This window comes from Arthrobacter psychrochitiniphilus, from assembly GCF_003185915.1.
Classification (GTDB): Bacteria; Actinomycetota; Actinomycetes; order Actinomycetales; family Micrococcaceae; genus Specibacter; species Specibacter psychrochitiniphilus.
On the sequence record NZ_QHLZ01000003.1, the window covers coordinates 110,489 to 225,570 of the forward strand.

Consider the following 115,082-nt stretch of genomic DNA (forward strand, 5'->3'; position numbering starts at 1 on the left):
AAGTTTCCGGGAACGCGGTGGGTGTTGTGGGTAATGCGGTTTCCTCTGATTCGCAGGCCACTAACACCACTGTGGTACCTCCGGTTCAGCAGACCTCCAACCCGGGTTCCAACCAGGGATCTGCCGGTAACGGTGGCCTCTTGGGTGGTTTGTTGGGCAACGTTCTGGAGAATGTTCAGGTGGCTGTTCCTGTGACGGTTCCGGTGAATGTTTCCGGGAACGCGGTGGGTGTTGTGGGTAATGCGGTTTCCTCGGGCTCCGAGGCCACGAACACCGTGACTCCAGAACTCCCGGTTACGCCGGTTACCCCTGTTACGCCGGTTACGCCTGTAACCCCGGTTACACCAGCCACATCAACTCCCGGAGCGACGGCTAACTCCGCCGTTCAGTTAGTGATTGCCAGTCACATCCAGCCGGAGAGCTCCAATGTTCAGGCATGGGGAGAAGCCGCACCTGCTCAGCTGGCCTACACCGGCACCGGTCTGTGGCCTATCTACCCTGCAACTGCCATTCTGTTGGCCGGTGTTGGGCTGCTCCTGTTGGTGATGCGCCGGGTGAACCCCGGGGTCTAGCGAGCAGTTGCCAGGAAAACGCGACTAGATCCGCGAACTGACCCGTGAGATATGGCGGCTTTGAAGCCTCAAAGCCGCCATATCTCACGGCTCGTTTGCAGCGATGAGCCGAAGACTCCGGCTAGCGTCCGGGCGCAGCCTTTTTCAAGCAGAACCACCCCAACCGGTTCAGGCCGGAGGGGACAGCCTGCGCACGGCCAATGCAAGCCACAGTTGCACACGATCCGGCGTCAGCGCGGGGTCGTATCCAGTCAACTCAGTGATTTGCGTGAGCCTGTAGCGTACGGTGTTGCGGTGCAGGGCAAGAGCATCGGCAACAGCTGCCACAGAACCGTTGAGTCTAAGATAGCTTTCCAAGGTATCTACAAGTTCGGCCCCGTGGGCAGCATCGAACGCGGCGAGCGGTCCCAGCGCTTCAGCGGCCATATCTGCCATCGGTACGTCTTCGCTGGCAAGCAGGAGGGAGGTCAGGCTCAGCCGTTCCGGAACGTTGACCTCTAAGCCGCGTGTGGCTGCTTCACGTGCTTCAAAATAGCTCCAACGCAGTCCATTCGCCTGGGAGTATGCGCCGCCAATTCCCACCGGAGCAGTGATCTTGATGTTGTGCATTTGATGACTTAACGCCCGGCCCAATGCGGCAGGATCACCGGCCTGCGTGGGGACCACCAGCAGCAATTCCTGCTTGCCTTCGGAGCTGATGGTTGCCGCAACAGCACTTTCCAGACCTGCCGGCAACGTGATGGTTGCAAGAGTGGGGAATTTGTTCGTCTCGGTGCTCACTAGCAGAACAAAGTTCTTACTGGCGGGGGCGATACCCAGATTTTCAAGACGGGCGGACGAATCTGCCGCTTCAAGGGTTCCCCGGACTATGTCGGAAATGACCTGTCCGGCGATCTGCCGCGCACTTTGGCGCCGCTGCACCAAGTTATTCAGCTCAATACTGATCAACCCGCGGGCGTAGTCAACAATCCCGTCGTCGTGAAAGGGGCGGCGGAGCCACAGCGTGCTGGAATCGCGCTTTCCAGTGGATAGCGCCACGGCATGCCAAGCGTCGTCGTCAGGGGCGGCGCCGGCAGATGTTGCGGCCACTTCCCCGCCGTACTGAGTAATAACCAAATCGGCTACCACCATGGACGAGAGTTTCATGAGCAAGGCCGGGAGCCCACCGCCCGTCAGTAGCGCGCGTGCCAGCACCTGGTGTTCCCGAAGTAGCCGCTCCAATTTTATGTAGTGATCGGAGGAGCGCGCATCCGCAACCAGCTTTCCGATGGCGATGAAAGGAGTGCTGTAGGGAACCTCAACTACCGGAACCGCCCAACGGTTTGCCTCGGCAAGTAGGGCAGTCGGCACAGAATCATGCTCAAATCCGATGCCAAAACCAATTCCGACGGCGCCCGCCTGCTTGATCTGGCGAACAAAGGAACGCTGGGCATCGGCAGTGCCCTGCCGGGCACCCGTGGTGAGGACCAGTTCGCCTCCACTGAGGAACCCCTGTGGATTTTCCAGCTCTGTCACCGCAACCCAGTCGATCGCAGAGGTGAGCGGGGTTCGCATTGAACCCAAGTTTTTTAGGTGCAGGCCGGGTGTGCCCAAAAGGTCTGCCAAGGAAAGTGCCATGCAATAACTATACAAACGCACTACAGCTAATGCCCACAGTGGTGCAGTTGGCTATTCGCTTGAATGTGGTTTCGGGCTTAGGATTTCGCATATGCGGTGTGTGTAGGCCGCGATTTCCCTTCCGAGCTAAAACTCCCACACCAAGCTAAAGAGGTTGAACACTGTGGTCCAGACCTTGCAGAACTTCATCAATGGAGAATTTGTGCCCGTCACCGGCACGGACGCCCTCAACATTGTCAATCCCACTAACGGCGAGGTTGTGGCCAAGGCTCCCATCTCCAGCCAGGCAGATATTGATGCGGCCATGGAAGCAGCAGCGGCAGCGTTCAAAACGTGGAAGCGTGCCACTCCGGGTGAGCGCCAGCGTGTATTGCTCAAGCTCGCCGACGCCGTTGAGGCTCGTAGTGAGGAAATCGTTGAGGCTCAGCACCGCAACACCGGTCAGGTTAAGACGATGATCGCAGATGAAGAAGTAGCTGCCGGAGCCGATCAGCTGCGCTTCTTTGCTGGTGCAACACGCCTCCTGGAAGGCCGTTCCGCTGGCGAATATATGGAAAACTTCACCTCGTATGTGCGCCGCGAACCTGTTGGCGTGATTGCCCAAGTAACTCCTTGGAACTACCCGTTCCTCATGCTCATTTGGAAGATTGGCCCCGCTCTGGCCGCCGGTAACACCGTGGTACTCAAGCCCAGTGACACCACACCTGAAAGCACGCTGGTCTTCGCCGACATTGCCAAAGACATTGTCCCCGCCGGCGTTCTGAACTTTATCTTGGGCAACGGGGCAACAGGCGCCGCCATGGTTGACCACAAGATCCCCTCCATGGTTTCCATCACTGGTTCAGTGCGGGCCGGCATTGCCGTAGCCAAGGGAGCCGCGGAAGGTCTCAAACGTGCGCACTTGGAACTGGGTGGAAAGGCCCCGGCCATCGTTTTCGCTGACGCCAACTTGGGTAAGACGGCGCAGGAAATTGCCGAGTACGCTTTCTTCAACGCCGGCCAGGACTGCACGGCCATCACCCGCGTGCTGGTTGAAGAGTCAGCTCACAAGGAATTTGTGGCAGCACTGGCAACAGCGTCCGAGGGTTTGGAAACCGGCAACGCCGACGACTCCAAGAACTACTTTGGACCGCTGAATAACATCAACCACTTCAACGCCGTGGTCAAGGTAGTGGCGAACATCCCCGAGTACGCCACAGTTGTCACCGGTGGCAAGCAGGTGGGCGAGAAGGGCTTCTACTTCGCTCCAACCGTGGTGGACGGCGTCAAGCAGAGCGATGACATTGTGCAGCAAGAAACCTTTGGCCCTGTCATCACCGTCCAAACCTTCAAAACGGAGGAAGAGGCGCTCGAGATGGCAAACGACGTCGACTTTGCCCTGGCCTCCAGCGTCTGGACCTCTAACCATGGCGTGGCCATGCGCCTCTCCCGCGATCTGGACTTTGGGGTGGTGTGGATTAACACCCACGTCATGCTCACGGCCGAAATGCCGCACGGCGGTTTCAAGCAGTCCGGCTACGGCAAGGATCTCTCGATCTACGGCGTGGAAGATTACACGCGCATCAAGCACGTCATGAGCAACCTGGACGCGTAGTCCAACAATGTTTAGGCGCGGCCACAGTCCCGCCAGCACCAAATTGAAAGGAATTTTCCATGAGTGATATTCAGTACCGCCTTGCCCAAAAACGCGAGATCCTCGGCGCCTTCCCCGGCCCCAAGTCACAGGCACTTAACGAACGCCGCAAGTCAGTTGTTGCTGGCGGAGTGGCTTCCACGGTGCCGGTTTATGTGGCAGACGCCGACGGCGGCATTCTCACCGATGTTGACGGCAACTCCTTCATTGACTTGGGTTCCGGCATCGCCGTAACCTCCGTTGGAGCCTCTGACGCCAACGTTGTTGAAGCGGTTCGGGAGCAGGTGGGCCACTTCACGCACACCTGCTTCATGGTGACCCCCTACGAAAGCTACATTCAGGTTGCCGAAGAACTCAATGCTCTGACCCCCGGCACCCACGAGAAGCGCACCGTGCTGTTCAATTCCGGTGCCGAAGCCGTGGAAAACGCCGTCAAGGTGGCCCGCCTAGCTACGGGCCGCGACGCCATTGTGGCCTTCGACCACGCCTACCACGGCCGCACCAACCTGACCATGGCCCTGACCGCCAAGGCCATGCCGTACAAAACGAACTTCGGCCCGTTCGCGCCGGAAATCTACCGCGTCCCCATGAGCTACCCGTACCGCGAAGAGAGCGACATCAAGGGTGAAGAGGCCGCGCGACGCGCCATCACCATGATCGAGAAGCAGATCGGCGCCTCCAGTGTTGCTGCGATCTTGATCGAACCGATCCAGGGCGAGGGCGGCTTCATTGTCCCCGCCGACGGCTTCCTGCCCACCCTGGCCGCCTGGGCCAAGGACAACGGCGTTGTCTTCATCGCTGACGAAGTTCAGTCCGGTTTCTGCCGCACCGGTGAATGGTTCGCCACGGTGCACGAAGGCGTTGTTCCGGACATCATCACCATGGCTAAGGGAATCGCTGGGGGCCTGCCGCTGTCCGCCATCACGGGCCGCGCCGATCTCATGGATGCCGTCCACCCCGGCGGCCTCGGCGGCACCTACGGCGGAAACCCTATTGCCTGCGCCGCCGCTTTGGCAGCGATCAAGACCATGAAGGAGCACGACCTCAACGGCCGTGCCGCCAACATTGAACGCATCGTCACTGACCGGTTTACGGCTCTGGTTCAGGAGCTTGGCGCCAACAACATCATCGGTGAAATCCGTGGCCGAGGCGCCATGATGGCCATTGAATTGGTTCAGCCCGGCACAGGCACAACAACCAAGGAAGTCAACGCTGAAGCAGCCAAGGCCATCGCCGGCGCCTGCCTGGCAGCCGGTGTCATCATCTTGACCTGCGGCACTTATGGCAACGTGATCCGTCTGCTCCCGCCGCTGGTCATCAGCGATGAGTTGCTCAACGACGGTCTCGACGTCCTATGCGACGCCATCCGCGCGGCGCTCTAGCAAAAAATCAGAATAAGCCCACACACGCAAGGATCCCCGGCTAAGAGAATGACTCTGGGGAGCGGGTAGGGAACAAACGACGGCGGCACTCAAGCCGAGCCTTTTTGGCTCGCCTCGAGTGCCGTTTTTGTTGGGGAGCGGGGAGCGCAGCCAGGTCCAAGCCCGCCAGCATGTCTGTGTCTTACCACTACGACTGCGTCTTGTTGGCGTGCGGAAGCAGGCGATGGGTAGGGTGGAGAGAATATTTTCGTCTCCGTACCGGCGTAGTGGAGTGGCATGGCAGCTAAGAACTTTGATGAACGATATCCGGCCATATTTCAGCCCGGTAACGAGGATTTGCCTGCCAGTATGCACTGGCCCGCGCCAGACGCCACTGTCCCTTCTAAGTCTGTCCCTTCTAAGCTTGTCCCTTCTATGCCTGCAGCCACCGTGCCAGCCAAACTCGTCCAAGGGCCAGAGGCCGGCCACGATCCGTTGCCTGAACCTGTGGGAAAAATAGCGCCGCAAGACGATGTTGCCAGCTCATCAATCGTTGAAACGCCCACCGGCTCCACGGAGGGAGCTTCCACGGCGCAGCGTTCCTGGCGGCTTTGGGGGATGCCGGCGGTTGCCGGTGCGCTGCTGCTGGCGCTGGGTGTCATTGCTCCACTGGTGCCAGTGTGGATGACAGCTGCCGAAGGGGATGACTCCGCTATCGTGTCGGACCAAATGTGGACCTACCTCACGGCACAGTTGGCGGCGCCGATGATCGCAGGAGGGCTGGGAGTCCTTGCAACATTGCTCTTTCTCTACTCCCAGCAACACCCAACCCGCCGCACCGGGTTGCGGCGGGTTTTCGCCTTGGCGGCAGCCGCCGTGGTGGCGGGGGGAGCTTATGCCCAGTTCTCGGTATACCTGATTCCGCCGGTAATTCACGTAGATACCAGTACCGACACTGGGTTTACACATAGCTATTCGAGGGCACCGGACATTGCTATCATCTTGGAAAGCATGGCGTTCGGCCCGTTGCTGGTGGGGTTGTTGATGTTTGCCGCGCTGGCCATTAGCCATAATTTCTCAAGTCGTCGACTCTATACTGTTGGCCTGCTTTTACTGGCTGCCGCAGTTTTTGCGCAGTATGCCCAACTCTTGTTCCCCCAGGTCTCAACTACCCAAGGATTCCAGGGCGCCTACCCCAGCATGCCGGCGTGGACAATCTTGGCTCCCATGCTGGCGCCAGCCTTGGTGGCGGCTGCCGGCTTGGTCATGGCTGGTGCCTTGTTGTACCCGGTAATTAGAGCGATTTACCAGAGGCGTGCGGCCACAGCCACACCACCGGAAGAAGCGGCGGCCGTGGGGTACTAGCTCCAAAAGCTGGTAATGGGTAGGCTGGGGCAGAATATTCTCGGTCCGGATAGGCGTAGTGGAGTGGCATGGCGGGTAATAACTTTGATGGACGTTATCCGGTCATCTTCCAGCCCGGGGGCGTGGACCATGCCACCAACTTTGTGGATCCGGAAGAGCCACAGAAAAACGCGCCAGATCCCGCCGGTAGCGGACAACAGCCCCTCAGGACGCTCTCTGAGTATGCCGGCACTGGACTTACCAACCCAGGGCCGGCCCAAGCGGAAGCCCCGGGAACGGACGCTCCGGAGACGGATGCTAGCGACGCTGGGCTTGGTGCGGACATTGAAGGTACCGTCTCGGAGTCACGTTGGACTGCGAGGACCTGGGCAGTTGGGCTTGGCGCCATTGCCATAACTTTTGCTGCGGCCGCTTTTTGCCTGGTGGCAGTGGCATTGATTCCATCGGCCAGCAGCGTTGATCCGAGCACCTCTCATGGCATCATGGTGATCGCGTGGGGGTATGCCATCATCCCGGGTGCCCCGGCTCTTTTAGCGGCCGCACTTGCCCTGCTGGCGGGCATTCTTTTTCTCGGTTCCAGGCAGCACCGGCGCCAAGCCATCCCGCTGTGGGCTGGTGGGGTAGTTGTGGGGCTAGTGGCTTTGAGCATCGGAATTTTTGCCCTCTTTGGTGCCACCTTGATGCCTGAAATATATTATGATCCGAGCCGGTGGAACAACCCCCGGGCTATCCCATGGCCAGCGGCTCTGCAACGGGCTACTGCCGCCTTCATTGTCCTTGGACTCATCATCCTTGCCATCGCAACCGTGGCGCCTCCCCGACGCAATGGCACGCCCGGTATTCCCTCCGGCAAACGTGCCGTGGTGGTGGGTGTGTTTTTGACGGCGGCAGGAGTATGGTCCTGGTTTGCTTCGCAGCTATACCCACTTGCGTTGGGTCAGGAAATCCAGATCATCGGCGGGCAGGAGTATTCGCAAACTCCCTGGCCCATGACCGTTGCGGAGACAGGTGGCTCTCTGGTGATGGTGGGTGCTGGTGTCTTATTGTGGGGTGTGCTGCTGCTGGCCCTGCGGGGCCCGCGAGAGCAGGATGCGCTGGAAGCTGCAAGCTCCCTCGAATAAGCACCCGCGAATAGGTGCCCTCGAATAAGGGCACAGCAGCTTGGTGCAAAAGCTGTTCGCCGGATGCTCTGCAATGTACAGTCGAGGCTACAAACCTCTGCGGGAACAAAGAAGTCTCCGGGGCCCCTCGAAAGGCGTGGCATGAAATATGTAGTGGGATACAGGCCTGATGAGCGGGGCGCGGATGCCATTGCGCTTGCCGGTGTCATCGCCAGGACACAGGGGGCACAACTGCACCTGGTCTACGTGGTCAACAGCGCCAAGACACCAGGGCAGGACGTTCAGAAGCGTGCTCTGGCATTGGTGCCGGATGACGTCGAGGCGAGCTTTTCCTTGCGTGTTGCCGATTCCTTTGTCCACGGTCTTATTGACGCCGCCAAGGAGGACAACGCCGCCCTGATCATTGTGGGAGCCGCCAGTAACGGGTTGTTTAAACGCTTCACAGTGGGCTCGGTGGCCAACGGTCTCCTACACGCCTCACCCGTCCCCGTGGCGCTGGCCCCGCGTGGCTACAACCGTAGAGACCCGCTCACCCGGCTGACCGTCATGACGGGCATGCGGACGGGTTGGCAAGCCGTGCTCGACGTCGGAACTATCGCCGCAGGGCGCCGTCACGTCCCGCTGCGGCTGGTTTCCGTAGTTGAAATCGACCAGAACACGCAGTCCAGCTTTGACCAAGACAATGCGCTGAGCCCGGCCAAGCAGCATGTCAATACCGTCCTCGCCCAGGCTGCCGCCACACTGCCCAACAACAAGGTCACGCTCACGCTTGCCCACGGACGCAACATTGAAGAAGCCATTGACGGCATCGGCTGGAAATCAGGTGAGCTGGTCATTGTTGGTTCCAGCAGGCTGGCCGAGAGCCACAAGATCTTCCTCGGATCTACCGCGAACAAGATTCTGCGCTCGCTGCCGGTGCCCATGGTGGTTGTCCCGCGGGACTTCCAATCTCAGGGGATTTAGCGCAGCCGCACGGTGCGGCGGTAACTGATGAGCATGTCGGTGATCAGGATGGCCAAGGCAATCCACACAATGGCAAAACCAATCCAGCGTTCGGTACTCATGGGTTCGCCAAGGATGGTGATGGCGATGACGAATTGGACCAGCGGGGTCATGAATTGCAACAGCCCGATCCCTGTCATGGACAAGCGGCTGGCCGAGGCTCCGAAGAACAGCAACGGGACCGCCGTGATGATGCCGGAGGAGGCCATGAGCCAAAAGTGTCCGGGGCCCATCCCTGTCAGGGTTGCCTGGCCCACGAGCGTCAGAATGACCATGGCGGCAATGGCAAAGGGGGCCAAGACGGCGGTTTCAATGCTGAGGCTCGTGACGGCGTCGACCCTTCCGCCAACCCGGTTCTTGACGAATCCATAGGTGCCGAAGCTAAAGGCCAGCAGCAGGGCAATCCAGGGAAGCTTGCCATAACTAAATGTCAGCACCACAACGGCGGCGAAGCCCACACCCACGGCCAACCATTGCATAGGCCGGAGCTTTTCCTTGAGCACCAGGACTCCGAGCAACACCGAGACCAGGGGGTTGATGAAGTAGCCCAGAGAGGCTTGAACCGCGCTGCCACTAGTCACCGCATAGACGTACGTGAGCCAGTTGATCAGGATCAGGACCCCAGCCACGGAGAGGGTGCCCATGATGCGCTTGTTTTTCAGGGCGGCGGCAATTTTTCCCCAACCGCGGCTGACGGTAATGATGAGGGCGCAGAAAATGGCTGACCAGAGAACACGGTTGGCCACAATTTCAATGCTGTTGGCGGGCGCTAGCAAGATGAAATAAATGGGCAGCAAACCCCAGAGGCCGTAGGCTCCAACGCCGTACAACACTCCCTTGGCAGCTTCGGATCGTACGGGCCTGCCTGGCTTTTTGTTGGTGCGCGATGTGTTCTCAAGTGGGGGTTCGCTTACTGTCACAAACTCCATAAGAACACCGATACGGCAGAAATGCCACGTCAGCCCGCCCACAGGTAGCAGAGAGCGTGCCTTAGTGAGGGTTTGCTCACTTTGCCCTGTTAGGTATATGCGAACACAATTAGACTGAAAAAGCGGCGCGCAATGTGCGCTTCCATATGCAACAGTTGCTTTAGGGATGTTGCGATTCACGGTTCGGAGGGACTTCTTTCTTGGCAAACTTCAGTGTCACCCGCCCATTCCGCGTTGCTGTCGTCGGCTCGGGTCCTGCGGGCGTCTATGCCGCGGATATTCTCACGAAGTCCCAGGAAGTTACTGACGGCGACGTGCAGCTGAGCATCGACCTCTTTGAATCGCAGCCGGCCCCTTACGGTCTGATCCGTTACGGCGTGGCCCCCGATCACCCCCGCATCAAGGGCATCATGAACGCCCTGCACAAAGTTTTGGACCGGGGTGACATCCGATTCTTTGGCAACGTCATGTATGGGCGGGACCTGTCCCTGGCCGAGTTGCGAAGCCACTATGACGCCGTCATCTTCGCAACAGGTGCCACCAAGGACGCCATGCTGGACATCCCCGGGGTGGACCTTGAAGGCTCCTACGGCGGCGCGGACTTTGTCTCCTGGTATGACGGGCATCCCGATGTGCCGCGCGAATGGCCCTTGAATGCCAAGGAAATTGCCGTCATTGGCAATGGCAATGTGGCCCTGGACGTGGCACGGGTCCTCTCCAAACACGCAGATGACATGCTCGTCACCGAGATCCCGGACAACGTCTACGAGGGGCTGAAAGCTTCCCCTGTCACGGATGTGCACATTTTTGGCCGCCGCGGCCCCGCTCAAGTGAAGTTCACGCCGCTGGAATTGCGTGAACTCAGCCACTCCCGCGATGTGGACATTGTCCTCTACGAGGAAGACTTCGACTTTGATACGGCCTCCGATGCCGCTATCAAGAGCAATAATCAGGTCAAGATCATGGTCAATACCCTCACTAACTGGTTAGCTGAGGAACACGACGAAACCCGCGTTCCGGCCTCACGCCGCCTGCACTTGCACTTCCTGCACACTCCGGTGGAGATCCTTGGAGCGCAGGGGCACGTGACCGGCATGCGGTTTGAGCGCAATGAGCTTGATGGTACGGGTAACGTGCGGGGCACCGGCGAGTTCATCGATTACCCGTTCCAGGCCGTGTACCGCGCGGTGGGCTACTTCGGTTCCGAGCTGCCCGAGGTGGACTTTGATTCCCGCCGCGGCGTAATCCCGAACGACGGCGGACGTGTGTTGGCAGCCGACGGCAGTCACGTGCCTGGTCTCTACGCGACAGGGTGGATCAAGCGTGGCCCGGTAGGGCTGATCGGCAGCACCAAGGGTGATGCCTTGGAAACCGTTGGTTGCCTGCTTGAGGACAGGCTCAACCTGCCCGTTGTGGAGCACCCAGGTGAAGAAGAGATAGTGAAGTTGCTGGAGTCCCGCGGTGTTGAATACACAACGTGGGAAGGGTGGAACAAGCTTGACGCCCACGAGAAGCACCTCGGCGAAAGCTACACCCACCCCGCCGGGCTCGAAGTGTCACGCGAACGTGTCAAGGTAGTTGACCGTGAACACATGGTGAACATTTCCAAGAAGTAACATCACGGGCGCCATGGTTGGGGATTGCGCCGATCAATATACCTGCCACTGCGAGCACAGAGCTGACCGCGGCCAGGGCTAAAGAAGGGTTCTGCAATGGTCTTTGGCCGCGGCATCAAAGATATAGCGCCCGAAGCAATTATGTTGGCTGGTGCGGGCCGGGCCATCCTTTTACAACTTGCCAATCCGGCCATTGGTTACGGAGTAGCACGGCATTCCAGCTTTGCCCTCGATCCACTCAAGCGATTCCACGGCACACTGGCCTACATTTACGCCATAACAAACGGGACCCCTCAACAACGAGCCTCCATGGTGTCCCAAGTGCATAGAGCCCACCGCCCCGTAAGCTCTGCCGGTAGTGATTCTCCACATCACTACCATGCCCAGGACGGCGAACTTCAGTTATGGGTTGCGGCAACCCTGTATGACTCCGGGATGCAGATCTACAACAAAATCTTCCCGGCTTTGGCTGAAGAGGATGCACAAGCTATCTACCGGGACTACGGTTCGCTCGGTACGGCTCTGGGCATGCCCGCGAAAGCGTGGCCCGCCACCACAGAAGACTTCAAGAGCTATTGGGATGAACAGCTGGCGCGTCTGGGCGTGGATGAGACCACCCAAAATGTGGCAGCACAATTACTTGCGGCCCGGAGCGCGCCGCTGTGGATTCGAGCGGCCATGCCACTGGCCAGGTTTCTTACGGCAGGGCTGTTGCCGGCCACGGTCAGAGAGATGTTTGATTTGCCGTGGTCGGTTGCCCGGGAGCGGTGGTTAAACAGTGGCCTTGGGCTGATGCGCGTGCTGATTCCCTTCACTCCGCAGTGGATCCGGCACGCTCCCATGCGTTACTACCTCAAGCGGATCCCCGGATAACTTTTAGGGAGCGCCGGAAACAGTGGGCGTCGAAGAGCCGGAGCTCGGGGTAATCGTCTAAGGTGCGGCATGGCGGACCACCCAGTCAATGAGAGGCCGGAGCTGTTCCAAATACTCGGTAATGCGTTCTGCTGCGCCGTTGTTTTCTAGCCATTCGGGCTGACCAAGATCCAGCGTGGCGTTGAGGCTCTTGTGCTGCAGTAGTCCAGGACGGGGATGGTCCTTGGGGAAGCCTCGGGGCACAGTTTTCAGTTTTTGACCTCCAATTGTGAAACCGGCTGCCACTAACTGCTCAACGATCCCCACGAGGCTCGTGCCGCTGGCCGAGGCATCCACGGCTGCCCGGTACCGGGAGAGTTGGGCCGCAGAGGCAGAAGTGTAGCCGCCAGCCAAGGTCAGCCCCGAGGAGCTGAGATGGAGGTAGTACCCCACGTCTTCAAAGTGTGAGAGGAACATGCCTTGGGCGGTTTTATACGGCTCTTTAGTGCGTGAAAACCTCATGTCCTGATGCGGGCGGAAGATCCTACCGGGCCCAAACCTAGGTTCCAGAGACCTGCTAAGCGCCAACAGCGGTGCCAGCACATCGGCGTCGTACTTGTCTTTGTTCTCACGCCACCACTGAGCGTTGTTGTTACTTTCCAACGCGGCATAAAAACCAAGCGCGGCCTCGGGGATTCCGGTGAAAGTGTCCATGGTTTGAGCGTAGGGAGGCAGCGGTGCCAGTGCCAGAGCAGGACCGTAGGGCGTGGATAGCTCGCCACCTAGCGGCACCTGTGGGGGATTAGATCCAACACCTTAGGTCGGCCTAACTGGACTGAGTCCAGAACAGAGAGCATGATTGACACATGGTCACCAAAGAGCAGTCGGAAGAGATGTTACGGGCAGCGTCGCTGCGTGTGACTCGAGTCCGCCTCGCTGTTTTGGAAGCAGTCAGCTCCAATCCGCATGCCGATGCCGACACCATTATTGGTGAAGTTCGGAATGAATTGGGCAGTGTTTCCAAACAGGCCGTCTATGACGTCTTGGCAGTTCTGGTGGAGACAAACCTGGTGCACCGCATTGAACCAGCAGGGTCACCGGCACGTTTTGAAACGCGGGTGGGGGATAACCACCACCACGTTGTGTGCCGATCCTGTGGGGACATCGCCGATGTCGACTGCGCTGTTGGCCACGCACCTTGTTTGCACGCCTCCAATAACCATGGTTTCAGCATTGATGAAGCCGAGGTCATCTATTGGGGCACTTGTCCGGACTGCGCAAGTAAACGACTTCGCATTGAAAACGATCTCACGAGTACTAGGAGTGAATAGCAAAAATGACTATTGAAAATACCGCGCCACTGACAACTGCCGCAGGCGCGCCGGTTGCCAACAACCAAGACAGCCTCACCGCCGGCCCCCGCGGTCCCTTGCTGCTGCAGGACGTTTGGTTCCTTGAGAAGCTGGCCCACTTCAGCCGCGAGGTCATCCCGGAGCGTCGCATGCACGCCAAGGGTTCAGGCGCCTTCGGTACCTTCACGGTCACCAATGACATCTCCAAGTACTCCAAGGCGAGCATCTTCTCCGAGGTTGGCAAGCAGACTGAAATGTTCGCTCGCTTCTCCACCGTTGCCGGTGAGCGTGGCGCTGCCGATGCTGAGCGTGACATCCGCGGCTTCTCGCTGAAGTTCTACACGGACGAGGGAAACTGGGACCTGGTGGGCAACAACACCCCCGTGTTCTTCTTCCGCGATCCCCTGAAGTTCCCTGACCTGAACCGCGCCGTCAAGCGCGATCCGCGCACCAACATGCGCAGCGCCGAGAATAACTGGGATTTCTGGACCAACCTGCCCGAGTCCTTGCACCAGGTCACGATCGTCATGTCCGAGCGCGGCATCCCGGCTAGCTACCGCCACATGCACGGCTTCGGCTCGCACACCTTCTCCCTGATCAACGCCGAAGGCGAGCGATTCTGGGTCAAGTTCCACCACATCACCCAGCAGGGCATCAAGAACCTGACGGATGAAGAAGCCGGTGCGCTGGTTGCTGCCGACCGCGAGTCCAGCCAGCGCGACCTCTTCGACTCGATCGAGAACGGTGACTTCCCCAAGTGGAAGCTCATGGTTCAGATCATGCCTGAAGCCGATGCAGAGACCTACAAGTACCACCCGTTTGACCTCACCAAGGTCTGGTCCAAGAAGGACTACCCGCTGATCGAGGTCGGCGAGTGGGAACTGAACCGCAACGCTGAGAACTACCACGCCGATGTTGAGCAGGCAGCCTTCGCTCCGGCCAACGTTGTCCCCGGCATTAGCTTCTCCCCGGACCGCATGCTCCAGGGCCGTCTGTTCTCCTACGGTGACGCACAGCGCTACCGCCTCGGTGTGAATCACCACCAGATCCCCGTAAACGCACCGAAGAACGCCACGGCCAACACATACCACCGTGACGGTCAGGGCCGTGTAGATGGTAACCAGGGCCGCACCCCCGGCATCGAGCCGAACTCCTACGGCCGCTGGCCGGAACAGCCCGCATATGCCGATCCCGCACAGGCTATCGGCGCTACCGCAGACCGCTTCAACTTCCGCGAAGATGATGCCAACTACTTCGAGCAGCCCGGTATTTTGTTCCGCGAGAAGATGAACGAAGAGCAGCGCCAGGTGCTCTTCGAGAACACCGCCCGCGCCATCGACGGTGCCTCACAGGCCACCATCGAGCGCCACATCTACAACTGCACCCAGGCCGATCCGGCTTACGGTGAGGGTGTTCGCAAGGCAATCGAAGCCCACCAGGCTTCCAAGTAACACCTGCATAAAGCACCACAGCGGCATCTACCATTCGCATTCAGCGGAAGGTAGGTGCCGCTGTTGTTAGTTAACGGGAGGGGCTACCCCGTTGATCGAGCTTGTCCCTCTTCGGGTTCCGGCGGTTTTCGCGCCCGTTCCCCACAAATGCGCCCTGTAGACCGGGCGCAGATTTGGGAGGCGGGCGCGGTTTATGTGAAGGGGTGGGGACGGGGCGCGGCTGGTTAGCCCAGGAGGTGTTCGCGGCCGAACATTGCGGCGGTGGCGCGTGCCGAGGGGGTTCCGGCGTCAAGGTCTGCACCGGCGGATACTAAAAGGCCCACCACGGCGTCCTCGCCCTTGAACAAGGCGCCTGCCAGTGGTGACTGATCACGATTATTGCGGATGTCTACGTTGGCACCGCGGCCAATCAGCAAGGACACCGTCTCGCTGGCACCTTTATATGCTGCCAGCATCAACAAAGTGTTGCCGTCCGGGTCTTGGACATCAATGGAGAGTCCATGGTCAAGGAATTCGGCCAGTTCAGCATTTTTGCCCTCACGGGCCAGGTCCATGGCGATGGATATCAGCTGTGCAGTCTGTTCTTCGTTGAAGGAAGGGTTATTGGTCATTTATCCACAATATGCGATGAACCCCTGATCTTCCCCAGCAATAAGAGACGACAAGTTTAAGACGCAACGGGGGGAACTCGTAGCCCTGTTAAGGCATGCCGGTTAAGACATGGTGGTTATGGCATGTCTGTTGGAAGCTCAAGTCCGCCGCGGGTGACGAATTCAGAGAGCAGCGAAGGTGCGCCACCATGCTGGCGGCCAAAGAGGTGGATGGTTGATGGTGCGGGCGAGCTCCACACATCCGTGGCCCAGAACGTCATGCCTTGAAAAGGTGGCTGTGAGTGGGTTCCCAGCCCTGTCATGGTCTCTGCCAAGACCACTAAGGAGTCCGGATCTAAAGTGTCTAATGGCCCAGCGCTGAAGCGAGGTACCGCCGTCCAGTGCCCTCCGCGAAAGGGCAGACCAGGACCAGGATGGGCCGGTTCCACGTGAAAGGGTCGCTCCGCCCAGCCTTCCGGCTCCCATGAGTGAGCCGCCTCAGATAGTGATTCATTGGCAAGGGGGGCATGGGTCAGCACGCTCGGGGACTCAACGGGGGCAGCTGGGGGCGCTTGGAGCCGGCCACCGCGCCAGTCCCGGAGCTGGCCATCAAGTTCGCGGTTATTGCTGACAGCGGACCGTTCATGGGCGGGCAGGGCCAGTACGGCAGAGGCAGCCCGGCTTCCCGGCCACGCGAAGAAGGTGTGCAGCGTAGGGGTGGAAGTTTCCGCCAGTGGTTCGCCAATGGCGTTGCCCACCGGCTGCCAATTCAAAGACAGGTGCAGTTGGGCGGCAGTGGCGCCGGTGAGTTCGGTCAGTGCGCGGCGCAAATGCCCATAACAGTGCAGTAAATCTGTGGCAGATTGGTGATCAAAGGGTATGGCCGGGTCATTTAGACGCAGCAGAAAGTGTCCGGGTGTCAGTGCGAATTTGGGCCGGCGAATGCCCCAAATTGTTGACGCAAGCAATTGTTCCCGTGCTGTTGGCACCTGGCCTCCCTGACCATAGGCATGTACAGAAAGCGTAGCCCAGCTACGGCGGGGATAAGCTGAACCCGTGCCAAAACTCCTTGCGGACATTACTCCGTTGCGTGAAAGCCGCCCGTTTCTGCGGCTATGGATCGGCAACGGCCTCTCCTCAATTGGTACGCAGTTGACAGTGGTTGCCGTCAGCCTCGAGGTGTACAACCTCACCGGATCCACTCTCGCTGTGGGGATGCTGGGACTGGTGGCATTGGTCCCTCTCGTGATTGCCGGGCTCTACGGAGGAGCCGTGGCCGATACCCATGACCGCCGCAAAGTGGCGCTGGCCTCTTCTACCGTGTTGTGGCTGGTGACGATCGGCATTGCCGCTCAGGCATGGCTGGGGCTGGGCAATGTGGGCCTACTGTACGGGTTCATTGCTATCCAATCGGCCGCGGCAGGGATGAATGGGGCTGCCCGCAGTGCCATTGTCCCGCGCCTGGTGCGGTTGGAACTCCTGCCCGCCGCCAACGCGTTGAGCATGATCGTGATGGGTTTGGGAACCACGGTGGGTCCCTTATTGGCGGGGGTGCTGGTAGCCAATGTGGGGTACGCCTGGACCTATTCAGTGGATGTGTTGACTTTCACCGCCTCCTTGTGGGCCCTGTTCCGGCTCCCTCCATTGCCTCCGCTGCCCCTGGCGGATGGTGGCACCGTGCAGCGAGCCGGAGTGCGGTCCGTCCTAGAAGGGTTTTCCTTTCTGGGCAGCCGAAAGAATGTGCGCATGACATTTTTGGTGGACATGTGCGCCATGGTCTTTGCCCTGCCCCGTGCACTATTACCGGCTATCGGAGCAGTGTGGCTAGGCGGCGCAGACCAGACCGCGGGCCTGCTGCTGGCGGCCATTGCCGCCGGCTCTTTCTTGGCAGCCCTGTTCTCCGGACCGTTAGGGCACGTACGCCGTCAAGGGTTAGCGGTGGTGTGGTCCATCACCGTCTGGGGCGGGGCGGTGGCGTGCTTAGGCGGTGCTGTTTTGGCGGGAGGGCACACGCACGACGGCGTCATCTCGCCTTGGCTTGTTGCCGCTGTGGCGGCGCTGGTGGTGGCCGGTGTAGCTGACTCCGTCAGTTCGGTTTTTCGATCCACTATTTTGCAAGCCGCCACACCCGATCACTTGCGAGGCCGGCTGCAAGGAATTTTTGTTGTGGTGGTGACGGGCGGGCCGCGCATGGGTGATGTATTCTCGGGGGCCACCGGATCCGCACTAGGCGAGGGATGGGCGGCAGTCATGGGTGGTCTGCTGTGCATCATAACCGTGTGGTTGCTGGCTATTTGGCAGCCCGGATTTGTCCGTTACGACGCCCGCCACCCAGAACCCTGAACTAGCTGCGCTAAGAGTTCCACAGGGAGTTCCGCTGAGAGCCGCACGCCTTCGCGGGGGAGAACTCAGTGCAGCAATAGGACAGAATAGGAACATGCGACTGATTTTGATTAGGCACGGACAAACTCCCAACAATGTGCGCAGCCTGCTAGACACTGCTGTTCCTGGGCCTGGCCTGACACAGCTGGGGGAGCTGCAGGCGGCAGCCGTTCCGGAGGCGGTGGCCAAACACAATATTGACGCCCTCTACATTTCCAATCTGACCCGTACGGCCCTGACAGCGGCCCCGCTCGCTGCAGTTCGGCGCCTCTCCCCGGTGGTGCGTGACGGGTTGCGGGAAATCAGTGCGGGAAACCTGGAAATGAAGGGTGACAAGGCGTCGGTTGAAGCGTATCTGAGTGCTCTGAAGTCTTGGTTGAGCGGAGATCTCTCCGTCCGGATGCCCGGCGCAGACACCGGCTTTGATGTTCTTGAGCGCTTCGACGCAGTGGTTGAGGAAGCGGCAGCAGCTCACCAGAGCGTTGCCATGGTCAGCCACGGTGCCATGATTCGTTTTTGGGCAGGGCACCGCGGTGTGAACTTGGATTGGTCAGACCCCAAATATTACGATCTTTCCAACACGGGCATAGTCACGCTGGACGGTGAACCAACGGGCAGCACCGCTCCTGGCGGATGGCGGCTTGCGTCCTGGCACGGCGCACCGGCAGGCGGCCTGAACGGCTTGGATACTGACGGACCCACTGCTGAACTCACCACGGAGAATATAGACGCCGGGCATGAAAACAACTAAGAACTCTGATCCGGCCAAGATTTCCGCGAACAAGCACGCAACTGGGCCAGTAGCAACAGCTCATCAGGCGGGCTCCGGCACGGAAGCGCTCACACCCTTTAACACGGTGAACCTTTGGCGGATGCGGGGGATCAGCTGGGTGTGGCTAGGAACTGCGGTTATCTGTATAGCCCTGCTTGCTGTTGGAGCGCCGCTGAACAGAAGTTTGTACCACATGGCGCTGCCCTTCGCGCTGGGCATGGCCATCTTGCATTCGGCTTCGCTGGGATTGACTGCGGCACGTCCGGTGGCTGGTGTCATTGTGTCGCTGGTGCCCATGATTGTTATGCCCTTGGTGTCCAACCCGGTGGGTGCAACACCCATGCCTTTTAGCGTGGTTGCCATGATCACCCAAGTCTTGGTGATTGTTGTTGCCGGGTTGCGCACGCATTGGATGGTTGCCTCGGCCGCGTGGCTGGCCAGCGTGGGCGTGGGTGTCATTTCCAACTATCTGACCATGCCCCTTAGCCAGTCAGAAGGTGCCCAAAACAATGTGGTCATCTTCGCTGGGGTATCCGGTGGACTTATGGTGGCCGCCGTAGTTGCCCAGCAATGGCAGCATCTGGGTACGGAGCTGGCCGCTGAGCGCACAGTCAGTGCTGATGAACAGTCCCGGCGACGGCTGGCTGAAGAACGTACACGCATAGCCCGGGAACTTCATGATGTGGTGGCGCACGGGATGTCTGTTGTGGTGGTGCAGGCAACTACGGCCAGCTACCGGCACCCCGGGCTCAGCGACGAACTCAAGCAAGAATTTGATGATATCGCGGCGAATTCCCGGCGTGCCATGACCGAAATGCGCAGCATGCTTGGTTCACTGCGTAACTCTGAAGCGGGCCGCGTCCTGGGGCCCCAACCCACACTCTCGGACCTACCTCAACTCTTCGCATCGGTGAGGTCCGCAGGAATTCAGATCGCTGAACCCGAGCTTTCTGACGTGGAAACTTATGACATTGGTGAGGTCATCGCCTTAACTACCTACAGAATTGTGCAGGAAGCGCTGAGCAACGTCATCAGGCACGCTCCCGGGGCCAGCGTAAAAACAAATTTCGTGGTGAAGGGCGGTGCGCTGCTAATTTCCGTAGTCAACTCGAGCTCGGATGTAGGGGCAGTCATGGCGCAGCTGGATAAAGGCGGCCATGTGGGTCAGGGGTTGATTGGAATGCGAGAACGGGCTGACATTGTGGGTGGCTCTGTTACGTGCCTACCAACACCCGCCGGCGGCTTCTCCGTCACAGCAAAACTCCCCTTGAGCGCCGCGGGTGCCAAGGGCACAAACAGCAGCAAGGGAAACGCACAGCCATGACCATCAGGGTATTAGTAGTGGATGACCAAGCCATGGTCCGAGAAGGATTTGCCGCTCTGCTCGGTGCTCAGGATGATATTGCTGTGGTGGGCCAGGCCGAGAACGGCGCCATTGCCGTGGAGATGGCGGCCATCCACCGCCCCGATGTTGTTCTGATGGACGTGCGCATGCCCGTCATGGACGGCTTAGAAGCTGCGCGCAGGATCCTGGCCGATGCCAGCCCGGCTAGGCTCGGTGATCCCGCCGCCCTCGGTGATCCCGCCGCGGCCTACGATCCCGCCGCGGCCGGGCCTGGCCCAGATGTCACAGATATCTCCAGTGCTCCGGCCGGGGTGACGCATGTGTTGATGCTGACAACCTTTGATGTGGATGACTACGTCTACGATGCGCTCCGGCTGGGGGCCAGCGGCTTTCTTCTCAAGGATGCGCTCGCGGAGGAGTTGGTGGCTGCTGTGCGTATTGTGGCCTCCGGGGAGGCGCTGCTGGCACCATCAGTGACGAAGCGTTTGATTGAGCAATTCGCGCTCTCACGTGCCCGGCCACAGCTCTCCCTGGAACGTCTTGACGGGCTCACCGAACGGGAACTCGAGGTGATGACATTGTTGGGGCGCGGATGGTCCAATCAGGAAATAGCTGCCGAACTTTTCATTGCACAACAAACAGTCAAAACCCATGTCAGTAAGATCCTGGCCAAACTTGAGCTCAGGGACCGGGTGCAAGCGGTAGTGCTGGCCTATGACACTGGCTTGGTGCAACCCGGGAGTTGAGGCAGCGGCTCTCACCGTAGAACCCGAACAGGCTACCGGCGTGCCCTGTTCTTTTGGGTAATTTGGCGCTGCAGATAGGCCAAAAGGTTCAATAGCTTTGTTATGCATAACTAAATTCGAAATTTTGCTCGCAGTGACCTTTCTAAGGTGTTACTTTCTTCACAGCCGCTGAGTAGTCAGCAGCTGTGGGCGGTGTCCTTGCGCCCGCGATAGATGCCATGTCCTGTCTTGGACGGTGTGCCTTCGGGCCACAACTTTCTACGCCGGGTGCAATGCCGGAAGGCATTGAGCACCCCTGACACCTAGGAACTCAGTGAAGAGAACCTCGCCATCTAATGGCACTAAGCGAAAAATTTCAGCAGTGGCCGGAGCGGTCCTGGCTGTGGCGGTTGTAACGGGAGGAGCCATTACAGTTCCAGCCGTGGGGGCACCGTCCATCCCACTTGACGCATCCGCTTCTGTACTCGCCGCCGGAACGGCGGAGCTGAACATCAGTGGCATCACCGTCACCGGCCAGCTAGGTGATGTCACCCGTGATGTCCTTCGCAACCCTTACGCGGTGGGGGAGCAGATCCCCTACCATTTCAAGGTCAAAAACAACCGGGCCCAGAGTGCAACAGTGGTGCCCATTTCCGGCAAATTTGTACCTTTCGTCCCCGCCCATGGTGCTGGAAACTGCCGTTGGATGAACCTGAACGCAGGGGCAGAGTATGCCTGTAAAGCCCCCAAACATACCGTGACGGAAGCGGACCTTGCCGCCGGATTCTTTGCCGCGGCAACAACATGGCAGGTTGGTTCTGAAACCAAGGAACTGGCCAGCCCGCCCGTTGCCCTGAGAGCAGGTGTGCCAACAAAGGTGGGCGCGCTGAGTATTTCTGGCACTCCCAGCGATCCGCAACGTGACACTGCGGCAAATCCGTATGAGGTAGGTGAGGCACTTTCCTACAGCTTCACCGTTACCAACACGGGCGCCACAGCAGTAGACGCCGTTCCGGAATCCGGCGCATTCACCCCCTTCACCGGATCTGACGGCGCAGAGAATTGCCGTCGGCTCAACCTTGCTGCCGGTGCCGGCTACACGTGCACCACGCCCCAGCACACCGTGACGCAGGAAGAACGCGATGCAGGCTACTTCCTGCCGCGAACCACCTGGAGTGCCGGTGGAATGCAAGAAACAATTGCAACAGACCCCGTCAAACTGGGAACACCACTGGCGGACCCCTTCGCCGGCTATCTTGATGGTCCCGGCCCCGACAAGGGGGTGGGCTTCCATGATGTGGACAAGAATGGGGCACCGAGAGCTATCCGCAATGACCTCTCTGCGGGTGAGCTCGCGGGCATGGTGGAATTCGCGCAAACCCACACCATCAACCCTGCCGGCAATGACGCCGTGGACATGCCTGATCTTGTCGCAGAACGTGCGGCCCTGCTGCTGTTCACCCCTTCCGCGGCAACTACCAAGGTCAGCGTCACGGCGAAGATCAAGGGCGTTGCCGCGGGCCAGTTTGAGATGAAAAAACCTGAGGAACTACCGGAAACAGACGCCACTTTTCCAGCCAACCGCCCCGCAGTGGTCTACTCAAAGCGTGCCTGGAGCGTGGAACTGCCGTGGAATGTGGTTCGCCCCGGGCTTGAACTGACGTTCAGCAACGCCAACAGCGCAACCGGGACCCTGCCGGCGTCGAACATCACCATGGCACCGGCCACGGAACTGGTCATCAACAATATTGAGTTGGGCATGCTGACAACCCCCAATATGAATGGGGATCATGCGTTTATCAACCAGCCGGCGCAATCGGCTGCGGACTATTTCCAGACCGTCCCTGTCTCAAAGTTGATCATGGCGAAGTATGAGAGTGTGCAGTTGGAGAAGGTGATCGTGGCCAATGGCAACATATATACGCCGGAAAGCCCGTCTGTCACCACGGGGGACGTCTATTCGGGGGATATGCGCGAAAGTGTGGGCAAGGCTCAGGTTTCCACAGGCATTAACCTAGCGAACTTTGGCATGACATCCGCTCTCATGAACCAGAACCAGCCGGGCCTGTTCAACCAGCGGATCATCCACCACTCGGCGGGACTGTACGCCAATGGACGGGCCGAACATGGGCTGTCCGGCGGCAACGGCATGGCTACCATCTATTCCTCCAGCGGCAACGAACTCAGCCACGAGTTGGGGCATTCCTACGGGTTGGGTCACTACCCCGGGCAGAATGGGTCCCTGCCAGGGGATGCGGCAACCATCAACGCCACACACCATGCTGATTCGGGCTGGGGATGGAATGCCTACCGTGATGCCATGCGCACAAATCTGCAGATGGGAACGTACCGGCCGGAGGGCGTGGACCTGAACGGTCTGGCATTCAAACAGACCTTCGGGGGCTCCTACAACTATTTGGTGGATGCCATGTCCGGTGGGTGGGTTGAATCAAACTACTCGAAGTACACCTTCCACACCGGCTACAGTGCCGATCGTATTCAGGAATACTTGACCTCCGTGGTTCCTGACCTGTCCTACCCCAGCGGCTACCGGGCCTGGGATGCCGGGGCTCAGGGCTATGTTGATGCGAAGGCGGCCAACGCCTCCTTTAACTACCTGCGGCCAAAGGCTACGGGTGTGCCCGTGGTGACATTGCTGGGCGGCTATGTGCCGGCCAATCCTGCCAAGGCTGTTTTGTACCCGGCTTTCCGCTCCAACTGGGGTAACACCTTTGACTACCCGGCCCCGGCTCAGAACGCACCCGCAACCACCCGGGTTTGCTGGATGGATGTGGACTTTCAGGACGGAACGGCCAAGACATTTGCACTCAGTGGGGGTATGGCAGGGGCTTCGGCCACAACGGCACTGCAATTCAATATCAACATTGCCCAGGCTGATAAGCCCACTGGCGCTGACTTGTTCTGCAAGACCGACGGCGTGAGCCGCCAGTACGGCAACCACATAGAGATTGCCACTGATTTGCCGGCCATGCCTGCTGCCGTGACCATTGGCCAGGACGCTGGTTACACAGCGGTGCGTGAGGCCGAGCTGCCGGCTCTGCAAACTGAGTTGGAAGGATTGGCCGGCAGCGATCTGCCCCGGCTAAGTGCCGCAGCCACCGTTACCCTCAACACGTGGAAGGCGGACCTGACGGAGCTAAGCCCCGTAGCAAAGGCCGTTGCCGAGAAGATCCTGGCCAGTGGCACGGCGGTAAAAAATGCTGACAAGTTCCTGCGCTACTACGCAGACACACTCGGTACGGTGGCTACACAGAACCGTTTCAAGGAGCTCTTGCACAGCACCGGCCTGGTCCCGGAGGCGGGCACTGCGGTGATTCCCGCCGGTGCAGGGATCAAGGTTGACGCCGGCAACAGCGGAATCGCTGCTGGCTACTGCCTAAAGCTTTACACCAACGCTGACGGTTCGCTGGAAGCCCGGGTGCCCACAGCATCCACGGTCAGCACCGAATGTGCCGGGGCGAGCAATGAGAAGTGGGTCATGGATGCCCGCGGGGCGGTACATAACGCAGCCCGGCCCGATCTGTGCCTGACCAGCAGAAACCCCAGCAGGCCCACCAACTGTGATGCCACGAGCGTGGCGCAACAGTGGGTTTATCAGGCTGATGGGCATTTGAACTCGGTGGCGTCCCCTGGCAATTCACTCGATTTGAACAGGGACTCCCGTCTGCCTATCCTCTACCAGAACAATGGTGGCGGGAACCAGAAATGGGTGGGCCTGAGCAAAAGCGGTGTACCCGCGCTTGCCTTACTTGATGCCTCATCCTTGAAGGTGTTGGGCGGCTTGGGGCTCTAACTTTCCGCCGCGCAACGGGCCCGCAGTAACCGTTGAGAATCTACGATTTCTAGTGAATTCTCAACGGTTACTGTGGGCCATCTTGTTTTTACCCGGGTCAGCTTTGGCGGGATCAGCCTTGGCAGGATCAGCTCAGTGGCTGGACCAGTTTAAACATGGCACCGGTGCAATCGGTGAGCCCGGCAATCCTTCCAAAGGGGGAGTCCTCGGCAGGATTAGCTATGGTGCCACCCAAGGAAAGGGCCAGCGCGATGGTGGCATCGGCGTCGTCCGTCTGGAAGTACACGTGCCAGCTTGACGGGACCTCATCCGGGAGGAAGCCCGAGGCGTCCATAATGCCGGCAAGTGGCTGCTCACCGCTGACGATGTTGGTGTAGCGAAATTCGGGGGTATCGCTCATGACGGAGGTCAGCACGCCAAAAGTATCGCGGTAGAACGCTACAGCGGCGGGGTAATCCTTGCTGTGCAGTTCATGCCAAGCCGCAGCGCCAGCAACTTCGTGGGCCTGAAATCCCGTGTGCCCGCCAAACTCCCACAGCCCGATCGAGGCTCCCGAGGGGTCGCCAAGCATGGCCATTTTCCCCTGATCCGGGACCTCCATGGCTTCCATATAAGTCATGGCCCCGGCATTCTTGGCGGCATCCATGGTTGCGCCAATGTCATCCACGCGCAGGTAGGTGGTCCACATATCGGGGTAGCCTTCGCCGTCCTCGCGGCTCTGCATGAGGCCGGCAACGCTCATGCCATCCTTGAAGGCCGTGGCGTAGCCGCCGTACTTTTCTTCATCCCCCACCTCGTAGCTCCAGCCGAACAAAGCGGTATAGAAATCTCTTGACTTGGCGATCTCTGAGGTCATCAAATCAATCCAGCACGGCGCTCCTGCGGGGAACCTTTGAGGGTTCATGGCGACTCCAAACGTCGGTTGATCTTGTGAGGTTACTGGAACACTATGCCTGACCCGTCATGCGGGCAAGAGAAAAAGCGCTCACCGTCTGAAAGTTTTCCGCAGATTTGCGGAGAGTTCAGTGATGAGCGCTTTTTAGTGCAACCGTGCTTTAAGCGGTGGCCGCAGAGGGGGGAGTTCGGCTTAGCGCATGTTGACGAACTGCAGGTCCGCGTCCTCGAACTTGCGCAGCATTGCCATGACTTCCTGAAGATCATCACGGCTCTTTGAGCTCACCCGCAGTTCATCGCCCTGAATGGTGGACTTGACACCCTTGGGCCCTTCGTCGCGGATCAGCTTGTTGATCTTCTTGGCAATGTCTTGGGCAATGCCTTCCTTGATCTCGGCTTCCAGACGATACTCCTTACCGGAGGCGTAGGGCTCGCCGGCGTCAAGGGACTTCAAGGAGATGCCGCGCTTGATCAGCTTGGACTCGAAGACATCCATGACGGCCATGACGCGCTCTTCGGAGTTGGCCTTGATCATAATTTTCTCGCCGCTAAAATCGATTTCGGCACCGACGCCCTTGAAGTCATAGCGCTGCACTACTTCCTTCTGGGACTGGTGCAAGGCGTTGGCGACCTCTTGCTTGTCGACCTTGCTGACGACGTCGAACGTTGACTCACTGGCCATGATTCCTCCGAATACCTATAAAGCTGAATGGTTGATTTGAATCTAAGCCTAGCGCCCGAGGGGCCCAAAGCGTACGAAGTGGGGTTTGGGAGGGCGGTGGGCGCTAGCGCCCGAGGGGCCCAAAGCGTACGAAGTGGGGTTTGGGAGGGCGGTGGGCGCTCACAGTGTCCTTCAAGGGTTTGTTGGGTATGTGCACATTTGTTCTAGGCAAACTGGAAGTTGTTGAGAGAACCAGCATCAGGAGGATCCATGGCCACGGTTGGAAACGCGATTCCGGTTGCCGGCGCAGACGGCAGTGCAAAGGCCGGTATGAACGTGGACGCAAACGTGGGCAGGGGTGCTGTGGCGCATCGTTCTGGCACCAAACCTGCAGCGGGCCGGAAGAAGACTGTGGGGACAGCCGTCGCGGCCGTCACGTTAGCTGCAGTGACTGTCTTGAGTGGTCCGGCCCTTGTTGGTGGATCTATGGCAGCTTTTGAACCGGGCAGCATTATCGGCTCACCGCCCAATTCTGCGTCCTCGAGGATCGCCGGTGTTCACGAAGACATGGCCAGGGCGGTCCAGTTGCAACAGCTGACCCCCGAACAGGCCGCCTTCATGGAGAGCCAATTGGTCAAGAGGATCCATGGCGACGCCTGACAGTGCACTGAGAGTAGGCAGAAGCGCGTAATTTTAGAAAATTTTGACCAATTTTGGTGATTTGGCACTCTCGATTCGATTCTTGAGCAAATTCCTTGTATTGTTTTACTGCTTCCACTTCTTGGGAGCGAAAGTCAGACCTGTTGTTTGGGTATGGCTGGCCTTGGCAGATTACCCGAGTGGCCAAAGGGGGCTGACTGTAAATCAGCTGGCAACGCCTTCACTGGTTCGAATCCAGTATCTGCCACCAAACGGGAAACCCGGAACAGCGCACTGAGTGCGAGGTTCCGGGTTTTTTGCTGTTGTACGTCGCGGGCGAACTACAGTTAAGTCATGGAATACGTCGTGCCCTTGATCATCTTGTTAGTTGTTGTCATTGTTGTGGTTGTGGGTGCCCGGCTCATAGGAAGCCGAAGCCGGCCAGAGCAGGACTCCACGCTGAACGGATCCTCGGCAGAGCCTAGCGCCAAGGGGCCCGCCGCCAAGGATCCCGGCGTCAAGAAAACGAGGCATGGGCGCGATATCACCCGAGAGGATGCGCAGGAAGCCAGTGCGCGGCTGACTCCGGAGACTCACCGGCGTGTGTACTCGTTGATAGCCCAGCACCAAGTACTCAATGCGGTGAAGGAATATCGCAAGGCAACGCGCACCGGACTCGGAGAAGCCGCGGCTGCCGTTGCGGCCCTGGCTCAATTCCCACAGCCTACTCCTGAACCAGCTTCCAAAGACCAAGGAATAATCAACCAGGCTCCAAGCCCCACTGCAACGGGAGGACCGCTGACCGTGGCGGACATCATCAACGCTGGACCGGCGGCTGAGGACCCCATGGAGGCGCCTAAACCTGACAGTCCCTCCGGGGAACTGGCCGCGGACTTACAAATGAAGCCGGCTGCCGCCAAGGGCCAATACCGCTACCGGGCCATCGTCTCCCAAGGCGATGAGGTGCGGGAGGTGGCCAGTACCCGGCTCAACGCGGAGATTTATGCTCAGATTCGCCAGTTGGCGCTCTCCGGAAATTACGACGGCGCAGCCCACCTTCTGCGGGACCACGCAGAAATCGGGGTGACGGACGCTCAAGAGTTTGTCTCTATGATCAGTCCGGAAGACTAGGCTCAAGCACACAGCTGCAGCCTGAGCCGTGCGGCCACGGCCGTCATATTCTCGTCAGGTGCTACAAACCTCTCAAAGTCTCGATATGCTTCGCCAGTCAACTTTGTGTCCGGATGGTGAGTCCGGCTAGTGCCCTTGGGGGAGTGCTTGAACTTTTCTATGCGCCTCGGCTCGCGTAAGCCGCGTTATTTTCTGATTGTGATTTTTGCGGTCTTGGCCTTGTTGCTTCCTTTGCTGGTGGCTCCTACCTCTGCTCAGGCTGCCGCCTCTTCTGCCACTCGCATTACCAAATTTGTGGTGGGGCCAGCCACCGTGACCAAAGGGAAAACACTCAGCTATTCCGGCCAAGTGCAGCAGGCCAAGGGGAGCTCTTGGGCCAACACGGGCGCAATCACGGTCAAGATTTACTTCGATCCGGATGGTTCGGCGCCGAAGACTTTGGTGAGAACCTTGAAAACCAACTCAGCGGGTGCCTTCAAGGCGAGTGCTGCGGCGAGTGTTTCAGGCAAGTGGACTGCGCTGGTGCCCGCTCAGGGGCAATACAAGGCCTCATCCACAGGGGCAATAAACAACAAGGTTGTGGCTGCCGCCAAACCCACCTCATCCAAGCCAGCCAGCAAGTGGAACTGCCCATCATGGGCGCCGATCAAGGGCAACGCACCCAGTAAGATCTACCACCTCAAGAATCAGAAGTTCTATACAAAGACCACGCCTGAGATCTGCTTCAGCACCGAGACTGCTGCCAAGAATGCCGGATACCGCAAGTCCAAAGTTTAGGACTGCGTGCTTGCTGGTTTTGCCTGCAGAATCACTGATGGAGCAGGCAGAATCAGTTTGCCTTTTGGGTGTTTTCCAAAACGAAGCCGTCCTGATGGTGGATCAGCTGGCGGCCCATGCCGGAGTCCAGTTGGATCCATAGGCACTGGCGGTCGCTGGAAAGCGTCTCCACACGGCCTGCGAGGCGCCAGCCGCGGTTGTTGACAAGAGTTATTGGCTCATTGTGGGTCAGGGCCGGCCACACCTCGTTATTTTCGGGATCAATAAAAGCTCGGTGATGAAGTGGGCGTGTCATGGGATCTCCTGGTGTGAAAGTCATCGCTGCTTCCTTGTCTGCTAACTCAACATCGCCAGCCTGCGTGCTCAAGGTGAATTCTCTGTTAACTTGGTGTGTCTTTGCTCCTAAATTTCAGAGAATAAGGAGAGGTCTCCACTGTCTTCGTGCAGGCGGTCCGCACCATGGGCGCAGCAAAGGCGCAGGCGCCCTTCCTCACGCGGTGAGCGAAACCTTGGGCATGAGTGTGGGCTATCCCGTACGGTTAAGGCATGGCTACAGTTGAAATCACCACGGAAAATTTTGGTCCCACCATTGAAGGCAACGACATTGTGATTGTTGACTTCTGGGCTAGCTGGTGCCAGCCCTGCGTGCGCTTCGCACCGACCTTCGAGGCTGCTTCCGAGAAGCACAGCGACGTTGTGTTCGCCAAGGTAGACACCGAAGCCCAGCAGCAGCTTGCCGCAGAAGCAAATATCACCTCCATCCCGACGCTCATGGCGTTCCGTGAAAAGGTGCTGGTGTTTGCACAGCCCGGCGCCCTGAACGGAACACAGCTTGATTCTGTCATTGACGCCGTTAAGGCCCTTGACATGAGCGAAGTTCATGCAACTGTTGCCGCTAAGCAAGACGAATCCAGCGCCGCGGAGTAACTACCTCAAACGAGAAAGGGGGCACCTCACCGAAGTTGGTGTGGTGCCCCCTTTTCTTTTTTGTTTAGGATCGTTCCAGTTTCACGGGCTCAGCCAGCAGTGCGCTCAGGGATTCGTTGAGATCCTGCACAGCGATTCCCTTGCTGTGTTTGACGAGGTCCTCGTCTGAAGCCCACTGCTCTGTCAATACGATCTTTTCCTCGGAGTCCTCAGTGATTTCGTACTGGATGCAGCCGGCTTCTTCAACGACCTGCTCGATGGCGATCTCGAGGGCGAGCTTCACACGGAAGTACTCGTCCTCATTGGGAATGAAGGTGGCTTTTAGGTTGATAATCTCGCTCATAAAAACAGCCTAGGCGATCTTGCCTCAGGGAAGAGAAGCGGTTCCGCACTGTGAACCTCGCTTAGCCACCTGACAGGGTACCGTTCAGTGCCTGCGGTTCAGTGCCCGCGGTGGTCCTGGATGCTCATGCGTGGCCCGAAGGTTGGTTTGCGAAAGCCGCTCAGTTGCAGCATCCGCACCACGCGCTGGCGGTGACCTCGCCACGGTTCAAGCAATTCCAGCATCGTGGCGTCATCCACAGGTTTTCCCGCCAGCGCCCAGCCAACATAAGCGGCCAGATGGTAATCACCTACGGCTACATGGTCAGGAGATCCGTGGGTTCGTTGGGTGACTTCTGCCGCAGTCCACTGGCCAATTCCGGGGATGCTTTGCAACTTAATCCCCGCCTCGTCTGCGGGCAGCTGGCTCAACCGTTCCACGCCCGACGCCGAACGTAACACCCGCTGCACAGTTGCCGAACGCTGCGGTCCAACGCCCGCCTGATGCCATTCCCAAGAGGGGATGGCGGCCCATTGCTCCGGGGTGGGGGCAACCCTGAGATCAGCCGGGACATTTGGGTCAATACCCGCACCAGGAGCCGCAGAACCAAACTTTCGCAGTAGCGTGGAGTAGCCGCGCCGGGCTTCTAGGGCGGTGACTTTTTGTTCCAAAATAGCGGGTACCAAGGCATCAATCATCCGCCCGGTGGAAGGCAGGCGCACGGCCGGGTTGCGACGTCGTGCTTCTTTGACACGCGATGGCAGGGTGGCAGCAAACGTGGGGGAGTCAAACGCTGACCAGTCATCGTGGCGTCCCAGCAATGCGGCAGCCCCAGCCAAGGCATCCTCTGCCCCTGGGCCCCAGGCTCGGACGTGCAGTTCAGCGCCGTGCGTGGTGACGCCCAGCGTGGCTGCGCCAGCAGGGGTATTGAAGGCAAGCCACGCAGCGTGCGGTGTGAGCCGGACGGTGGTGTCGCCTGGGCCGCGGGCCAGGATGCCTAGCGTCTGCGGCAGGGAGTACGGGCCAGCCACATCCCACACCCCAGGGGGTGCGGAGTCGGCTGGGGTTTTCATGATTCCATGGTTGCACGGGAGTCTGACAGCAGGGTGTGCTTCCCCAAAAACGCTCCCGCAGATTCGGGGTATTTTAAGACAACGCTGCTGCAGCAGTGCGGGAGGGTTTGTTAAAAAAATGAACTCGTTCTGCAGGAGCGTTGGTAGTGAGGGTCAGCCGGGCATTCCTGAGGAGAGCCACAAAGCCAATACTGCAGCGGGGATCAGCGGTAGCAACAGGACAGCGCCGGCCAGTGCGTACCCAGTCCAAGAAATGTTGATTCCCATCGATTTGAGCCTGCCGTGCCACAACAGGGTAGCCAATGAGGCCCAGGGCGAGACAAGCGGGCCTAGGTTAACGCCAATCAATACGGCAGCCAGCCGCACGGCGGAGCCGGCCGTTGGCTCAAGCGCCAGATACGCAGGGAGGTTGTTGAACCCGTTAGCGCTTGCCATTCCCAACCCGGCGAGTTGCAGCAGGCTCAGATAGTCATTTCCTGAGCCGGAGATGCGGGCTAAGGCTGCACCCAAGCCATGGTCGTGGAGGGCTGCAACCAGCATAAATAACCCCATCGTCAGCAGCAGAGGCTGGAACGGAATCATGCGCAAGCGCAAAGCAGAACGCCGTCGAAAAATAAACACGGCCACCAGGAAACACGCAGCAATACTGGCAGGGATAGCAACGGGAACGCCTGAGACTAGTGCTGGCAGCAGAAGTGCAACTGTTGCCCCGCTGATTAGCAGCAGTGGCTTGTCTGTCTCTGCAGGAATCTCGGGCGCGGTATACGAGCCTTTAAAATCCTTCCGAAACCAAACGAGTAGGAACGCCAACGGTGCCACAATACCAACCAGCGCCGGCGCCCACATCAACTGCAGAAATCCCGCTAGACCAATATCAAGTTGCTGACGGGCCAGCAAGTTGGTCAGGTTCGAGACAGGCAGAAAAAGCGAAGCCGTATTGGCCAGCCACACTGTTGTCAGTGCGAACGGCAACGGGTGAATACGGGCATGCCGGGCCAGCGTGACCACCACCGGGGTGACCAGCACGGCAGTTGTGTCCAGAGAGAGGAATACCGTACTCAATGCGGCCAAAACAACTACAAGCAGCCACAGTGTCATGACCCGGCCAGAGAGTGAGCGCTGCGCTTGTGATCGGCCACGGCCACGGCAGGTACCAAGGCGTGCCAACCAGGCGGTGATGATGCGAAACAGTCCAGCGTTATCGGCTAGCTCCGTGACAATAGTCATGGCCGCAACAAATAACAGGATTGGTACCGTGCGTTCAAAAAGCTCTCCTGCAGATCCCCGGCTCAGAGTCCCATTGGCAATCAGGATTAGCCCAGCGGTAAACAGGGCGGGCGGCACAATGGCGCTCGCCAGCTTTTTTATGACTGCGCCGGACATTCTCTAATGGTTGCACGGGGGTTGAACGTGAGGCGGGTGCAACGCCCTCTCGATGTTGCCGTAGCGAGCTGTTCCGCCTTCTCAGCAAGATTCAACAAGACGCTGCAGGGCTCATTTGATGCAGGAGAGCTCGGGTATCCACTGCTGAGTCGACAAATTAGAACGAACCCTTGCACAGGAGTTGGGACGTAATGCGGCCCCTGCTAATTTGAAAAATACGGAGCCTGTCCCGTCTCGGTCAATCCAGCAGACGCCTTGGCTCAAGATAATGGGTAGTTTCCTCTTCACCGAGAGCTAGTGCGGTCTCGGTGAGAATTTCCCGGCACGCCATAATGGCTGGGCGCAGCCGGCTGGCCAGCCGGGCGGAGGTAAACACTGTTCGCCGTGGCAGATCCGGCAGATCCAGCAGAGTCAGTGCTGGCGGGCGTCCGGTCCACATAAGATCTGGCATGAGACCCACAGCATTCCCGGATTCGATGAGCCGGATCTGGGCTTGGAGATCGGCGGTTTCAAAGCGGACATCGGGCTCAAATCCGGCCTGCCGGCAGGTTTGCTCGGCCCAGTGGCGCGATGCGGCGCCGTGCGGTTCCATGACCCAGGGCAGGCGGGCCGTGTCTGCAATGCCTGTGATGGGCCCCGTGAGTAGGCGGGACATGCCTCCTGCAACCCCCTCGTGCGGCACGGCAAGGCGGATGGCATCGGTGGTGAGCGTGACGCGGTCCAGCTCGGGGTGGAGCGGGGCGGCGTGGCCGGGATATTGCTCCGCGACCACCAAGTCAAAGTCCCGCGCCCACGTCTCATACAGCGCCGTCTCGGGTTCGCGCTGAACCACTTCAAGGCGCACCTCCGGATAGGCCTGCGCCATGGCGGTGAGCATGTTCGGCAGCAGCGCCAGGGCTGCAGATTGAAACACGGCCAGCCTCACGGTCCCTGTCACGGTGGACAGGGACGCTGAGAGAAAAGCCTCGGCGCGTTCCAGAGTCTCCAATATTTCGGCGGTGTGTGCCACGAGAATCTCTGCCTGCGGGGTTAACTGCACGCGCCGGCCCACCTTGCGCAGCAATTTTGCCCCAGCTTCCTTCTCCAAGAGAGCCAACTGCTGGGAGACTGCGGACGGGCTGTACGCCAACGCCGCGGCAACGTCAGCGAGGGTTCCGCGAAGGTGCAATTCGCGCAGCATGCGCAGCCGTTTGAGGTCCAACACGGACGCCTCCAAATAGTTTAGTAGAAATGATTAATATTCATCATAAATCACCACTTTTGCTAAATGAACATTCGCTCCATACTGGTGGTGAGAACCATTATTTCAGGACATCCCAAACAACAGAAAAGAACGCACCAGCAGCCATGACACGTTCCACCACCGCCGGCTCCGACGCGGCCACATCAGGTAACTACGCCTCCGCAATAGGGGCGCATTCCGTCGCAATCCCAGTCCCCAGTGATGCACTGGCACAGGAAACCATTGCACTGGTCCGCCGCTGGCTCACCGAGGCCGCCAAGTTCCCCGCTGACGTCTCCGCCCAGCGCCTGGCCGGTGTGCTGAAGGACCCGAACGGGCTGGACTTCACGGTGGGATTCGTTGACGGCGTGATCCGCCCCGAAGATCTGGCTGTGGCCGGACGGAACCTGGCTATGCTGGCCCCCAAGGTCCCCGCATTTTTACCCTGGTACATGCGCGCCGCGGTTCGTCTGGGCGGGCTCATGGCACCAGTGCTGCCACAGCTTGTCATTCCCATCGCCCGCAGGGTGTTGCGTGAGATGGTGGGCCACCTGATTGTGGACGCCACCGACGCCAAGCTGGGCCCGGCCATCGCGAAGATCCGCGATGGCGGGGTGGACCTGAACCTCAACTTGCTTGGCGAGGCCGTACTGGGCGAAAAGGAAGCCAGCCGCCGCCTAACGGGGACCCTGGACCTGCTGGCGAGGGACGACGTGGAGTACGTCTCCATCAAGGAATCTTCCACGGTGGCCCCGCATTCGCCCTGGGCGTTCGAGGACGCCGTCAACCATGTGGTGGAAAAACTCACGCCCCTGTACACGCTGGCTGCGTCCTTCCCCAAGCCCAAGTTCATCAACCTGGACATGGAGGAATACAAGGATCTGGGCATGACCATCGCCGTGTTCAAACGCATCCTGAACAAGCCCGAGTTCAAGAACCTGGAGGCCGGGATTGTGCTTCAGGCCTACCTGCCGGACACCTTGGCCGCCATGATCGACCTGCAGGAGTGGGCTGCTGCGCGAAGGGCCGATGGCGGCGCTCCTGTGAAGGTGCGGATCGTCAAGGGGGCAAACCTGCCCATGGAACAGGTGCAGGCATCCGTCAACGGCTGGCCGCTGGCCACGTGGGGCAGCAAGCTGGATTCCGATACCAACTACAAGCGCATTGTGAACTACGCGCTCACCCCCGAACACATTAACAACGTCCACATTGGCGTGGCCGGACACAACTTGTTTGATGTTGCCCACGCCTGGCTGCTCGCCCAGCAGCGCGGCATCAGCGCCGACTCCCGCCAGCTCGAATTTGAGATGCTGCTGGGCATGGCCACCGGCCAGGCTGAGGCCGTGCGCCGCGACGTTGGCTCGCTGCTGCTGTACACGCCCGTAGTCCATCCCGGCGAGTTCGACGTTGCTATCGCCTACCTGATCCGCCGCCTCGAAGAAGGTGCCAGCCAGGAAAACTTCATGTCCGCCGTGTTTGAGCTCTCCGAGAATGAAGGGCTGTTTCAACGCGAGCAGGAGCGTTTCCTGGCCTCCCTCGCAGAGTTGGATGACTCCGTGCCGCCCACCAACCGGGTGCAGGACCGCACCCAGCCCGCAGCCGGAGCCGCTACTGACCACTTCGCCAACACCCCTGACACCGACCCCGCACTGGCACCCAACCGAGTCTGGGGACGGGAGATCCTGGCCCGCATCCCGTCCTCGGAGCTTGGCAACGAGCTCGTCGCGGACACCACCGTTACGGAACTTCACGAGCTGAACACCATAGTGGACACCGCCGTCGAACATTCCGGCGAATGGGCCGCACTGGGCGGGTCCGGGCGTGCCGCCATCTTGCACCGGGCAGGGGATATGCTCAACTCCCGCCGCGCCGAGCTCCTTGAGGTTATGGCCGCCGAAACCGGCAAGACGCTTGACCAGGGCGATCCGGAGGTTAGCGAGGCCGTGGACTTCGCCCACTACTACGCCGAGCGCGCCAAGGATCTGGAAACGGTGGACGGTGCCACATTCGTCCCCGCCAAGCTCACCGTTGTGACCCCGCCATGGAACTTCCCCGTCGCCATCCCGGCAGGCTCCACACTCTCGGCATTGGCGGCGGGATCCGCCGTTGTCATCAAGCCGGCACCCCAGGCACAGCGCTGCGGCTCCATCATGGTCCAGGCATTGTGGGACGCTGGCGTGCCGCGCGAGGTCCTGGCGCTGGTCCAGCTTGGCGAAAACGAGCTCGGAAAGGCGCTCGTGGCGCACCCGTCCGTTGACCGGCTGATCCTGACCGGCGGTTATGAAACGGCCGAGCTGTTCCGCAGCTTCCGCACCGACCTGCCCTTGCTGGCGGAAACCTCTGGCAAGAACGCGCTGATCGTCACGCCCAGCGCCGATTTTGACCTGGCGGCGAAGGACGTGGTGCAGTCAGCCTTTGGCCACGCAGGGCAGAAGTGCTCCGCCGCATCGTTGGTCATCATGGTCGGTTCCGTGGCGAAGTCGCCGCGCTTCCGCAACCAGCTCCTAGACGCTGCTGCCAGCCTGAACGTGGGCTACCCCGGCGTTGCCACCTCCCAGATGGGGCCGGTCATTGAGCCTGCCGCAGGTAAATTGCTCGGTGCACTGACCACACTGGACGCCGGCGAAGCGTGGGCCCTGGAGCCGCGCCAGCTCGATTCCACCGGCCGGCTCTGGTCGCCGGGCGTGCGCACCGGCGTTGCGGCCGGATCGAACTTCCACCTGACCGAATTCTTCGGCCCGGTCCTAGGAGTCATGACGGCCGAGACCTTGGAGGAGGCCATCGCCATGGTCAACGCGATTGACTACGGGCTCACCTCCGGGCTGCACTCACTGGACCCCGCGGAGATTGAGCTCTGGCTGGATACCGTGCAAGCCGGAAACCTGTACGTGAACCGCGGTATCACCGGTGCTATTGTGCAGCGTCAGCCCTTCGGTGGCTGGAAGAAATCGGCTGTGGGTGCTGGCACCAAGGCGGGCGGTCCCAGCTACCTCATGGGTCTGGGATCCTGGGTTCCTGCCGAAGCGAGTGCCACCGCGCCGCTGAGTGACGCGGCCCGCAAGGTCCTCGCCGCCGCGTCCTCATTGCCGGCCGAGGAGCAGGCGTTCCTGACCCGCTCGCTGCACAGCGACGCCGCTGCCTGGGCCGCCGAGTTTGGCGCCGCCCGCGACGTCTCGGCCCTGACCGCCGAGCGCAACGTGTTCCGCTACCTGCCACTGAACCCGCTGGTCCGCCTCGCCGAGGGGGAGTTCCTCTCGAAGCTGCTGCGCGTGCTCGCGGCAGGGATCCTGGCCGGGGTAACTCCGGAAGTCTCCTGCGCTGACGCGCTTCCCAGTGAGATGGCGGCACTGCTGCTCAGCCTGCGGATTCCGGTGACTGTGGAGAACGACGCCGAATGGCTCACCACCGCGCGCCGCTTCGGAGCTGGCCGTATCCGCCTCATTGGAGGAGATTCAAGCGCCGTTTATGAGGCAACGGGCGGGCGCCCGGATCTGGCAATTTATCACGGTGCGGTGACTGAGGCCGGGCGAGTGGAGATGCGGGTGTTCCTCCACGAGCAGGCCGTCAGCATAACGGCACACCGCTTCGGCACACCAAACCACCTTTCCGACGGGCTGATCTAGACACCCGCAGCCACCGGCTAAAATCGGCGCCCGCCTCCCACATATGCGCCCCGTCTACGGGGCGCATATGTGGGAGGCGGGCGCGGAACTGGATAGATTGCTACTTTTGCGGGATGCCAGCTTGACGAAGCAGCCGTTCGAAGCCCCGGAGGTCCATCATTTCCCGCCACGTCCATCGGAAGAAGCCGGCACTCTGAGCCCGGATCTGGTCCTCACGGTTCTTTTCATCGAGGATTCGCTCTTCGAGGGACTTTCCGCCGGCCCAGTCTTGCCGCAAGTACTTGGCCCTGCCGTCAAATTCCCCGGCTTTTCGCTGCTTCTCGAACCAGAAATCAACATATGCTTCCCTGCCATCACGCAGGGTGAAAGGATGTTGCAGCTCCGGGGCAACAAACCCCAGTTGGGCCATCCGCACCCGGCTAAGAGACTCGCCGGCAGAACCGGAAAGCCCGGATGCGAACTCAATCACAGCCACGGCCCTGTTGAACGCCGATCGAGACGGCAAGGATTCAGCAGCAGTCAGAAGGTCGGATTTCAGCAGGGGAGGGCCTTGCGGTTCGTTGAGGTTCCACACGGGATCATGATCGCCGGCGGGCACGTCAGCAGGCAGAAAAATATTGCCGCGTTTGGGGTATCTGGGCAGGTGCAGGCTTGAATCACATACCGCCACAGCCTGCTCAAATTTCAGTGCGGTGATCAGCTCCAGTGTGGTGGTGAGTTTGTCCGTCAGCAGCAACGGGCCGCAGCGCACTACTGCCTCGTCCAGCCGACCCAAATGCCGTGTGATGTCCCCGCGGCTGCGGCCGCCACCGGCCTGTTCCGTCACAACGTGCAGATTCGTCTGTGTTCCGGTGATCCACAAACCCCAAAGAAGCGCAGCCGTGGAGGAGCAAAACACCGGAGGCGCTTTGGTGGTCAGCGTGAACGCCGCAGCGCGCAAGCCGTATTGGGCGAACTCATCCAGCGCATGCCACTCGACTGCTTCGGTGTAGACGCTGCGGCGGACACGAAAATACCTGCCGTTGTTGCAGAGCCTGGTGAGAAGGCGGGAATCTTGGCCGGCCAGCTCCAGATCGGAAGGGAGGATCAAGCGTGGTGTGCTCATACATTCAAGGGTTCCAGAGCGTGGCACCACATGTAAGTGGGGAGACGCTGACCTGTGGATAACTTTGACTGTGATGGCACTATGATCCGCGGCGACCGGCCGTGCAACCTCCGCGCCCGCCTCCCACATATGCGCCCCGTAGACCGGGCGCATATGTGGGAGACGGGCGCGGATTGTGTTGAAGAGCCTTGGCGGATCAGGCTTGGGCGATGCGGACCGTGTTGCCGGAGGGGTCACGGAAGGCGCAATCGCGGGGACCCCACGGCTGTTCGACGGGTTCCTGGAGCACTTCTGCCCCGGCAGCCGCTGCCTTCTCAAAAGTTGCGTTCAGATCGCTTGCGCTGAAGTTGAGCATGGGCAGCACACCCTTGGCGAGCAGGCGAGCCATGGCATCGCCGTCTTCCTGGGACCGTCCGGCATGCGGTTCGGAGAGCACAATGCCCAGGCCCGGCTGTGTACTGGTACCCATGGTGACCCAACGGAAATCGCCGTTGCTGACATCGTTCTGGACTTTAAGGCCCAGGGCGTCGCGGTAGAAGGCGATGGCCGCATCGGGGTTGTGAACGGTCAAATGTGTGAACTGAAGTGAAATGGTCATGGCACCCACGTTAGGCGTTTGCCGGGGGCCGGGCTTCTTCATTTCTGCTCGACTGGATAGCAGGTTGAGCAAGGGCATGGGCAGCACTTTGCGGTGCACCGTGAGAGTCACCGTCCGTGCCACTGTTCCGAGCTGGGCGGGTGGCCACCCTCATGAAGCAGGGCGGCAAGGCTTCGATGGCGCTGTGGTCGCGGGACTTATAACTGCTGGGCGTCTCGCCCATGACCTCTGTGAATCGGGAACTGAATGAACCCAATGAGGTGGCACCCACGGCCATGCACGCATCCGTGACCGAAACGCCCGCACGGAGCAGCGCCGAAGCCCGCTCAATACGCCGGGTCATGAGATATGAATAGGGGCTCTCGCCGTACGCCGCCCGGAATTTGCGGGAAAAGTGTGCGGGTGACATGAACGCCTTCGCCGCGATCGTGGGCACATCCAGCGGCTGGGCGTAGTCCCTATCAATCAGATCCCGGGCCCGGCGCAGCAGTGTCAGCGTGGTGATCTCATCCCGGCTCACTCCAGGTGGTGAGGGGGCGCCTGCGGTGGAGAGCATAGTGCCAAGTTTATTATCCAAAATGCCCCCGGGAGTAATGTTCCTTGGCCGCTTCCTCCCGCGGGGTCTACGTTGGAGCTATGAAGTACGCGAACTCTGTCCTTGACCTGATTGGCAACACCCCGCTGGTAAAACTGAACAAGGTGACAGCGGGGCTGGAGGCCACAGTGTTGGTCAAGCTGGAATACCTGAATCCAGGCGGCTCGGCCAAGGATCGCATTGCCGTGAAAATGCTGGACGAGGCTGCGCGGGAAGGCAAAATCAAGCCCGGCGGTACCGTGGTGGAGCCCACCAGCGGCAACACGGGCGTGGCCATGGCAATGGTGGCGCAGCAGCGCGGCTACAAGTGCGTTTTTGTAGTCCCGGACAAGGTGGGCGTGGACAAACGCGCAGTCTTGGCGGCCTATGGGGCGGAGGTGGTGGTGACACCTACTGCGGTGGCGGCCGATTCCCCGCAGTCCTACTACGGCGTCTCCGACCGTTTGGTGACGGAAATCCCGGGAGCCTACAAACCTGACCAGTTCTCCAACCCCAACGGCCCGTTGAGTCACTATGAAACCACCGGCCCGGAGGTTTGGCGCGACACCGAAGGCAAGCTCACCCACTTTGTGGCCGGCGTGGGTACCGGCGGCACCATCACCGGAACGGGCCGCTTTCTCCGCGAAGTTTCTGCGCACCGTGCCGAGGCCGACGGCGGTGAGGTCCAGATCATCGGTGCCGATCCGGAAGGCTCCGTCTACTCCGGAGGCACGGGAAGGCCTTACCTGGTGGAGGGGGTGGGCGAGGACATTTGGCCCGACTCCTATGACCCGTCCGTCCCGCACAAGATCATCGCGGTCTCCGACAATGACGCCTTTGCCATGACCCGACGCCTGGCCCGAGAAGAAGGCCTGCTGGTGGGAGGTTCCTCCGGCATGGCAGTGGTGGCCGCGCTGGAAGTGGCGAAGGGGCTGGGAGCCGGGTCCGTCGTCGTAGTGCTTCTGCCGGACAGTGGCCGCGGCTACTTGGGGAAGATCTTTGACGATGCCTGGATGCAGTCGTACGGCTTCTTGAAAGTCACCGATGAACCCGCTATCGGCGACGTGCTCAAAGCCAAAACGGGCCAATTACCGGATCTGGTCCATATCCACCCCAACGAGACCGTCCGTGACGTCATCAACTTGATGGCCGAATACGGTGTCTCCCAAATCCCCGTGCTCTCGGCCGAACCTCCCGTGGTGATGGGGGAAGTGCTTGGCGCGGTGGATGAACGCACACTGACCGGCAAATTGTTCCGGCACGAAGCCAAACTGACAGATAAAATCACCGAACACATGCAGCCGCAACTACCCATCATCGGATCTTTGGAGCCCATCTCCGCTGCCCGGGCCAAACTGCAGGACGTAGATGCGCTCATGGTCACCTTTGTTGGTGCGCCCGTGGGTGTGCTGACCCGCCACGATTTGCTGAACTACCTCAACGACTGACCATTTCCAGACGAAGGAACAAGACCATGACTGAAGGCTTCAACACCCGCGCCGTCCACGCCGGACAGACCCCCGATCCCACCACGGGCGCCGTCATCCCGCCGCTGTACCAAACCACCACGTTCGCCCAGGACGGGATCGGCAAGCTGCGCAATGGTTATGAATACGGCCGCGGCACCAACCCCACCCGTGACGCGCTCCAGGCCCAGCTCGCAGCACTGGAGGGCGGGGAGTTCGCGTTCAGCTTCGCCTCGGGATTGGCCGCCGAGGACGCCCTGATCCGGGCGCTGCTGGTACCGGGGGATCACATCGTCATGGGCAACGACGTCTACGGCGGCACCTACCGGCTCATCAACAAGGTCCTGTCCGTGTGGGGCATCAGCAACGCTGCTGTTGACATGTCCGACGCCGGGGCGCTGGCTGGCGCTGTTGCCGCCGGCGGCCCCGAAGGTGCGACGAAGATGATCTGGGTGGAGACGCCGTCGAACCCGATGATGAAAATCACCGATATTGCCGCGCTTGCGCAGGTGGCCCACGAGGCCGGAGCGCTGCTGGTGGTGGATAACACCTTCGCGTCCCCCTACTTGCAAAATCCGCTGGCACTGGGCGCCGATGTGGTGGTGCATTCCACCACAAAGTACATTGGCGGACACTCGGATGCCTCCGGCGGGGCCATCATTCTTTCCGATCCCGAGGCCGCCGAGAAGATCGGCTTTGTGCAGTTCGCGGTAGGTGCGGTTTCCGCGCCGATGGAGGCGTGGTTGACCACGCGCGGACTCAAGACGCTCGGTGTGCGCATGGACCGGCACTGCTCCAACGCCCAGAGCATTGCCGAATGGCTGCTCACCCGGGCTGAGGTTGAACGCGTGCTGTACCCGGGCCTGGCCTCACATCCAGGACACGAGCTGGCAGCGCAGCAGATGCGGGGTTTTGGCGGCATGATCTCAGTGCAGTTCAAGGGTGGGGAAGCTGCGGCCCGGAAGGTGGCCGAAGCTACCCGCGTGTTCACCCTCGCGGAGTCCTTAGGCGGTATTGAATCGCTGATGAACTACCCGTCCGAGATGACGCACGCCTCCGTCAAGGGCACCGAGCTGGCAGTGCCCGTGAACTTGATCCGTCTCTCGGTGGGAATAGAAGACATCGAGGACCTGCTCGCAGACCTGGAGCAGGCACTGAACACGCTGGGATAGCCGCTAGCCACCGTCCGCTAGCCACCACACCAGACGGTCCCGCAGGTTAGGGGCTTAATTCAGGGACGCTCCCGCACTTAAAAAGTGTGGGAGCGTTTCTGCCGTTGTGGGCGGGATGATCGGCAGGCAGGCACAGGCAGCCAAGAGGAGTTGAATCCCTGAATACACTAACTATCTGCGGGAAAGTATGTCGAAAAGGTAACAGTTTCCTGATTTGCGTATCGATTGCATATCGTTTTATGGTGGGTTATGCCCTACGGGGCGGGTGGCAGCTTTGCCCCCACGATTGCCCGGGCCTTCCTACACCGCACACCGTCATGCGGAAGGCTACGGAAACAACCTCCATATTTATAGGTTGGACGGTGGCGTGTAGATGTCCGGGGACGGGTGGAGCGCAGGTGGCCTTCGGGAGAACGCATCGATGAAGAATACTAAAATTACTCGCAACATTGCCCGTGTGCTCGCCGTTGGCGCCATTGCCGGCGGTGGTTTGGCCATAGCTGGAACAGGTGCGAACGCTGCTGACGGCAGTACTTGGGATGCCTTGGCACAGTGTGAAAGCGGTGGCAACTGGGCCATCAATACCGGCAACGGTTTCTCCGGTGGGCTGCAGTTCACACCTAGTACTTGGGCCGCCTTTGGTGGTTCAGGCGCTCCGGAAAGTGCTTCCCGGGAGCAGCAGATTGCGGTTGCCGAAAACGTACAGGCCGGCCAAGGCTGGGGCGCATGGCCCGCGTGCGCCGCCCAGCTTGGTCTGAGCGGAGGCGGCGGAGCGGCGTATTCGCCCGCAGCCGTGCCGCCAGCCCCTGCTCCGGTGGCCGCGCAATCCTCCGATGTTGCACCCCTGCAGCAGGCCCCGGTAGAGCAGGCACCACTTGAGCAGGCCCCGGTGGAACAGGCTCCACTTCAGCAGGCACCCGTGCAACAGGCTCCCCTTGAGCAGGCACCCGTAGCCCAGGTGGCGCTCAGCGGTGAGACCTACACCATTGAATCCGGCGATACCCTCAGCATCATCGCCGAGAAGTTGAATATCACCGGCGGTTGGGAAGAGCTGTACCAGGCCAATGTGGACACTGTGATCCACCCCGACCTGATCTTCACCGGTGCAGTCCTGAACCTGCCGGCCTAAGTGCCAGAACGGGCACAGGCCCAGTAAAAAAGCGCTGGCCCGCACCCGTCCTGGGGTGTGGGCCAGCGCTTTTTGCTGACCTAAGAGGTTTGCTGTCCTAGGAGATTCACCTCCCCAACAGCTCTGCCGTCCCCTACAGCTCCGGCTACCCGCGGGACGCCACGGCAGCTACCCGGGTGACGGCGTCGTACGTGTAGACGGGTTTACCGGCAATGAACACGGCCGTGGCACGCGCCATGACGTCCAAGGGGTCACCGCTCCACAGCACCAGGTCCGCGTCCTTGCCCACCTTCAGCGAGCCGATCCGCTCCGCCAGGCCCAACACGCGCGCCGGGTTGATAGTGATGGCTCGCAGCGCGGTAACCCGGTCCAGGCCCTCACGCACCGCAAAGGTGGCCTGGTGGACCAAAAAGTTGATGGGGACCACGGGGTGATCGGTAATGATGGAAATCTCCACACCAGCCTCCGCCAGCTTCCCCGGATTGGCAAGGGAACGAGCGCGCAATTCCGGCTTGGACTTGCTGGTGAACAACGGGCCAATCAACACGGGCGTGCCGCGGACGGCCAGCACGTCAGCCAAAATATGCGCCTCGGTGCCGTGGTCAATAACTAGGTCATAGCCGAACTCATCGGCCAGCCGGATCGCGGTGGCAACGTCGTCCGCGCGGTGGCAATGTTGACGCCAAGGAATCTCGCGGCGCAGCACCATGGCCAAGGCCTCTAGGTGGGCGTCGCGGGGGCGCGGTTCCGGCTTGGCCAGCCAGTTCTGCGCCTCCATAAACGCCTGCCTGATGACCAACGCCGTACCCAACCGGGTGGAGGGAGTCTGTTTCTTCTCCCCGTACACGCCCTTGGGATTTTCCCCGAGCGCAGATTTCAGGCCGCTGGGGGAGCGCAGCACCATTTCCTCAATGTAACGCCCATGCGTGTGGAGGGCCACGGCTAGTCCGCCAATCGGATTGCCGGAGCCCGGGTTCACGTTCACGGTGGTGATGCCACCGGCTAGAGCGTCATCAAAGCCTGGGTCAAAGGGATCCACGGCGTCAACGGCGCGGACTCCTGCCATGACGGGGTTGGTCATCTCATTGACGTCACTTGTGGCGCCCAGCTCGCCTTCGGGGTCCATGCCCAGATGCACATGCGCATCGATAAAGCCGGGCAGCAGCCACTGGCCCTTGGCGTCCACCACATCGGCGCCTTCCGGCACCTGGAGGGAGGCGCCCAAGGCCAAAATCTTCCCGCCCTCAACTAATACGGTGCCATCAAAAGGCTCGCCTTCCACCGGCACCACATGGGCGTTGGTGATTGCCAGGACACGTTTCTTCGCAGCTTCAGCGGCCGTGCGGATGGCGGCACTGATGGACGCCGTATCCGGCTTCTTCGCCGCGGCGGGAACAGGCCTCTGTCCAGCCTTCCCAGCTTTCCCGGCCCCAACTCCTGTGGCGGGCCGCACCGGAACCGAGCCTGGTTTCCCTGCGGGAGCGGCAGCTCTGCGCGTCACACGGCCAGGGACGAAACCGGGGTTGGGGGTGGGCTGTGAGCTGCTCATGACTGCCTTTCGCATACCAATAGTGGACTACTTACAAGCTATCGCGTTTGTTTTCGCACACGCCGGGGCACACCGCAGCCAGCGTAGGCTATCGGGATGAAAAGGAAAACAGCGCTCATTACCGGTGTTGGCCGAACCGCCGGGATTGGTGCAGCCATTGCCCGGGTGCTCGCGGCGGACGGCTGGGACTTGGTCTTGAACTACTGGCAGCCTTACGACGAACGCATGCCCTGGGGTGTCCAGACCGATGACGTGACCGCGCTAACCGCCGAGCTCGAAGCCGCGGGAGCCACTGTGTGGTCCCTGCCGGCGGACCTCGGGGAGCCGGCCGCCGTCGGGCTTCTCATGGCGCAGATTGCGCAAGACGTGGGGACGTTGGCTGGTCTGGTGCTCTCACACTGCGAGTCGGTGGATTCCGGGATTCTGGACACCAGTTTGGAGAGTTTTGAGCGTCACTTCGCCGTCAATGCAAGGGCCGGTTGGCAGGTCATTGCGGCATTTGCCCGCCAAGCCACAGCTGACGGCGGTGCCATCGTGGCGCTGACCAGCGACCACACAGCGTTCAACCTGCCATACGGCGCCTCGAAGGGGGCTCTGGACCGGATTGTCATTGCTGCCGCAAGGGAGTTGGGCGGGCAGAGGATCAGTGCCAATGTGCTCAACCCCGGCCCCGTGGACACCGGCTGGATGGATGCGGCCACCAAGGACAGTCTCACTGCGATGCAGCCCGGTGGCCGGCTCGGGACTCCCGCCGATGTGGCGCCCACCGTGGCATTTCTGCTCTCCCCGGGCGGGCGCTGGGTGAGTGGCAGCTGATTAAGGCTGACGGCGGGTTCTCGGCGTAGCTCACCACCACTGGTGCGTGCCGTTTGCCTGGCAATGGTGCGCCACTATTGGAGCTGCGCACCATTGCTAGGCATATGGGGTGCAGTTGCAAAGCGGGGATGATCAGGAAGCCGTCAAGAATCCTCGGGACGGTGTTAAGAACCCGTAAAAACAGGCGCTGGGAGCGTTCCTTGGGTGTGCGATAGATGCAGACATCAACGCACACTGCAAAAGGGGAACTGAAAAGTGGAATTGGTTACATGGATTATTTTGGGGCTGGTGGGACTGGGGCTGCTGGTGTACCTGCTCGCGGCCCTCATCCGGCCCGAGAAGTGGTGAACGCGGCCATGGAACTTAACGCTTTCGCGCTGGCCACCCAAATCGCTGTGCTCATAGTGGCTCTCGGTGCCCTGCATCAACCACTGGGCAAATATTTGGCGGCAACGTTTAGCAGCCACAAGCACCTGGCCGTGGAGCGCGGTCTGTACAGACTCTCAGGTGTAGATCCTCAAGCAGACCAACATTGGAAGGTATATCTGCGCTCACTGTTGGCCTTTAGTGTGGTCTCGATCGTGGTGTTGTTCTTGTTCCAACTGCTCCAAGGTGTGCTGCCCTTCAACCAGGGCCTAGGCTCCGTTGATCCCTGGGTGGCCATGAACACGGCAGTCTCGTTTGTGACCAACACCAACTGGCAGACGTACGCACCGGAAACCACCCTGGGCTTCGGGGTACAGATGCTGGGCCTGGCCGTGCAGAACTTTCTCTCCGCCGCCGTGGGTCTGGCTGTCGTGGTTGCACTGATCCGAGGGCTGGTGCGCGCCCAAACCTCTAACCTGGGCAACTTTTGGGTTGATCTAACCCGCGGGGCCCTGAGGGTACTGCTGCCCATCAGCATCATTGGCGCCCTGGTACTAATCATCACCGGCGTTGTGCAAAACTGGGGCGGCACCGACATCCACACCCTTGTCACGGGCGCTCAGCAAACCGTTCCCGGCGGTCCCGTTGCCTCCCAGGAAGTTATCAAGCTCCTAGGCACCAACGGTGGCGGCTACTTTAACGCCAACTCCGCCCACCCCTTTGAAAACCCCAATGCTCTTAGCAACCTCTTTGAGGTGTTCTTGATCTTGCTGATTCCGTTCTCCTTACCTGCCATGTACGGGCGGATGGTGGGTGACAAACGCCAGGGCTACACGCTTCTTAGTGTCATGGCCGCGTTCTGGATCATATCAACGGCACTGATGGGCTGGGCGCTTGCCGCATTCGCCGGGACCGGAACCAGTCTGGGCGAAGGCCTTGAGCAACGGTTCGGTGCCAACGGAACTGCTTTGTTCGCCACCGCCACCACGCTGACCTCAACCGGAGCCGTCAACGCCGCTCACGATTCCCTGCCGCCCTTGGCAGGTGGACTGGCCATGGTGAACATGATGCTGGGCGAAATTGCTCCTGGCGGCGTGGGCTCGGGTCTCTACGGGCTGCTGGTGCTCTCAGTAGTGGCCGTCTTCATCGGTGGGCTCATGGTGGGACGAACCCCGGAAATGCTGGGCAAGAAGGTGGGCGCCGCGCAAATGAAACTGGTCGCCATTTACATCCTGGTCACCCCAACACTGGTGCTGCTGGGAACGGCCATCACCGTCTCGATTCCTGCGCTCGCCGCTGCCGCCCCGGCCGAGGGACCGCATGGCTTCAGCGAAGTCCTGTACGCCTTCACCTCGGCAGCGAATAACAACGGTTCCGCCTTTGGTGGCATCACCAGCTCCGGTCCGGCGCTGGCCACCATGTTGGCACTAGCCATGTTCTTTGGCCGGTTCCTGCCGATCGCCCTGGTGCTGGCCCTGGCCGGTTCCTTTGCCAAGCAACGCAAGATCCCCAATACTGCCGGCACCCTCGCCACACACGGTCCGCTCTTTGCGGTGCTACTTGGCGCAGTTGTGCTGATCCTCACCGCACTCACTTACTTCCCGGCGCTCGCCTTGGGCCCGGCTGCTGAAGGACTGCTCAAATGAATCTAACCACCCTCCGTGCGGCGCTGCCCTTGGCGTTGTCCAAACTCAACCCGCGTCTCATGATCCATTCTCCTGTTATGTTCACCGTGCTGATCGGGTCCATCCTGTGCACAGCTGTGAGCATCCAACAGCTCATCCTGGGCTCCTCCACAGCTGTGTTTTCTGTCAGTGTCACAGTCTGGTTGTGGCTGACCGTGCTGTTTGGGAACCTGGCCGAGTCCATTGCCGAGGGCCGTGGCAAGGCCCAGGCGGACAGCCTGCGTTCAGCTCGCACCTCTGTCATGGCACGACGCCGGAGCTCGGCTTTGGTGCCCGCCGGCCAGTTCGCAGATACTCAGCAGCGCTACAGCGAAGAAATGGTTCCCGGCACCGACCTGGTGGTGGGGGACGTGGTGATTGTTGTGGCCGGGGAACTGATCCCCAGCGACGGCGACGTCATCGAAGGCCTGGCCAGCGTTGACGAATCCGCCATTACGGGCGAATCAGCACCTGTCATCCGCGAATCTGGCGGGGATAGGAGCTCGGTCACGGGCGGGACCATGGTGCTCTCGGACCGGATTGTGGTGCGTATTACTGCAGCCAGTGGCAAAACGTTCCTGGACCGGATGATCTCCCTCGTCGAGGGCGCCACCCGGCAAAAAACACCCAACGAGATTGCGCTGAACGTGCTGTTGGCCTCCTTGACCATCGTGTTCGTGGTGGCCATCATGACCCTGGCACCCATGTCCGCGTTCGCCAACGCCCTGCCCAGCCCCGTGGTCTTGGTAGCCCTGGTGGTCTGCCTGATTCCCACCACTATTGGGGCATTGGTGCCGGCCATTGGCATCGCTGGCATGGACCGGCTTATCCAGCGCAATGTGCTGGCTACTTCCGGACGGGCTGTGGAAACAGCCGGGGACGTAACCACGTTGTTGCTGGATAAGACCGGTACCATCACGTACGGAAACCGCCGGGCCGTGGCATTCATTGCGGCTGACGGCATCAGCGCCAACCAGCTGATCGAAACCGCCAGATTATCTTCTTTGGCCGATGAAACCCCTGAGGGCCGCTCCATTGTGGAACTGGCCGACTTCCCAACTGATGGCGGATCTGAAAGGCTTGACTCTGGTGCACTCGGCGCCACGCAGGCGCTCAGTGCCGATGTTGAAGTTATAGAGTTCAGCGCCACCACTCGTATGAGCGGGCTCAACCTGCCTGTAGGCCACTTGGCCAACCCGGGCAGCACCGTCCGGGAGGTCCGCAAAGGTGCCGGATCCGCCGTCGAACGCTATGTCAGTGAGCGCGGTGGATCCTTGCCGGCGGAAATCCACCAGGCGGTGGAAAATATTTCCGGAACCGGTGGCACCCCGCTGCTGGTGGCCAGCTATGACGGCGAGCGCGCCCAAATTTTGGGTGTTATTCATTTGGCGGATGTGGTCAAACCCGGTATGAAGGAACGGTTCGCCGAGCTTCGGGCCATGGGCATTAAGACCATCATGATCACCGGGGATAACAAGATCACGGCAGCGGCCATTGCGGCCGAAGCCGGCGTGGATGACTTTGTGGCTGAAGCCACCCCGGAGGACAAGCTGGCCGTCATCAAAGCGGAGCAGGAGTCCGGGCGTCTGGTGGCGATGACAGGAGATGGCACCAATGATGCGCCGGCTTTGGCCGCCGCGGATGTGGGTGTGGCCATGAATTCGGGTACGAGTGCGGCCAAGGAAGCGGCCAACATGGTGGACCTGGATTCCGATCCCACCAAGCTGATCGACATTGTGGGCATTGGTAAGGCGTTGCTTATCACCCGAGGTTCGCTGACCACGTTCTCGGTGGCCAACGACGTGGCAAAGTACTTCGCCATTGTCCCTGCCCTGTTCGCGGCCACGTTCCCAGGACTGGGGCTGCTGAACATTATGGGACTGTCCTCCCCGCAGAATGCCATTCTCTCGGCCGTGATTTTCAACGCCCTGATCATTGTGGTGCTGGTGCCGCTGGCGCTGCGCGGGGTGAAGTACCGGGCGGTGTCCGCAGCTCAGGCGCTATCTCGGAACTTACTGGTATACGGGCTGGGCGGCATGATTGCCCCGTTCATCGGTATCAAGCTCATTGACCTTGTTCTTTCTGCCATCTCGACGATTGGTTAGCACTATGAACGCCTACGGACGTCAACTATTTACCGCCTTGCGCTTCCTGTTATGCACCACAGTGGTCCTGGGTTTGCTCTACCCGGCACTGGTCTTCGGGCTGGGCCAGCTCATTGCTCCGGCCCAAGCCAATGGTTCTATCGTCTCCGTTGATGGGAAAGCTGCCGGGTCTTCGCTGCTTGCCCAGCCCGTCACGGGAGAGGAATTCTTCTACCCCCGGCCCTCCGCTGTGGCGTGGGATGCGGGGAGTTCCTCAGCCAGTAACTTAGGACCGAACCAACCAGCGTTGATGGAGGCCATCGAGACGAACAGGGCCGAGGTGGCTGCCCGGGAAAAAGTGACACCCGGCACCATTCCCCTTGATGCACTGACGGCCAGCGGCTCCGGACTAGATCCGCAGATTTCCGTAGCCTATGCGCAGCTGCAGCGCCCACGGGTCGCTAGAGCAACAGGGCTAGGGGAGTCCACGGTAAGTGAACTTATCAGGGCAAATACTAACAATGCCTTGCTTGGTTTCTTAGGTCAGCCCTCGGTCAACACCACCACGTTGAACGCCGCACTTCTTCAAGCGCGGACGAATCCCTAAGGTACTGCGAGAATAGGCGCTATGGCACGGGGTATCTTACGGATTTTCTTGGGCGCGGCACCCGGTGTGGGCAAAACCTACACCATGCTGGAGGAGGGCCGCGCCCAAGCCGCGGCAGGGATAGATGTGGTGGCGGGCATCATTTTGGACCACGGACGGGCCCAAACTCGTGCTCAGGTGGGAAACCTAGAAGTGTTGCCCACCGTGTGCATCCCCTACCGGGACGCAGACTTCCAAGAGCTCGACGTCGCGGCCCTCCTTGCGCGGCGTCCAGCCTTGGCGCTGGTGGATGAGTATGCGCACAGCAATGTGCCAGGATCTGCCAACTCCAAACGCTGGCAGGATGTTGAACAGTTACTGGCAGCCGGGATAGATGTCTACTCCACCCTGAATGTTCAGCACCTTGCCTCCTTGGGGGACGTGGTGGAGACCATCACCGGTGTGCGGCAGCAAGAAACCGTCCCCGATGACATTGTGCGCCGGGCCGAACAGATCGAGCTGGTGGATATTGCCCCGGAGCTGCTGCGCCAACGCCTGAGTGTGGGAAAAATCTATGCCAGCGACAAAGTTGATGCCGCATTGGCTAACTATTTCCGGCTGGGAAACCTGACGGCGCTGCGTGAGCTGGCCCTGCTGTGGCTGGCGGACCGTGTGGAGGAAGGTGTTGCACAATACCGCCAGAGCCACGGCATTGAAACCAGCTGGCCCATCAGGGAGCGGGTGGTTGTTGGCTTGACCGGTGGTGTTGAAGGGGAAGTCCTATTGCGCCGTGCGGCCCGGATCTTGAGCCGGGTCAGTGGAGGGCAACTTCTGGCTGTGCACGTGCCCCGCTCGGACGGAGTGAGCGGCAGCGCCCCGGCCGCCTTGGAGACCCAACGTCAACTCGTCACCGATCTTGGCGGAACCTACCACTCCGTAGGAGGCGATGACCCCGGACAAGCCCTGTTGGAATTCGCCCGTAACGTGGGCGCAACCCAAATCGTCATTGGAACCTCCCGGCGCAAGCCACTGCTGGGCGTTTTGGCACGGCCCGGCATTGGGGCAATGGTGGTGCGTAACGCCGGCGATATTGACGTCCATATGGTCCCGCACCCCTTGGGCGCCACCACCAAGCGCATGCGCAACCGTAGCGAGATTAACAAAAAACGGGTGGTCTTGGGCTTCGTTTTGGCCGCTGTACTGCCTATTGCCGTGCAAGTGGGCACGGGGCCACTGAGCCTGCAAACCACCATGGTCATCCAATTGGCAGCCACCATTGCAGTCGCGCTTGTGGGTGGGCTGTGGCCAGCCATTGTGGCAGCGGTTTGGGGCACGCTCTTGTTGAACTATTTTTCCGCCCCGCCGGTGAGAACCTTGACCATCAATGACCCCGAGAACCTGCTGGCACTAGTTATCTTCTTGCTGGTGGCGGTGGCCGTGGCGCTCGCCGTGGACCAGTCAGCCAGGCGTTCGCGGGAAGCCACGCGAGCCGGTGCTGAGGCCGCAACGTTGAGTGAATTGGCCCGCGGAATCTTGGCCTCTCAAGACACCGTTCAGGTGTTCTTGGAGCAGGTCCGTGACCACTTCGCCATGACATCTGTGGTGCTCTTTAGTGGCAACGGCAGCGACTTATCCACATGGCGGGCGGAGGCCTCAGTAGGGGAGAGCCCGCCGGCCACCCCGAACGAGGCCGAGAATGTTGAAGAAATTTCGGAGCGGTGGTTGTTGGGGCTCAGCGGGAGGGTGTTGCCGGCGAGTGACCGCAGGCTGCTCAGTGCCTTTGGTGCCCACTTGATGGCGCTGGAGCAACGGGAAGCGTTGACCCTGACACAGCGGGAAAATATCCAACTATCCCAAGACAATAAGATCCGCACCTCCGTGCTGCGGGCTGTCTCCCACGATCTGCGCACCCCGCTGGCCGGCATCAAGTTATCCGTAAGTAGCCTGCGGCAAACCGAAGTGGAGTTCTCGGATGCAGACGAGGCCGAACTGTTGGCAACCATTGAACATTACACGGACAAAATGGACGCCCTCGTTGGAAACTTGTTGGATATGTCCCGGCTCAGCGCTGAGATAGTCAGTCCCGTGAGTGGACCCGTGACCTGGACAGAGGTGCTTCCAGCGGCGCTGCACGGACTCCCGCAAGAACGAATCCATAGCGAACTACCCGCGAATATGCCACCCATCGAGGCTGATCCGGGCCTACTGGAACGCGTGATCGCCAACATCGTTGAAAACGCCATCAAATATGCTCCGGACTCTTCCATCACGGTCCTTGGCTCCATTGGCGGCAGTGGCAGCGCCACCATCAACGGCCACCCCGCCAGCGAATTGCGCATAGTGGACCATGGCAAGGGTGTCCCGGCAGCCGATGTCATGGCCATGTTCAAACCCTTCCAACGCCTCGATGACGTCTCTTACGGTCCGCAGGGCGGCACCGGTGTGGGGCTGGGGCTGGCCGTTGCGAAAGGTTTCACCGAGATCATGGGTGGCATCCTAGAAGCCGAACAAACTCCCGGCGGCGGATTGACCATGATCATCCGCATGCCACTGTCCACCGGAAGAGTGAGGGCCCAGCCGTGAGCACAGTCTTGATCGTCGATGACGAACCCCAGATCCTGCGCGCCCTCCAGATCAATCTGCATGCCCACGGGTATACGGTGGTTCCGGCCTCTAACGGAACCGCTGCATTGGCGGCGGCACAAACCCAGGCGATTGACGTCGTCGTCCTTGATTTGGGGCTTCCCGACATGGACGGGCTGGATGTGATTGCCGGACTACGCGGCTGGACCGAGGTGCCCATTATCGTGCTCTCTGCCAGGCACGGTTCGCACGACAAGGTCGAGGCGCTCGACGCCGGAGCCGACGATTACGTCACGAAGCCGTTTGGGCTTGATGAACTGCTGGCGAGGCTGCGCGCGGCCACCCGTCGGGCAGGTCCGCAGGCGGCCGAACCGCTCGTAGAGACGGCGGAGTTCACTGTTGACCTGGCCAACAAGCTGGTGCAGCGCGGGGGTGCGCCGGTGCGGATGACGCCCACCGAATGGAGTGTCCTGGAGCTGTTGGTGCGCAATCCCGGCCGGCTTGTCAGCCAGCAGCAAATCCTGACCGAGGTGTGGGGGCCGGCGTATGCCAAGGAAACACACTACCTGCGCGTCTATATGGCGCAGCTGCGGCGCAAGCTAGAGCGCGACCCCGCCAATCCTGTGCATCTGTTGACGGAGGCCGGCATGGGGTACCGATTCGCGCCGTAGCTACCTGACAAGTTCCGGCAAGCCTGCGCGAGTGGGGCGCTTCACAGTAAAATATGTGCCGTTTGGTAGCTCATGGTCATAATCGCATTAGTAAGATTATGACTATGACGAAACGTTCGCCCCTGGCACTTGCCGTGCTTGCCCTGTTGATGGAAATGCCCATGCACCCATACCGCATGCAGCAACTCATCACCTTGCGTGGCAAGGACAAGGTTGTTAACGTCAGCCAACGCGCCAGCCTTTACAGCACCATTGAACGGCTCACCCGCGACGGTCTGATCCGGGTCGCCGAGGTGGAGCGTGATGGCTCCCGCCCCGAACGCTCCGTCTATGAAATATCCGACGCCGGACGCGCCACCGCCCGTAACTGGCTCACGGACATGCTCTCCGTGCCTAAGCGCGGCTTTCCGGAATTCCATGCGGCGCTGGCTCATGCACCGGTGCTAAAGCCCGAGGAACTCGCCGGGCTGTTGCGCATTCGCCGGGACGCCGTCGCCGTCGAGGCATCCGAACTCCAAGCAGAGCTGAGCGCCGTCTCAGCCTTCCTGCCCCGTGTGGTCCTGCTGGATGCCGAGCTCATTGTCCGCACCCGCGCCACGGAACTTCACTTCCTTGAGGACGTCCTGAGCAGCCTGGATTTGGGCACCATGAGCTGGAGCCGGGAATCCCTGGCCGCACTCTCGCATGCCAACGAACACAGCCTGTAACCACCCAGCCGTTAACCCAGCCGTCAACCCGGCGCCGTCACACTTTGCACCACGCACCAGAAGGAAACACTTATGAAATCCGCGGCTCCTCCCATCGGCAAGGCGCGTACCATCGCCCTAGTCTCACTCTTCATGGCATCGTTCATGGAACTCCTTGACGCCACCATTGTCAACGTTGCACTGCCGGACATTGAGCGCGCCCTGGGCGCCCAAAATTCCGAGCTGCAGTGGATGGTTGCCTCCTACACACTGGCCCTGGCCATCGGCCTGATCACGGGCTCGCGCTTGGGTGACATTTACGGGCGCAAGAAGATCTTCATCATTGGTCTGGTTGCGTTCACTGTGGCCTCCGTGCTGTGCGGGGCCGCCATGAACCCGGAGATGCTCATCGCCTCCCGGGCGCTGCAGGGATTCGCCTCGGCGGCCATGATTCCTCAGGTGCTCTCCAGCCTGCAGGTCATGTACAAACCTTCGGAGCGTGCAGGGGCCATGGCAGGATTTTCTGCCCTTGCCGGTGTAGCCGCCGTATCGGGTCCCATCCTCGGAGCCATCCTGACCGACGCCAACCTCTTTGGCTGGGGCTGGCGCACCATCTTCTTCGTGAACATCCCCGTGGGCATCTTCGCTGTCATTTGTGCAATCAAGTTCGTCCCCGAGTCAAAGGCGCCCGTGCGGCACAAACTCGACCTGTCCGGCGTCGTAATTTTGGCGGTGGGCATGCTGGCCATTCTCTATCCCCTGACCATGGGGCGCGAGGAGGGGTGGCCGCTGTGGACGTTCCTGATGATGGTGTTTGGCGTGCTGGTACTGGCCGGCTTTGTGCTGCTGCAGCGCCGTGAGGAAAAGCGTGGGGGAGAGCCGCTGGTGGCCGTCTCACTGTTCAAGAGCCGGCCGTTCGCCGCTGGCATCGCCATGATGTTCTTGTTCTTCATCCCCATGAACGGCTTCTTCCTGATCCAAACCCTCTTCCTGCAGCTGGGTCTTGAATACCCCATTTTGAAAGCCGGGCTCACCATGATCCCGTTCTCCGTCATGGTTCCAGTGTTGGCCGGAATTTCCGCGGCCATTCTCGCCAAGAAGATTGGCCGAGTGGTGCTGCAGCTGGGTCCGCTGGTAGTGGCCATCGGCTTTGTGGTGCTCATCTTCACCGTCCAGTCCGTGGGCGGAACCGTCACACCCTGGCACCTCATTGCCGGCCTTGCTCTCAGTGGCGCCGGATTCGGCATGGTGGTGGCGCCCGTGGGCATCTTCGTGCTCTCCGAGGTCCCCACCAAGTTTGCCGGCAGCGCCTCGGGCCTGTTCAACACCACCAGCCAGCTCGCTGGCGCCCTAGGTGTTGCCATCATCGGCACCATCTTCTTCGATGCGCTTGATGCCAGCTCGGCCCACAGCCAGTCGGGCGTCTTCATTGACGGCTTCACCTCCACCATGTGGATCATGGCCGGCGGCATGGTTCTTGCCGCCATTGCGGCGTCGTTCCTACCGCGGTGGGCCTCAGAGTCGGATGCTCTGGAAGAATCAACGCTGGTTGACGTCTAGTGAACGAGGCGGGGTCCCGGCTTGCGCTGGTGCTGGCGGAGCCTGGTGCTCGCGGAGCCTGGACTGCGGCTTTGTTAGGCAGTGGGCTTACGGTTAATCCATGACGTCACTGCCTCCCCGTACCGGGTCCCTGCTCGCCATTTGCCGCGTCCACCAGCTGATCAGCACGAAGACCGGCTTTGGTGTGACAGCCATTGACAAACGTCCCGCAGAGGGGCCAATGAAGTTCAAGCGTTTTGGCGTCTTTGGCGATGCTGTGGGAGACACTGAACATCACGGTGGGCCTGACCAGGCTATTTACGCGTATTCGCAAGAAGATGCCGATTATTGGTGCGCTGAACTGGGCAGGCCCATCCCGGCCGGGCTCTTTGGCGAAAATCTGCGCACCCGGGGAGTTGAAACCACGCAGGCCGTGATTGGCACGCGGTGGCGAATTGGCACAGCACTGTTGGAGGTCACCAGTCCGCGTGTTCCTTGCGCAACGTTCGCCGAACACATGGGGGAGCCGCAGTGGGTCAAGAGGTTCACCCAGGCCGGGCTTATTGGCACATACCTGCGGGTGCTTGACCACGGAAAAGCGCAGGCTGGGGATGAGATTGTGCTTGAGCATGTCCCCTCCCACGGCATCACAGTGGGCAAGTTCTTTAGCAACCCCACCGCCCAGGACGTCCGGACCCTGCAGGAGTTGGAAGCACTTGGTGAGCTCACACTCTCCCAGCACTTCTATGCCCGGTTCCCTAAGATTCTGGCCGCCGGGGCCGTTGGCTGACTGGCGTTAACGTATGCGCTTCCGCAGAGTCTGTAAGGGCCAGGGAACTGCGTGTGCTGAACCTCACGGGGGCTTCTGGGCGTTTAGACTACCCTGGCGCCAGGGTATGCCCTACAATTTAAACATCCCCCACTCCGGTATCTCCTTTTATTTTCTGCCCAATTTTTGAGGCAGGAGCCTGAAGTGTATGGGGCCCGCAAGTTTTTGAGCGGGCAAGTAGTGTTCATAGGGGATTGCCGGCAAAGAAACGTCAAACAGTGCTGATTTTTAGCATTGGCGGCCGTACCTACGGCGTGCATTTGGCGCGAGATCCTGCCCGGGATGCCCTGTAGTGGCTGGATTTCTTCTAGTGCGGCGTTCCTCGCCGCTCGGCCCTATGAATGAGGACTTCTTGACTATGCCCGAAAATTTGACTGAAACTTCCCCCGCCGTGGAGGAAGAAAATGAAATTACTTTCGCCGATATGGGCATTGACGGCCGCGTGCTGGCTGCCCTAAGCGATGTTGGCTACGAGAAGCCTTCCCCCATCCAGGCAGCAACCATCCCGCTGCTGCTCGAAGGCCGCGACGTTGTAGGCCTGGCTCAGACCGGTACCGGTAAGACGGCAGCATTCGCCGTTCCCGCCCTGTCCCGCATGGCCGAGCTGATGGACCTCAACGGACCCACCAAGGACACCCAGATTCTGGTGCTGGCTCCGACCCGTGAATTGGCCCTGCAGGTTGCAGAGGCCTTCACCTCCTACGCCAAGCACATGGACAACTTCTCAGTTCTCCCCGTTTACGGTGGCTCAGCTTACGGCCCCCAGCTCGCTGGCCTGCGCCGCGGTGCACAGGTTGTTGTTGGTACCCCGGGCCGCGTCATCGACCACCTCTCCAAGGGCTCCTTGGACCTGTCCAGGCTGCAGTACTTGGTTCTGGATGAAGCCGACGAAATGCTCCGCATGGGCTTCGCCGAGGACGTCGAGAAGATCCTGGCCGAGACCCCGAAGGAGAAGCAGGTTGCCCTCTTCTCCGCCACCATGCCCGGTGCGATCCGCCGTATCTCCAAGCAGTACCTGAATAACCCGGCCGAGGTCACGGTCAAGTCCAAGACCACCACTGGCGCCAACACCCGCCAGCGCTACCTGCAGGTCATGGGCCCGCACAAGCTTGACGCGCTAACCCGCGTGCTCGAGGTTGAAGAGTTCGAAGGCGTCATCGCGTTTGTGCGCACCAAGATGGCCACCGAAGACCTGGCTGACAAGCTCAAGGCACGCGGCTTCCAGGCTGCCGCCATCAACGGTGACATCCCCCAGCAGCAGCGTGAGCGCACCATCGAAGCCCTCCGCAGCGGAAAAATCGACATCCTGGTAGCTACCGACGTTGCGGCCCGTGGCCTTGACGTTGAGCGCATCACGCACGTCATCAACTACGACATCCCGCACGACACCGAGTCCTACGTGCACCGCATTGGCCGTACGGGCCGTGCAGGCCGTTCAGGTGACGCGATTCTGTTCATGACCCCGCGCGAGAAGTACCTGCTGCGCGCCATCGAAAAGGCTACCCGCCAGCCCGTGGACCAGATGCACCTGCCGTCCGCGGAAACCATCAACTCCCTGCGTTTGGGCAAGTTCGCTGAGAAGATCACCGAGACTCTGGCCAGCCAAGACGTTGCCAAGTTCCGCGACTTGATTGCCTCCTACGAGCAGGAGCATGACGTTCCGGCCTCAGAGATTGCCGCTGCCTTGGCCGTCCTGGCTCAGGGAAACCAGCCGTTGCTCGTCAACGATCTGCCGGCAGCCCCGGAATACCAGAAGAAGGACCGCTCCAAGGACGGGTTCGGCTCACGTGGCCCCACCCGCACCCTGACCGAGGGCAACGCCACCTACCGCATCTCGGTAGGCCGCCGCCAGCGCGTCATGCCCGGATCCATTGTTGGCGCCATTGCCAACGAAGGTGGCCTCTCCTCCTCACAGATCGGTGGCATTGACATCCGCTCCGATCACACCTTGGTTGAACTGCCTGCAGACCTGTCCAAGGATCAGTGGAAGGCACTGAGCCGCACCCGCATCAGCGGCGAGCTCATCAACCTCGAACTGGACAACGGCCGCCGCCCCTCCGGCGGAGGCGCCGGAGCCCCGTACAAGGCTCGTGAAGAGCGCACCGATCGCGGCCAGGGCGGTTTCAAGAAGAAGTTCGACGGCGACCGTGGCGGCTTCCGTGGTGCCGATCGCGGAGCGGACCGTGGCAACGACCGCGGCTTCAGCTCGGATCGTGGCGGCCAGGGCCACACGGGCCACGGTGGCGGCGACCGCCGTCCCCGCCACGAAGGTGGACAGAGCTTCAACAGCAAGGGCAAGTGGTAACAACCACGCTCTAAGGCACTAAATAAGGCCGGTCACCCTCAGGGGTGGCCGGCCTTTTTGGTGTGTAGATGCCGGAAAGTTCACTCATGTGACGCAACTCATTTCGCTTCCATGATTGGCCTCTTTGGCCTTGAATTCTAGGGATTTTTTGCAGTCATGGTAGCGCCTTGCAGGGGCGAAAGAGCCCCTGTTTCACTCGTAGGGACCCCCTGAGGCAAGTGCCGATTTCACATCTCCGGAAAGCACTGGTAAAGTATTTTCTCGTTGCCCCCCTAGCTCAGTGGTAGAGCGCGTTCTTGGTAAGAACGAGGTCACCGGATCGATTCCGGTGGGGGGCTCGCAAATGAGAAAGCTCGTGTCGAGACGGTTTTGTCCGGGGCGGCACGGGCTATTCTTATTTGGGGCGGCATAGCTCAGTTGGTTAGAGCGCACGACTCATAATCGTGAGGTCCCGAGATCGAGTCTCGGTGCCGCTACCAAATAAAACCCGCAGTTTCAGGCTAGTTCAGCCCGAAGCTGCGGGTTTTTTGCTGCACCCAGTCCAAGTGCAGCGAAAGCTGCATGGGTCACTATCCCCTGCTGCGTGGAGTAGGCTGCCACCAGCAGTCCAGGCACGAGTGAAGGAGAAATCATGGTGAAGGTTCTAATTATTGGCGGGCACGGGAAAGTTGCGCTATTGCTAGCCCCGTTATTGAAGGAAGCTGGCGTGGAGGTTACTTCGGTGATTCGCAACCCCGCTCACATTGATGAGGTAGCGCAGGGCGGGGCAACCCCCGTCCTAGCCGACCTCGTCACCTCCTCGGTGGAGGAACTGAGTGAGCTCTTCACCGGATATGACGCCGTGATCTGGGCTGCCGGGGCTGGCGGAGGCACTACTGAACGTACCTACGCAGTGGACCGAGACGCCGCCATTGCCTCTATAGATGCGGCTGAGGCCGCCAACGTCCCACGGTTCCTCATGGTCTCTTACCTTGGTGCCGGGCCGGATCACGGCGTGCCGGCGGAGAACAGCTTCTACGCGTACGCGCAAGCCAAGGCGGCCGCCGACGCGCACCTGAGGGCCAGCAACCTCGGCTGGACCATTTTCGCGCCCGGAACCCTCACCCTGGATGCGCCCACGGGATTGATCGATCCCACACCGGCGGCACGTCGCGCACCGGGAAGCTCCAGCGGGACCTCCCGCGCCAATACGGCATTGGTGGTGGCAGCAGCACTGCAGGACGCAGAAACCATCCTGCGCACCATCGAATTCAGTGACGGCCAAGTGCCCATAGCGCGGGCAATAGCCCCGTAAAGTAACTGGTGTGGAACAGCTAATACTGATCGTCGGGCTCCTTTTTGCCACAGTCGTTGCCGTGGGCTTGGGGGACCGGCTCAAACTGCCTTATCCGGTGCTGATGATGATCATGGCCGGAGCGCTGACTTTCATCCCGGGGTTCCCCGACCTGCGGATTGAGCCGGAGTTGATCCTGCCGATTTTCCTTCCACCGCTGCTCTTTGCCACAGCCCAAAAGAGTTCCTGGGCGGTGTTCCGGATCCGTTGGCGGACCATCTTCTTGTTGGCGGTGGCACTGGTAGTAGTCACCACTGCCGCGGTGGCTGGCGCGGCGTGGCTACTCATCCCCAGCATCGGCATTCCCGCCGCCATTGCACTTGGTGCCATGTGTGCCCCGCCGGATCCTGTGGCCGTGGAATCCATTGCCGGGCGGGTCCACATGCCGCGCCGGCTCATCACGGTGCTGCAAAGCGAGGGGCTGTTCAACGATGCCGCCGCCATCGTGATCTTTCAGACGGCAGTGGCCAGTGCCACAGACGGGCAGCCGTTTGGGCTGGGTGTGGTGGGCCGCTTCCTGCTAGGCGCTGTCATTGCCATTGTGGTGGGCATGCTCATGGGCTGGTTGACGCGTGTCATCAGTAGGCTCATCAGCTCGTCCGTGGCCCGCAGTGCGGTGACGCTGGTGGTGCCCTTCGCGGCCTACATCCTGGCCGAGGAGGTACACGCCTCAGGTGTCATAGCCGTCGTCGTCACTGCCCTGGAAATCAAGCGCCATGCCCGGGCCGAGGACGCCACCGAACGCATCACCCGGGCAGCGTTCTGGGATGTGGTGGAACTGCTGGTGACGGGTCTGGCGTTTGGGCTGGTGGGGCTGGAAGTACGCGAAGTCATCAAGGTTGAAGGCCAGGCCATCTGGGGCATGCTTCCCCTAGCCATCGGGATCAGCCTTTTGACCATTCTGATTCGCTTCTCTTGGTTTGCGCTGCTGGCCCTGCTCTCCAGGAAGAACGAGGGTGACCTGCCGCCAACCAGCCTCAAGGACGTCGTGATCCTCACTTGGTGCGGCATGCGCGGGCTGGCAACCCTGGCCCTGGCCCTTGCGCTGCCGGTGACGCTGCCCGGCGGAGCAGATTTCCCGGCCCGGCACGAGATCATCGTCGTGGCGTGTGCCGTCCTGCTGACCACCCTGGTGCTGCCGGGCCTGACCCTTCCCGGGCTCATGCGCATGTTGAAGGCAACGGATGACGGCGCCGAGGAACGTGAGGCGGCCAAACTCCTGGCCCTGCGCGCCCAGGAAGCAGCTGTGGCGGCCTTGCGTGACCACGAGCTAATCCGTTCCCTCCCACCCGAGAAAGTGGCTGTGGTGAAGGAAAAGATGAGACGGCTGCACGCGGAACTTCTTGATGGCTCTCTCAAGGATGAAAGCATGCAGGAGCGCCGCCGTCGTGGCCGGGAACTTGCCATCACCGTCCAAACAATTGCCCTAGACGCTGCCCGCACGGAAGTGCTCAACGCCCGCAACGAAAGCGACGCCGATCCGGAGGTTGTGGACAGGGTGCTGCGGCAGTTGGATTTGCGCACCATGATCACCCCGGATAGCTGAGCGGCTGGTTGCTGGTGCATTCCGCCAGTGTTCTCCGCAAGGCTTTGTAGGGTGGCACACAGAATCGTTTGGCTTTGCGAGATACCCTAGAGGTATGTCTAGCTCCGTTGGCAATGAAGCCGCTCCCGCACCTGTCCGCACTCGCAACATCCCCGCTGAGATCGCCCGTTCCTGGTTGCTCGTCCCAGCAACGCGCCCGGAAATCTTTGACGAGTCCGCTAACTCTCGCGCCGACGCCGTGGTACTGGATATTGAGGATGCCGTTGACCCGAAGCTCAAGGACGGCGCCCGTAACGATGTGGTGAACTGGCTGCGTAACGGCGGCCGGGCATGGGTACGCATCAATGATGTCCACTCCAAATTCTGGGCTGATGACGTCGCAGGCCTGCGCAACGTCCCCGGACTGCTGGGTGTCATGCTGGCTAAGACCGAGCATGCCGAGCAGGTCAAGGAAACCTACCACCGCCTCGACGGCAAGACCCGCGTGCTGGCACTGGTGGAGTCCGCCCTGGGCATCGAAGAAGCCAATAACATTGCCCGCGCCGAAGGCGCCTTCCGGCTGGCATTCGGTTCCGGCGACTTCCGCCGCGACACCGGCATGGCCGCAGACCGCGAAGCCATGGCTTACCCGCGCGCCAAGCTCGTGGTTGCCAGCCGTGTTGGCAATCTGCCCGGCCCCATTGACGGCCCCACCGTCGGTACCAGCCACCCGATCCTGCGCGAGCAGTCGGCCATCACCGTCTCCATGGGCATGACCGGCAAACTCTGCCTGGCCATCGATCAGACCACCATCATCAACGAAGTCATCAGCCCCACACCCACCGATGTTGCCTGGGCCACCGACTTCATGAACGATTTCGAGGCCCGCGGCGGCGTCATTCGTGACGGCTCCGACCTCCCCCGCCTGGGCCGCGCCGAGAAGATCATGAAGCTGGCCATCGCATACGGCGTCCAGCCCGCAGTCTGACACCGCCGGTGAGCGAGCAAGCCCCGCCGCTGCTGGTCAAGCTTGTCCAGCACCAGAGCGCTGCCTTGGTGCGCGGCGTGTCCTGGTCGGCGGAGGGGCCCTCACTGTCCCTCACCACGGACGACGGCGATGCGCAGCTGCCCTTGGTGCCGGGGCAGTGGCTAAAGTTTGAGGTGCTCCGTGGTGATGGCGTCCCGGCCCGGCATTGCTTGGGGTTCGCCTTGGTGAATGTTTCTGGACAGCCTCATCATGTCCCGTGCCCCACAGGCCAGCCTGCAGAGCGAGGTTTTCAGTGCGGTGCCTGTTTCGGGAAAGATGAAATGCGGTACATGCATGACTTTCACCGCAGTGGCATTGCCCCGCCCGGGCTGAAGACGTATCTGGCGCAGAGGCATTGGCTCTACATTGCCACCTTCGCGGACGGCACCACCAAAGTAGGGACGGCGTCCGAACCTAGCAAGTGGCGCCGGCTGGCCGAACAAGGTGCACTTGTGGCCCGCTACGTGGCGCTGGCCCGGGACGGGTCCGTGGTGCGGCATCTAGAAGACAGCGTCTCCACGAACCTGCCACCTACCCAATTTGTGCGTGGAGCGGCCAAGTTCGCGGCGCTCTTGCACCCCCGGCCACCCCTGCACCTGGAACAGACCAATAAGGCCATGGCCAGCGTGGTGCGTGATTACGTTGGCGGGCTGGCACTGGAGGGCTTTCATACTGTTGACGAGCAGTGGGAGCGGAGCGTATTTTCGGATGCTGTGGCGGGGCCGAGCCGGCGCGCAGCCTACCCGCAACCTCTGGATTCCGGCGCACACGGCATCAGGCTGGACTCCATGCTGGGTCTCACGGCCCTAGTTGGAGTCGATGATGTGGACGGGGAGTTCCTGCTGGATCTGGGCGCCCTGAAGGGCCGCAAGATTCGCTTCGGTGAGTATAAGAGCACGCTACCGGCGCTGCAGGAATCGCTCTTCTAATCGCTGGCCGCTCCCACCGCTCGCAAGCTCGTGGCGGGCCCCTCGCAGCCGTGGGCCCACTCGGGTTCCTGAACTGTAGACTTAGCCCTGTGCTAAACGACTTTTGGGAAACTGCTCCGCCCGCCTACAAATACGCTGTTTTTGCTGGCATGGGGCTGACGTTCATCGGCATTGTCATCATCATTCTCGGTGCCATTACATCCACCGCATCTATGACCTACATTGCGCTGCCCTTCATTGGCGTGGGACTGCTAGCTCACATGGCGTCGCTGGGACTGCGAGGACGCAACATCCGCAAGGAGCTCAAAGCCGGGGAAAAGCGCGAAGCCGCCAGAGAAGCTCAGAACCGTAACAAGAAGAAGTAATCCGGCAGCCAAGTAGATTTATCCGTGAGATAAGGTCGCTTTGAACACCCAAAGCGACCTTATCTCACGGATGAATTTCAACTCACGGCTGGCGGCAGTCAGAGCCTAGTGTTCCACAGACTCCGGGGCGCTCACAGCACTGCGCAGAGTCCACGCACACATAACAGCCGCGCAGACCATGAGCACCACGCTCACCATAGCCACCGTGCCTGAGCCGGAATCGAAGGCATGTTTGGCGGACTCCAGTAAGGCTTGTCCCTGGGAGGCTGGCAACGTGCCAGCAACATCGATGGCCCCGCCCAGGGTCTGCGAAGCAGTGTTGGAGTCGGCAACGGAAACGCCGTCCGGAATGAGAACGTTCATCCGGTAGGAAGCGGCAAGGATGCTGCCCAAAATGGCGGTCCCCAAAACAGAACCAACCTCATAAGCAGTCTCTGAGATGGCCGAGGCCGCACCAGCCTTGGCGGGAGGCGCAGCAGAGAGAATGAGATCGTTGGAGATAGTTTCCGCGGTTCCTACGCCAGCTCCGAGAACGGCGAAGGCGATCATGATGCCAAGAACTGAGCCATCGGTGTTCAACCACACAATCAAGAACGCTACGGCGTTCAGCGCCAACCCGGTCACTACCAGCCATGAAGGGCGGACGTAATTGGCTAGTTTCGCTGAGAGCAAGCCGAAGATGACGGTGATGGCAAGGCCAGGAACCAGCATGTAAGCGGCATGGGTGGGTGAGAGCCCCAAAACCAGCTGCAGATGCTGGGTGATGAAATACAAGAAGCCCACCAGTGCAAAGATGCTGAGCAAGTTGGCGCTCACACTGCCGCTAAATACGGGATTTTTGAACAGACTTACATCCATCATGGGATTCGCGCGGCGCATTTGGCGCCGGACAAAGACCACGCCTAAGCCAAGCCCCACCACAATCAGTGCCACGTTGATCACGGACAGGCCTGATTGGGCAATTTCCTTGATGCCGAAGATAGTTGGAACCATGGTGCCGAAAGAGAGCAGAATACTCCACACATCAATAGTGCCTGGGTTCGGGTCCTTGGATTCGGGTACAAAGATGGGGGCCAGAATCAGTAAGGGGATTAGCACGGGAACGCTCATGAGGAACACCGCACCCCACCAGAAATGCTCCAGGATGAAGCCGCCCACAATCGGCCCCAACGCCGCACCGCCGGAGAAGCCGGCTGCCCAAATGGCTATGGCTGTGCGTCGCTGGGCCGGGTGTAAGAACACATTGCGAATCAGAGACAGGGTTGCTGGCATCAGCATGGCACCAAAAAGACCCAACAAGGCGCGGTAGCCAATCAAGGCCCCTGCGCTGGGGGCAAAGGCTGCAAAAGCCGAGACCACAGCAAAGCCGGTGCTGCCGATCAGCAAAAGCTTCCGTCTGCCAAACCGATCAGTCATGCTGCCCATAGGAACCAGCAGCGCAGCCAGGATCAGGGGGTAAACATCAATGATCCACAACAGCTCGGACGCTGATGGGGTCAAGGCAAGGGAGATGGAAGGGATGGCAAAGCTCAGGACAGTGTTGTCCACGGAAACCAAGAGCACCGGGAGCATGAGCACAGCTAGAGCTATCCAAGCGCGGATGCCAGCGCGTGGAATGCTCGAGGAAGGACCGGTTTTTGGTGGTGTGGAAGTCAAAGCCATACCTCCTATTGTATACCGTCCGGACGGTTCACTGTACCGTCTGGACGGTATTTTGTGTCACTTCTTGTAAGGTGGTCACATGACTAAACAAACTTCGGCGCGGGAACGGGTCCTGGCTGCCTATGTTGACCTCCTGATAAGTGACGGTCCACAGGCTGCCACACTTGACGCCGTCGCCGCTTCCGCCGGTGTCTCCAAGGGCGGGTTGCTGTACCACTTCAAAAGCAAAGAAGCGCTCGTTGAAGGTCTCCTTGCTCAGCTTCGAGAATACGCCGAGCAGGACTTTGCGGCCATGGACATAGATCCCGAAGGGTGCGCTAGCTACTATGTTCGCACCAGCGTCTTTGGTGGCACTGTTTTTGACCGGTGCATTGTTGCGGCCCAAAGACTGATCCAAAGCGACGAGGACAGCGTCCAGCAGGCCTTTGTTGACCTGCACGCCCGCTGGTTTGAGTTGATTCTCCGCGATATTGGTGACCCGGCGGTGGCCAGGGCCATCATGTTGCTCGGCGATGGCCTCTACTACAACGCAGCGTTGTTTGGCTTCCCAGCTGGTGTGAAAAATTTCCCCTCCGGTGTTCAAAAACAGGATCATGGGCAGGAAAACGTTGATCTTGATTCCTTGTTGTCAATCGTCGCCAAGATGCGCTCCGATGCCCGGTCTTAGTGTGCGTCCAGCGCCCTGCGGGCTATACCCTTAAGATCATGACCATCAACCCAGAGCTGCAGGGCCGCAGCTATTCACTCGGTGAACCGTACAGCGTTGGCAGGGAGTCCATTCGGGACTTCGCCAGGGCCGTCAAAGCCACCAATTCAGCCCATTTTTTCGTGTCCGAAGCCCACACCCTGGGCTACGCGGATCTGGTTGCTCCTCCCACCTACGCCATTATTGTGGCCCAACGTGCCGATGCGCTGTTGATCAACGATCCCGATTCAGGGATTGATTTCTCCCGCGTGGTCCACGCCGAACAGCGTTTCACGCATCACCGCCCCATTGTGGCAGGAGATGAATTGCTGGCGGAACTGCATGTTGACGGCGTCCGTGCTATGGGTGGAGGAGCCATGATCACCACCCGTGCAGAAATTTCGACGGCGGACGGCGAATCCGTTGCCACCACCGTTTCAGCAATCCTGGTTCGCGGGGAGGAGCAGTAATGAGCGCAACAGTAAACTTTGCAGATCTTGCCGTGGGCGCCCAGATCGGCGCACGCTCCCTTGAGATCAGCCGTGCAGACTTGGTCAAGTACGCCGGCGCCTCGGGTGACTTCAACCCTATTCACTGGAACGAACGCTTTGCCCGTGCGGTAGAGCTGCCAGGTGTCATTGCCCACGGCATGTTCACTATGGGTGCGGCCGTGCAGTTGGTGACCGACTGGATCGGTGACCCGGGCGCCGTTCTCTCTTATGGGACGCGTTTCACCAAGCCTGTTCCCGTTGCGGACCTCGATGGTGCGCCAGGAGCTCAGGTGGAAATTGTTGGTGTGGTGGGCGCTCTGGATTCCGACGCCGGGACCGCACGCATTGATCTCACTGTCACCTTGGATGGCCAGAAAGTTCTCGTCAAAGCCCAAGCAGTGGTTCGGGTGGCGTGAGTCAGGTTTCCGCTTGGCGCAACGGTGTCATCACCGCCTACGCCGGTTCCGGGTTGGTCTTCGCCAGCTGGGTTTCACGCATTCCCGCCATCCGCGATGACCTCGGGCTGACCCCCGGGGAGATCGGGCTGATGCTGCTGTGCATGTCGCTGGGATCCTTTGTCTCAGTGGCGGTATCTGGCCTGGTGGTGCTGCGCCTGGGCTCAAAACTAACTTCACGTGTTGGCAGTATTATCCAAACCTTTGGTGTCATTGTCATGGGTCTCGGTGCCACGGTTTTTTCAGAAACACTCGTGGTGGGGATTGGGCTGGTGTTCGTGGGCCTGGGAACGGGCAGCTGGAACACGTCCTCCAACATTGAAGGTGCAGCTGTTGAGCGGGCCCTGGGCCGGCACATCATGCCGCGGCTGCACGGCTCCTTCAGCATCGGCACCGTGGTGGGGGCAGGGCTGGGTGCGCTGGCCGCGTCCATGCACGTTCCCGTGGGCCTTCACCTGTCAGTGATCTCCATTGCCGTGTGCATTGCAGTTTTGATCGGCACCAGCCACTACCAAGCGGACAGGCTGAATTCCTCCTCCGGCACGCTGGTTGAATTGGACAGCTCAGGAGCAGTTCCCGGCACCGGCCCCCTTCCCCTCATCACCGCCGGCACCGCCGGAACCACTGGAGCCGGAACAGCTGGAACTGCCACAACAGGCAGTAATGTCACAGCCGGCCAGACGAAAAAAGCGGCCGAGGCGAAAATGGCTGGCAAGGCGAAAATCGCCGCGGCCTGGCGTGACCCACGCACCTTGATGCTGGGCGCCCTTGTGCTGGGCCTTGGCTTGGCCGAAGGTGCTGCGGGGGACTGGGTGGCCCTGGCCATGGTTGACGGCTACGGATCAACGGCCGCGATTGGTGCTGTTGGTTATGGCATCTTTGTGTCAGCTATGACGGTTGGTCGCTTTGCCGGAACAGTGGTTTTGGACAAGTACGGCCGGGTGATTGTGCTCCGAGTTGGCGCGGCATTGGCTGTTATTGGGTTGGGGTTATTTGTCTTTGCGCCAACCGCCGAGATTGCGCTGGGCGCCCTGGTGCTGTGGGGTCTTGGCTCCGCGTTGGGCTTCCCGGTAGCGATGTCTGCTGCCTCAGATGATCCAGCCCACGCCGCAGCCCGGGTGTCAGTGGTTTCCACTGTGGGCTACGGCGCCTTCCTCGGCGGCCCGCCGTTGTTGGGTCTGCTGGCAGAGCACGTGGGTGTTCTGCATTCGCTGCTGGCCGTGCTGGTGATGCTGGTGGTTGCGTTCTTCCTCACCCCCGTGGTGCGCCGGCCCAAGTACCTGGACGAGGTCAAGCTCCCCGCAGGGAGATAGTGTGGAATGGTGAATGCGCAAAAGACCCTCAGCTCCCTGACCACCCTTGACGTGGGCGGCCCCGCCCGCACCTTTGTTGTGGCCACCACTGAAGCGCAAATTATTGACGCCGTCCAAGCCGCGGATCACGCTGGTGAGCCGCTGCTCATTATTGGCGGCGGTTCCAACTTGGTGGTGGCGGATGAGGGGTTCGAAGGCACGGTGGTGAAGATCGCCAGCGAAGGTTATGTGGCTGATTCAGAGGATTCCTGCGGCGGCGCCTCGGTGGTTGTTCAGGCCGGGCACAACTGGGATGATTTTGTGCATCAAACCGTTTTGCACGCATGGAGCGGTCTTGAGGCGCTCTCTGGAATTCCTGGTAGCACTGGTGCCACTCCTGTTCAGAATGTGGGAGCCTACGGATGTGAGGTGGCCCAAACCATAGCCGCCGTGCGCACCTGGGACCGGGAGAACAACGCCGTGCGGACCTTCACCAATCATGAACTCAACTTCAGCTACCGGAACTCGCTCTTGAAGTCCGCCACCCTTAACGGTTCTCCTCGCTTTGTGGTCCTCACCGTGGAATTTCAGCTGCTTTTGGGCCGGATGAGTGCGCCCATCAAGTATGCCGAACTGGCCAAGCGCCTTGAGGTGGAGCCTGGCAAGCGCGCCAACTCCCTCGAGGTTCGCCGGACCGTGCTGACCCTGCGCGCTTCCAAGGGCATGGTCCTGGACGCGGCCGACCGTGATACCTACTCCACCGGTTCCTTCTTCACCAACCCCCAGGTCGCGCCGGAGCTGGCTGCCACCCTGCCCGCCGACGCCCCTCGCTGGCCGGCCGGGGAGCTGGTAAAGCTCAGCGCGGCCTGGCTGATCGAACAGGCTGGGTTCTCCAAGGGCTACGGCCTTGCCGGTGAGCTGAACCTCGCTGACGGGAGGTACGACGCCGGGACCCCGCCTCGTGCTTCCCTCTCCAGTAAGCACACTCTCGCCATTACGAACCGTGGCGGGGCTCGCGCCGAGGACATTTTGATGATTGCGCGGACGGTGCGGGACGGCGTCGTGCGTAAATTTGGTATCACTTTAGTTCCCGAACCGGTGCTGGTGGGCTGCTCGCTTTAGCGCCCTGCGTGGGCGAGCCAGCCCATTCGTGCGCCCACCCCATACCCCAGTAGGGGGTTAAGACGGCTCCCTGGTGTGATGTGGACTGCGGCATATTTTCCTATTGTTAATGGAAAGATTCAGCTTTTTCTATTGACACGGTGTTCCTTCGGGTAGGCCAGTGTAAGGAGCCTCATGACGTCGGCAACACTTGATAGCCCGGAAGTACTGGACGGACCCTCCACAGTGAAGGTTGCCAGAAAGCGGCCTGTGCGTGACCGCCACACCACGGACTTCATCAAGCTCACTGAAGAGGTGCGTGCTACCGGCCTCATGGCCCGCGATGTCACTTGGTATGTGACCCGCTTCATCCGTCAAGGTATTGGCTACCTGATGGTCCTGGCACTGTTCCTGACATTGGGTCAGAGCTGGTGGCAGATTCTCACAGCCGTGCTGTTGGGCTTCATGTGCACACACACTGCCTTCATCTCTCACGATGCCGCACACCGCCAGGTCTTCGCCTCGGCTAAGAGCAATGCCTGGCTGGCCCGTATTGCCGGGAACCTCTTTGTGGGCATGAGCTACGGCTGGTGGATGAACAAGCACGGCAAGCATCACTTGAATCCCAATAAGATCGGTGTTGACGGAGACATTGACCCCGGGGTTGTTGTGTTTGATCCCGAAAACGCAGCCAAGCGCACCGGCTTCGCTAAGTGGTTTGCCGCCCGTCAAGGGTACTTCCTCTTCCCGCTGCTGACACTCGTTGCCCTGGATCTGCACGTTGCCTCCATCAAGCGCGTGCTTGACCGCAGCGAGATTGTCCCGCAGCGCAAGGCGGAGATTGGCTTGCTGGCTATCCGCTTGGTCATCCTGCCTGCTCTCACCATTGCCTTCCTCGGTTGGGGAATCGGCTTGGCCTTCGTTGCAGTGCATGTCATGACTCTGGGCTTCTACATGGGTGCCTCCTTCGCCCCCAATCACAAGGGCATGCCGCTGGTTCCCAAAGACGTGAAGATTGACTTCATGCGCCGCCAGACCCTGATGAGCCGCAACATTTCAGGCGGCTGGTGGGTTGATGCCGGAATGGGCGGTTTGAATTACCAGATCGAACACCACCTTTTCCCCACCATGTCCTCCAGGAACTTGAAGGCAGTCCAGCCCATGGTCCGTGCCTACTGCGCCGAGCGAAACATCACGTACACCGAAACCACCTTGAGCCAGTCGTACATGATCGTGATGCGCTATCTGAACCGTGTGGGTCTGGGCCAGCGTGACCCCTTCGAATGCCCCATCACAGCGAACATGCGCACCTCCCGCTAGTCCCCAGCCGCTCCCACCCCTCGCAAGCTCACGGCGGGTCCCTCGCGGCTGTGAGCCCAAGCGCTCCCACCCCTCGCAAGCTCACGGCGGGTCCCTCGCGGCTGTGGGCCCAGCCGCTCCCACCCCTCGCAAGCTCACGGCGGGTCCCTCGCGGCTGTGGGCCCAAGCGCTCCCACCCCTCGCAAGCTCACGGCGGGTCCCTCGCGGCTGTGGGCCCAAGCCGTAGAGTGGGTGAATGGCCTCGAACGTCACACCCGCACAGATCGCTCGGCTGCGGCTCGCCGCCCAAGGAATTTTCACAACGTCCACCAGTCCCAGTCCGGGGCCGGTGGACGTTGTGCGTTCCCTGACAGCGCTCCAAGGTCAAGACTTCCAAGGAGCCCTGTGGTCCATTGGCCTGCGCTCACCCGCAAGTACCCGCGCCAGTGTGGAGGCCGCGTTCAACAGCGGCCAACTTGTTAGGTCCTGGCCTATGCGCGGCACCTTGCATGTGAGCGCCGCCGAGGACCTTGGCTGGATCCTCTCCCTGACGGCAGAACGCATGTACAAGAGCCTTGCCACCCGCCACCGCCAGCTGGACATTACTGCCTCGGACATCGCCCACGTGCGCGAGCTTGCCCTGGCGCTGCTGGACCGCTCAGGCGGAAAGGCCCCGCGCGAACAACTCCTAGCCGCGTTTGAGCAGGCAGGGCAATATACCAAGGCCCAACGCGGCTATCACTTCCTGTTCGTGCTCTGCCTTGACGGAACCCTTGTCCAAGGGCCCATCAACCCGAGCGGCAATGGCAACGGACAGTACTTTGTCAGCGCAAAGCAATGGATTAGGAACCCGCGGGTACTACCACGCGAGGCGGCACTCGCGGAGCTGGGCCTGCGATATTTCCGCGGCCATGGCCCGGCAACTCTGAGAGATTTTCAGTGGTGGGCGAAGCTGACACTCAAGGACATCAACGCCGCTCTGGAGCAGCTCAAGGATCAGCTGGTCACGATCGAATGCAACGGCACACGCTATTGGCTGGCGCCGGAAACTGCGGAGCTGCTGGGCAGTAAGGGGCTGAGGGGGAGCGTTCCGGGGGCGCGCTCAGTGCTTTTGCTCCCCGGCTTTGACGAGTACCTACTCGGTTACACGGACCGCAGTGCAGCACTGGCCCCGCACCATGCGCCGCTAACTGTGCCGGGCAACAACGGGATGTTCAAGGCTACGGTGGTGACCGGAGGGCAGGTCGCCGGGACCTGGCGCAAAGCGCAAAGTGCCCCCGAGAAACAAAGGCAACTGGCCGGCGTCGTGCTGCCGGAGCTTTTTGGAGAGTTGACACCAAACCAGCACAGGGCGCTGGCGACGTCAGCTGCGGCGTATGCCCGGTGGTTAAAGCCCTGAGCCTCCCCTGCGTGAATCACGGCGGGGAGGCTCATGGCGTAGGAGTTAGAGCGTGCCCACGGCGATCTTCAGCATGCGGCGCAGCGGCTCGGCGGCACCCCAGAGGAGCTGGTCTCCCACGGTGAACGCGCTGATGTACTCGGGGCCCATCTCCATCTTGCGGATGCGGCCTACCGGAATATCCAGCGTGCCGGAGGCGGCAACAGGGGTCAGATCAGCCATAGAAGCGTCCTTGGTGTTCGGAACCACCTTGGCCCACTCGTTGTCGTTGCTCAACAAGGATTCAATTTCAGCCACTGAGAGGTCCTCGCGAAGCTTCAAAGTGAGAGCCTGCGAGTGAGAGCGCATGGCGCCGATCCTTACGCACAGGCCGTCCATGATGACCTTATTCTCGGCAGTGGTGCCCAGGATCTTGTTGGTCTCAACCCCAGCCTTCCATTCTTCCTTGGACTGGCCATTGCCCAGATCGGCGTCAATCCAGGGAATCAGAGAGCCGGCCAGAGGGACACCGAACTGCGAGGAATCAACGCCCTCGCGCTGGTGAGCCAGAACCTTACGGTCAATATCTAAAATGGCCGAGGCCGGGTTGTCCAACTCGCTGGCAACCTCAGAGTTGAGCGTACCGAACTGATTCAGGAGCTCGCGCATGTGGCGTGCACCGCCGCCGGAGGCAGCCTGGTACGTCATGGAGGTGCCCCATTCCACCAGGTTGTTCTTGAAGAGCCCGCCGAGCCCCATGAGCATGCAGGAGACGGTGCAGTTGCCGCCCACGTAGTCCTTCACTCCAGAGGACAATCCCGCATCGATGACGTCACGGTTGATGGGATCCAGCACAATGATCGAATCGTTGTTCATACGCAGGGTGGACGCTGCATCCATCCAGAGCCCGTCCCAGCCGCGGTTGCGCAGTTCGGAGTGTACGCGGGAGGTGTAGTCCCCGCCCTGGGCGGTGACAATAATGGGAAGTTTGGCCAACGTATCAATATCAAAGGCGTCTTCGAGCTTGCCGGAATCGCCGGCACCGGTAATGGTGGGGGCCGCGCCGCCAGCATTAGAGGTGGAGAAGAAGACAGGGTTGATATCGCCGAAGTCGCCTTCGTCCTGCATGCGCTGCAACAGAACGGAACCGACCATGCCGCGCCAGCCAACCAGTCCGACGGACGGATTGCTGGCAGAAGAAACGTTGTTATTGGTCATGCCTCCCAGTTTAGGCGGGAGGGGCAAATCGGGTGAAGTTGGTGTCACCACGTGAACACGTTCAGGGCTGCGTTCCACCCTGCCAACAGCATGTGTCTTAGATACGGGTGGTGTTTGGTGCTGGGGTGTTAAACAGTGGGGGCGGTGGCTCAGAACAATTGCTCTGAGCCGCCCGCCCCCTATTGACTAGGAGTAGCTTCACATTAGTGGCTTGAGCTCCTGCGGCGGTTGAGCATGAACAGTGTTGCACCGGCTGCCAGCAACAGAGCTGCCAAGCCACCGATCCACACGTTCTTAGCACCAGTGCTAGCCAGATCATCGCCACCCGTGGCGGGCGCCGTAGTACTGGCCGAAGTGGTCACATCCGTTGCCGGAGTAGTCACTGTGGCCGCTGTGATAATCAACGGTGCACTAACCTGCTGCAGCTCACCATCAAAACCTTTACCGTCAATGATGATCCGGTGACTTCCCACAGGAACATTAGCCGGCAACTGCACGCTCAGCCGCACAACACCCTGAGCATCAGCAGTAGCCGTGCCCAATATCAACGGCTCCGAATGCAGCGTGAACGTTGCACTACTACCGGGCAAGAAGTTCTCACCGGTAATGACAAGCCCACCACCGGCGGCAACAGAATCGGCACTGAGATCAATCCCCGGAGTTGCCGGTTCCTGAGACGGACTCTGGCTAGCGGTGGGGCTAACCGAAGCCGTTACACTCCCAGTAGCAGTAGCAGTAGCAGTAGCAGTAGCAGTAGCGCTTGCCGAAGCACTCGGTGTAGCAGTCGCGCTTGGGCTGGCAGTCTCTGTGGGAGTTGTGTCCGGGGCGGCTTCTAACACTGTGGTGCCGAGCTTATTCCAGCCGGTGGTGCTGGGAGCGCCAGTCAACGCTAATTTGATACCGGGAGCATTGTTGCGAGTTTTGTCCACAATTGCAATGGCGAAGTCATAGCTCCCAGCGGGGACGTCGGTGGGTGCAAAAACCGTGCTGGTTGGGTAACTAGTTCCCTTGATCCAAGAGCCAGGATTAACGTCAGACTGTATCTGGTAGACAGGTTCGCCAGTGACTTTATTCAGCAGCGCGTAGGAAACCTGGTACTTGTTATTCCACTGTGGGTTGTCGTTAGGCATCCGGCCCCAAGCCGTATTGGTCCAACTTGAGGAGACTGTGGCCTGGCGTGCGCCAAAGGGAAGAACTGAAGGCATGTTTACGGTGCCAGGTGCTAGTCGGTAGCCGCCGTTGATGGCGAAGTCCTGCACCAAGTCAGGGTTGTCAACTACCCAAGTTTTCACGTCAGGCTCGTGGCGCAGATCCAAGTAGTTGGCGTGCAGTTGCTTGGCGTCGGCTACAACTCGCTCCAGCATGGGGCGGTAGGGCTTGGCTCCGGGGACCTTGAAGCTATCATCGCAGGAAGTCTCCCTGATAGTGAAGTTCTGGTAGCAGTTTTCCCCCACCAAAATGGTGTTCGGGAAGCGTGAAGAAATAGCATTTTTTTGATCCTGAGGGAACCACAGGGTGCTGCCCAAGCTATCGCGGCGCATGATGGATCCCTTGGCGATCTGCTGATCCAATTCTGTGTAGCTGAAGGCCGGAGCGAAGTTCAGCGCCAGTAGAACATGCGAGAAGGATTTGCGGTAGAGGTTACCCAACCATTGCAGGACCGGTTCGGCGCCAGCCGTGGGTCCAGCTTGGTAGTTGTGCATTTCTCCCCAATGCCCAATGGTGTTCGTATCGACAAAATCGACCTCTTCGGGATTATCAAAGCGTGCACCGAAGGCGGCCATGAAGTTCTCGAACTTGGCCCGGAAGATTGCATTGTTCGCATGCGGGGTTTTGAACGATGAATTTGAGGGGGCGCCGTAGCCTGTGGCTCCCGCATCGAAAACGAACTGGGGTGTTGCCTGTTGGTGGGTATCCTGGCTATCCACAAAAACTCGGAAAGCGAGGCGTTGGCCGTGGTCTTTGGCCTGCTTAATGAAGGATTTGAAGTTCTCGTCTACATCCCAAGCGTATTTCCCTTCCGCGGGTTCTAGACGTGACCACGGGATGCGCAGATATACCACGGAAGACGCAGCAGAGTTTGGTCCAACCTCGCCCCAAAATGCGTTGGCGTCTGCCAATGCGTGGTCAAACTCTTCGGCGTACGCCATCCAGCCCATACCCGGGTTGCGCAGGACGCTTGTCTCATCGCGTTCTGGAGTTAGTGCAGACATGGTGGCTGTTGCGGGGGGAGCTGTTGAGTCAGCCAGCGTCGATGGGACGGCTACAGCAGCCTGCATGAACGAGCACGATATCAGGACGGCTGTCAGTGCTCCAGCCGCCTTCAAAAAGGGACGTTTCATAATCTTCCTATCTGTTATATTTCAGGTGAACCACGCCGATTGAACCAAGAGTCACTGGAGCACCAGCTAAGGGAATCGCATCGCTTTCGCAACGGAGATATCTGTTAGGTAGTGGAGAAAAGTTGGCATGCAGTGGAGGCGGCCAGTGGCAGTTGGGTCGTGTCTACTTCCCAGCGATCCCGTGCCTCCCAACCAAGATCTTCAAGTGCGTTTTTGGTGTTCCAACGCTCCGTGGAATCAAGAGAGACGCCGTGGTAAATACCAAAGCCCGGGGATCGGTTCAGTGCTGCGTCGATCAGTGTCAAAAGATCTCCGGTGGAGAGCCACGTGTGAGCGTACTGCCGCTCTATCAAAGGCCAGCCGGTCAAACCAAGTCTGAGGCAGGAAACTGCGTCACCTTGTGCGTCTTGATGAAGGCGGGCCAAAGCCTCCACGGCGATTTTGCTTGCACCATAGGAGCAACAGGGACGTGGTGCATGGGCCGGATCAATGTGGTGAACTCCGTCCCGGTAGTCCAAACCGGTGGCATGAATGGAACTCGCAATCACCAGCTTCCGTACAGCAAATTCTCGTGCCGCGCTGAACAGATGGCTCATCATTGAGACGTTGCCAAACGCCTCCCCCACCGAGGCGGCAGGGGAGGCGTTGGCAGCCAGGTGGAGGATTGCGTGGCAACCCTCCACCGCAGACCGGGCGAAGTTTTGATCGGCGAGATCACCGACCACTACCTCGTCTTCTGTCTCAAAAATGGCCGGGTACGGATCGAGAACGGTTCTGGTGGTGATTCTGATCCGGTAGCTACGGCGCAATTGCTCTAGCAGTAGACGTCCCACCGTGCCATTTCCTCCAGTGAGGAGAAGAAGAGGTTTCAACGCTAAGGCTTCCTTTCGATTACTTGCTAATACCCACTGTCATTCCTTCAACAATGCGCCGGCCCAACCAAATGAACAGGGCCAGAACGGGGGTGACTACCATGACAATGCCAGCGAAGAGCCCGCCCCAATCGGCGCCATTGAATTGTGCCTGATCAAGGAAGGCCAACAGGGCGATCGGCAGTGTCCGGTTTTCTGACGTGGTCAGTAGTACCAGCGAGAACAAGGTTTCGTTCCAGCCGCTGATGACAGCCAGCATAAACGCGGTGACCAAACCAGAACGAGCCAAAGGAAGCACGATCTGGATAAAGGTGCGTATTCCGGAGGAGCCGTCAATAGCAGCGGCCTCCTCTATTTCTACTGGCAACGAACGGAAGAACCCAGCCAGCAGGAACACGGTAAAAGGAATACCGAGCCCCACCATCACTAGAATTAGCCCTTGAATACTGTTGATCATCTTCAGATGGGAGATGTCCTGAAACTTGGCCATCATGATATAGACAGGGACCAGCAGAACCTGACCGGGAACTCCCAGACCCAGCACAAACAGCAGGGTGAATGTGGAGGAGAGTTTACGGGTTGACTTGGCCAATACATATGCCGCGGGTGCGGCAATGGCAACCACCAGGAGCGAAGAAATTAAGGTGGCAATGACCGAGTTAATGGCGGCTGTGCCAAACCCCCCGGTATTCCATGCAGTGCTGTAGTTTTCCCAGAACGGGACCGCTGGTATACCCAGCGGGTCCCGAGCAATATCCCGCGTGTCACGTATGGAAGTGAGTACCATCCAGACCAGAAGGAAGATATTGAAAGCTACCAGCAGCCACACCACTGCCCTGCCCACGTAGCCGCCGAGGCTAATTCGGTCCTTCCGTGAGGACCTGCGCCGTGTGGGTGTCTTTGGAGTGTGGGAGGCCTTCGCCGTTTCAGTTCGAAGCGGGGGCTGAGTTATGACTTGGTTCACGAATTCAACCTTGCTTCCTAGATTTCAACGGCGTCGCGACGCAACATGCGGCGCAGCCCGATGGTGAGAACAGTGACGAGAACCAAGCTGACAATTGCTGATGCGGCAGAAATACCAAACTCACGATCGCCACCGCTGCCAAACGCCGCCTGGAAGACGTACAGGGCTGTTGACCAGGTGCTCGTGGGCGGTGGTTTTGCTGTGGAACCGCCGAAGACCAAAATCAGCTCAAAGACTTTCACTGAACTCATGGTCCACAAGACGGCACACACAGAAATAACATCCCAAGCAAGCGGAAGCGTCACGTGACGGAACTTGGTCCAAGGACCAGCGCCGTCCAGTCCGGCTGCCTCATAGTAATAGGCCGGGATTTGGTCCACAGCGGACATGATGATGGTGGTGAAGTAGCCGGTGGCACTCCAGATCATCACGATCATGATCATGTTGAATAGATTGTCTTGAGCCAGCCACTTGGGCGGATCCTGAACGCCTACCAGCAACAAGAGTTTGTTGACAGGGCCAGAAGGGCTGAAGAGGAAACCGGCAAAAATACCGAAGACCATGGCATTGATCAACGTAGGAAAGAACAAAACGCTGCGAACAAACTTCTTGCCCATCATGTCCCGCAGGATCATGGTTAGGCCAAAAGCGAAGACAAACGTCACGATTCCAACAATGAAGAGAATCTTCAAGGTGTTAATGATGGATCCAATGAAGACCGGATCCTTAGATAGCCGGATGTAGTTATCCAGGCCTACCCACTTGAGCTCGTTAATCCCATCCCATTCATTAAGGCTCAACCAGCCAGCAAAAATGATAGGAACGAGGTAAAACAAGATCATGAGGATCAGTGCTGGTGCCAACATTGGCCAGAACAGCCGTCGCCGGCTGCGTTCAATTGCGGACATGCCGGCACGTGGGCGTGCAGTGTTGCGCCCACGTGCCAGCGGAAGAACAGGGGTAGCCATCAGTTAGCCCTTGGCGTTCCAGTAGGCCACCATCGCGGACTTTGCTTCCTTGACATACTGCTCTGCTGTGAGCTTGCCCAAGAAGAGCTTCTCGAAGCTTGCGTTGAAGCCCTTGTCAGTGATGTCACCGGAGACTCCATCGTTGGGGAGCCTGGTGGGGTTCTCAGCCAGGATGGTGGCAACGTCCTTCAAAGTGGCGGGAGCTTCGACATCGGGGCGAGCAGAGAGGTTGTTCGCTACCGAGGAGATCTGGCCCATGCGGTCCTTGTTAGCGAAGTAGGCAATGAACTGCTTTGCTGCATCGGTGTTCTTGGCCTTCTTCGGCACTGCAAAGCCGAAGGCGATGGAGTCGTTAGCTGTAGAGGACGTTGCCGTAGTGGTGGGGAAGTTGAACGCGCCGTACTCAAAGCCTTCTGCGGCGTACTTTCCGGTTTCTGCCGGAGCCCAGCTACCCATCAGGTAGTAGAGGGCCTTGTTGGAAGCCCATGCGTTCTGCTGTTCAGGGTATTTGGAAGCGTCGTAACCCTTGATGATGTAGCCACTCTTGATGAGTTCTTCGATTTGCTTTGCAGTTTTCAGCACTGCGGGATCATCAAAGGATGCACCGGTCTTGTCTTCAACCAGCTTGGCGAAGGAACCGTCACCTGCATTGCGGTTCATCAGGTAATCAAACCAGTAGCTGTTGGCCCAGGTTGCGTCACCATCTGAAGCGATGCAGGCAATGTCAGCGGCTAGTGCTTTCTTGCAGTTATCCAGCAATTCGTCCCAAGTCTTGGGCGCGTCGGGAGCAACCTTGTTGGCCTTGTTGTAAAAGACTGACACGTTAGAAATGGTGTACGGCACCATGTAGGTTTTCACATCGCCACCATAGGTGGGCAGAACATCGAAGTACTTGGCCGGAATGACGTCGCCAACGGTTTTGCCGTCTTCGCCGGGGACGGACTCTTTGAGTACCGGGGCAAGATCTTCAAGCTGGTTTGTCTTTGCCAGGGTCGGGCCGAGGCCGTCGTAAGCCTGGTCAACAAGGTCTGGGACATCGTTGGAGAGCAGGCCGGCAGTGACTTTGTCCAAAACCTTGCGCCCTTGCCACTGAACGTTGACCTTGATCCCAGTGTCCTTCTGGAAAGCATCTAGGGAGGTCTTCAGGACCTCAGCCTGAGGCTCGGTCTCTGTCCACATGGACCAGTAGGTCATTGACTTCTCGCCGTCGCCACTGCTTACAGCGTCGGTGGTGGTGCATCCGGAAGCCGTGAAAGCGACTGAAGTTGCCAAGAGGGCGCCGGTGGCGAGTTTAAGCCAAGGCTTAATCTGAGTCATGGAGTGTCCTTCAAAGTAGTTGTGTGAGTCAGCCTCTGCAACATCGCTCGGCTTGTGCTGTGAGTATAGTCACAAGATACAGTAAGTTGTCAAATATAATTACACAGTTACAAAAGTGAATCCTCTTGTATGGATAACATCTCCCGAGGCGGTTACAATCACCATGTAAGTGTCAATTCTTTTGACAATTCTTGATCTGGTGAGCCCAGAATGCCACATTCTGTGCCCGCCAGTGAGGACTGGCCGCACAAACTGGCCGTGCGAACTGTCCGCGCGGGCAGGACAGAAGCTCTTCTGACTAAGGGAATATGCGTGAAGATTACTAAGATAGAGACCTTTCAAGTTCCCCCACGCTGGTTGTTTCTCAGGATGGAGACTGAGAGCGGATTGGTGGGGTGGGGTGAACCCATTGTTGAAGGGCGCGCCGAAACAGTTGCGGCGGCAGTGGCTGAGATGTCTGACTACCTCATTGGCGAGGACGCCTCCACTATCGAAGACCATTGGCAGGTCCTGACTAAGGGTGGCTTCTACAGGGGTGGGCCTGTTCTTTCCAGTGCGGTGGCGGGGATTGATCAGGCACTGTGGGATATCAAGGGCAAAGCCTTAGACGTCCCTATCTATGAATTGCTGGGTGGTCCCGTGCGAGAGAAGGTACGCATGTATACCTGGATTCAAGGTGCCAGTCCGGAGGAACTGGCCAATTCCACCCGTGAAGCCATGGCTGAGGGTTTCACAGCAGTGAAATTCTGCCCGGCTGGCAAGCTGGCCCCTCTTGATACGGCAGCGAGCATTCGCAAAATGGTGAAATCACTGGCCGCTGTGCGCGAAGCAGGTGGCGAGGAACTTGACATCGCTTTGGATTTCCACGGCAGGTTCAGCCCGGCCATGTCCCGCCGGGTGCTGCCCCTCATGGAAGAATATTTGCCCATTTTCGCCGAGGAAGTGCTGGTTCCGGAACTCTCAGGTGATTTGTCCCTTATTGCTCAAGGTACATCCATACCGTTGGCGGTTGGCGAACGCCTCTACTCCCGCTGGGACTTCAAAACCGTTTTGGGTAAAGGTGTCAGCGTGGTCCAGCCAGATTTGAGCCACGCTGGCGGTATCTCTGAAGTGCGCAGGATTGCAGCCATGGCGGAAGCATACGGTGTTCAATTGGCGCCGCACTGCCCGTTGGGCCCCATTGCGCTTGCCGCGAGCCTGCAGGTTGACATTGCCAGCCCGAATTTCCTGCTTCAAGAGCAGAGCAGGGGTTCCGGGTATCAGGAAGGCCCGGACCTTTTTGACTACCTAGAGGAGCCAGAGGTCTTCAATATGGGAACCGGTTACATTGCTCGGCCAGTAGCCCCCGGGCTGGGTATCGGAATTGATGAAGAAAAAGTCCGGCATGCCGCGTTGAACCCGCATCGCTGGCGCAACTCCATCTGGCGCCAAAATGACAACTCTTTCCTTGAGTGGTAAGCCATGCCTCGTGAACTAACAGCGGTCTGCTTAGGTGGTCCTCGAGCGGAACTGGGTGAAACGCCTAGGGTTGATTCACGCACGGGTAAACTCCTCTGGACGGATATTACTGGCGGATTTGTCCATGTGGGTGGGGTAGTCGGAGACAGTTTTGAGTTAGAGCGCACCCTAGCCGTGGAAGGCATGGCCGGCCCGGTTACACCCCTGCCGGGGGAGGGTGCCGGCTGGGTGATGGCGCGTGAGAGCGAACTCGTTCACCTCGCCCAAGACGGCACAAGGTCAGTACTCGCCGAGCCGGAAGCCAACCGCCCAACAGCCTTCAATGACGGCGTAGCTGACACAGAAGGCAACCTGTGGGTCGGTTCCATGAGCAGAAACGGTGCCGCGGGACAGGGAAGGCTGTGGCGCTTTGACTCCAGCGGACATGGCACAGTGGCGCTGGGCGGGATCGGGATCTCCAACGGGCTGGACTTCACCGCGGATGGTCGCAGCGCCTACTACGTCGACACCAGTGCACGGACCCTACGCCACTTCGACATTGACCCGCGCACGGGGATCCAAGGTAGTACTACCCTTGTTTCGTTCGCTCCAGAAACAGGAGACCCAGACGGGCTGGTGGTGGATAACGATGGCTGCATTTGGGTGGCGCTGTGGGATGGGTGGGCGGTGCACAGGTATTCGCCCAAGGGTGAGCTTTTGGACGTAGTCCAGGTCCCGGCAGCCCGCCCAACAGCGGTAGCGCTTGTAGGGAATCTGTTGGTTATCACCAGTTGTAGCGGCTGGCTTGATGAAGGCTGGGAGCAAGAGAGCCCTGATGCCGGGAAGCTGTTCGGTGTCAACGTTGCTGTCTCCGGGCCCTCAGCACGGCCTTACCGTGGCCCCCTGAAAATCTCCCTCCAGAACGATCAAGAAAAGAAAAGATGATTGATGTAGTAGCTGTGGGCGAAACCATGGCTGTGGTTACCCCGACCTTGGCTGAGCCACTGGAAATGGCCTCCGGCTTTTCAGTGGAGACCGCTGGGGCAGAATCGAACCTTGCCCAGTGGCTTGCAGATTGGGGGCACAGCGCTGCCTGGGTCAGCCGGGTTGGCAATGACCCGCTGGGTCGGAGAATAGTGCGGACGCTGAAAAATCATGGCGTTAACACCACCTATGTAAGCGTGGATCCGCAGGCACCCACCGGTGTGATGTTCAAAGACCCCGGAATAAACTCAACCACCGTGCACTATTACCGTAAGAATTCTGCTGCTGCACTCATGGGCGCTGGCACGGTGGAATCTCTGCCGTGGGGATCGTTTCGTCTCCTACACCTCACCGGCATCACCCCCGCGCTGTCAAGCTCGTGCGCGGCCTTGGTCCAGATGCTCTTTGACCGGGCCAAGCGAGAGCGCGTACCGGTGTCCTTCGATGTCAATTACCGGCCGGGGCTTTGGGGTGTCCAGGACGCACAGGCGGTTCTACTGAACTATGCACGGCAAGCTGATTACACCTTCGTTGGATTGGATGAAGCACAGGTACTGTGGCCAGGACTCGGATCCGCGGACGATGTGCGCGAACTGATTCCAAATGCGGGGACGCTGATTATCAAAGATGGAGCCCTAGGAGCTACTGAGTTTAACAGCCAAGGCTCCACCTTCGTCCCGGCGCCGCTTGTTCAGGTGGTCGAGGCAGTGGGTGCTGGTGATGCGTTTGCGGCGGGTTACCTTTCTGCCGTACTCGAAAATGGACAGGCCCTCGAGCGGTTGCAAAGAGGACATCAATTCGCGGCGCGGGCGCTCGCCAGTACCCTTGACTTTCAACCCTCGAGTAAAGAAGGCAGTAAGTAGTGAGTAATCAGTTCTTTGACCAGATGTTCGCCAGCACCCCCGTCATGGCAATTTTGCGAGGCTTAGGAACACAGCGAACCCTGGAAGTAGCCACTATGGCGTGGAATCTTGGCGTGACCTCGGTGGAGATACCCATCCAAACTACTGAAGACCTCAAAGCGCTGAAAGCGCTGGCCTTGGCCGCTGAAGATCGCGGACTGGTGGTGGGCGCAGGAACGGTACTCAACCGCACCCACGTAGAACAAGCTAAGGACGCTGGTGCGGCATTCACCGTCAGTCCTGGCGTGAACGTGGATGTGATCCAGGCATGCGCCGATGCTGGTTTGGCTCACTTGCCCGGAGTGGCTACCCCCAGCGAGATCCAAGCGGCCATGAGTCAGGGCCTGGAATGGGTCAAAGCCTTTCCCGCTAGTGTGTTGGGAGTGGACTGGCTAAAAGCCATGGGAGGGCCCTTCCCCGGCATTAAGATTGTTTCCACCGGCGGTATGGACGCCCACAATGCCCGTAGCTTCCTGCTCGCAGGAGCCCGGGTTATTGCAGTAGGATCCGCATTGGAAGATCCACAACAACTTGGACAGCTTGCGGAGCTGATGCGCGAAAGGGCTGACATGCCTGAAACTCTTTCAACGGATAGCAATAATGGTCACTGAAGGGGGCTCTCTGAAAGGGCTTCGAGCCACTAACACCCGTCAAATGGTGGAGTTGTTATTGATTGACGGCCCGCTCCACCGGGCCGAGTTGGCTCGGCGTATACGCACATCGCGAACAACCATCACCAACATCACCAATGAGTTGTTGGAGAGAAACGTGGTGCTGAACCTCAAACCTGAGCAAAAAGCGACTCGCGGGGGGCACGAACTAGTAGCTATCAACCCGTTGGCAGGGTTTAGTCTTGGCATTGATTTCACTCTTGAGCAGGTCGCCATTAGCGCCTCTGACCTCTCCGGAAATACGGTGTCAGAAACTATCTTCGCGGTGGATGCGCAGAGCACTGCCGAATCACGGGTTGTGGCTGCTGCTTCTGCGCTGGAAACGTTATTGGATGAGGCAGGTATTGACGGCACCAAGATCGTGGGGGTCGGTGTAGGTGTTCCGGGACAAATTGACAGACGCACCGATATGGTTGGCGTTTCCCTCCCGGGACAGCCATGGTCAAAGCTAGATGTACGCAGTATTTTGGCCCACCATCTGCCCTACCAGATTTTTGTGGAAAACAATTCACGCTTGGAAGGCTTCGCTGAAAAACGGTGGGGTGCCGGCCAGCACAGTGCGAATGTCTTGTACTTGAGTTTTTCCAGCGGAGTGGGCATGGCGTTGTTCGCGGAAGATCAGCTCTTTCGAGGAAGTATTGGCGCGGCCGGGGAAATTGGACACATGTCCACAGACATCAACGGCGCAACCTGCCCCTGCGGCAACCGTGGGTGCTTGGTGCTGCGCACAGGAACGGCCCATGTGCTGTCATTGTTGAGTCCTGTCTTGGGAGAGAATGCGGACTGGGCGCACGTGCTGGAGGAGACCACAAGGTCTAATCCCAGCTGTCTGGCAGTCCTGGACGAAGTTGGCGCCGTGGCGGGCCGGTTCTTGGCGGGGATTGCCAATTTGCTCGATCCAGAGCTAATGATCATTGGCGGCGAGCTTGCGCAGGCGGGGGAACCGTTCATGGCTCCGCTCATAGCAGCCCTGAAAACTCATACACTCCCGCTGACAAGTTCTCACGTCGCCGTGGTACAGGCTGCTTTGCCTCCCGGTGCAGCAACAGGTGCCCGGGGTGGCGCTGCGCTGGCCATCATGGAAATGGCAAAAACGTCAACGATTGACACATTGGGATATCTCTAAGGCCCACTGAAAAATCTCACCAGTACCGGAACCGCGCATTACTCAGTGGGCCGGGGGAGACCGCGCTGATTGCGAAGGCGCGCTGCTTTTGCTTCCTTGATCAGCTCCCGCAGGCCAAGAACAAAGAAGAGGCCTAGGCCCCCCAGCAGTAGCAACAACAACACCACGCCAATCCAGTCAGATCCGCTAGAAGGCTTCACCCCGGCATGCGCTGAGCCTGCAATCATAGCCCAGCTCAAGGCAGTAAATGCTAGGGCTCACATTCCTGTCCAGAGTACGTGGCCAAGCACTGAAGTCAGAGGAATGCGGCCGGCCCTGCTAGCGCCTTATTCTTCCGGCAGATAGCTATAGAGCTCGCCATTAGCGCCTTGCGCTAAAATCCTTTTTTCGCCGGCGGCGAGAGCTTTCGCATACTGATCCATGGCAGCGATGTCTCGCAACTGCTGATCGAGGGTTTCTTTGCGAAACCAGAACTTGATCGTGCGCAATACCACTGTGGCGGCCTCCTGAAGGCTATTCCGGGGCTTCGAACTCAGTTTCACCCTTAGCCCACAGGGTGATCCGGTATTCAGTGCCGTTCTTCGAGGTGTGCCAGCCTTCCGCCGGGGTTGCGCCGCGGAACGCCCACTCGCTGCCCAATACGGGCGCCTGCGTGTCTCCGGTGACGTCGGTGTTGATGACGGTCACCACAGCCACATTGCAATGTTCGGAGGTCTGTTCAAAGATCTGGCCGCCACCAATGACCCACACCTCATTGCCGCCGGGGGAAAACTGAGCCTCAACCAGGGCCTCCTCTACCGAGTCAAGCACGACGGCGCCGCTCGCCTCAGGTGTTCCCGCCCACCCCTGCCGGCGGGTCACCACAATGTTAGTGCGATCCGGCAAAGGGCGGAACTTATCCGGGAATGACTCCCACGTTTTGCGGCCCATGACCACGGGGTGGCCCAACGTGACCCGCTTGAAGTGAGCCAGATCCTCGGGCAAGTGCCACGGCATGCCGCCGTCGGCACCAATCACACCGGTGTTGGTTTGGGCCCAGATCATACCAACAATGGGCTGGGTGAAAGGGTAGGTGGCGGGTAGTTCTCTCATACGGCTATCGGTGCCTTAATCGCGGGGTGGTGCTGGTAGTCAACCAGTTCAAAGTCTGCAAAGTCGTAGTCAAAGATGGAATCAGGTTTCCGGGTGAGGCGCAGTTTTGGGTACGGGAACGGCTCACGGGAAAGCTGCTGGGCCACCTGCTCCACATGGTCGTCGTACACGTGCACGTCGCCGCCAGTCCAGATGAATTCGCCCGGGTCCATGTCCAGCTGTTGGGCCACCATTAAGGTCAAAAGTGCATACGAGGCAATGTTGAAGGGAACGCCCAAGAATGTGTCTGCCGAGCGCTGGTAGAGCTGGCAGGAGAGTTTGCCGCGGCCATCCTCCGTGGGGGCAACATAGAACTGGAAGAAGGCGTGGCACGGCGGCAGCGCCATGTTTTTGAGCTCGCCCACGTTCCAGGCCGAGACAATGTGCCGGCGTGAGTCTGGGTTCTGACGCAGCGACTCCATGACAGTGGCAATTTGGTCAATGTGTTCACCGTCTGGTGTGGGCCATGAGCGCCACTGGACGCCATAGACGGGACCCAGCTCACCGGAATCGTCCGCCCATTCATTCCAAATCTTCACACCGTTTTCCTGCAGCCAGCGCACGTTGGAATCGCCGCGCAGGAACCATAACAGCTCCATGGCGACCGACTTGAAATGCACCCGCTTGGTAGTGATCAGCGGAAAACTCTCACTCAGGTCGAACCGCAGCTGGCGGCCAAAAACACTACGGGTGCCGGTGCCTGTGCGGTCCGACTTCACGGTGCCATTGGCCATCACGTCGCGGAGCATGTCTTCGTAGGGCGTCTCAATAGTCACGCCCACCAGTCTACTTGGATCGCTGGCTGAGGCGACCCTGGAGCAGTGTGATGAGCATCTTCCCCTCCAGCCCGGCCCGTGTGCCCTCGTTGATGAGATGGTCCACGGCGGCCATTACTTCGAGCGCCCCTGGCGGTGGTTGCTCCTGTGGCGGGCTTCGGTCTTGGCCGCTCGCGTCCGGTTCCTCGTGCCGAGGCTCCGCCACCACTGTTCCCTGGCGCCGGTTCGTGGCGACGAGTCCCGTGCCCTCGAGTTCCTTATACGCCCGGGCCACGGTTCCCGCAGCCACGCCGAGGTCTGCGGCGAGGCTGCGGACAGTGGGCAGCCGGGTCCCGGGCACCAAGTGGCCTACAGCAATGAGCGAGGAAATCTGCCGCTGGATTTGTTCATACGGCGGAGTTGCCGTCTCCAGATCAATGACTATGCGGGCGTCCATGAGGCTACCGCTGGCTCGGACTGGCGCCATGGGGGGCAAGTTCGGCAGCGTCCAGGCCGAAGTCCGCAGGGGTGAGCTTGCGGATGGGGTAGATGGCAAGCAGCACGCCAACCACCAGGCACAGGGTGCCCCAAGTGCGCATCTCGAAACTTGCTGCCGAAGGGAGAGGTGCCAGTGGCATCATGATCAGCACCATGCCGAGGGTGGCGTACCAGCCGCCGGTGATGGTTCTGGCAATCCTGAACAGGGACCGGCGGCGCAGGGCCTCATCCAGGACCCGCGGTGCGTCTGTCAGGGGTGGGCGGGCGAGCGCAAACCTCAGTGCGGCGGCGCCGGACAGCAAAATGGCCAGGGCCAGGGCGCACGGGATGAGGTACATGGCTGCCGGGGTGTCGAGACCATCCCAAGTGTTCCGCCCGCCGGTGATGCTGACGTGGCGTGCGTGCAGAACCGCCAGCAGCAAGCCGACGGCGCTAATGGCAAAAGCGGCATACAGGGGCCAGGGGATCGCGTGGCGCAGTGGTGTTCGTGGTGTTGCGGCCGTGGTGTAGTTGCGCCGCATCACCACCTCCAGCCAGAGATACGCCAACGGCATCAGCACAAAAGGTGTCAGGAACGGGCCCATACTGCCGAGCCAAAAACGTAAGGCGTATCCCAAGAGCGCACCGATAACAGCCGTGGGGGCCAACAGCACGTACGTGGTTCCGCTGAACCTTGATGCGGCCAATACATTGCCCAGACCTGATTCAGCAGTGCGGCTGAGCCCGAAGATGCCCCGGTAATCGGGATCATTTGGCGCTGGTTCCAGTGCGGGTGGTTTCCAAAAGAACATGGTGACCAGAACTGCCATGTTGACAAGGCCCAGCCAGTTTACAAACGAGTCGATGTCAGAGCCGGGGACCGGCTGGATCAGGTAGTTGCCGGCCACTGCGGCCAGCCCTGAGGCAACCGTTGCCGAGACCCGCAGCAACCTGTTCATACCGATGATCCGCAACGTCTTGTTTTGCTCGGCCGATAAGTTGGCTAGGGAGCGCCGTGAGGCAACAAGGCGCATAACAAGAATTGTCCCGGTGCCCAGCAGGGCAAGGGCAAGGGATAGTGCTAAGGCGAGGGGTCCGCCGTCGATCCTTCCCGTGGTCCACGCCCCGACTGCACCGGGGACCGGCGCGTTGACTGCCTCGAATCCGCCGGCCATGGCCACGAAGGGGATCACGGCGGCTGTGGCGAGGAAGATGGCTAGCGTGGTCCAGCCGAGCGCCGTCGGCACGTAGTCGCGGACGCGGCGGAATTCCAAAGCGGCCACCCGCTTGGCGGACTTTGGCGCCGGCCACGTAGCCTGCCCGATGGCGTGGACGGCAATGATGGCCAGTACGGGTCCCAGAAGTGACGGCCAGGGAGTTACGGACCAAGGGCTGTTGTGGGCGTTCGGTTGGGCGAAGTTGTACAGGCCGGCGCGGCCGGCGCTGCCCAGGCTGCTCAAGGCCCACGCAATGACGCCAGTCCAATAGGCGTGGTTGCGCACATGGTCCAAGGATGGGCCGTTGCGGGGTGACCAAACGGCGAAGCGCAAGACGGAGTAAATAACAACGCAGAGCACTGCAAGGGGCAGGCCGAATGACACCAGCCCCTCCATAAACGTAGGTGCGAGTGGATTCGGATTCATGATTCCCCCATGACTCGACAATCTTTGTACCGAGTGTACGGTACAAAGATTGTCCGGGGGAAGACTATGACGTCGGGATCAGTCCTCGTAGGGTTTATGCTGCTCGAGAGCCACGATGGTGCCGGGCTCATCCAGCGAGATGTGGGCTACAAGGACTTCCCCGGGAGCAAGGTGCGGGTCAAGAAGCGGCAAGGAAGCCCCCAACTCCTGGGACATATGCGTTGCCAGCACAGCCAGAACGGTGGGCAGCACCGGGCGGTGTGTGCACACAACGGTGGCCGAAGACCGCGTCAGTGTCTTTTCCATGACTGCCGTGACCTTGGCCGGGTTGCGCAAGTGGTCCGCCTCAGTCAGCCACGGCACCACCTTCACCTTGGCCTTCGTGGCCTGGGCGTAGGGGGAGATCGTGGAAATGCAGCGCAGCCAATCGCTTGTGTAAATGCGGCCGGGGTGCCAGGCCATGAGCAGCCGTTGCAGGAACATGGCCTGCCGTTTACCAGTGGCAGCCAAGGGACGGTCACCCTCAGCCCGCGTCCAGGCCGAACGGGGCTTCGCCTTTGCATGGCGGAGAATCAGCAGCGGCCATGTGTTCAAGGTGGAGGATTCGTACGCGTCCACCAAGGCCTCCAAGGGTTGTAAATCTGAGGGATTGGAGAGCAGCCCGCGGGCCTTGTTGGGGCTGCACCAAATGACGGCGTCCACTTCCTTGCCATCGGGGGTGGGAGGCAGGTCATCAACAGCTGCCGCCCAATAATGCACTTCCTTGCGGCCGGGCTTCACGGTGTAGCTGATCGATGGCAGGGGCCTGCCCAGGGTGATGGGCAGGCCTACTTCTTCATACACTTCCCGGACAGCGCACTCGGCCAGGGTCTCGCCCTTATCTAGTTTGCCTTTGGGCCAGGACCAGTCATCGTAGCGTTGCCTGTGGATCAAAAGAACTTCAAGCTTTTTTTTCTTGACTCGCCAGCACAGAGCGCCGGCTGCATAGATCGAGACAGCTATGTCCTCGGTAATCGGGCCATCGAGATGTTCAGCGTTGCGCATTAACGGTGCAGTGCAGATCGCGAACGTGACCGGCTGGCGAGCAGCCATGACTGAACATCGAGCAAGGGGTTTCCTTCGTCATCAAGGTGGTGGCGTTTCCATTCGCCGTCATTATCCAGATGCCAGCTGGCTGTTCCGGAATCGAGGTAGCGGCTCAAAAGGGAGGTTACATCCGCAATGTCTTCACGGTTGGACAGTCTCACCAGAGCCTCAACGCGGCGATCCAGGTTCCGGTGCATCATGTCGGCAGAACCAATGTACACAATGTTGTTCTCGCCGCCCCCATTGGCAAAAGTAAACACGCGGGAGTGTTCCAGGAAGCGGCCCAGCACTGATCGCACGGTGATGTTCTCGCTAAGTCCGGGCACGCCAGGGCGCAATGAACAAATACCGCGAACAATCACACCTACCTCCACACCGGCTTGCGAGGCCCGGTACAAGGAATCGATGATGGCTTCATCCACCATGGAGTTGACCTTGATACGTACCTGCGCCGGCAGGCCGGCCTTCTTATTGGCAATCTCGGCATCAATGAGGTCAATGAGCCCGCTTCGCACTGAACGGGGGGCCACCAGAAGCCTGTCAAAGGAGGTCTTGGGTGCGTATCCGGAGAGTTGGTTGAAGAGCTTGGAGAGGTCTTCTCCCACCTGATTATCAGCCGTCAGCAGACCCAGGTCCTCGTAGTACCTGGCCGTACGTGGATGGTAGTTTCCCGTGCCAATGTGGCAGTAGCGGCGCAGCCCATCCTGTTCCTGGCGCACCACCAGGGAGAGCTTGCAGTGGGTCTTGAGCCCAACAATGCCGTACACAACGTGCACACCGGCCTGCTCCAGTTTCCGGGCCCAAGAAATGTTGGCTTGTTCATCAAAACGGGCCTTGATCTCCACGAGCGCCAAAACCTGTTTGCCGGCCTCTGCGGCATCCACCAGGGCATCAACAATGGGGGAGTCGCCGGAGGTGCGGTACAGGGTCTGTTTGATGGCGCGCACCTTGGGATCAGTCGCTGCCTGTTCCAGGAAGGCCTGGACCGAGGTGGAAAACGAATCGTAGGGGTGGTGCAACAAGATGTCACGACGGCGCATGGCAGCAAATACGTTGGCCGCCTTCGAGGTCTCTGAGGCATTCAAATCACGGGACGTGTGGGCCACATGCTTGGGGTAACGCAGATCTGGCCGGTCAATGCTGCCGATCATGGAGAGTCCGCGCAGGTCAAGCGGTGCGGGCAGTGAGTACACCTCCGTTTCATCCACATCAAGCTCGCGAACCAACAGCGCCAGGATGCTGGGGTTGATATCGGTGGCCACCTCAAGGCGCACGGGCGGGCCGAACTTGCGCCGCAACAGCTCCTTCTCGAGAGCCTGCAGAAGGTTCTCGGCGTCGTCTTCTTCTACTTCGAGGTCTTCGTTACGGGTGACCCGGAAGGTATGGTGCTCCACAATCTCCATGCCCGGGAACAACTGATCAAGGTGCTCTGCAATGACTTCTTCCAGAGGAATGAAGCGGGCCACCCGTCCGGGGACTGTCCCCGCGCGGACGCCATCCAAGGAAACGAGCCGTGGCAACAGGTCAGGGACCTTCACGCGTGCAAACAGTTCCTTGTCGCTGACAGGGTTACGCACCACCACTGCCAAGTTCAATGACAAACCGGAAATGTAGGGGAACGGGTGTGCCGGGTCCACGGCCAAGGGGGTCAGGATGGGGAAGATCTTCTCGGCGAACATCTTGGCCAGTTGCACTTTGGACGGATCATCAAGTTCATCCCAATGGACCAGATGGATGTGTTCGTACGCCAACGCTGGGCGGATCTGATTGGCAAATACGTGGGCGTGGCGTGCCTGCAACTCATGGGCGGCTTCGCTGATCTGTTCAAGTACTTCCATGGGACTGAGCCCGGCAGGTGATGGTACAGCTAGCCCCGTTGCAATGCGCCGTTTGAGCCCAGCCACACGAACCATGAAGAACTCATCCAGGTTGGAGGCAAAAATGGACAAGAAATTCACGCGCTCCAGCAAATGCACGTCGGGGTCTTCAGCCAGTTCCAGGACCCTGGAATTGAAAGCCAGCCAACTCAACTCCCGGTCTAGGAAGCGGTCGGGGCTGACATCACCCTCGGGTGCCAGTATGGGCTCAAATTCAGGAATTTCAATCCGGTCCTGGGTGGCTCTGGCCGAGGGTACTTCGCCAGCTAGAAAGCGCTCCCTGCCATTTGCTGTCGCAGTGTTCAGAGAGCCCTTGAATTCGCGCTTCATCGATAAGTCCTCGGGGTCGGTACTTTTGGTCTAAACGGTACAAGCTTCGCTGCAGGCACCCGCCGGTTAGGGGGAGAGCGGGCCGTACATGACGTCGGAGTCCCACTTGGTGAAACCTAGTTTGCGGTACAGCGACACTGCCGCCTCATTGTCTGCATCTACGTACAGCATAATGGCCCGGAGCCCGGCATTTTGCAGGTGGTCTATACCCTGCTTGGTCAGGATCTTGCCCAGGCCGAGCCCCTGCGCATCCGGGATGACGCCCACTACATAGACCTCTCCCATAGCGGCCTGACCTGCCCGGGCCGGATGAAGCTTGGTCCAATGAAACCCCAAAATTTCCTGCGAAGCATTCACGGCCAGAAAAAAACCAGCAGGATCAAACCAAGGCTCGGCCATGCGCGCCTGCAAATCAGCCAGCGTCAGCGCGCCTTGCTCGGGGTGGTGGGCAAAGGCGCTCGCGTTGGCTGCAACCCAGGCGCCCTCATCCTGGTCAGGGACAAATGTCCGCAGGCTCACGCCGTCGGGCGCAGGGTACTCCAGGGTGGGCTGGGGTTCAGCGGATGAGGGCGCCTGCCGGACCAGGCGCATGCGCCAGAGTTCGCGAATGGCCCGGAAGCCGTAGCTGGCCGCTAGATCGGCAGCTGCTTCATGGTCTCCGTGGGACCATGCCTTGATGCCGTGCAGCCCGCGTACCTCCACCAATTTATCGGCGAGAATGGCGCCAACCCCATCATTTCGGTAGGCGGGGTGAACCACAATTTCCAGCACGCCCTCGTTGCCGTTGAGCACCACCACGGCAACTCCAGCCAGGTCTTCGCCAACGGTGGGGGACGCGTCCTCCGGGGCATAGGTGAGCAAGGTCAGGACACTTTGGGGGCTAGCGTGGGCGGATTTCAGCTCCACGAGTGTCTGCTCAGAGAACGGCGGGTTCCCGTCGGCATCTTCGGCAGCAGCAATCACTGTCTGGATTTCTTGCAGAAGTTCGGGTCCGGGGGCACCTGGAACTACTGTTACCGGCCAGCTGTCAGTCTTTGCGGGGCTCATGCTCACAGCCTAGTGTGCCGGGCTGTGCTATTGCGAGAATCGCTGCCAGGTAACGTGTCGAAATGCTGCTTGGCGTGGCCGCGAGTTTGCAAGGCGGTGCGAAGCTGGCATAGAGTTTGAGAGCAGTAAGGCTCACACACAGTGCGTCACTTGCTTGTTTTACCTGCACGTCTGGGGGGATGCACCAGTGGGGTGTCCTCGATACGTTCGATCCGTATGTCCTCCACTCAACCAGTAAGGCCCGTTTCCATTTCGTGGAAACGGGCCTTACTTTTTTGGGGGATTAGCGGCCAAAATGTGGGCCCGCTAGTTCCAGCCGGCCAGTGCCGGCTCAGGCGTGGTGCGCCATGTCTGCGGCGCGGATCTGGGCCACTAGAGGTTTTCCTTCGGTGTACCGGCCAAGATCGGCCAATGCCTCATCCACCATGCGGCGGGTTTCTGCGCCCAAGGAGCCGGCCACATGCGGTGTCAGGATCACATTGGGCAGGTCATACAGTTCGTTATCGGCCGGCAGTGGCTCCGGATCCGTTACATCCAAGATGGCCGTCAACCGTCCTGTGCGGCATTCGGCAAGTAACGCGTCAGTGTCAATGAGGTCTCCACGCGCCGTATTGATGATGGTGGTGTGATCGGCCAAGGCAGCGAGCTCGCGCGCCCCAATCATGTGATGGGTGCTGGGCAGTGATGGCGCATGGATGGAGAGCACATCCACTTGGCCAAGTAGATCCTCTAAAGGCAGGAGCGTGGCGCCAGCGGCAGTGACTTCAGCCGGGTCAGCATAAGGATCAGCCAGCAAAATGGTGACGTCCTCTAGCTGGCGCAGCAGGTCCACCACACGGCGGCCTATCCGGGAATAGCCCACAATTCCAATGGTGCGGCCAAGATTCCCCAATTTCCCGCGGGACGCGGCGAAAGAAAGCTCGCCGCGGTGATTGCGGCTGTCGTTAGAGAGCACCTGCGCCCGTTTTCCCGCGAGAATGATGCTTGCAAAGGTGAACTCTGCAACGGGGATGGCATTGGAATCCGCGCCATTGCACACCGTGATCCCACGTTCCCACAGGGCGGGTGTGGCAAAGGTGCGTACAGACCCGGCGCAGTGGAAGACGGCTTTCAAGGCGGGGAGGCGTTCCAAAGCTGGTGCATCCAGCAAAGGAACTCCCCAGCTGGTGATGAGGACCTCTACTTCGGGGAGTTGGTCTTGAATCTCCGGGTGGTCCAATGAATCCGCCCAAAAAGTTCCACAGAGCGAGGCCAGCGAGCGAAGCCGGTCAAGCCGAGACATATCAAATTGTGTGGCGAAGGTATCTGCACTCATGAGGATCAAGGCAGTGGGAAGCTGTGTCATGGCGGAATGGTTCCTTGTGCAAAGGGGATGGCTTCTAAAAATGGGTTCATGCACTCTGGCGATGGAATGTATCTGCGCTTCAGGCGTCCGTCATGGAGCTCTCAGACTGGCGGGAAACACTGAGCCGGTAACCCACGTTGCGGACGGTGCTGATGAGGTTCTCGTTCTCACTGCCCAATTTTGCCCGCAGCCGCCGCACATGAACATCCACAGTGCGGGTACCTCCGTAATAGTCGTAGCCCCAGACTTCGTTCAGGAGCTGCGCCCTTGTGAAGACGCGCCCCGGATGCTGGGCCAGGTACTTGAGCAGCTCGAATTCCTTGTAGGTAAGATTCAGCACGCTTCCATGTACCCGGGCTGTGTAGCTGTCCTCATCGATGACGATTCCGGCGGCCTGAATTTCCTGATGGGTTTCTTCTTCGGCGATGGTTGCTCGGGTCAGAGCCAAACGAATCCGAGCCTCCACCTCCGCCGGCTTGGCCGTGTCAAGAATGACGTCGTCAGCAGCCCACGTTGCGCTCACAACAGCCATGCCGCCTTCGGTAAGGATAAGCAGCAGAGGGACGCTGATGCCAGTGGCTCGGAGTAATTGGCACAGGGACCGGGACCCGGCCAGATCGGTGCGGGCATCAACCATGATGAGCTCGGTGGGGCGGGCATCAAGGAGCGCTGTGGGAACGGCTGGCAGAATATGAATCTCGTGGCTGAGTAGTTCAAGCGCAGGCAAAACATCCACGGAAGTTCCGTGGATGTTGGTCAGCAATAATATCTGCGACATCTCTTCCTAAACAAAGTGCTCATTTAATGCGCATCTTTGGGCCTCGAACCAGTTGCAAAGCCTGCCTGGCATGAGCGTAAAAAACTAAAACGCTCCGCCACAGGTTTGTTCCACAGTGTACCGGCAGAATAGGGCAGGATTGATGTGTGAAGTCATCTATAGCCGGACTTATTGGAATCATCGCTTTGGCACTGCTGGTTGCCGGGCACTCCCTGGGCCTTGAATACGCTGTGGGGGTGAGCATGGCTCTGGCCGTGACGTTTGGTTACGGATGGCCGCATTATCTGGCCATCCCGGCCAAGAAAACGTTGGGCACCGTGATCGCCTTGACGGGTGCTTTGGCGGCCTTGACCGCTGGACTGAGCGCGGGCAAGGACTACCTTTCGTGGACAGCCATCTACATTGCGCTCGGTTTCGGCGCCATCATGGTGGTGCAGCTGATCCGCGGAACGGGTCAAAAGCGCCGTTTGGAGTCCACCTTAGGTGCCGGTGCCGGTGTGGCCATGGCCGGGTTTGCCTGTGGCTGGGTGGCGTCCTTTAGATTCCTGGGCGAGCCGGGGATGACGGCCATTGTTGCCATCAGTGCCGCTGTTGCGCTTCTTGCCGGGATGCTCCCCTGGCCGGATAGGGTCGCGGCCCCGCTGGCCATAATCTTGGCGGTGCTGGCGGGACCTTTGGCGGCGCTGGTGTTCTCCGATGTCCGGATTGTGCCGGCCGCCGTCCTGGCTATTGTGGTGGCCTCCATCATTGCTGCATTTAGGCGGCTGCGGACTCTGGGCACACAGCTGGCCGGGGATGCCATGCGAGACGCCCGAGCCGCCGATGAGTTGATCGGTGAAGTCAGCGTCCACATAAGTGCCGCCGAAACTCCCGTCCAGACAGCAACTGAAGCGCCTGCCGAAGCAGCAGCCCAAAGTCCCTCTGAAACACCAGTGGAATCTCCAGCTCAGGCACCCCTCGAAGCACCCGCACTAACCCCAGGGCGCATTTTTGGTGAGGTAGCCGCTGCCTTGGCGCCCATCGTGTCCATCGGCTCAGTCGTGTACTTCGTGGAGAAAATCCTGCTGTCATAAGTGAGCGAACCCCTACCAGCTAAACGGCCTTCTAGACGCGGTGCCTGCGAATGAGTCAGGAACGCTGCGCAGATCATTGTAGGATGGCATTATGAGCGTACTTGCCTTGGAAATTTTCTTCATCTGCCTGTTGGTTGTGGCCGGAGTGGCCATGGCCTGGTTTGCCGGACTGGTGGTGTGGCGCTTGTTCAAGGGCCAGCAGTAATTCGCCATGGCCATTGAAATCCCCACGGACCTCACTCCGGAACTGGTGCCACTTTCGTGGCTGCTGGGCACTTGGGAAGGTGCCGGGCGGCTCGGTGCCGGCGAAGAGGATTCGGAACACTTCACCCAGACGGTGACCTTCAGTTCCAATGGGCTGCCCTACTTGCAGTACACGGCCCAGTCTTGGCTAACGGATGAGAACGGCGCCACTTTGCGTCCCCTCTCCGTGGAAACTGGCTTCTGGCAACTTGACCGCGCCTTGAACGAATCCGACGGTGGCCCGGGAATGGTCCCGGCGGACATTGTCCCGGCTCTGCGTACGGCGGACGACGTCGAAGCCTTGCGCAATGCTGACGGTGGATTCGACATCATGGTGAACATTGTTCACCCCGGCGGCATCTCGGAGCTGTATTACGGCGCCATCAAGGGACCGAAAATTCAGCTTTCCACCGATGCAGTCATGCGCGGTGCTGGCGCCAAGTCCTACACCGCCGCTACCCGCATCTTTGGCCTTGTCAACGGTGACCTTTACTGGCGCTGGGACGTGGCTGCACAAGGTAGGTCGTTGGACGCGCACGCTTCCGCGGTGCTCCATAAAGTTTCCACCCAACCCTAGGTACCTGCCCTCCGCCCAGGGTGCTCGCTGGAATAGGCTCCCAAGAGAAGGCGTTGCAACCGGTATGAGCTATTTGAGTCCTTTGTTGAACCGTTCCGGCGCCGTGGCAGCAGGCGGCCTTGATGCCGGCGTTGCCGCCCACTATGGAGATCCGAACCGTGAGCAACGGCTTCTGGCTGGATACCTGGGGAAGCCGCCCAGCGCCGTCGTGGATCTATCTCACCGCGGAGTGGTGACTGTCAGCGGTCCAGACAGGCTCAGCTGGCTCAATACCCTCTCCTCCCAGGAACTGAAAAACCTATCTCCCCGGGTCAGCACCGAGTTGCTGATACTGACCGTCCAAGGACGCATCGAGTACGACGCGCGGGTGGTTGACGATGGCGAAACCACCTGGCTGATTGTGGAGACTGCCGAAGCCGCTCCGCTGGCCCAGTGGCTCACATCCATGAAATTCATGCTGCGCGTGGAGATTACCGATGTTTCGCCAGACTGGGCCGTGGTTGGTTCGGTAGCCGAGGTTCCTGAATGGTCAGACCGTACGGTGTGGCAGGATCCCTGGCCCCATATATCTGCCGGTGGCTACAGCTATGCGGCTGTGCCTGAGACGGAGCATCCCGGCCTGGAACGTTCTTGGTTTGAATACCTGATCCCAGCCGCGGAACTGGTGGAGGCGGTGGGTCAGCGCCCGCTGGCAGGAGCGTGGGCTGCAGATGCACTCCGTGTGGCTGCGTGGCGACCCCGGAGGGGCGCGGAAACTGACGAGAAAACCATTCCCCACGAGTTGGACTTGATCCGGACGGCAGTGCACCTGAATAAGGGCTGTTACAAGGGGCAGGAGACGGTTGCGCGCGTGCACAACCTGGGGCGGCCTCCGCGCCGATTGGTGTTCTTGCAGTTAGATGGTTCGCTGCACACCCTGCCCGCGGTGGGCAGCGAAGTCTTAGTGGACGAGCGTGTGGTTGGCACCGTGACCTCCTCGGCGCAGCACTACGAGATGGGGCCCATCGCCTTGGCTCTGATCAAGCGTTCCGTGGACCCGGAGGCCGTCCTGATTGTCAATGACGACGGCGAACAGTACCCGGCCAATCAGGAAATCATTGTTGCCACTGACGCCGGACAGGTGTTGGGCCGTCAAACCGGATTCCTGAGGGCTCCTCGCTAAACCGGGCTCCTCGTTAGACCGGGAGGCGCTGGCTTTCTGTGCCAGCTGAAGTCCCGGCCGCAAAAACTTTCATCACAAGATCCCTTCGGGCGCTAGTGACACGTTGCTATTCCATGTGGAATAGTTGAGCTGGAACAATGCTGGGGAAGGCCGCGGCACTAACGGAAGAGGCGGGTGGGCATGGCTGAGCTAAAACACTTGACTCCTTTGGCCATGGCGGCTCTGGGGTTACTTGCAGAGCGTCCCATGCACCCCTATGAGATGTACCAGTTGTTGATTGACAGGCATGAAGAGCGTCTGCTGAAAATTCGACCAGGAACGCTGTATCACGCAGTGGGCCGGCTGGCGGATGCGCACATGGTGGAAGCTTTGGGGACCGCCCGGGACGGTAAACGCCCCGAACGCACCACATACGCGTTGTTGCCGGCAGGGCGGCGCAGGCTGAGCGAGGTGTTGTGCGAGGACCTCGCGCAACCCGCCGAGGAGTATCCGCGGTTTCCTCAGGCACTGTCAGAAGCACATAACCTGCCGGCTCATCTCGTTATTGACCTGCTGGAGCAGCGCCTGCCAGTTCTGGATGAAAAATTGGCCATGTTGGGTGCGGATAGGGAGTTGGCCAAGTCCCGCGGGGTTGACCCGGCGTATTGGATCGATATCCGCTACCAAGAACATATGGTGCGGGCCGAACTGGATTGGGTGCACGGGTTCATCGCACGGTTGAAGCAGGCCGACCTCTCGTGGCCGGGCACAGGGTAAAGACCTTATTCATCAGCGCCGCGAAGCATCAATAATTAGCCAGCTGGGCCCCAACGGACGCCAGTGCTTTGAAACAAATTTCGATATTTAAGGAACAACCCATGGAAACCGTGGCAAAACCGTGGCCCGCGTTATGGGCGCTCGTTCTGGGATTCTTCATGATCCTGGTGGATTCAACCATCGTCTCGGTGGCCAACCCCAGGATCATGGAGGGCTTGAACACTGACATCAACTCAGTCATCTGGGTCACCAGCGCCTACCTTCTGGCGTACGCGGTACCGCTCCTGGTAACAGGGCGATTGGGAGATAAATATGGTCCCAAAAACCTCTACCTCGTGGGTCTGACGGTCTTTACGCTCGCCTCACTGTGGTGCGGACTTTCCGGAGACATTGGCACATTGATCCTGGCCCGTGTGGTCCAGGGCCTCGGTGCAGCGATGATGACCCCGCAGACCATGGCTGTCATCACCCGCATCTTCCCCCCTGACAAACGCGGTGCCGCCATGGGGCTGTGGGGTGCTACAGCCGGAGTCGCTATGCTGGTGGGCCCCATCCTGGGTGGCGTTCTTGTTGATGGGTTTGGCTGGGAATGGATCTTCTTCGTTAACGTCCCTGTGGGTATCATTGCGTTCGCAATGGCCTGGCGCTTGGTGCCTAAGCTGCAAACCCATGACCACACTTTTGACATGCTGGGCGTGCTGCTGAGCTCAGTTGGTCTGCTCCTGCTGGTCTTTGGCATCCAGGAAGGAGCCACTTACAACTGGGGCACCATCAAGGGCCCGCTCAGTGTCTGGAGCCTTATCATCGCAGGGATCGTCTTCCTGATTGCTTTTGTCTGCTGGCAGGCCATCAATAAGGGTGAGTCACTGGTTCCGCTGCACTTGTTCAAGGTACGTAATTTCTCTCTCGCTAACATTGCCATCACCTCCATGGGCTTCAGTGTGACGGCCATGAGTCTGCCGTTGTTCTTTTATTACCAGCTGGTCCGGGGCATGAGCCCAACGCAGTCCGCACTCATGATGGTGCCCATGGCTTTGCTCTCGGGTATCTTGGCCCCGTTTGTGGGCAAGCTTATAGACACCGTCAACCCACGCTATGTGGCCTTCGCCGGTTTCATTCTGATGTCTATCTCGCTGGCCTGGACGGCGTCCCTGATGACCCCGAACACGCCTATCTGGCTGTTCCTGCTGCCAAGCGGGTTGTTGGGCATTGCCAGCTCCGGCATTTGGGCTCCGTTATCCACCACGGCCACTCGCAACCTGGGGCCCCGTGAGGCTGGGGCTGGGGCTGGGGTGTACAACACCACGCGGCAGATCGGCTCCGTGTTGGGAAGCGCGGCCATTGCAGCATTGATCTCGGCCCGTCTGGCGGTTGAAATGCCCGCCGGTGCGGGTGGGGGAATGGGAGGGGAATCAGGGCCGTTGCCGGAATCTTTGCAAGCTGGGTTCTCTGCCGCCATGAGCCAATCAATTCTGCTGCCAGCGGCCGCTGTACTGCTAGGTGCGGCTGTGGTCATCTTCTTCGCCAAACCCCGTGAAGTTTCGGCTATTTATGCCGAGTTTGACCACTCTCCAGAGAAATCCGGGTCAGTAGACCAGCCACACTAAAACCCACGGCCACGGCCAGGGAATGAGCCGCAGCGTTATTGATGTCTGCCCGCCACTGCACTATCAATCCAGCAGAGAGTGCTTCGTGGGCGGCAATGCTAGTGGCCAGGTGTCCCAGTCCCTGGCGGCGGGAGTCCGGGGCCACCAGTGTGCCCAGCTGAGCCAGCAACCCTTGATACTCGGTGTAGGCGCTACAGGCGAGAGGGCCGGCGTCGGGCGTTCCTGACTCCATGACCGTGAACTTGTGCTCTCTGCTGGAGAGCGCCACATCGTTGACGTCATCTGGCGGGCACAGTGATTCAAGCGCCGCAGATTCAAGCTCCCCGGTGGAAACGTGGACGGTGTGTGCAGGCTGGTGTAAGTCCAGCTCATCCGCGTAATAGAGGGCCTGCGTGCCCAGACCCCGGCCGCCGCTATGTCTGGTCAGCCGCAGCATGGTGGAGTGATCGCTGAGCTCATCGTCACTGTAGGCGGCCGCAGCGGCCAACAAATGCGCAGGACCCCTGAGGACTGACTGGTCCCAGAGCCGCAGGAATGTTAGTTCGGGCCCGTCGACGGCGCGGGTGAGCCTGCCGTCCCTGCGCTCCGACAAGAGCGAATCGACAGGCAGCCCGAGGCCCCGTTCCCAGGCAAGGAAAACTATGGGCGCTGAACTTGAATCGAAGGTCATGGTTCAACGTTAACGCCCCGCGAGAGTGAATGTAGAGCGAATGCTGCGGGCTGGCTAACACTCGAGTGTGGCCCAACTCACAAGACGCGCGGTTTTAGGGTGGAGCCATGCGCAACTGAGCCGGAAAGTAGGGTGTTTACCACTCGCGTTTTAGGGAGCGTGATCTCCCTGCGATAGCTGTGCACAATGTGCCTACTATCAACTCTCTGGGGGAGTGAACTGCTCCCCGAAAGTTGTACTGAACAATTCAGTTCCTTACTTTGGGGCGCAGTTCAGCTGCGGCACATTTTTGGTTCCACACTAGGATCGGTCAGCCGAAGAGGATGGCCGCCTCGTCATAGCGGTGCTGCGGAACCGTCTTCAGGTTCCCCAACGCGGCCTCGAAGGGCACGTGCTCAATCTCGGTGCCCTTGAGCGCCACCATGGTGCCCCAGCGGGCTTCCACAACAGAGTCCACGGCAGCCATGCCCAACCGGGTAGCCAGAACGCGGTCAAAGCTAGAAGGAACGCCGCCACGTTGAATGTGGCCCAAGATAGTGGCGCGAGTTTCAATCCCCGTGCGGGCTTCGATCTCGGGGGCGAGCTGTTCACTGATGCCGCCCAGGCGGGGACGGCCAAAGGTGTCCAAGCCCCGCTCGGAGTGGGCGGAGTCCTGATGGTCCGGAACAAAGCCTTCCGCCACCACTACCAAGGGTGCACGGCCACGTTCGTGCGCTTCCTTCACCCATTCAACAATCTGGTCCATGCTGGTGTTCTGCTCCGGGATCAGCACAGCGTGCGCTCCCGTGGCCATGCCGGCATGAAGGGCGATCCAGCCAACGTGGCGGCCCATGACCTCTGCGATCATGCAGCGGTGGTGGGATTCGCCCGTGGTGCGCAGACGGTCAATGGCCTCCGTGGCAATCTGCACGGCAGTATCGAAACCAAAGGTGTAGTCCGTGGCGTCCAGGTCATTATCAACAGTCTTAGGTACACCGACGATCTTGAGCCCAGCATCGGTCAACCGGCGGGCGGCAGCAAGCGTACCTTCGCCACCAATGGCGATGAGTGCGTCAACACCGAGACGTTCCATGTGGGCTTTGATGACTTCGGGGCCACCGTTGCCTTCAAAAGGGTTGGTGCGGGAGGTGCCCAAAATGGTACCGCCCTGCTTGGATATGCCGCGCACCATCTGACGGGGAAGGTCCATGACGTCGCCTTCAACCACTCCGCGCCAGCCATCACGGAAACCAACAAATTCATGTCCGTAGCTCTTGATGCCCTTGAGCACGATTCCGCGGATCACAGCATTCAGGCCAGGGCAGTCTCCGCCGCTGGTGAGAATTCCAATCTTCATGAGTAATAAAGTCCTTTGAGGGATGGATTCAATGGGGTTTTTGAGCGCACCATTGAGCTCCTCTGTAGATCATTCTAGACGCTCATGTGATCCCGGCAACTTCAGGCCCAATCAGTGGACGCCACGCTGCTTCTTCATCCTGGTGAACAAATTGATTGCGCCGCCGGCCACCATGGCCACGCCGGCACCCAGCAGCAGCCACATGGCCGTAAGTCCCGGGTCCAAATTCAGGTGCAGTTGGGTGCTGAGAATCAGCAAAATCCCAAGGACAAGTACGACGGCGCCAAACACGATCGTTCCCACGCGGGCCGGGTGCCGCCCGGCTTGTGGGACGGTGGGCAAGTCAGCTGTGGCAGCGGTTTTTGAGCTGTTCTTCGGTTCGGTACTGCTTGCGTGTGCACGGGCGGGGGCCTGTTCTGATAGGGGCAGTGGCGTGGAGAAGTACCCGGCAGGGGGCGGTGAGACGGTGTTGGCTGTGCCCTCGGGGCTCTGGGGCGGTTCTATGGGATGGGACATGGTATTCTCCGCGATTTCTCTCAAGGGACCCTGTGTGAGGTTCTGCTGGTTTCTGTCCGGGTGATTCATGGTGTTGGAACCACGTGGATCTCAATGTTGGAGGCTACGCCTTCCAACGTGATTGCGAGCCCGTAGCCTGTAGCGTCCAGGTTGATGTTGCTCGTGGTGTCTTTCACCAAGCCACTGCCAGTTGTTTTGCCGTCCACGGTCACAGCCGCTGCAGCCAGTTCACTCTTCACACTGACGGGGATATTCTCCGGCACCAGGATGGTGACGTTGGATGCCACCAAACTCAGGGGTATCCGGACATTCTCCGTCAGGGGTGAGTCACCGCCGGGCTTGGCCGCTCCATTCCCGGCCGCTCTATTCCCGGCGGGGACAATCCCGGTCAGGTCAATGGTGCCGTTGCCCATCAGGACAGTGCGGCCAGTTTGCGCGGCACTGATGGTGGCGGGAGACCAGTCGGCATTGCTGAATGAGGCGATGTTTGGCTGGGGCAAACTCAACGCCCCGGCCACTACCAAAGCAATGACAGCGAACGTGCCGAGTCCGCCCGCAGTGCGGCCGGCAATCCCAGCCACCACAATGCCCACGCCCGCCACAATGGCTGCTGCAGCCACGATGATGGCGCGGGGGTGCGTCCCCAAATCGATGACGTTGCTCGCGTTCAACAGCAGGAGTGCAGCCACCACCACCGCGGCAAGGCCCAGCACCAGCAAGCTGCTGGCAAAGCCGAGCCGGGGCGTCTTCTTGGCAGGGGGCTTGGTTGCCTGTTGGCCTTGGCGCTTCACGTACTCGTCGGCGCGCGGGGTGAACGTGCGGGCATAAACATCTGTGGGCTGAGGTTGGGGCGCCGCAGAGCTTGGCCACGCTTGCCCGTACCAGGGTTGGCTGGCATTGCTGCCCCGCTCGTCCCTGCCACGGTAGGAAAACCAGTAGATAGCCCACACGATGCCGCCGATCCAAATGATCGGCCAGAAGAACCAGCCGCTGTTGCTGTCTTGGAACGTCCCGCCTCCGGAGCCGCCCAGCCCCAATAGTGTGGCTGCGGCGGCTCCTGTCATTCCGGCCGACCAGTGGCCTCGGCCCACCTCCTGAACATGGATGCGACCGTCCGGTTCGGGCAACAACGCCCACGCCACACCGTAGGCGAGCAGCCCGATGCCGAAGAACAGGGTCAGCACAACGGCAAGGCCACGCACGATCACGGGGTCGATGCCCCACTTGTCGGCTAGCCCGCTGCACACGCCACCCATCCAGCGGTTGGGCCCGCGCCGGATGCCCAGGCCGCGGATCCATTGGAAGAATCTGGCCGAATCGGGGTGAGGCAGCGGGGGAGGGGCAGCGTGGCCAGATGGCTGCTCTGGGGAGTGCTCCGGACTGTCCTGGGAAGTATTCATGCTTCAATCCTGCCCTCTGCGGGGTCGCGGCAACATGAGGTGTCACCCTGAAAGAACCCTGAGGTATCCCCGAGAAACACTGCGGCAGTCCCCGGGCCGTGCTTGGATTACTGCATGAGCGTAAAGATGTACCGCACACAGGCCCGTGTAGTTGCCGGAGTTTGTGGCGGCCTGGCCGTGCACCTTGGCTGGAATGTACGGATGGTGCGGGGCATCATGATCGGTGCCAGTTTCTTCTTTGGCGCCGGGATTGTCTTCTATGGGTGGTTGTGGCTACTGGTTCCTTTGGAAGGCGACGCCCCAGAGCAAGGCGGCAGGCTATTGGACGCTGACGGTAACCCACGGCTGGCGTTGTTCCGTCCCGCGCCCGAAGCGTTTGAGAAGGATAACTCTGGCAACAGCAACCCGGCCCGCAAACCGGTTCCCTTGGGGTTTAGGGAGGTGGCAATCGGGGGAGCACTGGTCATTGCGGCATTCATCATCTTCGGGCAGCAACAAGGCTGGGATTTGCGTCTGGGCACTTTGATCCCGCTCCTGGTCATTGTTTTGGGCGCAGTGTTGGCGTGGATGCAATTGGATGACACCCGCCGTGTGGGATTGCTCAGCGCAACTAAAATGAACACGCCCATTGCCATGCTGCGTCTCGGTGGGGGGCTGGCCCTTGTTATTACCGGGCTGCTCGTCATTGTTGCCGGGTCCGGCTCATGGACGTTGCTGTGGTCCTCAGTGGTGGCCTCTTTGGCTGTCCTTGCAGGAGTGGGGCTCGTCCTGGCTCCGTGGGCCTTGAAGTTCTGGAGTGAATTCCAGAGCGAAAGGGCCGGGCACATCAAGGAGAGCGCGCGGGCCGAAATTGCGGCCCACCTGCACGACTCAGTGCTGCAAACGTTGGCCCTGATCCAGAAAAGTGCCCACTCGCCGACTGATGTGACACGGCTGGCCCGTGCCCAAGAGCGCGAACTGCGAGAGTGGATTTATCAGGACAGCACCCATAAGTCCGGGGCCTTGGTGGAGCGCATCAAGTCGGTCTGTGCTGAGGCTGAGGATATTTACGGGCAGGCAGTGGAAGTGGTGGCCGTGGGAGACACCGAGTTGACGGAGCGTGGTAACGCACTGGTGCAGGCGGTTCGAGAAGCCGTTTTGAACGGTGTCCGGCACGGTGGGACGGCAGTGTCTGTGTATGTGGAAGCAACGGCAAAGGGCGTTGATGTGTTTGTGAAGGACAGAGGGGCGGGCTTTGATGTGCGGACGGTTGCCGCAGACAGGCTGGGAGTCCGGGAGTCCGTCGTCGGGCGCATGCAACGCAACGGTGGGACGGCTGAGATCATTAGCTCGGTGGAAGGCACCGAAGTACGGTTGCACCTGCCCTATGAAGCAACTGCCACGGAGGAAGCCAAATGACTATGCCGGCAACACCCATTACGGTCGTGATTGTGGATGATCACGCCATTTTTCGCTCCGGATTGAAGGCCGATCTGGACCGGGACATCCTCATTTTGGCTGAGGCCGCCACAGTCGAGGAGGCGATTGCAGCAGTGACCCACCACCAGCCGGATGTGGTCCTGCTCGATGTGCACCTGCCGGGTGGACGGGGCCAGGGCGGGCGGGAAGTCATTGCTGGCTGCACGTCGCTGCTGGCCGGCACCAAGTTCCTGGCGCTGAGCGTCTCGGATTCGGCCGAAGACGTGGTTTCCGTCATCAGGTCCGGTGCGCGCGGTTATGTTACGAAATCAATTTCCGGCGCCGAAATTTCTGATGCGGTGCGGCGCGTGGCTGGCGGTGACGCAGTATTTTCACCCCGGCTGGCCGGCTTTGTGCTCGACGCCTTTGGCACAGCCGAGGTGGCCGTGGAGGACGAGCTGGACAAACTTTCCGCACGCGAGTTGGAAGTCATGCGTTTGATTGCCCGCGGCTACTCATATAAGGAAGTGGCGAAGGCTTTGTTCATCTCCATCAAGACCGTGGAGTCCCACGTTTCGGCCGTACTGCGTAAGCTGCAGCTCTCCTCACGCCATGAGCTGACCCGCTGGGCCGCAGACCGCCGCCTGCTCTAACAACCCAAAAGCGCGCCCGCCTCCCACATCCGCGCCCGGTCTACGGGGCGCATAAGTGGGAGGCGGGCGCGCTTTTGCCGCCAGCCAGAGGCAGAGTGGCTTAGGGCTTGGCTGAGCCCAGGAACTCCTGCAGGCGTCGAACGCCGGTTGCGAGATCGTCGTCACCCAGGGCGTAGGACAAACGCATGAAGCCGCTGGGTCCAAAGGCTTCACCGGGAACCACGGCAACTTCGGCCTTGTCCAGGATCAGTGCGGCCAGTTCAGCCGAGGTGGCGGGCCGGATGCCACCAATTTCACGGCCCAGCAGTCCGCGGACGTCTGGGTAGGCGTAGAAGGCGCCCGTGGGGGTGGGGCATTCCACACCGTCGATCGCATTCAACGCGGCCACCATAGCCTTGCGGCGGCGGTCGAAGGCAACCTTCATTTCATCCACTGCGGTCAACGGGCCAGAGACTGCTGCCAAGGCGGCCATCTGGGAGACATTGGCCACGTTGGAGGTGGCGTGCGATTGCATGTTGGTGGCCGCCTTCGTCACGTCCAGGGGCGCGATCATCCAGCCAACGCGCCAACCCGTCATGGCATAAGTCTTGGCAACACCATTGAGAATCACCACTTTGTCGCCCAACTCCGGGACAGCCGTGGCAATCGAGGTGAATGGAACACCGTCGTAGGTCAGGTGTTCATAGATCTCATCAGTGATGACCCAGAGGCCCTTGGACGCGGCCCAAAGACCGATCTCTCGGGTCTGTTCTGCCGAGTAAACGGCACCTGTGGGGTTGGAGGGCGAAACAAACAGCAGCACCTTGGTGCGCGGCGTCAAGGCGGCCTCAAGCTGATCCACCGTGACAAGGTAGCCCTGCTCCGGGCCAGCGAAAACCTCCACAGGAACACCGCCAGCCAGGCGAATGGCTTCAGGGTAGGTGGTCCAGAACGGGGTGGGGATAATGACCTCATCACCCGGGTCAAGCAGGGTGGCAAAGGACTCATAAACTGCCTGCTTGCCACCATTTGTTACGAGCACCTGGGCCGGATCCACCGCGTAGCCTGAATCGCGCAGCGTCTTTGCGGCAATGGCACTGCGCAGTTCCGGGAGCCCTGCAGCCGGGGAATAGCGGTGGAATTTAGGCTGGCGAGCGGCAGCAACCGCCGCCTCAACAATGTAATCCGGTGTTGGAAAGTCGGGCTCCCCAGCACCAAAGCCGATGACGGGGCGCCCGGCGGCCTTTAGGGCCTTGGCTTTGGCGTCGACAGCCAGGGTAGCGGATTCCGCAATTGCGGCGATCCTTGCGGAGATACGGCGTGCGGAGGCTTGATCAGCGCTCAATTCGGCAGACATCAGCATTCTTTCTTCGGTGGGAGGCCCAAAATATAAACTTCGTCAGTGACTACTTTAGGCGTAAGGCGTCACCAGTTCGACGTAGGCGCCTAAGAATGCGTAGAATAAGTAACTGGTGTTCAACTCCATGATGTTTCACGCCTTGGTGCCGGTTTGGAAAAGACGGGCGCAAGACTGTAAGTTATTCATGGCGTTCAACGCTGAAGGGATTTTTGCTGCAGAAGCCTGTGAGGGCTCACTGTTGTGAACAATCAAAGGGTAGTGGCGCAATTGGTAGCGCAGCGGTCTCCAAAACCGCAGGTTGCAGGTTCGAGTCCTGTCTGCCCTGCGCATGGAAATGACATAATTTGATTCGCGGCCTTGCTGTGAAATCTCGTGTCGTCTCCAGGCGAATACTAAGCATCTCGCGCGGTCCGAACCCACGGACTTGCGGGTTCCCAACAAAGCGATGAGTGAGGCACTGGTGACCGAAACTGCGGCAAGCAGCTCTAAGGGCCCTGCCAAAAAGGCTGTCAAGCCCGGTAAGCCGGGTTTTTTCGCCCGGATTGCTATCTTCCTTCGCCAAGTCATTGGTGAACTCAAGAAGGTAGTGACACCTACTCGCAAAGAGTTGATCAACATGACTGCGGTTGTGCTGGTATTCGTTGTCATCGTAATGGCTATTGTTACCGTCCTAGATCTGGGCTTCGGCCAGGCTGTGCTGTGGGTCTTTGGCGGAAACGTAAACACCGAGCAGTAAGAGGCTCAATTTGGCCGGCCCCGCTGAAATCTATCGGCATGGGTCGGTTTGAGCTATTTAAGAAACACACAAGGAAAGCAGGAAATTCGTGTCTGAGCTGGAGCCCGAGGCAACATACAGTGAGCAGGACCAGGACACTGTGGTTGCTGATGCTGCCATCAATGCCGACCTTGATGCGCCAGAAGCTGTAGAAACAGCAACTGTTGAGGCAGAAGCTGTTGATGCAGACGATGCAAGCGAGGAGCCGGCTGTAGAAGCCGAGCCCGAAGTTGACCCGGCAGAGGAATTCAAGGCCAAACTGCGCCGCCAGGAGGGTGACTGGTACGTCATTCACTCCTATGCAGGCTACGAAAACCGTGTCAAGGTCAACCTTGAATCACGCAGCCTCTCGCTGAACATGGAAGATTACATCTTCGAAATTCAGGTCCCCATGGAAGAAGTTGTGGAGATCAAGAACGCACAGCGCAAGGTTGTCAACCGCGTCCGCATTCCCGGCTATGTCCTTGTCCGCATGGACCTGACCGACGCTTCTTGGGGTGTTGTCCGCCATACCCCCGGTGTTACAGGATTTGTTGGCAACGCCCACAATCCTGTCCCGCTGCGCTTAGATGAAGTCTTCTCCATGCTTGCCCCCATCTTCGAGGAGCAGCAGGCTGAAGAGACCGGCGTTCCGCTGCGTCACAACCCGGTCGACGCCGAGATTGACTTTGAGGTTGGCGAAGCCGTCATCGTCAAGGACGGTCCGTTCGAAGGCCTGTCGGCCTCAATCTCCGAGATCAAGCCTGAAGCCTCGCAGCTTGTTGTGCTGGTTTCCATCTTCGAGCGTGAAACCCCTGTCACGCTTGCCTTCAACCAGGTCACCAAGATCTAGTTGCCCAAAGTTTCGTTCCGCGCTGGACTTGCTTAGTTCTTCACGAAACGTTCGGCCGGACGCCATTCGGCCACCCACCTGGGACGCGCTCCGTCGTCCTTGGACAAGATATTGAGAGAAGGACCCTACATTGGCTCCCAAGAAAAAGGTCACCGGCCTTATCAAGCTGCAGATCCAGGCAGGCGCCGCTAACCCGGCACCGCCCATCGGTCCGGCGCTTGGTCAGCACGGCGTCAACATCATGGAATTCTGCAAGGCGTATAACGCTGCAACGGAATCCCAGCGCGGAAATGTCATCCCCGTTGAAATCACGGTTTACGAAGACCGTTCCTTCACGTTCATCACCAAGACCCCGCCGGCTGCAGAGCTCATCAAGAAGGCTGCAGGGGTTACCAAGGGTTCAGCTACCCCGCACACCGTCAAGGTTGCCCAGCTGACCAAGGCACAGGTCAACGAGATCGCCACCCAGAAGATGGTTGACCTTAACGCAACCAGCATCGAAGGCGCAGAAAAGATCATCGCCGGTACCGCCCGTTCCATGGGTATCACTGTCGAGGCCTAAGCTTCGAACACCTGGTTTCGATTTTTCTCGAAACCGCCTAAGCATTACCCAATTCATTAAGAGCGACGCCGGATACTTCACCTTGAGTGAGTACGGCGGTCGTAGTGGCAGGGCCCGCGCGGTCCTAACGACCACAACTGCACAAGGAGAAACGCAGCATGGCAAAGCGCAGTAAAGCATATGAGGCAGCTCAGGCCAAGATCGATGCGGAGAACGTATACGCACCCTTCGACGCAATCAAGCTCGCCAAGGAGACCAACCCCTCCAAGTTCGACGCGACCGTTGAGGTTGCCTTCCGCTTGGGTGTAGACCCTCGCAAGGCTGACCAGATGATCCGTGGCACAGTCAACCTGCCGCACGGTACCGGTAAGACCGCCCGCGTTCTGGTTTTCGCAACCGGTGAGCGTGCCGAAGCAGCTATTGCTGCAGGCGCCGACTTTGTTGGTACCGACGAACTGATCGCAAAGATCCAGGGCGGCTGGACCGATTTCGACGCAGCTGTTGCAACACCTGACCTCATGGGTAAGGTTGGCCGTTTGGGTAAGGTTTTGGGTCCCCGTAACCTCATGCCTAACCCCAAGACCGGCACCGTCACCAACGACGTCGCCAAGGCTGTTAATGACATCAAGGGTGGAAAGATCGACTTCCGCGTCGACAAGCACTCCAACCTGCACTTCATCATCGGCAAGGTGTCCTTCGACGCCGTCAAGCTGGCTGAGAACTACGCAGCAGCACTGGAAGAGGTGCTTCGTTTGAAGCCGTCCGCTTCCAAGGGCCGCTACCTGCAGAAGGCCACTGTCTCCACGACGTTCGGCCCCGGCATCCCCGTTGATCCGGCAGCAACCAAGGTGATTGTTGAAGCCTAGGCTTCAGTAGCTTCCTTTGATATTCCCTAAGAAGGGGCTGACGCGGCATAACGCTGCGTCAGCCCCTTCTTGTTTCCAAGCTGGTACGTTAGCAATACCACCTACAACGCAGGGGAGTGCGAACGCATGCAATTGAGCATCCGTCGGGCAAGAGCAAGCGACGCCGAAGCCTTGGCTGCACTGGCGGCCCTCACTTTTCCCCTAGCGTGCCCGCCCGAGACACCAGCAACGGAAATTGCGGCGTTCATAGAAGAACATCTGAGCCCCAAAAATTTCCGGGCCTACCTTGCCGATCCTTGCAGGGTGCTCTTTACGGCGCAGGACCAATCTCCTCAGGACCAATCCCCGCATGGCCAAGAGCTGGCAACAGTGCCGCGACTGCTTGCCTACACCATGGTCGTTGATGCCCCGCCCGCCGCAGCAGATGTGGCGGCCCTCATCACGGAGCCTGGGGCCGTGGAGTTCAGTAAGTGTTACGCACACCCGGATACCCACGGGAGTGGGGTTGCCAGCGCCATCATGAGCGCAACCCTGCAATGGATTGGGGTCCAGGGCCAGCGGCCAACCTGGCTCGGGGTCAACAGCAAGAATGTGCGGGCACAGGCGTTTTATCGAAAGCACGGGTTCGCCGTTGTCGGCACCAGGAGTTTTCAGTTGAGGTCAAGGGCCGAGCATGACTTTGTCATGGTCCGGTCGAGCTGAAAGAAAGTGACAGGTAAATTTGCCATGACTGAAGCTACAGTCGAACAATTGCGTATCCCCGAGAGCCTTGAATCCGGGGCTGCCGATTTCTTAGAAGCCGTGGAAGTCTCTCGGCAGGTCCGCATTAGTACGTGGGGTAACGATCTTTTAGCCTATACGCCGCAGGAACTCTTCGCCCTGTGCCACGACCCCTACGAATGGTATGTAGTTTTGGTGGCACGTCTTGGCGGCAAGATTTTGGGCCGCGCAGGCATCGCCATGCCACTTGATGACAACACCGAGCTGGCACATGTCACCTTGGATGTGCTGCCCCAAGCCGAAAAGCTAGGAATCGGGCGCAAACTTTTAGAGGCAGCGGAACTTTTTGTGCGGGGAGAGAACCGCAAGGTGGTCCTTGTTGAGACGAACCACCCAGCGGCAGATCTGGAGGCTACTGGATACAAGGGTGGGTCCATTGCGCCAGCACAGGGCAGTGGTGACTTAGCATATAAGACTCGAGAAGCCAGATTTGCCAGCCGAGCCGGCTATGCGCTCGAGCGTGTGGAGCAGTTCAACGCCTGCGCACTGCCCCTGCCGGATCAGCTACTGGCGCAGTTGGCCAGCCGCGCCGTTGACACACACCACGGCGCTTACCGGGTCCACCAATGGCTAGACGTTTGTCCCGAAGAGTGGGCGGCGGACTTTGTGCGCTTGGAAGCGAGCCTCAGTGCAGATGAGGCCGATTCCGGCATCTGGGACGTTAAGCAGCTTCGTGAGGCCGAGGAACTTTCTGTGCAAAGTGGCCGGCGCACCGTGGTCAGTGCCGCACAATGCCTCGAGACGTCGGCGCTGGTGGGATTCACCTCCATTTCCTTGCTGGGGAACCGTGATGATGTTGCGTTCCAGGACGATACGTTCGTGGAACGGTCTCATCAGGACAAAGGTGTGGGCCTGCACATGAAGGTAGCCAACATGGAACAGTTGCAAGAGCACTTTCCCGCGCTGCGCACCATCTACACGTGGAATGCGCCAGAGAACGAATACATGCTCTCCGTCAATAAAGAGATGGGCTACGTCAGTGCCGGCGTGACAGGGCAGTGGCGTAAGGATTTCACTCAGACCGACTAAGCCTTCGGCACACCGCCCCGATTTGGAATCACAGCACCCGCTCCTGTATCTTAGAAGAACCAAAGACCGTCGGTCGATGTCAATCACCCCCAGCGAAGCAAATGCAGCATGCAACTTGATGCGTTGGAATCGGGCCGTTTGCCATCCGAAAGTCCTTATATGGACGGCCAGCGCAGGTGCACAAAGCTTATGAGCAGTGTAGAACTGGGATAAAACCTATTGTTCCGCTGTGAAAAACGCCCCGTACATCTGTGCGGGGCGTTTTTATTTGCTTATTTCCTTCACAGGTTTGCAGCGGGATGGGCAAAGACCGGCAATTATTCCCGGAAGGAGTGTTATGGCAACGCCAACAAAGGTGGCTGCGGTTGCAGAAATCACGCAAGATTTCAATGACTCAACTGCAGCAGTCCTAACCGAATACCGTGGGCTCACCGTAGCTCAGCTCAAGGAGCTGCGCGTTTCTCTCGGCCAGGACACCAAGTTCTCGGTTGTAAAGAACACTCTGACTGCCATTGCGGCTAAGGAAGCTGGTGTTGACGCTTTCGAAGGTCAGCTCTCCGGCCCCACCGCCATTGCATTCATCAAGGGTGACGCTGTTGCAGCAGCAAAGAGCCTGACGGATTTTGCAAAAGCCAACAAGCAGCTGGTCATCAAGACCGGTCTCTTTGAAGGTAAAGCACTCGACGCTACCGGAGTTGCCGCACTGGCTGCTCTCGAGTCTCGTGAGCTGCAGCTGGCACGCATTGCTGCCGTACTCAAGGCTCCGATGGCCGCCGCTGTGCGCACCATCGACGCCTTGCGTCTCAAGCTCGCCGAAGGCGCTCCTGTTGAAGAGGCTCCGGCCGCTGAGGAAGCACCCGCTGCTGAAGAGGCTCCGGCCGCTGAAGAAGCTCCGGCTGCTGAAGCCGAGACCACCGAAGCATAGCGAGCCTGCGTCCTTGCCGGACGCGCCGCCTGCCAGCAGGTGTTCAACCCAAGTATTTCCCTAGATCCAACAGGGTTTAGGTTTATGGATTCGCCCCTCGCGGGCAAAACACAGAAGGAGCGCCACTCATGGCTAAGCTCACCAACGACGAGCTCATTGCAGCTTTCAAGGAACTGACCATCATCGAGCTCTCCGAGTTCGTTACCCTCTTCGAAGAGACCTTCGAAGTAACTGCCGCTGCTGTTGCAGTTGCAGGCCCCGCCGGTGGCGCAGCTGAAGAAGCCGCAGAGCAGACTGAATTCGACGTTATCCTCGAAGCAGCCGGCGACAAGAAGATCGCAGTGATCAAGGAAGTTCGCTCCATCACTTCCTTGGGTCTGAAGGAAGCCAAGGAGGTCGTTGACTCGGCTCCCAAGGCTGTTCTGGAAGGCGTCACCAAGGAAGCTGCAGAGAAGGCCAAGGAAGCTCTCGAAGCTGCCGGCGCCACGGTTACCCTCAAGTAATCACCCCGCGTTTACAAAGAACCCCCGCACCGTTTGGTGCGGGGGTTCTTTGTATCTGCGGCCTTATTCGGGTGTGGAAATATCCGCCACGGTTGCTTCGAGCGCCACAATGAGCGCGTCAGCGTCCACGAAGAGGCTGTAGCCGTGCTCTCCGGCGCCCATGGCCACTCGGCGTCCACGGATGCTTTCGTCAACGTAGACGGGCCAGGCGGTGGTGCTGCCTAAGGCAGTGATGGTGCCGCGTTCGTAGCCGGTGGCGGCGAGGGCCACCTCGGCCGGAGGCATCTGAAGCTTGTTGACACCCACCACGGAACGCAGTTTGGGCCAAGAAATTGACCTACCGCCTGGCACCAAGGCGAAGAGGAACGTCCCGTCGCTGCGCTTCAGAACCAAGG

General features: G+C 59.8%; 105 protein-coding genes, 4 tRNA genes and 2 pseudogenes (1 of these 111 cut by a window edge). 70 read left to right on the forward strand and 41 right to left on the reverse strand.

What is annotated here, in order from left to right:
* Positions 1-572, forward strand: a pseudogene (locus CVS29_RS18385) (hypothetical protein); the annotation flags it as partial.
* 168 nt (positions 573-740) lie between these two features.
* On the opposite strand, the gene CVS29_RS06080 reads toward CVS29_RS18385, so the two are convergent.
* Positions 741-2,189 (reverse strand): PucR family transcriptional regulator, encoded by a 1,449-nt coding sequence (locus tag CVS29_RS06080; RefSeq protein WP_110105457.1) that lies wholly within the window; start codon positions 2,187-2,189, stop codon positions 741-743.
* Between the two features lie 163 nt (positions 2,190-2,352).
* Here CVS29_RS06080 and CVS29_RS06085 point away from each other — a divergent pair, with 163 nt between their 5' ends.
* The 5 genes from CVS29_RS06085 to CVS29_RS06105 all read left to right on the forward strand — a co-directional run bounded on the left by CVS29_RS06085 (position 2,353) and on the right by CVS29_RS06105 (position 8,632).
* Positions 2,353-3,783, forward strand: a complete 1,431-nt coding sequence (locus CVS29_RS06085) for an aminobutyraldehyde dehydrogenase (protein WP_110105458.1) — start codon at positions 2,353-2,355, stop codon at positions 3,781-3,783.
* Between the two features lie 59 nt (positions 3,784-3,842).
* The gene (gene gabT, locus CVS29_RS06090; protein ID WP_110105459.1) at positions 3,843-5,204 is read left to right on the forward strand and encodes a 4-aminobutyrate--2-oxoglutarate transaminase; all 1,362 of its coding nucleotides are present in this window, start codon (positions 3,843-3,845) and stop codon (positions 5,202-5,204) included.
* Positions 5,205-5,618: 414 nt separating this feature from the next.
* Positions 5,619-6,548, forward strand: coding sequence for a hypothetical protein (locus CVS29_RS06095; RefSeq protein WP_146213001.1), 930 nt, complete (start codon positions 5,619-5,621; stop codon positions 6,546-6,548).
* A 68-nt stretch (positions 6,549-6,616) separates the two neighbouring features.
* Complete coding sequence (locus CVS29_RS06100; protein WP_110105461.1) at positions 6,617-7,669, forward strand: hypothetical protein; 1,053 nt, start codon at positions 6,617-6,619, stop codon at positions 7,667-7,669.
* Between the two features lie 141 nt (positions 7,670-7,810).
* The gene (locus tag CVS29_RS06105; RefSeq protein ID WP_110105462.1) at positions 7,811-8,632 is read left to right on the forward strand and encodes a universal stress protein; all 822 of its coding nucleotides are present in this window, start codon (positions 7,811-7,813) and stop codon (positions 8,630-8,632) included.
* Here the strand turns inward: CVS29_RS06105 and rarD are convergent.
* Positions 8,629-9,600 (reverse strand): EamA family transporter RarD, encoded by a 972-nt coding sequence (gene rarD / locus CVS29_RS06110; RefSeq protein ID WP_110105654.1) that lies wholly within the window; start codon positions 9,598-9,600, stop codon positions 8,629-8,631. The genes CVS29_RS06105 and rarD overlap by 4 nt on opposite strands.
* 200 nt (positions 9,601-9,800) lie before the next feature.
* On the opposite strand from rarD, the gene CVS29_RS06115 reads away from it, so the two are divergent.
* Both CVS29_RS06115 and CVS29_RS06120 read left to right on the forward strand, forming a co-directional pair.
* Positions 9,801-11,216 (forward strand): FAD-dependent oxidoreductase, encoded by a 1,416-nt coding sequence (locus CVS29_RS06115; protein WP_110105463.1) that lies wholly within the window; start codon positions 9,801-9,803, stop codon positions 11,214-11,216.
* Positions 11,217-11,312: 96 nt separating this feature from the next.
* Positions 11,313-12,089, forward strand: coding sequence for an oxygenase MpaB family protein (locus CVS29_RS06120; protein WP_110105464.1), 777 nt, complete (start codon positions 11,313-11,315; stop codon positions 12,087-12,089).
* Between the two features lie 57 nt (positions 12,090-12,146).
* Here CVS29_RS06120 and CVS29_RS06125 read toward each other — a convergent pair whose 3' ends face one another.
* A complete protein-coding gene (locus CVS29_RS06125; RefSeq protein ID WP_110105655.1) occupies positions 12,147-12,782 on the reverse strand; it encodes a DUF2461 domain-containing protein in 636 nt (211 codons plus the stop codon).
* Positions 12,783-12,934: 152 nt separating this feature from the next.
* Here CVS29_RS06125 and CVS29_RS06130 point away from each other — a divergent pair, with 152 nt between their 5' ends.
* Together CVS29_RS06130 and CVS29_RS06135 are read left to right on the forward strand one after the other, a co-directional pair.
* The gene (locus tag CVS29_RS06130) at positions 12,935-13,399 is read left to right on the forward strand and encodes a Fur family transcriptional regulator (RefSeq protein ID WP_179442483.1); all 465 of its coding nucleotides are present in this window, start codon (positions 12,935-12,937) and stop codon (positions 13,397-13,399) included.
* A 5-nt stretch (positions 13,400-13,404) separates the two neighbouring features.
* Entirely contained in the window at positions 13,405-14,871 is a 1,467-nt protein-coding gene (locus CVS29_RS06135; protein WP_110105465.1) for a catalase, read from the forward strand.
* A gap of 224 nt (positions 14,872-15,095) precedes the next feature.
* Here the strand turns inward: CVS29_RS06135 and CVS29_RS06140 are convergent, their stop codons facing one another.
* Together CVS29_RS06140 and CVS29_RS06145 are read right to left on the reverse strand one after the other, a co-directional pair.
* Positions 15,096-15,482, reverse strand: coding sequence for an ankyrin repeat domain-containing protein (locus tag CVS29_RS06140; protein WP_110105466.1), 387 nt, complete (start codon positions 15,480-15,482; stop codon positions 15,096-15,098).
* Positions 15,483-15,598: 116 nt separating this feature from the next.
* On the reverse strand, positions 15,599-16,450 hold the full coding sequence (locus CVS29_RS06145) for a hypothetical protein (protein WP_110105467.1): 852 nt from the start codon (positions 16,448-16,450) through the stop codon (positions 15,599-15,601).
* A 67-nt stretch (positions 16,451-16,517) separates the two neighbouring features.
* On the opposite strand from CVS29_RS06145, the gene CVS29_RS06150 reads away from it, so the two are divergent.
* From CVS29_RS06150 to CVS29_RS06170, 5 genes are all read left to right on the forward strand, one after another.
* Positions 16,518-17,804, forward strand: a complete 1,287-nt coding sequence (locus CVS29_RS06150; RefSeq protein WP_110105468.1) for an MFS transporter — start codon at positions 16,518-16,520, stop codon at positions 17,802-17,804.
* Between the two features lie 94 nt (positions 17,805-17,898).
* Positions 17,899-18,594 carry a histidine phosphatase family protein gene (locus CVS29_RS06155; RefSeq protein WP_110105469.1) on the forward strand — a complete coding sequence of 232 codons (696 nt, stop codon included), beginning with the start codon at positions 17,899-17,901 and terminating at the stop codon, positions 18,592-18,594.
* The gene (locus CVS29_RS06160; protein ID WP_110105470.1) at positions 18,581-19,939 is read left to right on the forward strand and encodes a sensor histidine kinase; all 1,359 of its coding nucleotides are present in this window, start codon (positions 18,581-18,583) and stop codon (positions 19,937-19,939) included. Before CVS29_RS06155 ends, CVS29_RS06160 begins: the two co-directional genes overlap by 14 nt.
* Positions 19,936-20,706 carry a response regulator gene (locus CVS29_RS06165; RefSeq protein WP_110105471.1) on the forward strand — a complete coding sequence of 257 codons (771 nt, stop codon included), beginning with the start codon at positions 19,936-19,938 and terminating at the stop codon, positions 20,704-20,706. Before CVS29_RS06160 ends, CVS29_RS06165 begins: the two co-directional genes overlap by 4 nt.
* A gap of 361 nt (positions 20,707-21,067) precedes the next feature.
* Entirely contained in the window at positions 21,068-24,499 is a 3,432-nt protein-coding gene (locus tag CVS29_RS06170; RefSeq protein WP_110105472.1) for a M66 family metalloprotease, read from the forward strand.
* A 127-nt stretch (positions 24,500-24,626) separates the two neighbouring features.
* On the opposite strand, the gene CVS29_RS06175 is transcribed toward CVS29_RS06170, so the two are convergent.
* Positions 24,627-25,403: a VOC family protein gene (locus CVS29_RS06175; protein WP_110105473.1), complete on the reverse strand. Its 777-nt coding sequence runs from the start codon at positions 25,401-25,403 to the stop codon at positions 24,627-24,629.
* Positions 25,404-25,586: 183 nt separating this feature from the next.
* Positions 25,587-26,075 carry a YajQ family cyclic di-GMP-binding protein gene (locus CVS29_RS06180; RefSeq protein WP_110105474.1) on the reverse strand — a complete coding sequence of 163 codons (489 nt, stop codon included), beginning with the start codon at positions 26,073-26,075 and terminating at the stop codon, positions 25,587-25,589.
* A gap of 249 nt (positions 26,076-26,324) precedes the next feature.
* Here CVS29_RS06180 and CVS29_RS06185 point away from each other — a divergent pair, with 249 nt between their 5' ends.
* The 4 genes from CVS29_RS06185 (at position 26,325) to CVS29_RS06200 (ending at position 28,601) form a co-directional block, all read left to right on the forward strand.
* Complete coding sequence (locus tag CVS29_RS06185) at positions 26,325-26,714, forward strand: hypothetical protein (RefSeq protein ID WP_110105475.1); 390 nt, start codon at positions 26,325-26,327, stop codon at positions 26,712-26,714.
* 165 nt (positions 26,715-26,879) lie between these two features.
* A tRNA-Tyr gene (locus tag CVS29_RS06190) sits at positions 26,880-26,964 on the forward strand.
* A gap of 83 nt (positions 26,965-27,047) precedes the next feature.
* Positions 27,048-27,824 (forward strand): hypothetical protein, encoded by a 777-nt coding sequence (locus tag CVS29_RS06195; RefSeq protein WP_146213002.1) that lies wholly within the window; start codon positions 27,048-27,050, stop codon positions 27,822-27,824.
* Between the two features lie 198 nt (positions 27,825-28,022).
* Positions 28,023-28,601 carry a sunset domain-containing protein gene (locus CVS29_RS06200; RefSeq protein WP_146213003.1) on the forward strand — a complete coding sequence of 193 codons (579 nt, stop codon included), beginning with the start codon at positions 28,023-28,025 and terminating at the stop codon, positions 28,599-28,601.
* A gap of 52 nt (positions 28,602-28,653) precedes the next feature.
* Here CVS29_RS06200 and CVS29_RS06205 read toward each other — a convergent pair whose 3' ends face one another.
* Positions 28,654-28,896, reverse strand: a complete 243-nt coding sequence (locus CVS29_RS06205; RefSeq protein ID WP_146213004.1) for a hypothetical protein — start codon at positions 28,894-28,896, stop codon at positions 28,654-28,656.
* A 251-nt stretch (positions 28,897-29,147) separates the two neighbouring features.
* Between CVS29_RS06205 and CVS29_RS06210 the strand changes: the two genes are divergently transcribed.
* Positions 29,148-29,528 (forward strand): thioredoxin family protein, encoded by a 381-nt coding sequence (locus tag CVS29_RS06210; RefSeq protein WP_110105479.1) that lies wholly within the window; start codon positions 29,148-29,150, stop codon positions 29,526-29,528.
* Positions 29,529-29,592: 64 nt separating this feature from the next.
* Here the strand turns inward: CVS29_RS06210 and CVS29_RS06215 are convergent, their stop codons facing one another.
* From CVS29_RS06215 to CVS29_RS06230, 4 genes are all read right to left on the reverse strand, one after another.
* The gene (locus CVS29_RS06215; RefSeq protein WP_110105480.1) at positions 29,593-29,871 is read right to left on the reverse strand and encodes a putative quinol monooxygenase; all 279 of its coding nucleotides are present in this window, start codon (positions 29,869-29,871) and stop codon (positions 29,593-29,595) included.
* Between the two features lie 98 nt (positions 29,872-29,969).
* Positions 29,970-30,923 carry a DNA-3-methyladenine glycosylase family protein gene (locus tag CVS29_RS06220; protein WP_245932091.1) on the reverse strand — a complete coding sequence of 318 codons (954 nt, stop codon included), beginning with the start codon at positions 30,921-30,923 and terminating at the stop codon, positions 29,970-29,972.
* Positions 30,924-31,076: 153 nt separating this feature from the next.
* Positions 31,077-32,306, reverse strand: coding sequence for an SLC13 family permease (locus tag CVS29_RS06225; RefSeq protein ID WP_110105481.1), 1,230 nt, complete (start codon positions 32,304-32,306; stop codon positions 31,077-31,079).
* Between the two features lie 238 nt (positions 32,307-32,544).
* A complete protein-coding gene (locus CVS29_RS06230) occupies positions 32,545-33,510 on the reverse strand; it encodes a LysR family transcriptional regulator (RefSeq protein WP_110105482.1) in 966 nt (321 codons plus the stop codon).
* A gap of 143 nt (positions 33,511-33,653) precedes the next feature.
* Here CVS29_RS06230 and CVS29_RS06235 point away from each other — a divergent pair, with 143 nt between their 5' ends.
* Positions 33,654-37,151, forward strand: a complete 3,498-nt coding sequence (locus tag CVS29_RS06235) for a bifunctional proline dehydrogenase/L-glutamate gamma-semialdehyde dehydrogenase (protein WP_110105483.1) — start codon at positions 33,654-33,656, stop codon at positions 37,149-37,151.
* 100 nt (positions 37,152-37,251) lie between these two features.
* Here CVS29_RS06235 and CVS29_RS06240 read toward each other — a convergent pair whose 3' ends face one another.
* The 3 genes from CVS29_RS06240 to CVS29_RS06250 form a co-directional block, all read right to left on the reverse strand.
* Positions 37,252-38,256: a hypothetical protein gene (locus CVS29_RS06240; RefSeq protein WP_110105484.1), complete on the reverse strand. Its 1,005-nt coding sequence runs from the start codon at positions 38,254-38,256 to the stop codon at positions 37,252-37,254.
* Between the two features lie 196 nt (positions 38,257-38,452).
* Positions 38,453-38,854 carry a VOC family protein gene (locus CVS29_RS06245; RefSeq protein ID WP_110105658.1) on the reverse strand — a complete coding sequence of 134 codons (402 nt, stop codon included), beginning with the start codon at positions 38,852-38,854 and terminating at the stop codon, positions 38,453-38,455.
* Positions 38,855-38,864: 10 nt separating this feature from the next.
* Entirely contained in the window at positions 38,865-39,410 is a 546-nt protein-coding gene (locus tag CVS29_RS06250) for a helix-turn-helix transcriptional regulator (protein ID WP_179442481.1), read from the reverse strand.
* 80 nt (positions 39,411-39,490) lie between these two features.
* On the opposite strand from CVS29_RS06250, the gene CVS29_RS06255 reads away from it, so the two are divergent.
* From CVS29_RS06255 to CVS29_RS06265, 3 genes are all read left to right on the forward strand, one after another.
* Positions 39,491-40,876, forward strand: coding sequence for a cystathionine beta-synthase (locus CVS29_RS06255; RefSeq protein ID WP_110105485.1), 1,386 nt, complete (start codon positions 39,491-39,493; stop codon positions 40,874-40,876).
* A gap of 2 nt (positions 40,877-40,878) precedes the next feature.
* Positions 40,879-42,066 carry a cystathionine gamma-synthase gene (locus CVS29_RS06260; RefSeq protein ID WP_281268037.1) on the forward strand — a complete coding sequence of 396 codons (1,188 nt, stop codon included), beginning with the start codon at positions 40,879-40,881 and terminating at the stop codon, positions 42,064-42,066.
* 421 nt (positions 42,067-42,487) lie between these two features.
* Entirely contained in the window at positions 42,488-43,195 is a 708-nt protein-coding gene (locus CVS29_RS06265; protein ID WP_110105487.1) for a LysM peptidoglycan-binding domain-containing protein, read from the forward strand.
* A 145-nt stretch (positions 43,196-43,340) separates the two neighbouring features.
* Here CVS29_RS06265 and CVS29_RS06270 read toward each other — a convergent pair whose 3' ends face one another.
* The gene (locus tag CVS29_RS06270; protein WP_110105488.1) at positions 43,341-44,744 is read right to left on the reverse strand and encodes an amidohydrolase; all 1,404 of its coding nucleotides are present in this window, start codon (positions 44,742-44,744) and stop codon (positions 43,341-43,343) included.
* A gap of 96 nt (positions 44,745-44,840) precedes the next feature.
* Between CVS29_RS06270 and CVS29_RS06275 the strand changes: the two are divergent.
* The 13 genes and pseudogenes from CVS29_RS06275 to CVS29_RS06335 all read left to right on the forward strand — a co-directional run bounded on the left by CVS29_RS06275 (position 44,841) and on the right by CVS29_RS06335 (position 59,352).
* Positions 44,841-45,589 (forward strand): annotated as a pseudogene (locus CVS29_RS06275) (SDR family oxidoreductase).
* Between the two features lie 226 nt (positions 45,590-45,815).
* Complete coding sequence (kdpF, locus tag CVS29_RS06280) at positions 45,816-45,908, forward strand: K(+)-transporting ATPase subunit F (protein ID WP_211315095.1); 93 nt, start codon at positions 45,816-45,818, stop codon at positions 45,906-45,908.
* A gap of 8 nt (positions 45,909-45,916) precedes the next feature.
* Positions 45,917-47,572 (forward strand): potassium-transporting ATPase subunit KdpA, encoded by a 1,656-nt coding sequence (gene kdpA / locus CVS29_RS06285; RefSeq protein ID WP_110105661.1) that lies wholly within the window; start codon positions 45,917-45,919, stop codon positions 47,570-47,572.
* A complete protein-coding gene (kdpB, locus tag CVS29_RS06290; protein ID WP_110105490.1) occupies positions 47,569-49,695 on the forward strand; it encodes a potassium-transporting ATPase subunit KdpB in 2,127 nt (708 codons plus the stop codon). The genes kdpA and kdpB overlap by 4 nt, the downstream gene beginning before the upstream one ends.
* A 4-nt stretch (positions 49,696-49,699) precedes the next feature.
* On the forward strand, positions 49,700-50,281 hold the full coding sequence (gene kdpC, locus CVS29_RS06295) for a potassium-transporting ATPase subunit KdpC (RefSeq protein ID WP_110105491.1): 582 nt from the start codon (positions 49,700-49,702) through the stop codon (positions 50,279-50,281).
* A 21-nt stretch (positions 50,282-50,302) separates the two neighbouring features.
* Positions 50,303-52,843 (forward strand): DUF4118 domain-containing protein, encoded by a 2,541-nt coding sequence (locus CVS29_RS06300; protein WP_110105492.1) that lies wholly within the window; start codon positions 50,303-50,305, stop codon positions 52,841-52,843.
* Complete coding sequence (locus tag CVS29_RS06305) at positions 52,840-53,514, forward strand: response regulator (RefSeq protein ID WP_110105493.1); 675 nt, start codon at positions 52,840-52,842, stop codon at positions 53,512-53,514. The genes CVS29_RS06300 and CVS29_RS06305 overlap by 4 nt, the downstream gene beginning before the upstream one ends.
* 104 nt (positions 53,515-53,618) lie before the next feature.
* Positions 53,619-54,221 (forward strand): PadR family transcriptional regulator, encoded by a 603-nt coding sequence (locus CVS29_RS06310; RefSeq protein ID WP_170120913.1) that lies wholly within the window; start codon positions 53,619-53,621, stop codon positions 54,219-54,221.
* Between the two features lie 72 nt (positions 54,222-54,293).
* Positions 54,294-55,760, forward strand: coding sequence for an MFS transporter (locus CVS29_RS06315; RefSeq protein WP_110105495.1), 1,467 nt, complete (start codon positions 54,294-54,296; stop codon positions 55,758-55,760).
* 100 nt (positions 55,761-55,860) lie between these two features.
* Complete coding sequence (locus CVS29_RS06320) at positions 55,861-56,529, forward strand: MOSC domain-containing protein (protein ID WP_110105496.1); 669 nt, start codon at positions 55,861-55,863, stop codon at positions 56,527-56,529.
* 397 nt (positions 56,530-56,926) lie between these two features.
* The gene (locus tag CVS29_RS06325) at positions 56,927-58,873 is read left to right on the forward strand and encodes a DEAD/DEAH box helicase (protein ID WP_110105497.1); all 1,947 of its coding nucleotides are present in this window, start codon (positions 56,927-56,929) and stop codon (positions 58,871-58,873) included.
* A 266-nt stretch (positions 58,874-59,139) separates the two neighbouring features.
* Positions 59,140-59,211: transfer RNA gene (locus CVS29_RS06330), tRNA-Thr, on the forward strand.
* A 64-nt stretch (positions 59,212-59,275) separates the two neighbouring features.
* A tRNA-Met gene (locus tag CVS29_RS06335) sits at positions 59,276-59,352 on the forward strand.
* Positions 59,353-59,368: 16 nt separating this feature from the next.
* Here CVS29_RS06335 and CVS29_RS18390 read toward each other — a convergent pair.
* Entirely contained in the window at positions 59,369-59,506 is a 138-nt protein-coding gene (locus CVS29_RS18390) for a hypothetical protein (RefSeq protein WP_170120914.1), read from the reverse strand.
* Here CVS29_RS18390 and CVS29_RS06340 point away from each other — a divergent pair.
* The 5 genes from CVS29_RS06340 to CVS29_RS06360 all read left to right on the forward strand — a co-directional run bounded on the left by CVS29_RS06340 (position 59,505) and on the right by CVS29_RS06360 (position 64,052).
* Positions 59,505-60,167, forward strand: a complete 663-nt coding sequence (locus CVS29_RS06340) for an NAD(P)H-binding protein (RefSeq protein WP_110105498.1) — start codon at positions 59,505-59,507, stop codon at positions 60,165-60,167. The genes CVS29_RS18390 and CVS29_RS06340 overlap by 2 nt on opposite strands.
* A gap of 10 nt (positions 60,168-60,177) precedes the next feature.
* On the forward strand, positions 60,178-61,752 hold the full coding sequence (locus tag CVS29_RS06345) for a Na+/H+ antiporter (RefSeq protein ID WP_110105499.1): 1,575 nt from the start codon (positions 60,178-60,180) through the stop codon (positions 61,750-61,752).
* A gap of 94 nt (positions 61,753-61,846) precedes the next feature.
* A complete protein-coding gene (locus CVS29_RS06350; RefSeq protein WP_110105500.1) occupies positions 61,847-62,719 on the forward strand; it encodes an HpcH/HpaI aldolase/citrate lyase family protein in 873 nt (290 codons plus the stop codon).
* Positions 62,720-62,727: 8 nt separating this feature from the next.
* The gene (locus CVS29_RS06355) at positions 62,728-63,687 is read left to right on the forward strand and encodes a DUF2797 domain-containing protein (RefSeq protein ID WP_245932092.1); all 960 of its coding nucleotides are present in this window, start codon (positions 62,728-62,730) and stop codon (positions 63,685-63,687) included.
* 89 nt (positions 63,688-63,776) lie between these two features.
* On the forward strand, positions 63,777-64,052 hold the full coding sequence (locus CVS29_RS06360; protein WP_110105501.1) for a DUF3188 domain-containing protein: 276 nt from the start codon (positions 63,777-63,779) through the stop codon (positions 64,050-64,052).
* Positions 64,053-64,157: 105 nt separating this feature from the next.
* Here the strand turns inward: CVS29_RS06360 and CVS29_RS06365 are convergent, their stop codons facing one another.
* The gene (locus CVS29_RS06365; RefSeq protein WP_110105502.1) at positions 64,158-65,714 is read right to left on the reverse strand and encodes an MFS transporter; all 1,557 of its coding nucleotides are present in this window, start codon (positions 65,712-65,714) and stop codon (positions 64,158-64,160) included.
* A gap of 79 nt (positions 65,715-65,793) precedes the next feature.
* On the opposite strand from CVS29_RS06365, the gene CVS29_RS19080 reads away from it, so the two are divergent.
* From CVS29_RS19080 to CVS29_RS06400, 7 genes are all read left to right on the forward strand, one after another.
* Positions 65,794-66,381, forward strand: a complete 588-nt coding sequence (locus CVS29_RS19080; protein ID WP_110105503.1) for a TetR/AcrR family transcriptional regulator — start codon at positions 65,794-65,796, stop codon at positions 66,379-66,381.
* A 38-nt stretch (positions 66,382-66,419) separates the two neighbouring features.
* Positions 66,420-66,869, forward strand: coding sequence for an FAS1-like dehydratase domain-containing protein (locus CVS29_RS06375; RefSeq protein WP_110105504.1), 450 nt, complete (start codon positions 66,420-66,422; stop codon positions 66,867-66,869).
* On the forward strand, positions 66,869-67,306 hold the full coding sequence (locus CVS29_RS06380) for a MaoC family dehydratase (RefSeq protein WP_110105505.1): 438 nt from the start codon (positions 66,869-66,871) through the stop codon (positions 67,304-67,306). The genes CVS29_RS06375 and CVS29_RS06380 overlap by 1 nt, the downstream gene beginning before the upstream one ends.
* Positions 67,303-68,658: an MFS transporter gene (locus tag CVS29_RS06385; RefSeq protein WP_110105506.1), complete on the forward strand. Its 1,356-nt coding sequence runs from the start codon at positions 67,303-67,305 to the stop codon at positions 68,656-68,658. The genes CVS29_RS06380 and CVS29_RS06385 overlap by 4 nt, the downstream gene beginning before the upstream one ends.
* Positions 68,659-68,664: 6 nt before the next feature.
* Positions 68,665-69,759 (forward strand): UDP-N-acetylmuramate dehydrogenase, encoded by a 1,095-nt coding sequence (locus CVS29_RS06390; protein WP_110105507.1) that lies wholly within the window; start codon positions 68,665-68,667, stop codon positions 69,757-69,759.
* A 174-nt stretch (positions 69,760-69,933) separates the two neighbouring features.
* Positions 69,934-71,058, forward strand: coding sequence for a fatty acid desaturase family protein (locus tag CVS29_RS06395; protein WP_110105508.1), 1,125 nt, complete (start codon positions 69,934-69,936; stop codon positions 71,056-71,058).
* Positions 71,059-71,293: 235 nt separating this feature from the next.
* On the forward strand, positions 71,294-72,436 hold the full coding sequence (locus CVS29_RS06400) for a winged helix DNA-binding domain-containing protein (protein ID WP_110105509.1): 1,143 nt from the start codon (positions 71,294-71,296) through the stop codon (positions 72,434-72,436).
* A gap of 45 nt (positions 72,437-72,481) precedes the next feature.
* Here the strand turns inward: CVS29_RS06400 and asd are convergent, their stop codons facing one another.
* The 6 genes from asd to CVS29_RS06430 form a co-directional block, all read right to left on the reverse strand.
* Positions 72,482-73,633, reverse strand: coding sequence for an aspartate-semialdehyde dehydrogenase (gene asd, locus CVS29_RS06405; protein ID WP_110105510.1), 1,152 nt, complete (start codon positions 73,631-73,633; stop codon positions 72,482-72,484).
* A 203-nt stretch (positions 73,634-73,836) separates the two neighbouring features.
* Complete coding sequence (locus tag CVS29_RS06410; RefSeq protein ID WP_110105511.1) at positions 73,837-75,975, reverse strand: DUF4832 domain-containing protein; 2,139 nt, start codon at positions 75,973-75,975, stop codon at positions 73,837-73,839.
* 104 nt (positions 75,976-76,079) lie between these two features.
* Positions 76,080-76,847, reverse strand: coding sequence for an NAD-dependent epimerase/dehydratase family protein (locus CVS29_RS06415; protein WP_110105512.1), 768 nt, complete (start codon positions 76,845-76,847; stop codon positions 76,080-76,082).
* A 19-nt stretch (positions 76,848-76,866) separates the two neighbouring features.
* Entirely contained in the window at positions 76,867-77,811 is a 945-nt protein-coding gene (locus tag CVS29_RS06420; protein WP_211315096.1) for a carbohydrate ABC transporter permease, read from the reverse strand.
* Between the two features lie 17 nt (positions 77,812-77,828).
* A complete protein-coding gene (locus CVS29_RS06425; RefSeq protein WP_110105513.1) occupies positions 77,829-78,779 on the reverse strand; it encodes a carbohydrate ABC transporter permease in 951 nt (316 codons plus the stop codon).
* 3 nt (positions 78,780-78,782) lie between these two features.
* Positions 78,783-80,096: an ABC transporter substrate-binding protein gene (locus CVS29_RS06430; protein WP_110105514.1), complete on the reverse strand. Its 1,314-nt coding sequence runs from the start codon at positions 80,094-80,096 to the stop codon at positions 78,783-78,785.
* Positions 80,097-80,408: 312 nt separating this feature from the next.
* Between CVS29_RS06430 and dgoD the strand changes: the two genes are divergently transcribed.
* From dgoD to CVS29_RS06455, 5 genes are read left to right on the forward strand one after another with little or no spacing between them, the layout of a single operon-like run.
* Positions 80,409-81,554: a galactonate dehydratase gene (gene dgoD, locus CVS29_RS06435; RefSeq protein WP_110105515.1), complete on the forward strand. Its 1,146-nt coding sequence runs from the start codon at positions 80,409-80,411 to the stop codon at positions 81,552-81,554.
* Positions 81,555-81,557: 3 nt separating this feature from the next.
* Positions 81,558-82,478, forward strand: a complete 921-nt coding sequence (locus tag CVS29_RS06440) for an SMP-30/gluconolactonase/LRE family protein (protein WP_110105516.1) — start codon at positions 81,558-81,560, stop codon at positions 82,476-82,478.
* Entirely contained in the window at positions 82,475-83,380 is a 906-nt protein-coding gene (locus CVS29_RS06445; protein WP_110105517.1) for a sugar kinase, read from the forward strand. Before CVS29_RS06440 ends, CVS29_RS06445 begins: the two co-directional genes overlap by 4 nt.
* Complete coding sequence (locus CVS29_RS06450; RefSeq protein WP_110105518.1) at positions 83,380-84,030, forward strand: bifunctional 4-hydroxy-2-oxoglutarate aldolase/2-dehydro-3-deoxy-phosphogluconate aldolase; 651 nt, start codon at positions 83,380-83,382, stop codon at positions 84,028-84,030. The genes CVS29_RS06445 and CVS29_RS06450 overlap by 1 nt, the downstream gene beginning before the upstream one ends.
* Before the next feature lie 43 nt (positions 84,031-84,073).
* The gene (locus CVS29_RS06455; protein WP_170120916.1) at positions 84,074-85,216 is read left to right on the forward strand and encodes an ROK family protein; all 1,143 of its coding nucleotides are present in this window, start codon (positions 84,074-84,076) and stop codon (positions 85,214-85,216) included.
* Positions 85,217-85,254: 38 nt separating this feature from the next.
* Here the strand turns inward: CVS29_RS06455 and CVS29_RS06460 are convergent, their stop codons facing one another.
* The 11 genes from CVS29_RS06460 to CVS29_RS06505 form a co-directional block, all read right to left on the reverse strand.
* A complete protein-coding gene (locus CVS29_RS06460) occupies positions 85,255-85,443 on the reverse strand; it encodes a hypothetical protein (RefSeq protein ID WP_110105520.1) in 189 nt (62 codons plus the stop codon).
* Positions 85,444-85,542: 99 nt separating this feature from the next.
* Complete coding sequence (locus CVS29_RS18395) at positions 85,543-85,710, reverse strand: hypothetical protein (protein ID WP_170120917.1); 168 nt, start codon at positions 85,708-85,710, stop codon at positions 85,543-85,545.
* Between the two features lie 19 nt (positions 85,711-85,729).
* Positions 85,730-86,308 carry a dihydrofolate reductase gene (locus tag CVS29_RS06465; protein WP_110105521.1) on the reverse strand — a complete coding sequence of 193 codons (579 nt, stop codon included), beginning with the start codon at positions 86,306-86,308 and terminating at the stop codon, positions 85,730-85,732.
* A complete protein-coding gene (locus tag CVS29_RS06470; RefSeq protein ID WP_110105664.1) occupies positions 86,305-87,123 on the reverse strand; it encodes a thymidylate synthase in 819 nt (272 codons plus the stop codon). Before CVS29_RS06470 ends, CVS29_RS06465 begins: the two co-directional genes overlap by 4 nt.
* A 10-nt stretch (positions 87,124-87,133) precedes the next feature.
* The gene (locus tag CVS29_RS06475; protein ID WP_373366701.1) at positions 87,134-87,589 is read right to left on the reverse strand and encodes a GntR family transcriptional regulator; all 456 of its coding nucleotides are present in this window, start codon (positions 87,587-87,589) and stop codon (positions 87,134-87,136) included.
* Positions 87,564-89,222 carry a hypothetical protein gene (locus CVS29_RS06480; RefSeq protein ID WP_146213005.1) on the reverse strand — a complete coding sequence of 553 codons (1,659 nt, stop codon included), beginning with the start codon at positions 89,220-89,222 and terminating at the stop codon, positions 87,564-87,566. Before CVS29_RS06480 ends, CVS29_RS06475 begins: the two co-directional genes overlap by 26 nt.
* A 78-nt stretch (positions 89,223-89,300) precedes the next feature.
* Entirely contained in the window at positions 89,301-90,266 is a 966-nt protein-coding gene (locus CVS29_RS06485; RefSeq protein WP_110105523.1) for an NUDIX hydrolase, read from the reverse strand.
* Entirely contained in the window at positions 90,266-92,515 is a 2,250-nt protein-coding gene (locus CVS29_RS06490; protein ID WP_110105524.1) for an RNA degradosome polyphosphate kinase, read from the reverse strand. Before CVS29_RS06490 ends, CVS29_RS06485 begins: the two co-directional genes overlap by 1 nt.
* A gap of 66 nt (positions 92,516-92,581) precedes the next feature.
* Positions 92,582-93,562 (reverse strand): mycothiol synthase, encoded by a 981-nt coding sequence (gene mshD, locus CVS29_RS06495; protein ID WP_110105525.1) that lies wholly within the window; start codon positions 93,560-93,562, stop codon positions 92,582-92,584.
* A 331-nt stretch (positions 93,563-93,893) separates the two neighbouring features.
* Positions 93,894-94,907, reverse strand: coding sequence for a hydroxyacid dehydrogenase (locus tag CVS29_RS06500; RefSeq protein ID WP_110105526.1), 1,014 nt, complete (start codon positions 94,905-94,907; stop codon positions 93,894-93,896).
* A gap of 79 nt (positions 94,908-94,986) precedes the next feature.
* Positions 94,987-95,685: a winged helix-turn-helix transcriptional regulator gene (locus CVS29_RS06505; RefSeq protein ID WP_110105527.1), complete on the reverse strand. Its 699-nt coding sequence runs from the start codon at positions 95,683-95,685 to the stop codon at positions 94,987-94,989.
* A gap of 146 nt (positions 95,686-95,831) precedes the next feature.
* On the opposite strand from CVS29_RS06505, the gene CVS29_RS06510 reads away from it, so the two are divergent.
* The 5 genes from CVS29_RS06510 (at position 95,832) to CVS29_RS06530 (ending at position 101,103) form a co-directional block, all read left to right on the forward strand.
* A complete protein-coding gene (locus CVS29_RS06510; protein WP_110105528.1) occupies positions 95,832-96,758 on the forward strand; it encodes a permease in 927 nt (308 codons plus the stop codon).
* Positions 96,759-96,969: 211 nt separating this feature from the next.
* Complete coding sequence (locus tag CVS29_RS06515; protein ID WP_110105529.1) at positions 96,970-97,578, forward strand: nitrobindin family protein; 609 nt, start codon at positions 96,970-96,972, stop codon at positions 97,576-97,578.
* 64 nt (positions 97,579-97,642) lie between these two features.
* Positions 97,643-98,740: a CAF17-like 4Fe-4S cluster assembly/insertion protein YgfZ gene (ygfZ, locus tag CVS29_RS06520; RefSeq protein WP_110105530.1), complete on the forward strand. Its 1,098-nt coding sequence runs from the start codon at positions 97,643-97,645 to the stop codon at positions 98,738-98,740.
* Positions 98,741-98,920: 180 nt separating this feature from the next.
* On the forward strand, positions 98,921-99,496 hold the full coding sequence (locus tag CVS29_RS06525) for a PadR family transcriptional regulator (protein ID WP_110105666.1): 576 nt from the start codon (positions 98,921-98,923) through the stop codon (positions 99,494-99,496).
* Between the two features lie 101 nt (positions 99,497-99,597).
* Positions 99,598-101,103 (forward strand): MFS transporter, encoded by a 1,506-nt coding sequence (locus CVS29_RS06530; RefSeq protein WP_110105531.1) that lies wholly within the window; start codon positions 99,598-99,600, stop codon positions 101,101-101,103.
* Here CVS29_RS06530 and CVS29_RS06535 read toward each other — a convergent pair.
* From CVS29_RS06535 to CVS29_RS06550, 4 genes are all read right to left on the reverse strand, one after another.
* On the reverse strand, positions 101,042-101,773 hold the full coding sequence (locus CVS29_RS06535; protein WP_110105532.1) for a GNAT family N-acetyltransferase: 732 nt from the start codon (positions 101,771-101,773) through the stop codon (positions 101,042-101,044). The genes CVS29_RS06530 and CVS29_RS06535 overlap by 62 nt on opposite strands.
* A 310-nt stretch (positions 101,774-102,083) precedes the next feature.
* Positions 102,084-103,109, reverse strand: a complete 1,026-nt coding sequence (locus tag CVS29_RS06540; RefSeq protein ID WP_110105533.1) for a 6-phosphofructokinase — start codon at positions 103,107-103,109, stop codon at positions 102,084-102,086.
* Positions 103,110-103,220: 111 nt separating this feature from the next.
* Positions 103,221-103,625 carry a hypothetical protein gene (locus CVS29_RS06545; RefSeq protein ID WP_146213006.1) on the reverse strand — a complete coding sequence of 135 codons (405 nt, stop codon included), beginning with the start codon at positions 103,623-103,625 and terminating at the stop codon, positions 103,221-103,223.
* A 65-nt stretch (positions 103,626-103,690) separates the two neighbouring features.
* Complete coding sequence (locus tag CVS29_RS06550; protein WP_110105535.1) at positions 103,691-105,025, reverse strand: PspC domain-containing protein; 1,335 nt, start codon at positions 105,023-105,025, stop codon at positions 103,691-103,693.
* Positions 105,026-105,139: 114 nt separating this feature from the next.
* Here CVS29_RS06550 and CVS29_RS06555 point away from each other — a divergent pair, with 114 nt between their 5' ends.
* Both CVS29_RS06555 and CVS29_RS06560 read left to right on the forward strand, forming a co-directional pair.
* Positions 105,140-106,423, forward strand: coding sequence for an ATP-binding protein (locus CVS29_RS06555; protein ID WP_110105536.1), 1,284 nt, complete (start codon positions 105,140-105,142; stop codon positions 106,421-106,423).
* Positions 106,420-107,076 carry a LuxR C-terminal-related transcriptional regulator gene (locus tag CVS29_RS06560; protein WP_110105537.1) on the forward strand — a complete coding sequence of 219 codons (657 nt, stop codon included), beginning with the start codon at positions 106,420-106,422 and terminating at the stop codon, positions 107,074-107,076. The genes CVS29_RS06555 and CVS29_RS06560 overlap by 4 nt, the downstream gene beginning before the upstream one ends.
* 100 nt (positions 107,077-107,176) lie before the next feature.
* Here the strand turns inward: CVS29_RS06560 and CVS29_RS06565 are convergent, their stop codons facing one another.
* Entirely contained in the window at positions 107,177-108,412 is a 1,236-nt protein-coding gene (locus CVS29_RS06565; protein ID WP_110105538.1) for a pyridoxal phosphate-dependent aminotransferase, read from the reverse strand.
* Between the two features lie 255 nt (positions 108,413-108,667).
* Here CVS29_RS06565 and CVS29_RS06570 point away from each other — a divergent pair.
* The 9 genes from CVS29_RS06570 (at position 108,668) to rplL (ending at position 114,687) form a co-directional block, all read left to right on the forward strand.
* A tRNA-Trp gene (locus CVS29_RS06570) sits at positions 108,668-108,740 on the forward strand.
* A 120-nt stretch (positions 108,741-108,860) separates the two neighbouring features.
* Positions 108,861-109,151 (forward strand): preprotein translocase subunit SecE, encoded by a 291-nt coding sequence (gene secE, locus CVS29_RS06575; RefSeq protein WP_110105539.1) that lies wholly within the window; start codon positions 108,861-108,863, stop codon positions 109,149-109,151.
* Positions 109,152-109,239: 88 nt separating this feature from the next.
* The gene (gene nusG / locus CVS29_RS06580; RefSeq protein WP_110105540.1) at positions 109,240-110,022 is read left to right on the forward strand and encodes a transcription termination/antitermination protein NusG; all 783 of its coding nucleotides are present in this window, start codon (positions 109,240-109,242) and stop codon (positions 110,020-110,022) included.
* Between the two features lie 130 nt (positions 110,023-110,152).
* Positions 110,153-110,584 carry a 50S ribosomal protein L11 gene (rplK, locus tag CVS29_RS06585; RefSeq protein ID WP_110105541.1) on the forward strand — a complete coding sequence of 144 codons (432 nt, stop codon included), beginning with the start codon at positions 110,153-110,155 and terminating at the stop codon, positions 110,582-110,584.
* 158 nt (positions 110,585-110,742) lie between these two features.
* A complete protein-coding gene (gene rplA / locus CVS29_RS06590; RefSeq protein WP_110105542.1) occupies positions 110,743-111,450 on the forward strand; it encodes a 50S ribosomal protein L1 in 708 nt (235 codons plus the stop codon).
* Between the two features lie 126 nt (positions 111,451-111,576).
* Complete coding sequence (locus CVS29_RS06595) at positions 111,577-112,152, forward strand: GNAT family N-acetyltransferase (RefSeq protein WP_110105543.1); 576 nt, start codon at positions 111,577-111,579, stop codon at positions 112,150-112,152.
* 24 nt (positions 112,153-112,176) lie between these two features.
* Complete coding sequence (locus CVS29_RS06600) at positions 112,177-113,259, forward strand: GNAT family N-acetyltransferase (RefSeq protein ID WP_110105667.1); 1,083 nt, start codon at positions 112,177-112,179, stop codon at positions 113,257-113,259.
* A gap of 337 nt (positions 113,260-113,596) precedes the next feature.
* Positions 113,597-114,184 (forward strand): 50S ribosomal protein L10, encoded by a 588-nt coding sequence (gene rplJ, locus CVS29_RS06605; RefSeq protein WP_110105544.1) that lies wholly within the window; start codon positions 113,597-113,599, stop codon positions 114,182-114,184.
* A gap of 128 nt (positions 114,185-114,312) precedes the next feature.
* Positions 114,313-114,687 carry a 50S ribosomal protein L7/L12 gene (rplL, locus tag CVS29_RS06610; protein ID WP_110105545.1) on the forward strand — a complete coding sequence of 125 codons (375 nt, stop codon included), beginning with the start codon at positions 114,313-114,315 and terminating at the stop codon, positions 114,685-114,687.
* A 63-nt stretch (positions 114,688-114,750) separates the two neighbouring features.
* On the opposite strand, the gene CVS29_RS06615 is transcribed toward rplL, so the two are convergent.
* On the reverse strand, positions 114,751-115,082 hold the 3' portion of the coding sequence (locus CVS29_RS06615; RefSeq protein WP_179442479.1) for an aminoacyl-tRNA deacylase. 148 nt of this gene lie beyond the right edge of the window; the window shows 332 of its 480 coding nt (coding positions 149-480); its start codon lies off the right edge, out of view; it ends in the stop codon at positions 114,751-114,753.

Bases quoted from the DNA above. Each gene is read 5' to 3' on its own strand.
- CVS29_RS06080 (WP_110105457.1), bottom strand. From the start codon at position 2,189: ATGGCACTTTCCTTGGCAGACCTTTTGGGCACACCCGGCCTGCACCTA.
- gabT (WP_110105459.1), top strand. From the start codon at position 3,843: ATGAGTGATATTCAGTACCGCCTTGCCCAAAAACGCGAGATCCTCGGC.
- CVS29_RS06095 (WP_146213001.1), top strand. From the start codon at position 5,619: ATGCCTGCAGCCACCGTGCCAGCCAAACTCGTCCAAGGGCCAGAGGCC.
- CVS29_RS06100 (WP_110105461.1), top strand. From the start codon at position 6,617: ATGGCGGGTAATAACTTTGATGGACGTTATCCGGTCATCTTCCAGCCC.
- CVS29_RS06105 (WP_110105462.1), top strand. From the start codon at position 7,811: ATGAAATATGTAGTGGGATACAGGCCTGATGAGCGGGGCGCGGATGCC.
- rarD (WP_110105654.1), bottom strand. From the start codon at position 9,600: ATGGAGTTTGTGACAGTAAGCGAACCCCCACTTGAGAACACATCGCGC.
- CVS29_RS06120 (WP_110105464.1), top strand. From the start codon at position 11,313: ATGGTCTTTGGCCGCGGCATCAAAGATATAGCGCCCGAAGCAATTATG.
- CVS29_RS06125 (WP_110105655.1), bottom strand. From the start codon at position 12,782: ATGGACACTTTCACCGGAATCCCCGAGGCCGCGCTTGGTTTTTATGCC.
- CVS29_RS06130 (WP_179442483.1), top strand. From the start codon at position 12,935: ATGGTCACCAAAGAGCAGTCGGAAGAGATGTTACGGGCAGCGTCGCTG.
- CVS29_RS06135 (WP_110105465.1), top strand. From the start codon at position 13,405: ATGACTATTGAAAATACCGCGCCACTGACAACTGCCGCAGGCGCGCCG.
- CVS29_RS06140 (WP_110105466.1), bottom strand. From the start codon at position 15,482: ATGACCAATAACCCTTCCTTCAACGAAGAACAGACTGCACAGCTGATA.
- CVS29_RS06155 (WP_110105469.1), top strand. From the start codon at position 17,899: ATGCGACTGATTTTGATTAGGCACGGACAAACTCCCAACAATGTGCGC.
- CVS29_RS06160 (WP_110105470.1), top strand. From the start codon at position 18,581: ATGAAAACAACTAAGAACTCTGATCCGGCCAAGATTTCCGCGAACAAG.
- CVS29_RS06165 (WP_110105471.1), top strand. From the start codon at position 19,936: ATGACCATCAGGGTATTAGTAGTGGATGACCAAGCCATGGTCCGAGAA.
- CVS29_RS06175 (WP_110105473.1), bottom strand. From the start codon at position 25,403: ATGAACCCTCAAAGGTTCCCCGCAGGAGCGCCGTGCTGGATTGATTTG.
- CVS29_RS06180 (WP_110105474.1), bottom strand. From the start codon at position 26,075: ATGGCCAGTGAGTCAACGTTCGACGTCGTCAGCAAGGTCGACAAGCAA.
- CVS29_RS06185 (WP_110105475.1), top strand. From the start codon at position 26,325: ATGGCCACGGTTGGAAACGCGATTCCGGTTGCCGGCGCAGACGGCAGT.
- CVS29_RS06195 (WP_146213002.1), top strand. From the start codon at position 27,048: ATGGAATACGTCGTGCCCTTGATCATCTTGTTAGTTGTTGTCATTGTT.
- CVS29_RS06205 (WP_146213004.1), bottom strand. From the start codon at position 28,896: ATGACACGCCCACTTCATCACCGAGCTTTTATTGATCCCGAAAATAAC.
- CVS29_RS06210 (WP_110105479.1), top strand. From the start codon at position 29,148: ATGGCTACAGTTGAAATCACCACGGAAAATTTTGGTCCCACCATTGAA.
- CVS29_RS06215 (WP_110105480.1), bottom strand. From the start codon at position 29,871: ATGAGCGAGATTATCAACCTAAAAGCCACCTTCATTCCCAATGAGGAC.
- CVS29_RS06220 (WP_245932091.1), bottom strand. From the start codon at position 30,923: ATGAAAACCCCAGCCGACTCCGCACCCCCTGGGGTGTGGGATGTGGCT.
- CVS29_RS06225 (WP_110105481.1), bottom strand. From the start codon at position 32,306: ATGTCCGGCGCAGTCATAAAAAAGCTGGCGAGCGCCATTGTGCCGCCC.
- CVS29_RS06235 (WP_110105483.1), top strand. From the start codon at position 33,654: ATGACACGTTCCACCACCGCCGGCTCCGACGCGGCCACATCAGGTAAC.
- CVS29_RS06240 (WP_110105484.1), bottom strand. From the start codon at position 38,256: ATGAGCACACCACGCTTGATCCTCCCTTCCGATCTGGAGCTGGCCGGC.
- CVS29_RS06245 (WP_110105658.1), bottom strand. From the start codon at position 38,854: ATGACCATTTCACTTCAGTTCACACATTTGACCGTTCACAACCCCGAT.
- CVS29_RS06250 (WP_179442481.1), bottom strand. From the start codon at position 39,410: ATGCTCTCCACCGCAGGCGCCCCCTCACCACCTGGAGTGAGCCGGGAT.
- CVS29_RS06255 (WP_110105485.1), top strand. From the start codon at position 39,491: ATGAAGTACGCGAACTCTGTCCTTGACCTGATTGGCAACACCCCGCTG.
- CVS29_RS06265 (WP_110105487.1), top strand. From the start codon at position 42,488: ATGAAGAATACTAAAATTACTCGCAACATTGCCCGTGTGCTCGCCGTT.
- CVS29_RS06270 (WP_110105488.1), bottom strand. From the start codon at position 44,744: ATGAGCAGCTCACAGCCCACCCCCAACCCCGGTTTCGTCCCTGGCCGT.
- kdpA (WP_110105661.1), top strand. From the start codon at position 45,917: ATGGAACTTAACGCTTTCGCGCTGGCCACCCAAATCGCTGTGCTCATA.
- kdpB (WP_110105490.1), top strand. From the start codon at position 47,569: ATGAATCTAACCACCCTCCGTGCGGCGCTGCCCTTGGCGTTGTCCAAA.
- kdpC (WP_110105491.1), top strand. From the start codon at position 49,700: ATGAACGCCTACGGACGTCAACTATTTACCGCCTTGCGCTTCCTGTTA.
- CVS29_RS06300 (WP_110105492.1), top strand. From the start codon at position 50,303: ATGGCACGGGGTATCTTACGGATTTTCTTGGGCGCGGCACCCGGTGTG.
- CVS29_RS06310 (WP_170120913.1), top strand. From the start codon at position 53,619: ATGACGAAACGTTCGCCCCTGGCACTTGCCGTGCTTGCCCTGTTGATG.
- CVS29_RS06315 (WP_110105495.1), top strand. From the start codon at position 54,294: ATGAAATCCGCGGCTCCTCCCATCGGCAAGGCGCGTACCATCGCCCTA.
- CVS29_RS06320 (WP_110105496.1), top strand. From the start codon at position 55,861: ATGACGTCACTGCCTCCCCGTACCGGGTCCCTGCTCGCCATTTGCCGC.
- CVS29_RS06325 (WP_110105497.1), top strand. From the start codon at position 56,927: ATGCCCGAAAATTTGACTGAAACTTCCCCCGCCGTGGAGGAAGAAAAT.
- CVS29_RS06340 (WP_110105498.1), top strand. From the start codon at position 59,505: ATGGTGAAGGTTCTAATTATTGGCGGGCACGGGAAAGTTGCGCTATTG.
- CVS29_RS18390 (WP_170120914.1), bottom strand. From the start codon at position 59,506: ATGATTTCTCCTTCACTCGTGCCTGGACTGCTGGTGGCAGCCTACTCC.
- CVS29_RS06350 (WP_110105500.1), top strand. From the start codon at position 61,847: ATGTCTAGCTCCGTTGGCAATGAAGCCGCTCCCGCACCTGTCCGCACT.
- CVS29_RS06365 (WP_110105502.1), bottom strand. From the start codon at position 65,714: ATGGCTTTGACTTCCACACCACCAAAAACCGGTCCTTCCTCGAGCATT.
- CVS29_RS19080 (WP_110105503.1), top strand. From the start codon at position 65,794: ATGACTAAACAAACTTCGGCGCGGGAACGGGTCCTGGCTGCCTATGTT.
- CVS29_RS06375 (WP_110105504.1), top strand. From the start codon at position 66,420: ATGACCATCAACCCAGAGCTGCAGGGCCGCAGCTATTCACTCGGTGAA.
- CVS29_RS06380 (WP_110105505.1), top strand. From the start codon at position 66,869: ATGAGCGCAACAGTAAACTTTGCAGATCTTGCCGTGGGCGCCCAGATC.
- CVS29_RS06390 (WP_110105507.1), top strand. From the start codon at position 68,665: ATGGTGAATGCGCAAAAGACCCTCAGCTCCCTGACCACCCTTGACGTG.
- CVS29_RS06395 (WP_110105508.1), top strand. From the start codon at position 69,934: ATGACGTCGGCAACACTTGATAGCCCGGAAGTACTGGACGGACCCTCC.
- CVS29_RS06400 (WP_110105509.1), top strand. From the start codon at position 71,294: ATGGCCTCGAACGTCACACCCGCACAGATCGCTCGGCTGCGGCTCGCC.
- asd (WP_110105510.1), bottom strand. From the start codon at position 73,633: ATGACCAATAACAACGTTTCTTCTGCCAGCAATCCGTCCGTCGGACTG.
- CVS29_RS06410 (WP_110105511.1), bottom strand. From the start codon at position 75,975: ATGAAACGTCCCTTTTTGAAGGCGGCTGGAGCACTGACAGCCGTCCTG.
- CVS29_RS06425 (WP_110105513.1), bottom strand. From the start codon at position 78,779: ATGGCTACCCCTGTTCTTCCGCTGGCACGTGGGCGCAACACTGCACGC.
- CVS29_RS06430 (WP_110105514.1), bottom strand. From the start codon at position 80,096: ATGACTCAGATTAAGCCTTGGCTTAAACTCGCCACCGGCGCCCTCTTG.
- CVS29_RS06440 (WP_110105516.1), top strand. From the start codon at position 81,558: ATGCCTCGTGAACTAACAGCGGTCTGCTTAGGTGGTCCTCGAGCGGAA.
- CVS29_RS06445 (WP_110105517.1), top strand. From the start codon at position 82,475: ATGATTGATGTAGTAGCTGTGGGCGAAACCATGGCTGTGGTTACCCCG.
- CVS29_RS06455 (WP_170120916.1), top strand. From the start codon at position 84,074: ATGGTGGAGTTGTTATTGATTGACGGCCCGCTCCACCGGGCCGAGTTG.
- CVS29_RS06460 (WP_110105520.1), bottom strand. From the start codon at position 85,443: ATGATTGCAGGCTCAGCGCATGCCGGGGTGAAGCCTTCTAGCGGATCT.
- CVS29_RS06465 (WP_110105521.1), bottom strand. From the start codon at position 86,308: ATGAGAGAACTACCCGCCACCTACCCTTTCACCCAGCCCATTGTTGGT.
- CVS29_RS06475 (WP_373366701.1), bottom strand. From the start codon at position 87,589: ATGGCGCCAGTCCGAGCCAGCGGTAGCCTCATGGACGCCCGCATAGTC.
- CVS29_RS06480 (WP_146213005.1), bottom strand. From the start codon at position 89,222: ATGAATCCGAATCCACTCGCACCTACGTTTATGGAGGGGCTGGTGTCA.
- CVS29_RS06485 (WP_110105523.1), bottom strand. From the start codon at position 90,266: ATGCGCAACGCTGAACATCTCGATGGCCCGATTACCGAGGACATAGCT.
- CVS29_RS06490 (WP_110105524.1), bottom strand. From the start codon at position 92,515: ATGAAGCGCGAATTCAAGGGCTCTCTGAACACTGCGACAGCAAATGGC.
- mshD (WP_110105525.1), bottom strand. From the start codon at position 93,562: ATGAGCCCCGCAAAGACTGACAGCTGGCCGGTAACAGTAGTTCCAGGT.
- CVS29_RS06500 (WP_110105526.1), bottom strand. From the start codon at position 94,907: ATGACACAGCTTCCCACTGCCTTGATCCTCATGAGTGCAGATACCTTC.
- CVS29_RS06505 (WP_110105527.1), bottom strand. From the start codon at position 95,685: ATGTCGCAGATATTATTGCTGACCAACATCCACGGAACTTCCGTGGAT.
- CVS29_RS06515 (WP_110105529.1), top strand. From the start codon at position 96,970: ATGGCCATTGAAATCCCCACGGACCTCACTCCGGAACTGGTGCCACTT.
- ygfZ (WP_110105530.1), top strand. From the start codon at position 97,643: ATGAGCTATTTGAGTCCTTTGTTGAACCGTTCCGGCGCCGTGGCAGCA.
- CVS29_RS06525 (WP_110105666.1), top strand. From the start codon at position 98,921: ATGGCTGAGCTAAAACACTTGACTCCTTTGGCCATGGCGGCTCTGGGG.
- CVS29_RS06530 (WP_110105531.1), top strand. From the start codon at position 99,598: ATGGAAACCGTGGCAAAACCGTGGCCCGCGTTATGGGCGCTCGTTCTG.
- CVS29_RS06535 (WP_110105532.1), bottom strand. From the start codon at position 101,773: ATGACCTTCGATTCAAGTTCAGCGCCCATAGTTTTCCTTGCCTGGGAA.
- CVS29_RS06540 (WP_110105533.1), bottom strand. From the start codon at position 103,109: ATGAAGATTGGAATTCTCACCAGCGGCGGAGACTGCCCTGGCCTGAAT.
- CVS29_RS06545 (WP_146213006.1), bottom strand. From the start codon at position 103,625: ATGTCCCATCCCATAGAACCGCCCCAGAGCCCCGAGGGCACAGCCAAC.
- CVS29_RS06550 (WP_110105535.1), bottom strand. From the start codon at position 105,025: ATGAATACTTCCCAGGACAGTCCGGAGCACTCCCCAGAGCAGCCATCT.
- CVS29_RS06555 (WP_110105536.1), top strand. From the start codon at position 105,140: ATGAGCGTAAAGATGTACCGCACACAGGCCCGTGTAGTTGCCGGAGTT.
- CVS29_RS06560 (WP_110105537.1), top strand. From the start codon at position 106,420: ATGACTATGCCGGCAACACCCATTACGGTCGTGATTGTGGATGATCAC.
- CVS29_RS06565 (WP_110105538.1), bottom strand. From the start codon at position 108,412: ATGTCTGCCGAATTGAGCGCTGATCAAGCCTCCGCACGCCGTATCTCC.
- secE (WP_110105539.1), top strand. From the start codon at position 108,861: ATGAGTGAGGCACTGGTGACCGAAACTGCGGCAAGCAGCTCTAAGGGC.
- rplA (WP_110105542.1), top strand. From the start codon at position 110,743: ATGGCAAAGCGCAGTAAAGCATATGAGGCAGCTCAGGCCAAGATCGAT.
- CVS29_RS06595 (WP_110105543.1), top strand. From the start codon at position 111,577: ATGCAATTGAGCATCCGTCGGGCAAGAGCAAGCGACGCCGAAGCCTTG.
- CVS29_RS06600 (WP_110105667.1), top strand. From the start codon at position 112,177: ATGACTGAAGCTACAGTCGAACAATTGCGTATCCCCGAGAGCCTTGAA.
- rplJ (WP_110105544.1), top strand. From the start codon at position 113,597: ATGGCAACGCCAACAAAGGTGGCTGCGGTTGCAGAAATCACGCAAGAT.
- rplL (WP_110105545.1), top strand. From the start codon at position 114,313: ATGGCTAAGCTCACCAACGACGAGCTCATTGCAGCTTTCAAGGAACTG.